Here is a 114571-nt window from a genome sequence, read left to right as displayed (position 1 = left end):
ATATTGTAGGTACGACCTCTCTGTCTACAATCTCACAGTTAATACTCTTCGAAAATCTCTTCAAACCACGTCAGCTTTGCCTTGCCGTACTCAAGTACAGCCTGCGGCTAGCTTCCTAGTTTGCTCTTTGATTTTCATTGAGTATAACCTGTGGCTAGTTTTCTAGTTTGTTCTTTGATTTTCTTTGAATTTTATTTGATAAAAAGAAATGCTCCTCCAAGACGGAAGAGCATTTTTTATTGTGATTTTGATTCGGTTTCTGCCGACTCTGGGTGGAGTTCTTGGTAACTTGGTGCCTTGAAAAGGTCAGTACTGGTTTTACCTTGTCGTTGGCTAAAGAGACTGGTTGATTGACTACCTTTTTCCTGTTCAATCTTTTGCAGAATTGGCAAGGAATTGAGGTAAGAAATACTTTCAGTATCAACTTTTCCAAGATGATCTTTTTGGTAAAAACGTATCAAATCGCCAGTTTGAATCTGGTCACTGATTTTTAGCTGTTGGCTGGCTGCCTGCCGAACGCTTTCCAGTTCGGTCTGAGTTTGTTCATCAAGATTACTGATTTCGAGACCACTTTCAGTATAGTAGGTTCGTCCGTCGTAGCTGGTGTATTTTGGTGTGACGAAGGAATTGGCAGTCCGAAAGGCAACGATTTCTTGGTGGTCTGGTGATAGGAGGTCTTGTCCAACTTGAAGGAAGGAACTGGACTCAATGCCAAGGAGGTGTTCGAGAGTCGGTAAGATATCGATTTGTCCACCGTAGGTATTGATGATTTGTCCTTTTTCATAGCCAGGAATGACCACCATAAAAGGCACTCGTTGCAACATGGCATTGTCGTAATTAGACCAGTTCTCAGAAGTCTTGCCAATCAAGGGAGCCAGCTCAGGATTTCGGGAGTTGGAAATACCATAATGGTCTCCGTAGATGACGATGATGGATTTTTCATAGAGGCCACTTTCTTTGAGATAGTCAAAGAAGGCCTTGATAGCACTATCCAGATAGTTAGCTGTTTGGAAGTAGCCGTTGATTGTTTCATCTTTGGTTTTAGCCAGTGGGAAACCAAGCTCATCGCCTGTCAGATTGCTAGCATAAGGATAGTGATTGGACACCGTGATATACTTAGCATAAAAAGGCTGCTGCAAATGCTCCAGATATTGGATAGAATCTTTCATCATGATTTTATCATTTAAACCATATTGGAAAGAATTGCTACTGTCTTGCTTGGTAAAATAGGAAGCATCAAAGAAGTATTGGTAGCCCCATTGTTTGTAGGTCGTATTTCGATTCCAGAAGGTCCCGATATTACCGTGAAAGACGGCACTCGATTGATAGCCGTTTTTTGATAGGATAAAAGGAGCTGCCTGCTGGGTATTGGTACCTCCATAGTTAACCATAAAGGAACCTTGGTCAAGTCCAAACAAACCAGTCTCCAGCATGGTTTCCGCATCTGAGGTTTTACCAGCCTTGACTTGGTTAAAGATATTCGAAAAGGCTAGGGTTGATTGCGAATGGTAGAGTGAATTTAGGAAGGGAGTGACTTCATGCTCAGTTCCATCTAGGTTGAGTTTATAGTCAATCAGGAACTGTTGGAAACTCTCCAAGTGGAGATAAATCACATTTTTTCCTTTGGCCAAGCCAAAATAGTCTGGATTGGGCTTAGCCGAATGCTCTTGAATATAATCTGTAATAGGTTGAAGGTCAGTCTCAGAAGCCTTGGCACGTTCCTTGTTTGCACTGTAGGATTGGTTGGCACTATAGCCTAAAAAGGCGGGTAGACTAAGGGCGCGGACAACATAATAATTCGAAAATCCTCGCGATAGGAGATCGGGACGCTCGATTTCAGCCAAAAAAAGATTAGCTGAAAAGAGCAGGGCTGAGAGAGCAGTGATGGCAATACTGGAGCGAAATTTGAAAGGTCTCCTATCCAAATGGATGAATTTTTTATAGAAAAGGAAAGTCAGCAGTGGGAAATCCATAAAATAGATGAAATCCCAAGGACGCAGTAACTCTAGTTCTGCAGTGCCGACAGACACCTTGCTGACCACCTTCATGGTATTAGCCGTGATAAAGTCGCTAAATTCTCGATAGTAAAAGACATTAGAATAGAGCCAAATGAATAAAAGGCTATAAATAGCTATACTAAGACCATAAAAGATCTTGGTTGAGCGAGCATAGAGGGCTGAAGCTAGCAGGAGGAGCCCCAAAGGAAGGGGATTGAAAAAGGCGATAAAGGCAAGGTAATTTCCCTGCAACTTGCCCACTTGAATATCTAAATTAAAGTCAACGGCATAGGCTAATAAGGTTTTGAGCCAATATAGGATTAAAAGGGTTAGGACAAAACCCAGTCTGGTACCGATGGCTTTTTGGATTTTGTTAAAATTGCTTTTCACACATTTACTTCCTAATTTTTTATTAGTATTAGTATACCATTTTTTAAAAGAAGAGTAAAAAAGCAAGGGTAGTTTCTTTTTTGAGAATTGTCTAAAAGTTTGATATAATGGTAGTTATGAATAGAATAAGAGTCAGCAAAAGGGTTGAAAAGAAGCTCGCTAAGGGGCTAGTTTTACTAGAAGCCAGTGATCTTGAGAATGTCAATCTTAAGGATCAGGAAGTAGAAGTGCAGAGTCAGGAAGGAACCTTTCTTGGAACTGCCTACCTTTCGCAGCAAAACAAGGGCTTGGGCTGGTTTGTTAGCAAGGACAAGGTGACCTTCAATCAAGCTTTCTTTGAAACACTGTTTAGACAAGCCAAAGAAAAGAGAAAAGCCTACTATCAAGATGATTTGACAACTGCCTTTCGTCTCTTCAACCAAGAGGGAGATGGCTTTGGCGGTCTGACAGTGGACCTTTATGGCGACTATGCTGTCTTTTCTTGGTATAACTCTTATGTTTATCAGATTCGCAAGGTTATCTCAGAAGCTTTTAGACAGGTTTTTCCTGAGGTGTTAGGGGTCTATGAGAAGATACGCTTTAAGGGTTTGGACTATGAATCAGCCCATGTTTATGGTCAAGAAGCACCTGACTTTTTCACTGTTCTGGAAAATGGAGTCCTGTATCAAGTCTTTATGAATGATGGCTTGATGACAGGAATTTTCCTAGACCAGCATGAAGTTCGAGGTAGCTTAGTTGACGGTTTGGCTATGGGCAAATCCTTGCTCAATATGTTTTCTTATACAGCAGCCTTTTCAGTAGCTGCGGCCATGGGAGGAGCAAGTCAGACAACTTCTGTGGACCTAGCCAAACGTTCACGAGAATTGTCTCAAGCGCATTTTCAGGCAAATGGACTTAGCACAGACAACCATCGTTTTATAGTCATGGATGTCTTTGAATATTTCAAGTATGCCAAGCGAAAAGGCTTGACCTACGATGTGATTGTCCTAGATCCGCCTAGCTTTGCTCGGAACAAAAAACAAACGTTCTCTGTGGCCAAGGATTATCACAAGTTGATTTCCCAGAGTCTTGAGATTTTAAATCCGGAAGGGATTATCATTGCCAGTACTAATGCTGCCAATGTTTCCCGCCAGAAATTTACAGAACAAATTGATAAAGGCTTTGCAGGAAGAAGTTACCAGATTTTAAATAAATACGGTCTTCCAGCAGACTTCGCCTATAATAAAAAAGATGAAAGTAGTAATTACCTCAAGGTGATTAGTATGAAGGTTAGTAAATGAAATTGATCGTTTCAGTAATGCCAAGAAGTTTAGAGGAGGCCCAGGCTCTGGACGCCACGAGGTACCTGGATGCCGACATCATTGAATGGCGTGCCGACTATCTGCCTAAGGAAGCAATTTTGCAGGTAGCTCCAGCTATTTTTGAAAAATTCGCAGGTCGTGAGTTGGTTTTCACGCTGCGAACTCGCTCTGAAGGGGGAGAAATCGAACTTTCTCCAGAAGAATATATCCATCTAATCAAGGAAGTGGCGCAACTCTATCAACCAGACTATATTGATTTTGAGTACTATAGCTACAAGGATGTTTTTGAGGAAATGTTGGACTTTCCAAATCTCATTTTGAGTTATCACAATTTCCAAGAAACACCTGAAAATATGATGGAAATCTTGTCAGAGTTGACGAGCCTAAATCCAAAACTTGTCAAGGTTGCGGTGATGGCTCACACGGAGCAGGATGTATTAGACTTGATGAACTATACACGAGGCTTTAAAACCCTCAATCCTGAACAGGAATATGTGACCATTTCTATGGGCAAGGTGGGCAAGGTTTCTCGTATCACTGCGGGTGTGACTGGTTCGAGTTGGTCTTTTGCCAGTCTGGATGAAGCCAGTGCCCCTGGTCAGATTTCCCTAGCTAACATGAAAAAAATCAGGGAGATTTTGAATGAAGCTTGATGGCTATACACGTTTAGCTGCAGTTGTTGCCAATCCTATTAAGCACTCTATTTCTCCCTTTATTCACAACAACGCCTTTGAGGCGACAGCTACCAATGGTGCTTATGTGGCTTGGGAGATTGAAGCGAGTGACTTGGCAGAAACAGTGGCCAATATTCGTCGCTACCAGATGTTTGGTATCAACCTGTCCATGCCCTATAAGGAGCAGGTGATTCCTTATTTGGATGAGCTGAGTGACGAAGCGCGCTTGATCGGTGCGGTTAATACGGTCGTCAATGAGAATGGCAATTTAATTGGATATAATACAGATGGCAAGGGATTTTTTAAGAGCTTGCCTTCTTTTACAATTACAGGTAAGAAGATGACCCTGCTGGGTGCAGGTGGTGCGGCCAAGTCCATTTTGGCACAAGCTATTTTGGACGGCGTCAGTCAGATTTCGGTCTTTGTTCGTTCAGTTTCTATGGAAAAAACAAGACCTTACCTAGACAAGTTACAGGAGCAGACAGGCTTTAAGGTGGACTTGTATGCTTTAGAAGATGTTTCTGTCTTGCAGGAAAGGATTGCTGAGTCGGATCTACTGGTTAATGCCACCAGTGTGGGCATGGATGGTCAATCATCCCCAGTTCCTGAAAGCATCAATTTGCCAGAAACTATCTTGGTGGCAGATATTATTTACCAACCCTTTGAAACGCCATTTTTAAAATGGGCCAGAAGTCAGGGTAATTCAGCCGTCAATGGTCTGGGGATGTTGCTCTATCAAGCTGCAGAAGCTTTTCAACTGTGGACAGGCAAGGAAATGCCGACAGAAGAGATTTGGCAGTCCTTAACAGAAAAATACCAATAAAGAAAGGGAGATTCTCCTATGAAAATCAGAATTGATATTCCTCATCATCCTTATGATATTCAGATTGAAAAAGGTTGTCTGGCTCAGGCTGGTCAATGGTTGCGAGAACTCTGGCAACCACAAAAGATAGTCATTGTGACAGATAACCATGTAGCTTCTCTTTATGCAGAGAAGGTCAAGCTCAGCCTAGAAGATGCTGGTTTTCAGGTAGCAGTTTTTGACTTTTTAGAAGGGGAAGAAAGAAAGAATTTAATCACTGTTCAGAAAGTCTATGAATTTTTAGTCAAGCAAGGACTGACTCGTAGCGATGGAATCGTGGCTCTTGGTGGCGGTGTTGTTGGTGACCTGGCTGGTTTTGTAGCCTCTACCTATATGCGGGGTATTCACTTTGTTCAGATTCCGACCAGTTTAACTGCCCAGGTGGATTCGTCTATCGGTGGAAAGACAGGCGTTAACACTCCATTTGCTAAGAATATGGTGGGTACCTTTGCCCAACCAGATGGGGTTCTGATTGATCCACTTGTTCTTGAAACGCTTGGAAAGAGAGAGTTGATTGAAGGGATGGGTGAAGTTATCAAGTATGGCTTGATTGAGGATCCAGAACTGTGGAAAATTTTGACGGAGCTAGATGGTTCTGTAGAGGGCATTCTGGAACATGCAGAGACTTTGATTGAACATTCTTGTCAGGTTAAGCGCAAGATGGTAGTTGAGGATGAGTTGGACAATGGTGTCCGCCTTTACCTCAATTTTGGCCATACTATTGGCCATGCCATTGAAGCGACTGCCGGTTATGGTAAAGTCATGCATGGAGAGGCTGTGGCTATGGGTATGGTTCAGATTTCCAAGGTGGCTGAGGAAAAAGGCCTTATGCCAGCTGGTATTACCCAGTCCATCACAGAAATGTGTCAGAAATTTGGCTTGCCTGTTGACTATAAGAGCTGGGATGTTGACAAGCTTTATCAGGCTTTAACTCATGATAAGAAGGCGCGTGGCAACACCTTGAAATTGGTCTTGGTGCCAGAGCTTGGTTCAGCGATCATTCACCCAGTTTCTCTGGAAGAGATGAAAGACTACTTGGTAAAATAAGGAGAGTGTATGAGATATTTAACTGCAGGAGAATCACACGGTCCCCGTCTGACAGCTATCATTGAAGGAATTCCAGCTGGACTACCTTTGACAGCTGAGGATATTAATGGAGACCTTAAACGTCGTCAGGGTGGCTACGGCCGCGGTGGTCGTATGAAGATTGAGAGCGACCAAGTTATCTTTACTTCGGGCGTTCGCCACGGGAAGACGACAGGGGCGCCTATTACTATGGATGTCATCAATAAGGACCACCAGAAATGGCTGGACATCATGTCTGCGGAGGACATTGAAGACCGTCTTAAAAGCAAACGAAAAATCACTCATCCACGTCCAGGTCATGCCGACTTGGTTGGGGGTATCAAGTACCGTTTTGATGATTTGCGAAATTCCTTGGAGCGTTCATCAGCTCGTGAAACTACCATGCGGGTGGCAGTTGGGGCAGTAGCCAAACGCCTCTTGGCTGAGCTGGATATGGAGATTGCCAACCATGTCGTAGTCTTTGGTGGCAAGGAAATCGATGTTCCTGAGAATCTGACAGTGGCTGAGATTAAGGAAAGAGCTGCCCAGTCTGAAGCTTCTATTGTCAACCAAGAAAGAGAACAGGAAATCAAGGATTATATTGACCAAATCAAACGTGACGGTGATACCATCGGTGGGGTTGTGGAGACAGTCGTTGGAGGTGTTCCAGTTGGTCTTGGTTCCTATGTCCAATGGGACAGAAAATTGGATGCGCGATTGGCCCAGGCAGTTGTCTCTATCAATGCCTTTAAAGGAGTAGAATTTGGTCTTGGCTTTGAAGCTGGTTACCGTAAAGGCAGCCAAGTCATGGATGAAATTCTCTGGTCTAAAGAAGACGGCTATACCCGTCGCACCAATAATTTAGGTGGCTTTGAAGGTGGTATGACCAATGGGCAACCGATTGTTGTTCGTGGAGTTATGAAGCCCATTCCTACTCTCTACAAACCACTTATGAGTGTGGATATCGAAACCCACGAACCTTACAAGGCAACCGTTGAGAGAAGTGACCCGACTGCTCTTCCAGCAGCAGGTGTAGTCATGGAAGCAGTTGTGGCAACGGTTCTGGTACAAGAAATCCTCGAAAAATTCTCATCAGATAATCTTGAGGAACTAAAAGAAGCGGTAGCCAAACACCGAGACTATACAAAGAACTATTAAGGAGTTCCTATGGCAAAAACAATCTATATCGCAGGTCTTGGTTTGATTGGAGCCTCTATGGCCCTTGGCATCAAACGCGATCATCCAGATTATGAAATTTTAGGTTATAATCGCAGTCAAGCTTCGAGAGATATTGCCTTGAAAGAAGGCATGATTGACCGTGCAACGGATGATTTTGCCAGTTTTGCTCCTCTGGCAGATATTATTATCCTCAGCTTGCCAATCAAGCAAACAATTGCTTTCATTAAGGAATTGGCCAACTTAGACTTAAAAGAGGGCGTCATTATTTCAGATGCTGGTTCGACCAAGTCAGCCATTGTGGATGCGGCGGAGCAGTATTTGGCTGGCAAACCTGTTCGCTTTGTCGGGGCCCATCCCATGGCTGGTAGTCACAAGACAGGGGCAGCTTCTGCGGATGTTAATCTCTTTGAAAATGCTTACTATATCTTCACTCCTTCGAGTCTGACAAGTCCTGATACGCTTGGGGAAATGAGGGATTTGCTTTCAGGACTTCATGCGCGCTTTATCGAGATTGATGCCAAGGAGCATGATCGCGTGACTTCTCAGATTAGCCATTTTCCACATATTCTGGCTTCCAGTCTCATGGATCAGACTGCGGTCTATGCTCAAGAGCATGAGATGGCAAGGCGTTTTGCGGCCGGTGGTTTTCGAGATATGACCCGAATTGCGGAAAGCGAACCAGGTATGTGGACCTCCATTCTCTTATCTAATCGTGAAACTATTTTGAATCGAATTGCGGATTTCAAGGAACGGTTGGAAGCGATTGGGCAAGCCATCAGCAAGGGAGATGAGGAGCAGATTTGGAACTTTTTCAATCAAGCACGTGAGCAACGTCAGGCTATGGAAATTCATAAGCGTGGTGGAGTAGATAGCTCTTATGACCTCTATATCGATGTTCCCGATGAAGAAGATGTCATCTTGCGGATTTTGGAACTGCTACGTGGAACTTCCTTGGTTAATATTCACATCAATGAGGAAAATCGTGAAGATATTCACGGGATTCTACAAATTTCATTTAAAAATGCTCAAGACTTGGAACGAGCTGAGCACCTCATAACAAAAAACACCGACTATACAGTCGTCATCAAATAAGGAGAAAATCATGTCAAATATTTACGATAGTGCAAATGAACTCAGTCGCGGTCTACGCGAATTACCAGAATACAAGGCTGTTAAAGCAGCTAAAGATGCGATTGCAGCAGATGCTGAGGCAAGCAAAATCTTTACAGAATATCTTGCTTTCCAAGAGGAAATTCAAAAACTGGCACAGACAGGTCAAATGCCAGACGCTTCCTTTCAAGCGAAGATGGAAGGCTTTGGCAAGCAGATTCAAGGGAATAGCCTCTTATCAGAATTCTTTACTAAGCAACAACAATTGGCCATTTACCTTTCTGACATTGAAAAAATTGTTTTCGAACCAGTTTCAGAATTGCTAAAATAAGAAAATAACTATCATAAAGTCAGGAATTTTTAAGGAATTTCTGGCTTTTTATGATAAAATAGGTAAAAGTATTGCAAGTATGAGGTCCCGTATGAAACTAAAAACAAACATTCGCCACTTACACGGCAGTATCCGAGTTCCAGGTGACAAGTCTATCAGTCACCGTTCCATTATCTTTGGAAGTTTGGCTGAGGGTGAGACCAAGGTTTATGATATTCTGCGAGGTGAAGACGTTCTTTCGACCATGCAGGTTTTTCGTGACCTTGGTGTAGAGATTGAGGACAAAGATGGGGTTATTACTATTCAAGGTGTCGGCATGGACGGCTTGAAAACTCCACAAAATGCCCTTGATATGGGAAATTCTGGTACCTCGATTCGCCTGATTTCAGGTGTTCTTGCCGGTGCAGACTTCGAAGTAGAAATGTTCGGAGACGATAGTCTTTCCAAACGTCCTATGGACCGTGTGACGATTCCTCTGAAAAAAATGGGCGTCAGTATTTCAGGGCAAACTGAACGAGACCTGCCTCCCCTTCACTTAAAAGGGACGAAAAACCTAAAACCTATTCATTATGAGTTACCAATTGCCTCTGCCCAAGTCAAGTCAGCCTTGATGTTTTCAGCCTTGCAGGCTCAGGGGAAGTCTGTTATTATCGAAAAAGAATGCACCCGTAATCATACTGAAGATATGTTGCAACAGTTTGGTGGCCATTTAAGTGTAGAGGGCAAGAAAATCACAGTCCAAGGACCGCAAAAATTGACAGGACAAAAGGTGGTTGTTCCAGGAGATATTTCCAGTGCAGCCTTTTGGTTAGTCGCAGGTTTGATTGTTCCAAATTCTCGTCTAGTGCTGCAGAATGTGGGGATCAACGAAACGCGTACCGGTATTATTGATGTCATTCGCGCCATGGGTGGAAAATTGGAAATAACTGAAATCGATCCAGTCGCTAAATCTGCTACCTTGACTGTTGAGTCTTCTAACTTGAAAGGAACAGAGATTGGCGGTGCTTTGATTCCACGATTGATTGATGAATTGCCCATTATTGCCCTGCTTGCGACCCAAGCTCAAGGTATAACAGTTATTAAGGATGCTGAGGAACTTAAGGTTAAGGAAACAGACCGCATTCAGGTTGTGGCAGACGCTTTAAATAGCATGGGTGCAGATATCACACCTACAGCAGATGGAATGATTATCAAAGGAAAATCAGCCCTTCACGGTGCTAGAGTCAATACTTTTGGAGACCATCGTATCGGCATGATGACGGCTATCGCGGCCCTCTTGGTTGCAGATGGAGAAGTGGCGCTTGACCGTGCTGAGGCTATCAATACCAGCTATCCTAGCTTTTTTGATGATTTGGAGAGCTTGATTCATGGCTAAGGTATTACTAGGATTTATGGGAGCTGGCAAATCGACTATTGCAAGAGGTTTAGACCCAGACTACCTTGATATGGATGCCCTGATTGAGAAACACCTAGGTATGTCCATTGCGGAATTTTTCGCTGAAAAGGGAGAAGTGGCCTTTCGACAGGTAGAGTCAGAAGTTCTAGCTGATTTACTACAAAGAGACCAAATTGTGTCAACTGGTGGGGGAGTGGTTATTTCTCAGCGAAATCGTGACTTACTCAAGACTAATACAGATAACATCTACCTGAAAGCAGATTTTGAAACCCTCTACCAACGTATCGCAGCTGATAAGGACAATCAGCGTCCGCTTTTTCTAAATAATAGCAAGGAAGAATTAGCAGCTATTTTCCAAGAAAGACAGGCTTGGTATGAGGAAGTGTCTAGTCGGGTTTTGGATGTGACCAAGCTAAGCCCAGAGGAAATTATAGAGGAACTGAGATGAAAATTGCTTATCTAGGTCCCAAGGGATCATTTTCACACCACGTTGTGCAGACAGCTTTTCCTCATGAGGAATTGCAGGCCTTTGCCAATATTACAGATGTCATCAAGGCCTATGAGCAAGGCTTGGTGGACTATTCTGTGGTGCCAGTTGAAAATTCTATTGAGGGTAGTGTTCATGAAACCTTGGACTACCTTTTTCATCAGGCTCGCATTCAAGCAGTTGCAGAAATTGTTCAGCCCATTCATCAGCAGTTGATGGTGGTTCCGGGTCACACTAAGATTGAAAAGATTTTTTCTCATCCACAGGCCTTGGCTCAAGGAAAGAAATTTATCGATGAACAGTATCCAGAGGCTCAAATTGAGGTGACTGCTAGTACAGCTTATGCGGCCCGCTTTATTTCCGAACATCCAGACCAGCCCTTTGCGGCCATTGCTCCTAGAAGTTCTGCTGAGGAATATGGTTTAGAACTGATTGCTGAGGATATTCAGGAAATGGAAGCCAATTTCACACGTTTTTGGGTTTTAGGAGCTAAAAAGCCTAGTATTCCCTTGCAAGCACAAACTGAGAAAATGACTTTGGCCTTGACCTTACCTGACAACCTTCCAGGTGCACTTTATAAGGCACTGTCGACCTTTGCTTGGCGAGGAATTGACTTAACAAAAATTGAAAGTCGTCCACTCAAGACAGCGCTAGGCGAATACTTTTTCATTATCGATGTGGACTATGCTGATAAGGGCCTGGTCCACTTTGCCCAAAAAGAATTAGAAGCCATCGGAATCCAGTATAAGGTTCTGGGTGCCTATCCTATTTATCCAATATCAGACCATGGAAAGGAGAGAAGATGAGTAAAGAAAATCCTCTCAGTCATCATGAAAAATTACGTTATGATTATTTGCTAAAAAATATTCACTATCTCAATGAGAGAGAAAAAAATGAGTTTGCCTATTTGCAAGAAAAGCTAACTCTTGCTAGGGTAAATAGTAGTTCCAGCTTGGAACAAGAAAGAGAAGAGCAGGTTGACTTACCAAGCTATGCGAACCGGAGTCGCTCACAATCCAAATCACAAGCACACTCTGCTCCTCCCAAAAAGAAAAGACGGAAGCTCCGTCTTAAACGCATTTTTATGGTGATTTTCTCTCTTCTAGTCTGTGTGGCTTTAGCCATGGTATTCATGTTTTTACGTGGTTATCAAGATGCTAGTGCAAAGAAAACTGCTGATGCTAAGGCAGCACAGGTTCAAGTCTTTAATGGTCAGGACACTAGAGACGGGGTTAATATTTTGATCATGGGGACGGATGGTCGAATCGGCCAAAACAGTGCTGAGACGCGGACGGACTCTATTATGGTATTAAATGTTGGCGGCTCAGATAAGAAAATGAAGCTAGTCAGTTTCATGCGTGACAATTTGGTTTATATAGACGGTTACAGTCAAGTGATTAACGGTAGAAAACAGACGGATAACAAGTTAAACGTAGCCTACGAGTTAGGAGAACAAGAGGGGCAAAAAGGGGCAGAAATGGTTCGCCAAGTCTTGAAAGATAATTTTGACTTGGACATTAAGTACTATGCCTTGGTCGATTTTCAGGCCTTTGCTACAGCGATTGACACACTTTTCCCTGATGGGGTGACAATTGATGCTCAATTTTCAACATTGAATGGGCGTCCACTAACAGAAGCTACAGTCGGAGATGATTTACACGCTACTGAGACTGAGTCTCCAACCCAAACCATCAAAGTCGGAAAACAGCAGATGAATGGCTCGACCCTGCTCAATTATGCTCGTTTCCGTGATGACGATGAGGCGGATTACGGCCGTACAAAAAGACAGCAACAAGTTTTAACAGCAATTTTAGAGCAAATTAAAGATCCTACTAAACTTTTCACTGGTTCTGAAGCTCTTGGAAAGGTTTTTGCTATGACCTCAACCAATGCACCCTATACTTTCCTCCTAACAAACGGTTTATCTGTTTTGGATGGAGCAAAAAATGGTATTGAAAAGCTGACGATTCCAGAACTTGGTGACTGGGTAGATGCCTATGATGTTTATGGAGGCTTGGGTTTGCTGGTCGATCAAAACAAATATCAGAATAAATTGTCTCAGATGGGTTTGAGATAAGATAAGACAGAAAAATCAAAGCTTGAAGGCTATTTATCTAGCAGTCAGGCTTTGATTTTTTACAGTCTGCAATAGATTTTCACCCCCTATTTGTGGTATAATGAAACGATACGATAGAAAGAATAATGAATAATATGACTGATTTAAAAGCAATTCAGGCTCGTAGTCTGGAGATGGCTGAATATTTTGTGGGCTTTTGTAAAGAACATGATTTGCTTTGTTATCTCTGTGGGGGAGGTGCTATTGGTGCCCTTCGAAACAAGGGTTTTATTCCTTGGGATGACGACCTAGACTTTTTTATGCCTCGTAAAGATTATGAGAAATTAGCAGAATTATGGCCTCGTTATGCAGATGAACGTTATTTCTTGTCAAAGAGTAACAAGGATTTTGTAGACCGCAATCTTTTTATTACCATTCGTGACAAGGAAACCACCTGTATCAAACCTTACCAGCAGGATTTGAATTTACCACATGGTCTGGCCTTGGATGTGTTGCCTCTGGATTATTATCCTACAAATCCAGCTGAGCGGAAGAAACAGGTTCGCTGGGCCTTGATTTATTCACTCTTTTGTGCCCAAACTATTCCAGAAAAGCATGGTGCACTTATGAAATGGGGGAGTCGTATTTTACTGGGTGTGACTCCAAAATCTCTCCGTTATCGCATTTGGAAAAAAGCTGAGAAAGAAATGACTAAGTATGATTTTGCTGAGAGCGATGGCATCACAGAATTATGCTCAGGTCCTGGCTATATGAGAAACAAGTACCCAATCGCATCCTTTGAAGACAATCTTTTCCTACCATTTGAAGGGACAGAGCTGCCTATTCCAGTTGGCTATGATGCCTATCTCAGCACTGCTTTTGGCGATTATATGACGCCACCATCAGCAGACAAGCAAGTACCGCATCATGATGCTGTCATCGCTGATATGGATAAGTCTTATACAGAATACAAGGGAGAATATGGAGCATGATGGGTGAAAAAATTAGCGTTATCGTTCCAGTCTACAATGTAGAGGCCTACCTGGAGCGATGTGTGGAGTCAATTCTTCATCAGACTTATACTAATTTTGAACTAATCCTAATAAATGATGGATCTACTGATTCCAGTGGAAAAATCTGTGATCATTTAGCATATCAGTATGAAAATATCAAGGTTTACCATATCGAAAATGCTGGTGTTTCTAATGCCAGAAATGTTGGAATTCAGCTAGCGACAGGTGCTTGGATCACCTTTATTGATAGCGATGATTTCGTTACCCAGGATTACCTAGCTACTTTAGCTAGTGCAGTTGAGGGAGAACATGTAGGTTTTGTGATTGCTCCTCTACACCATATCAAAAATGGAATAGAGACAGATTTCCCCCCGTATTCTGGTAGAAAAGAACTTTGGTCAACAGAAAAAACCATGAAAGAATTACTGATGACCACTAAGACATCATTCTTTCCAGTCGCAAAACTATTTAAGAGAGACCTGCTGGTAGATGAGAAATTTAATACAGACTACCATCTAGCTGAAGATGCCTTATTTTTAACTGAATTGCTACTAAAGACAAGATGCAGTAGCGTATTTATTGACAAACCAATTTATTATTATGATCATCGTGAGGGAAGTGCAACAACATCTGTTAATTGGTATGTATTTGATACGATAGAAGTTTATAAGAACATTATTGCTCAAGTATCACAAGCATTTCCTAATTTAAAATATGAATTAAAAAATAGAGAATGTTGGTCATATATCACAGTCTACGATAAAATCATATTTACTTCATCTGAGCAGTATCAAAAGGAGAAAGTCGAACTAAGGACTTGGATTATTCAGCATCGACACGAAATATGGAAGGATACTTATTTCACCACATTTCGTAAGATCGCTGTCCTGTCACTTGTCTTTTCTCCATGGATATATAAAAAAATTGTTGGATTAAGAAACTAATATTATGAGAAGGAGTTGAAAATGAATTTTCCAATAATGAATGAATACTTTGAAAAATCAAAGCTATGGGTTTCATATCTGTTTGTTTTTATTTCGATTTTAAGTATGAGTTCACTAGTTTATAAGATAGCCAATCCTCTTTATAAGGGATTATCAGCAATTGTATTGTTTTATATTTGCTATACGTTATTGTTTAAGTGGAAAAAAATCACAGTAGATCGTAAATTTCTATCCTTATTTGGTCTATTAGCAGGAAGTCATCTGTTATCGGCTATTTTCAATCGCTCTGGACATTTGATTGGAAATGTGATCGAGATTCTCTTTATGGTAACCTATATTTTATTATTTACCATGTTAGAATCAGGTCAATTAAAGAAATTATTTGATTGGATTTCTTACACTATTCAAATTATTTCTTTTTCTTCTGCTATTTTTGCATTTACATTATTAGTAAGTAAAGTACTTATCCTATTTAAAATTGGACAGCAATCTTATTACTATGGTGTTATGAATGGGCGTTTGTGGGGAATTGTCAATCCCAATGCTAGTGCAATTTTTTCATATATTAGCATTGTTTTGGCTATGTATTTGATTCATAAAGGAAGTAAATATTCTGTCTATCTTAAACTGAATAATGTGATTCAATTAGTTTACTTCGCAACCATGCAAAGTAGGGGTGCTTTATTATCTTTAGTGTTAATGATTGGGTTTTATAGTTTCTTTATTAACAGGGGCAAGTTAGCTAAGCGATTTCTTACTTTTATTGTTACTGCTTTACTTGTTTCTACTGCTAACATCGGATTGAGTTATGCAACTTCTATTTACATATCTTCGGGGAAAGCGACTGTATTAGACTTAAATAAAGGACAATCTTATTCAGAAACGGATTCTTCAGTTATAAAACAAACAGGTGAACTTCATCTAATAGAAACAACACCTAGTGGTAGAACTTATATTTGGAAAAATGCTATAAAAATGGGAAGTGCGAAACCAATTTTTGGTTATGGGGTACGGAATGTTCCAGATTATTACACAAAATATTTCAGTAAATTCGAAATTCAAAATTCTCTTATTGGTGGAAATTTCCATAACATTTTGGTAACGATATTTGTTAGTTCTGGAATTTTAGGTTTAGTATCCTTTCTGCTTCTACTAGGATATATAATTAAGCGCTTTTTGACTTATTTGATTGTTTCTAAAAAGAATTCTGAAAAGTTGATTATGATTCTTTTCTTTGGCATCTTGTTCGGTCAATTATTTGAAAGTCAGATTATGTATTCAACTAACTTTATCAATATTATCTTTTGGTTGATTATTGGTTATGGATTAGTTGTTTGCAAACGTGATGAAGGTATTCGTTATCAGGAAGTAACTGATATTAGAGAGATTCAACAGATGGAACTAGGAATCATGGAATACATTCATGAAACTTGTCAGAAAATTGGTGTCAAATATTTCCTAGCTTATGGCAGTCTTATCGGTGCTGTTCGTCATAAAGGTTTTATTCCTTGGGATGATGACATGGATATCTGTATGTTGCGTGAAGACTATGAGAAGTTGCAAGACTACCTTATTGCTAACCCTGACGAACGTTACGAAGTGATGTCTTATAAAAATAATCTCAACTATGTCTATCCCTTTATGAAAGTTCAGGATAATCAAACTTATTTATTAGAAGAAGATGTTCGAATTGATTCCAATATGGGGATTTATGTAGATATTTTCCCTGTAGATGGATATGAGGATGACTCGGTTTTTAAAGCTAAAATGACGAGACTTATAAAAAAACGTCAATTAAGCTGTTATACATTTAAAGGGATTACCAATACTAAAAGTCTATTAAATTCTTTAATTCGCTATATATCAGTCATTATCTTCTATTTCACAAATACGAATAAGTATATTAGAGGCATTGATGAGCTTGCTCAATCTAGAAAAGTAGATGATTACGAGTTGGTTGACTATCTTATTTATAAAGATATGCATAAACCAGTCTGGAAGCGAGAGTGGTTGAAACAAACTATTACGGGTGTATTCGAAGGTAAGGAATTTATGATTCCAAAAAACTATCATGAAATTCTGACCTCAGACTACGGAGACTACATGCAACTACCACCAGTTGAGCTAAGGTTCTCTCATCATGATTTTCAATTGTGGAAAATTATTAAGGTATCTCAGTGATGTTATTGAAATGAAGAAGCCATTAACTCGATGTAAAAAGATTAGGAGTGAATAATAGATGTCAGAGAAAATTTTGACTCTTGAAGAAATTAAACAAATTGAATTAGATATTTTAAACTATTTGCATGAACTGTGTGAGGAGCATGAAATCAAGTATTTTATTGATTTTGGGACCTTACTAGGAGCTGTACGCCATAAAGGTTTTATTCCTTGGGATGATGATACCGATATTTCTTTGGCTCGAGATGAATTTGAAAAGCTCTATGAGATATTAAAGAATGAAAAACATCCCTATTATAGATTAATTTCATATAGAGAAACAAAAGGCTACCCTTATACATATATGAGAGTTTATGATGTGAGGACAAGAAGAGATGCTAATCTTTTAGATAAGTCGGTTGTTCTAGGTACTTGTGTTGATATTTTCCCATACGATGGGGTTGTTACAGATGAACGTGATAGAAAAAAGATGAGGCTTTATAAACAATTTATTCGACTTTCGTCTCTGAATTTTAAAGGAGTCAAAATAGATAATGGAGGTGTCAAAAATTTACCACGTTATTTTGCATCTACAATTTTCAGATTGACTTCTCCACAGAAATGGAATGAAAAATTGGAGAGGTTAGCTTTGCAATATGATGTTGAGCAGGCTACAGATCTTGCATGTACTACCTATGACTCTTACTATCCAAGTGGAATTAAGAAAGAGTGGTTATACGATACAATTGAAATGTCATATGAGAATATTCTTGTGAAGGTTCCTAGAAAATTCCATGAGATTTTGGTTTACGAGTTTGGTGAAGACTATATGACTCCTCCACCTATTGAAAATCAAAATCCAGGAACTGATAAAAATTACTGGATTGATTAATTTATGAGCAAGTTGCTTTGATTTGATAATTCGATAAAATAAATCACCTACCTATCTACTGGAATATTCCTTGTTTTAGATAGGTAGGTGATTTTTTCAATTTCTTTTAATCTTAGCAAGAGCAAGATTGAGTGCATAATGGAATGTTTTATCTTTTGTGATAAAAAGTACCAAGAGATAGTAGATTCCACAGGTTGCAACAGTCGAGAGAACCATGAGTATCATATTGAGGTTGACTATGTAAGAGTTGATTTGGAAAAGGAATTTAAAGGCAAAATAGATCGGAATGAATCCGAGCGATACAATAGTATAGCGTGTTAAAGTAGTAAAGATTTCTTTTAAGTCAAGCAGATGATGTTTCTTGATAAAGTAAATTTCCAGTAGAACAACTACAGTTTCTGCAATAATAGTAGTAGCAATGTAATACTCTGGTGCAAAAATATTATTGAAATACAAGAGGCTGTTGAGTAGGATATTAGCGCCGCCACCAATAAAGTAAAAGGCTGTTAAACGATTTTCGTGGTCGTTGATGAAGATAATTTGTTTACCGAGAATCAACTCAATAGCCCAAATGATAGTTCGAAAGGCGAAGACACTAGTCACAATACCAGCTTCAAGGTATTTTTCAGAAGAGTAGATAACTGCTGCGTAGTTTCCTAATACCATAATCCCAATACTGGTTGGAATGATAAGGAAATAAAAGAGGGCAGCTCCTTGGTTCAGAAGATTTTTATAAGATTCGTAGTCTTTCTTACCGAGATAGTAGCCGAGACGTGGAATACTGACGTTGATAGCTCCACTCAGGACACTGGCAATCAACATAACGATGCTGAAAGCAATGGTATAATAAGAAATATAGTTTTCATCAGGCCCTTTGGTGATAAACATTCTATCAAGTAAGGTGTAGAGCATATTGGCATTAGCTAGAAGCAACATGGTCAAGAGTGGTTTAGATGCTTTGATTAATTCCATGAAACCAATTTTGACAAAGGAAACTTCTCTCTTGATCCAAAGAAAACTGAGCAGGTAGTTGAGGATAGTTGTCGCACTCATGACGATGGCATAAGGAATGATATCATCTGCAGTTTTAACAAAGGTAAAGATAGCAACCAGCATGGCAATCCGAATAATCAATGTCTTGTAAAGGATGAAGGCATAGTTTTCATAAGCTTCGTTCATCCATTCGATATAAAGGAATTGGAAGAGAGCCTGGACACCAAGTATGTAGTAGAGTTCTTTCAAATTTTCAATACTATTATCCAGATAAATAAATAGGAAATAGATACTGGTTGTTAGAACAGATGTAATAATGGAGATATAGAATAATTTAGAGAAAACATAGTTGATTTTATTCTTATCATCCTTGACCTTACTGATAGCTCGAATTCCGTAGTTGTAGATTCCGAAGGCGGCTAAAGGAATGACAAAGCTAGCCCAGGTATTGGCGGTATTGAAATAACCGTAGTTGGATTTGCTGAGAATCCGAGTCAGATAAGGATTGGTTATCAGCGGAAAAACGATATTGAGAACATTGACTAGTAAGCTAGCCAGTGCATTAACTTTTATATTTTTCATTGTACTTTCTTTCTTGTATTGTAAAATGGTCTCTAGTATTATATCACATTCTCGCTCCATTCTTTTGATAAAATCGTAAAAATCTAGTATAATAGATAGAACTGAAAGTATGAGGTTACTAGCAATGAAAATGAAACAAATTAGTGATACAACTTTGAAAATCACGATGTCTTTAGAGGATTTGATGGATCGTGGCATGGAGATTGCCGACTTTCTTGTTCCTCAAGAAAAAACAGAAGAGTTCTTTTATGCTATCTTGGATGAGTTAGAGATGCCTGATAGCTTCCTAGATACAGGCATGTTGAGTTTTCGTGTGACTCCAAAACCTGATAAGGTAGATGTCTTTGTAACCAAGTCAAAGATTGACCAAAATCTAGATTTTGAAGACTTATCGGATTTACCAGATATGGAAGAATTGACTCAAATGTCGCCAGATGAATTTATCAAAACCTTGGAAAAAAGCATTGCGGACAAAACCAAGGATGATATTGAAGCGATTCAATCTCTTGAGCAAGTTGAAGCTAAGGAAGAAGAGCAAGAGCAGGCTGAACAAGAAGTTGAGAGCAAGAAAGAGCCTTACATCTACTACATCCTTTCTTTTGCTAAGTTAGCTGATTTGGTGGCTTTTGCCAAGACAGTGACTTTTGAGATGGAAACTTCTGAACTTTACAAGATGAATGGGCGCTATTATTTGACCATTTTAGTAGATATAGAAAATCATCCAAGTCCATATCCAGCTTGGCTGTTGGCCCGTATGCGCGAGTTTGCGGACGATAGTGATATCAGTCGTTCAGTCTTGCAGGAGTATGGTCAAGTCTTGATGAATCACGATGCGGTGATTAATCTGCAAAAGATTGGATAATCATTTCTGGAAAGCTATTTCTAGATTTTAAGAAGAGCGAATCATCAGATTCGTTTTTTCTTTTCTAGACTGAAATAGTGATTTACTATAATAGGAATTTTCACAAAATTCTGTTATAATGGCTATATTAGAAAATTTCGAGGAGACAAACATGACAGTTAAAATTGCTTTACTAGGATTTGGTACCGTTGCAAGTGGTGTGCCTTTCCTCCTAAAGGAAAATGGAGAAAAAATCAATCAATCAGCACATTCAGAGATTGAAGTTGCCAAGGTATTGGTCAAGGATGAAGATGAAAAGAATCGCTTGCTTGCAGCAGGGAATGACTTTAACTTTGTAACCAATGTGGATGACATTTTGTCAGACCAAGATATTACCATCGTAGTGGAATTGATGGGACGTATCGAACCTGCTAAGACCTTTATCACTCGTGCCTTGGAGGCTGGAAAACACGTTGTTACTGCTAACAAGGACCTTTTGGCTGTCCATGGTGCGGAATTGTTAGAAATCGCTCAAGCTAACAAGGTAGCACTTTACTACGAAGCAGCAGTAGCTGGTGGGATTCCAATTCTTCGTACTTTAGCAAATTCCTTGGCTTCTGATAAAATCACGCGCGTGCTTGGAGTAGTCAACGGAACTTCCAACTTCATGATGACCAAGATGGTGGAAGAAGGCTGGTCTTACGATGATGCTCTTGCAGAAGCGCAAAGACTTGGTTTTGCAGAAAGTGATCCGACAAATGACGTGGATGGGATTGATGCAGCCTACAAGATGGTTATTTTGAGTCAATTTGCCTTTGGCATGAAGGTCGCTTTTGACGACGTGGCCCACAAGGGAATCCGCAATATCACACCAGAAGACGTAGCTGTAGCTCAAGAGCTTGGTTATGTAGTGAAATTGGTTGGTTCTATCGAGGAAACTCCTTCAGGTATTGCTGCAGAAGTAACTCCAACCTTCCTACCTAAAGCACACCCACTTGCCAGTGTGAATGGCGTAATGAACGCTGTTTTTGTAGAATCTATTGGTATTGGTGAGTCTATGTACTACGGACCAGGTGCGGGTCAAAAACCAACTGCAACAAGTGTGGTGGCGGATATTGTCCGTATCGTTCGTCGCTTGAATGATGGTACCATTGGCAAAGACTTCAACGAATATAGCCGTGACTTGGTCTTGGCTAATCCAGAGGATGTCAAAGCAAATTACTACTTCTCAATCTTGGCTCCAGACTCAAAAGGTCAGGTCTTGAAATTGGCTGAAATCTTCAACGCTCAAGATATTTCCTTCAAGCAAATCCTCCAAGATGGCAAAGAGGGGGATAAGGCGCGTGTCGTGATCATTACACACAAGATTAATAAAGCCCAGCTTGAAAATGTCTCAGCTGAATTGAAAAAGGTTTCAGAATTCGACCTCTTGAATACCTTCAAGGTGCTAGGAGAATAAAATGAAGATTATTGTACCTGCAACCAGTGCCAATATCGGGCCAGGTTTTGACTCGGTCGGTGTAGCTGTAACCAAGTATCTTCAAATAGAGGTCTGTGAAGAACGAGATGAGTGGTTGATTGAACACCAGATTGGCAAATGGATTCCACATGATGAGCGTAATCTCTTGCTCAAAATCGCTTTGCAAATTGTACCAGATTTACAACCAAGACGTTTGAAAATGACTAGTGATGTTCCCTTAGCGCGTGGTTTGGGTTCTTCCAGTTCTGTTATTGTTGCTGGGATTGAACTAGCCAACCAACTGGGAAATCTCAACTTATCTGACCATGAAAAATTGCAGTTAGCGACTAAGATTGAAGGACACCCTGATAATGTGGCTCCAGCCATTTATGGTAATCTCGTTATTGCAAGCTCCGTTGATGGGCAAGTTTCTGCTATCGTAGCAGACTTCCCAGAGTGTGATTTTCTAGCCTATATTCCAAACTATGAATTGCGTACTCGAGACAGCCGTGGCGTCTTGCCTAAGAAATTGTCTTACAAGGAAGCTGTTACGGCTAGTTCTATCGCCAATGTGGCGGTTGCAGCCTTGTTGGCAGGAGACATGGTGACCGCTGGGCAAGCAATCGAGGGAGACCTCTTCCACGAACGCTATCGTCAGGACTTGGTGAGAGAATTTGCGACGATTAAGCAAGTGGCCAAAGAAAATGGTGCCTATGCAACCTATCTTTCTGGTGCCGGGCCGACAGTTATGGTCTTGGCTTCTCATGATAAGATGCCAACGATTAAGGCCGAATTGGAAAAGCAACCCTTCAAAGGTAAACTGCATGACTTGAAGGTTGATACCCAAGGTGTCCGTGTCGAAGTAAAATAAAGAATAGAAGATAGGATGGGGAAACTCTCGACCAGAGGGCTTCCTATCCTTTTTTTGAAAAGAAGTTTATACTCAATGAAAATCAAAGAGCAAACTAGGAAGCTAGCCGCAGGTTGCTCAAAGCACTGCTTTGAGGTTGTAGATAAGACTGACGAAGTCAGCTCAAAACAGTGTTTTGAGGTTGTTGATAGAACTGAGAAGTCAGTAACCATACCTACGGTAAGGCGACGCTGACGTGGTTTGAAGAGATTTTCGAAGAGTATTAGTTAAAAACTTGATAAAGGAGAAATAAAGATGGCAGAAATTTATCTAGCAGGTGGTTGTTTTTGGGGCTTAGAGGAGTATTTTTCACGTATTTCTGGAGTGCTAGCAACCAGTGTTGGCTACGCTAATGGGCAAGTCGAAACGACCAATTATCAGCTGCTTAAGGAAACAGACCATGCAGAAACGGTTCAAGTGATTTACGATGAGAAGGCAGTGTCACTCAGAGAGATTTTACTTTATTATTTCCGTGTTATTGATCCATTATCAGTCAATCAACAAGGGAATGACCGTGGACGTCAGTATCGGACCGGTATATATTACCAGGATGAAGCAGACTTGCCAGCTATCTACACAGTGGTGCAGGAGCAGGAGCGCATGCTTGGTCGAAAGATTGCAGTAGAGGTGGAGAAACTTCGTCACTATATTTTAGCTGAAGATTACCACCAAGACTATCTCAAGAAAAATCCTTCAGGTTACTGTCATATCGATGTGACCGATGCTGATAAGCCATTGATTGATGCCTCTAACTATGAAAAGCCTAGTCAAGAGGTGTTAAAGGGCAGTTTATCTGAAGAATCCTATCGTGTTACCCAAGAAGCTGCTACAGAGGCTCCATTTACCAATGCCTATGACCAAACCTTTGAAGAAGGGATTTATGTAGATATTACGACAGGTGAGCCACTCTTTTTTGCCAAGGATAAGTTTGCCTCAGGTTGTGGTTGGCCAAGTTTTAGCCGTCCGATTTCTAAGGAATTGATTCATTATTACAAGGATATGAGCCATGGAATGGAGCGAATCGAGGTTCGTTCTCGGTCGGGGAATGCTCACTTGGGTCATGTTTTTACAGATGGGCCTCGGGAGTTAGGTGGACTTCGTTACTGTATCAATTCGGCATCCTTGAGTTTTGTATCCAAGGATGAGATGGAAGAGGAAGGATATGGCTATCTACTGCCTTACTTAAACAAATAAAACAGAGAGGGTGGGCGCTTCCCACTTTCTTCATTTCCAGAATAAGAATAGAAGGGATTTATGAAACACCTATTATCTTACTTCAAACCCTATATCAAGGAATCGATTTTAGCTCCCTTATTCAAGCTGTTAGAAGCTGTGTTTGAGCTCTTGGTTCCCATGGTGATTGCTGGGATTGTTGACCAATCCTTGCCTCAGAGAAATCAAGGGCACCTTTGGATGCAGATTGGTCTGCTCCTTATCTTTGCAGTGATTGGCGTTTTAGTGGCCTTGGTAGCCCAGTTTTACTCAGCCAAGGCAGCGGTTGGGTTTGCCAAAGAACTGACAAACGACCTTTATCGTCATATTCTTTCCTTACCCAAGGATAGCAGAGATTGTTTGACAACTTCTAGTTTAGTCACTCGCTTGACTTCGGACACTTACCAGATTCAGACTGGTATCAATCAATTCCTGCGTCTCTTTTTGCGAGCGCCCATTATCGTTTTTGGTGCCATTTTTATGGCTTATCGAATCTCAGCTGAGCTGACTTTCTGGTTCTTGGTCATGGTTGCCATTTTGACAATCGTCATTGTAGGATTATCTCGATTGGTCAATCCTCTCTACAGTGTTCTCAGAAAGAAAACGGATCAACTGGTTCAGGAAACGCGCCAGCAATTGCAAGGGATGCGGGTTATTCGTGCTTTTGGACAAGAAAAACGAGAGTTACATATTTTTCAAACTCTTAACCAAGTCTATGCTAGATTACAAGAAAAGACAGGTTTCTGGTCTAGTTTATTAACCCCTCTGACTTATCTGATTGTCAATGGAACTCTTCTCGTTATTATCTGGCAGGGATATGTTTCTATTCAAGGAGGCTTGCTCAGTCAAGGTGCTCTCATTGCCCTCATCAACTATCTCCTACAGATTTTGGTGGAATTGGTCAAGTTAGCCATGCTGATCAATTCCCTCAACCAGTCCTATATCTCAGCCAAGCGAATTGAGGAAGTCTTTGCTGAGGCTCCAGAAGATATTCACTTAGAGCTAGAACAAAAGCAAGCTACCAGTGATCAGGTTTTACAAGTTCAAGAACTGACCTTTACTTATCCTGATGCGGGCCAGCCTTCTCTGAGAGACATTTCCTTTGATATGAAGCAAGGGCAAATCCTTGGTATCATTGGGGGAACGGGTTCTGGTAAATCAAGTTTGGTGCAAGTCATTCTTGGACTTTATCCAGCAGACAAGGGGAGCATTGACCTTTATCGAAATGGACGTAGTCCTCTTAATTTGGAGCAGTGGCGGTCTTGGATTGCCTATGTACCTCAAAAAGTCGAACTCTTTAACGGAACTATTCGTTCCAACTTAACTTTGGGTTTACATCAAGAACTAACTGATCAAGAACTCTGGCAGGCCTTGGAGATTGCGCAAGCTAAGGATTTTGTCAGTGAAAAGGAAGGACTCTTGGATGCCCTAGTTGAGGCAGGAGGGCGAAATTTCTCAGGTGGACAAAAACAAAGGCTGTCTATCGCACGAGCAGTCTTGCGGCAGGCTCCATTTCTCATCCTAGATGATGCAACCTCGGCCCTCGACACCATTACCGAGTCCAAGCTCTTGAAAGCTATCCGAGAAAATTTGCCAGACACGAGCTTAATCTTGATTTCTCAACGAACCTCAACACTTCGGATGGCAGACCAGATTCTCCTCTTGGAAAAAGGGGAGCTTCTAGCTATCGGCAAGCATGAGGACTTGATGAAATCCAGTCAAGTCTATCGCGAAATCAATGCCTCCCAGCATGGAAAGGAGGACTAGCATGAGACGACAAACTGCAAATCAAACACTCACACGTTTGGCCAAAGATTTAGCAAGTCATCCCTTCCTCCTTTTCCTAGCCTTCCTAGGAACTATTGCCCAGGTTGGCTTATCAATTTATCTTCCCATCTTGATTGGGCAGGTCATCGACCAAGTCCTAGTGACTGACTCTTCACCAGTTTTTTGGCAGATTTTTCTCCAAATGATCTTGGTAGTCATAGGAAATACCCTTGTGCAGTGGGCCAATCCTCTTCTTTATAATCGTTTAATTTTCTCTTATACCAGAGACTTGCGAGAGCGAATCATCCATAAACTCCATCGTTTACCGATTGCTTTTGTTGATCAGCAAGGAAGTGGAGAGATGGTCAGTCGTGTGACCACAGACATCGAACAGTTGGCAGCTGGCTTGACCATGATTTTTAACCAATTTTTCATTGGTGTCTTGATGATTTTGGTTAGTATTCTTGCCATGCTCCAAATTCATCTCCTGATGACGCTATTAGTTCTGCTCTTAACACCTCTGTCTATGGTCATTTCACGCTTCATCGCTAAGAGATCCTATCATCTCTTCCAAAAGCAAACAGAGACGAGGGGAATTCAGACTCAGTTGATTGAAGAATCGATTAGTCAGCAGACTATTATCCAGTCCTTTAATGCTCAAACAGAGTTTATCCAAAGGCTGCGTGAGGCTAATGACAACTACGCAGGCTATTCTCAGTCAGCCATCTTTTATTCTTCAACGGTCAATCCTTCGACTCGCTTTGTAAATGCGCTTATTTATGCCCTTCTAGCTGGAGTGGGAGCTTATCGTATCATGATGGGGTCAACCTTGACAATTGGGCATTTAGTAACCTTTTTGAACTATGTTCAGCAATACACCAAGCCCTTTAACGATATTTCTTCAGTGCTAGCTGAGTTGCAAAGTGCTCTGGCTTGTGCAGAGCGCGTCTATGCTGTCTTAGAGAGTCCTGAGGTGGCTGAAACAGGCAAGGAAGTCTTGATCAGTGACCAAGTTAAGGGAGCTATTTCCTTTAAACATGTCTCTTTTGGCTACAATCCTGAAAAGATTTTGATTAAGGATTTATCTATTGATATTCCAGCTGGTAGTAAGGTAGCCATCGTTGGTCCGACAGGTGCTGGAAAATCAACCCTTATCAACCTTCTCATGCGTTTTTATCCCATTAGCTCGGGAGATATCTTGCTGGATGGGAAATCCATTTATGATTACAGTCGTGCCTCTTTACGCCAGCAGTTTGGCATGGTGCTCCAAGAAACCTGGCTCAAGCAAGGAACCATTCATGACAATATTGCCTTTGGCAATCCTGAAGCCAGTCGAGAGCAAGTAATTGCTGCTGCCAAAGCAGCCAATGCAGACTTTTTCATCCAACAGTTGCCGCAGGGATATGATACCAAGTTAGAAAATGCTGGAGAATCTCTCTCTGTCGGTCAGGCCCAGCTCTTGACTATAGCGCGAGTCTTTTTGGCTATTCCAAAGATTCTTATCTTAGACGAAGCAACTTCATCCATCGATACGCGGACAGAAGTACTGGTTCAGGATGCTTTTGCCAAACTCATGAAGGGGCGCACAAGTTTTATCATCGCCCACCGCTTGTCTACCATTCAGGACGCGGATTTGATTCTTGTCTTGGTGGATGGCGACATTGTTGAGTATGGGAACCATCAGGATCTCATGACTAGAAAGGGTAAGTATTACCAAATGCAAAAAGCTGCAGCTTTTAGCTCTGAATAATCCTTTCTCTTTTGAAATTTTATGGACGAAAAAAGTTGCCTTCAGGTGACTTTTTTGTTACAATAGCTAGAAAAATTATTCACTGTAATACTCAATGAAAATCAAAGAGCAAACTAGGAAGCTAGCCGTAGGTTGCTCAAAACACTGCTTTGAGGTTGTAGATAAGACTGACGAAGTCAGCTCAAAACATGGTTTTGAGGTTGTGGATAGAACTGACGAAGTCAGCTCAAAGCACTGCTTTGAGGTTGTAGATAAGACTGACGAAGTCAGTAACATATATCTACTCCAAGGTGAAGCTGATGTGGTTTGAAGAGATTTTCAAAGAGTATAAATTGTCTTTTAGAAAAGGAGCCTATAATGAAAGTCTTTCAGCATGTAAATATCGTGACTTGTGATCAAGATTTCCATGTTTATCTGAATGGAATCTTAGCAGTTAAGGATTCTCAAATCGTCTATGTCGGTCAAGAGAAGTCAGAGATTTTAGAGCAAGCTGAGCAGATTATAGACTATCAGGGGGCCTGGATTATGCCTGGTTTGGTTAATTGCCATACCCATTCTGCTATGACAGGATTGAGAGGAATTCGAGATGATAGCAATCTCCATGAATGGCTCAATGATTATATCTGGCCTGCAGAAGCAGGATTTACTCCCGACATGACTACAAGAGCGGTTAAAGAAGCTATGATAGAGATGCTCCAGTCGGGAACAACAACCTTCAACGATATGTATAATCCCAATGGTGTGGATATTGAGCAGATTTATCAGGCAGTCAAGGCTTCCAAGATGCGTTGTTATTTCTCGCCGACCCTCTTTTCTTCAGAGACAGAAACGACTGCTGAGACTATTACTAGAACTCGAGCTATCATCGAGACAATCATAGGATATAAAAATCCAAATTTCAAGGTGATGGTAGCCCCACATTCTCCCTACAGCTGTAGTAGAGACTTGCTGGAAGAAAGTTTAGATATGGCAAAAGAACTAAATATTCCTCTCCATATCCATGTGGCGGAGACCAAGGAGGAGTCAGGAATTATCCTGAAACGATACGGTAAACGTCCTCTTGCTTTTCTCGAAGAACTGGGTTACTTAGATCATCCTTCTGTCTTTGCTCATGGGGTCGAACTAAACGAGAGGGAAATTGAACGCTTGGCAACCTCTCAAGTGGCTATCGCCCACAATCCTATCAGTAACCTCAAATTGGCATCAGGGATTGCTCCCATCATCCAACTGCAAAAAGTAGGAATAGCAGTAGGAATTGCGACTGACTCGGTCGCTTCTAATAATAATTTAGATATGTTTGAGGAAGGACGGACAGCAGCCCTTCTTCAGAAGATGAAGAGTGGAGATGCCAGCCAATTCCCGATCGAAACAGCCCTCAAGGCACTAACAATCGAAGGGGCTAAGGTTCTAGGGATGGAAAATCAGATAGGAAGCCTAGAAGTTGGCAAGCAGGCAGATTTTCTGGTCATCCAACCACAAGGGAAAATTCATCTCCAACCTCAAGAAAATATGCTTTCCCATCTGGTTTATGCTGTCAAATCCAGTGATGTTGATGATGTCTATATTGCAGGAGAACAGGTTGTCAAGCAAGGTAAAGTTTTGACGGTAGAACTTTAAAAGAAAAATCACGAAAAAATTTTAAAAAAAGTTTGCAAAAATCTTGCATTCTTTTTTTGACTATGCTATACTTATATACGGTTTGAAAAAACTGCCTAAGACAGTAGGGGAGCTCGACTCATAAGTATCCTACCGAGGACAAAACGTATCATGTAAAAAGAAGCGTATTGTACTTTCGTGTCTAGGTTTGGGCGCGTTTTTCTTTTGGAAAAATTCCCCAAGCAAAATAATAACGGAGGTGAACACACTAATGAGTGAAGCAATTATTGCTAAAAAAGCGGAACTAGTTGACGTAGTAGCTGAAAAAATGAAAGCTGCTGCATCTATCGTCGTTGTAGACGCTCGTGGTTTGACAGTTGAGCAAGATACAGTTCTTCGTCGTGAGCTTCGTGGAAGCGAAGTTGAGTATAAAGTTATTAAAAATTCAATCTTGCGTCGTGCAGCTGAAAAAGCTGGTCTTGAAGAACTTGCATCAGTATTTGTTGGACCATCTGCAGTAGCGTTTTCTAACGAAGATGTTATCGCACCAGCGAAAATCTTGAACGACTTTTCTAAAAACGCTGAAGCACTTGAAATCAAAGGTGGTGCAATCGAAGGCGCTGTCGCATCTAAAGAAGAGATTCTTGCACTTGCAACTCTTCCAAACCGCGAAGGACTTCTTTCTATGCTCCTTTCTGTACTTCAAGCACCAGTGCGCAACGTTGCTCTTGCAGTCAAAGCGGTTGCAGACAACAAAGAAGACGCAGCTTAATCTTAAGCTACGCAGCGTAGCCTAGCTACGAAAAAACTATTATAAATTTAAAAACATATTTGGAGGAAATAACAATGGCATTGAACATTGAAAACATTATTGCTGAAATTAAAGAAGCTTCAATCCTTGAATTGAACGACCTTGTAAAAGCTATCGAAGAAGAATTTGGTGTAACTGCAGCTGCTCCTGTAGCTGTTGCTGCAGCTGGTGCTGCTGACGCTGGTGCTGCTAAAGATTCATTCGACGTTGAATTGACATCTGCAGGCGACAAAAAAGTTGGCGTTATCAAAGTTGTACGTGAAATCACTGGTCTTGGACTTAAAGAAGCTAAAGAACTTGTTGACGGTGCACCAGCACTTGTTAAAGAAGGCGTTGCAACTGCAGAAGCTGAAGAAATCAAAGCTAAATTGGAAGAAGCTGGAGCTTCAGTTACTCTTAAATAATAGAGCGACTACATTAGTAGCTTAAAAACATGATTAAACCGCTATTCTTAGGAGTAGCGGTTTTTCTTTTTGTATAAAAAAGTTGGCGAGTAAGTAATACTCAATGAAAATCAAAGTGCAAACTAGGAAACTAGCCGCAGGTTGCTCAAAACACAGTTTTGAGGTTGTAGATAAGACTGACGAAGTCAGTGACCATATCTACGGTAAGGCGACGCTGACGTGGTTTGAAGAGATTTTCGAAGAGTATAAAATAGATTGAATTTAGAATAGTCCACCGAGTTTTATAAAATATTGTTAGAAATTGGTTTGAATTCCGAAATCAATTTGTTTGGTTTTTATTTCATTTCATTTAATTAAATGAAATGAAATTAGAATTTTCCAACTGTTTAACTCAACTAAAAATCCCCAATCAGAGCGATTGAGGATTGAGAAAATAAATCTTAAACAATACCTTGTGCAATCATAGCATTTGCTACATTTTCAAAGGCAGCAATGTTTGCTCCTGCAAGGTAGTCTTTATCAAGACCATATGTTTCTGAAGTTGTTTTAGCTGTGTTAAAGATGTTTGTCATGATATCTTTGAGACGTCCATCAACTTCTTCACGAGTCCATGAAAGGCGAAGGCTATTTTGGCTCATTTCAAGGGCTGAAACGGCTACACCACCAGCGTTGGCAGCTTTTGCAGGTCCATAGAAGATACCATTTTCTTTGTAAACTTTGATGGCATCAAGGTCGCTTGGCATGTTGGCACCTTCAGATACACAGATAACGCCTTGAGCAACCAAACGTTTAGCTGCTTCACCATTGATTTCGTTTTGAGTCGCACATGGAAGAGCGATATCATAGTTACCAGCGTAAGTCCATACAGAACCTTCATGGTATGTTGCAGTTGCTTTTTCGGCAGCATACTCAGTCAAACGAGCACGACGTTTTTCTTTAACGTCAATCAAAAGATCGAAGTCGATACCATTTTCATCGATGACATAACCATTTGAGTCAGATACAGAGATGACAGTTGCACCAAGTTCAGTTGCTTTTTGAAGAGCGTATTGGGCTACGTTACCAGAACCTGAAATAACAACTTTCTTACCAGTAAAGCTATTACCGTTAGCTTTGAGCATTTCTTCAGTGTAATAAACCAAACCGTAACCAGTTGCTTCTGGACGAATCAAGCTACCACCAAATCCAAGAGGTTTACCAGTCAAGACACCAGCATCAAATTGGTTAAGGCGTTTGTATTGACCGTAAAGATAACCAATCTCACGTCCACCAACACCGATATCACCAGCAGGTACGTCAAGTGATGGTCCGATGTGTTTTTGCAATTCAGTCATGAAGCTTTGGCAGAAGCGCATCACTTCAGCATCTGTTTTACCTTTAGGATCGAAGTCTGATCCACCTTTACCTCCACCGATAGGAAGTCCAGTCAAGACATTTTTAAAGATTTGTTCAAATCCGAGGAATTTCAAAATCCCTTGGTTTACAGTTGGGTGGAAACGAAGTCCGCCTTTGTATGGTCCAACAGCTGAGTTGAATTGAACACGGTAACCACGGTTTACTTGAACTTTTCCATCACGGTCAACCCAAGGAACACGGAAAGAAATCACGCGCTCAGGCTCAGTAATACGTGCCAAGATATTTTCTTCGATATACTCAGGGTGTTTTTCAAATACAGGTTCCAAAGTGTTGAAAAATTCTTCAACAGCTTGGAGGAATTCAGCCTCGTGCCCGTTACGAGCTTTTACAGTTTCAAACACGCTTTGGATATATTCTTTAGCAGATGTCATATCGTTCTCCTTTTATTGTCATATTTTATTACATGAGTCATTATAGCAGAATTTTTTTTCACTGTAAAGAAAAAAACAGAAATTTTCTAAAAATTCTTTCAATTCAGTTTTTGGGATTTTTTGAAAATAGATAAAAAACGAACCTTTTTCTTGTAAATATCTTTCTCAAAGAGAAAATCTGAAAATATGGTATAATATTAGCAATAAAAGGAATCTGGAGGATCAGAATCATGGTATCAACGAAAACACAAATTGCTGGCTTTGAGTTCGACAATTGTTTGATGAATGCAGCAGGTGTGGCTTGTATGACGATAGAAGAGCTAGAAGGGGTTAAAAACTCAGTTGCAGGAACTTTTGTCACTAAGACAGCAACCTTGGACTTCCGTCAGGGAAATCCTGAGCCACGCTATCAAGATGTCCCACTTGGTTCTATCAACTCTATGGGTTTACCGAATAATGGCTTAGACTATTATTTGAACTATCTTTTGGACTTGCAGGAAAAAGAGCCGAACCGAACTTTCTTTTTATCTCTAGTTGGCATGTCTCCAGAGGAAACCCATACTATTTTGAAAAAAGTCCAAGAGAGTGATTTTCGTGGTCTGACTGAGCTAAACCTCTCCTGTCCAAATGTTCCAGGAAAACCTCAGATTGCCTATGATTTTGAGACAACAGACCGGATTTTGGCAGAAGTATTTGCTTACTTTACAAAACCTCTTGGAATTAAGCTTCCACCTTATTTTGATATTGTTCACTTTGACCAAGCGGCAGCTATTTTTAACAAGTATCCGCTCAAGTTTGTCAACTGCGTCAACTCAATCGGAAACGGACTGTATATAGAAGATGAATCTGTCGTTATTCGCCCTAAAAATGGTTTCGGTGGGATTGGTGGGGAGTATATCAAACCGACTGCTCTAGCTAATGTTCACGCCTTTTATCAACGCTTAAACCCTCAAATCCAAATCATCGGAACAGGAGGAGTTCTGACTGGTCGTGATGCCTTTGAACACATCCTCTGTGGTGCCAGTATGGTACAGGTGGGAACCACCCTTCACAAAGAAGGCGTCGGTGCTTTCGAACGTATTACCAATGAACTAAAAGCTATCATGGCGGAAAAAGGGTACGAGAGCTTAGAAGATTTCCGTGGGGAATTGCGCTATATTGATTAAATTCATTAAAAAATCAGAAGAAAGGAGAGAAGATGCTAGCCATTGAAGAGAGTCAAAAGTTGTCTCTATCAAATTTACCGAGCCTGAACCTTTTTACAGGGATAGATCAGGGGCAGTTTGAAGTTATGAAGAGTCAAGTGTTGAAACAGATTGGGTATGATTCTGCAGACCTCAACTTTGCCTACTTTGATATGAAAGAAGTAGTTTACAAGGATGTGGAGCTGGAGTTAGTCAGCCTTCCTTTCTTTGCGGATGAAAAAATCGTGATATTAGACCATTTTGTCGATATGACAACAGCCAAGAAACGCTTTTTAACAGATGATGAGCTTAAGTCGTTTGAGGAATACCTTGACAATCCTTCGCCAACAACCAAGTTGTTGATCTTTGCGGAAGGAAAGCTGGATAGCAAAAGACGGTTGGTTAAATTACTGAAGCGTGATGCCAAGGTTTTTGATGCAGTAGAAGCCAAAGAACAAGAATTGCGCCAGTATTTCCAAAAGTGGAGCCAGAAAAAAGGTCTGCAGTTTGCTAATCATTCTTTTGAAAATCTCCTCATCAAGTCGGGTTTTCAATTTAGCGAAATCCAGAAAAATCTCCTCTTTTTACAGTCCTATAAATCAGATGGGGTGATTGAGGAAGAGGATATTGTCAATGCTATTCCCAAGACCTTGCAGGACAATATTTTTGATTTAACTCAGTTTATTCTGTCTAAAAAGATGGACCAGGCGCGCGACTTGGTTAGAGATTTGACCTTGCAAGGTGAAGATGAAATTAAGTTGATTGCAGTCATGCTAGGACAATTTCGGACTTTTACTCAGGTGAAAATTTTGGCGGAGTCTGGGCAAACAGAATCGCAGATAGCAAGTAGTTTAGGCAGTTTTCTCGGACGTAATCCAAATCCCTATCAAATCAAATTTGCGCTGAGGGATTCACGAGGACTTTCCTTGAGCTTTTTGAAGCAAGCTATTTCTTATTTGATTGAGACAGACTATCAGATTAAGACAGGTCTTTATGAAAAAGGTTTCCTTTTTGAAAAGGCACTCTTACAGATTGCTAGTCAGGTCAATTGACATTTTTTTGAAACTATAACCCGCGTCAAGATTATCTTGTCGTGGGTTTCTTGCTGATTTGCTTATTTTATACTCAATGAAAATCAAAGAGCAAACTAGGAAACTAGCCGCAGGTTGCTCAAAGCAGTGCTTTGAGGTTGTAGATAGAACTGACGAAGTCAGCTCAAAACACTGTTTTGAGGTTGTGGATAGAACTGACGAAGTCAGCTCAAAACACTGTTTTGAGGTTGTAGATAAGACTGACGAAGTCAGTTACATATACCTACGGCAAGGCGACGTTGACGCGGTTTGAAGAGATTTTCGAAGAGTATTATTAGAAAGTATTTCAGTGATTTCTTCATCTATAAGCAAAAAACTTGAAAAAAGTGAATGTTTGCGTTATCATTTTCATATAGAAAGAAAAAGAGGTATTACAGATGGCTATTATCTTACCAGATCTTCCATATGCATACGACGCTTTGGAACCATACATCGATGCGGAAACAATGCACTTGCACCATGACAAACACCATCAAACTTATGTCAACAATGCCAATGCAGCTCTTGAAAAACACCCTGAAATTGGTGAAGACCTTGAAGCCTTGCTTGCTGATGTAGAATCTATCCCAGCTGATATCCGTCAAGCGCTTATTAACAATGGTGGTGGACACTTGAACCATGCTCTTTTCTGGGAATTGATGACTCCTGAGAAAACAGCTCCTTCAGCAGAACTTGCAGCAGCAATCGATGCAACATTTGGTTCATTTGAAGAGTTCCAAGCAGCTTTCACTGCAGCAGCAACAACTCGTTTCGGTTCTGGATGGGCATGGTTGGTTGTCAACAAAGAAGGGAAACTTGAAGTGACTTCAACAGCAAACCAAGACACACCAATCTCAGAAGGTAAAAAACCAATCTTGGGCTTGGACGTTTGGGAACATGCTTACTACGTGAAATACCGCAACGTGCGTCCTGACTACATCAAAGCTTTCTTCTCAGTAATCAACTGGAACAAAGTAGATGAATTGTACGCAGCCGCTAAATAATGGTATATGGAGGGAAGAATAGTTCTTCTCTTTTTTAGGTCATATGATTCGAGTCTGACAAAATCGTCAGACTTTTTTCATTTTTATACCTATCAGCAACCAGCAATAAAAAAAGCACGTTTGACCGTGCTAGTTTCTTGCCTGCTGAACTCATTAAATTATTTTGATAGACTTGAAAAAGTCTATTTTTTTGTTCCATTTTTTAGGAACTTTAGGGGGAATGAATGGCAATCTATGCCTATATATTTATTTTAGTAATTCTTTAAAAACTCAATAAAATCAAGGGTTTAGGGTCTGTAAATTGGTAAAAAGAAAGTTGCAAAAGGTAATAAAGCAAAATAGTCAAAATGTTTTCGAAGATGATTTCGATACCTTGTTGCAATTATATTTTTGAGAGTCAAGAATAATTCCAGTGCCTTATTTTACACTAAATAGAAAATGATAAAGATTGATAAACAAATTATTACTATGTACAAAATAGAAGATGGAGCCTCTAAGAGGCAGTATTCTATTGTGAGTGGAGTATTGCAACTATCGATAAAACTACTTTGGAATATAGCTATTGTGGAGATGATCTAGGACAATTCGCTTCGTTTGTAAAAGATACTTTAAGTAAAAGTATTAAGTTAGGAAAAGAATTGCCAGATAAGTTTTCGTATGGCTTTGGATAAGTTGCGGAATATTTTATATAGGAGAATCAAGATATATTATGGCGATATTAGATGATTTACGAGCATTGTATGACAATGGTTGGGACGCTTCTTTTGATTATAATGGTCAAGTATGTGGTATTTTTCCTAATTCTGTTTATGACATTGTCGTCGTACTTGGAGATAATAAATTTAAAGTGTCATCTTTTGATGAGTTAATTTCTTTACAGATTAAAGGGAAAACTTTGCTGGAAATCATGAGTGAGGTTGAAGTACAATATGGTTGAAGGGCACTAGAGAAAAAGATAGACAATAAATTCAGATACACAGATTGAAAGTTGAGAAAAAAGTGCTATAATGAAGATATGAAGGATAGAGGTTGAGAATCTGTCACCAACGCGCCACTTATAAGTGGGTCGAGAAATGCAGGAGCCTCGACAGTCCTGCCTATCCTTGCAAATAAATCAGCCCTTAGAAACGAATCTAAGGGTTTTTTGACTGGTTGATTTTATCAGTAATTTCAATTTCCTTGATTTCATCTTCAAAGAGTTTTGTCCATCTGGTTCCAGAATTAACGGATAACCCATCAAATTCTTCATCGTGGACATCTTTGTCTTCGTAAAGAGCTACACCTTTAAATATCTGGCCATCAATATCGGTGATTCTGACAACCTTGTTATTAAATTTTCTAAGTTCCATCAGTCTCTCCTTTCGTGGTACTATAGTCTGTTATATTATTGGAATTCCCTTAACATACGCTTCTTTGGCTTCAGCTAGAGTCATTTCATTAGGACCGCCATCTATATTAGTTTCTCCTGTATTTTGCCACTGACAGACGTCGCAGATATCATACACTGCTGTAACAGTACCACATACTGGACAATGGACATATTCGCTACCGTTAATAATGATTAAATTCTCTTTTCCAGTCTTATTCATTTAAGGTTACTCCCAACACTATACAAATATATTAGCTATCTCTATACACTACTTTTTCAATATCATTGATTGTAATTGTTATGGTATCCCAGTCTTTCGGGGAGTCTCCTATGTCAGCAATAAAAGTATCTTCACTTAACTTTTCGACAATTGTCGCCGTTTGACCGTTTTTTAATAACACTGTATCAAATTCTAGAATTTTTACGATTTTTCTCCTTGCGTAGGCTTCTTTGGCTTCGGCTAGAGTCATTTTATTTGGGCCACCGTCAATATTTATAATACCAGTATTATGCCAACGACATATATCACAGATATCATAGTCCATAACTTCAGTTCCGCAAACAGGGCAATGAAGCCATAGAAAACCATCAATTTCCCAAGTCTCTTTTGATTTATCCATATCAATCCCTCTTTCTCTATTCATTGATTGTAATTGTAATGGTATCTCAATTTTTCGGTGAACCGTCAATATCAATTTATCTTTCCATCATTATACTGCATTTCGAGGGGGATTGCTAATAATTGAGTGTGTATTCCAGATGTGGTATGATAGTATTATCAGATAATAAAAAAGCACGTTTGATCGTGCTAGTTTCTTGCCTGCTGAACTCATCGATTGATTGCCCTTTTGTGGGGCTTTTTTTGTGGACTTTTTTAAGAACTTTTATAGTCTTTTAAAAAGTCCTAAATACCTGCTATTTTTTAAGATTTAATAGTATAAACGCTTTAGGTATTTTAATGAAGACTAAAAGTTTATCGTTTCTATTTTTATGAGAAACGTGCTAACTGCTAGAAATTATGGTAGAATAAAGTATTAAGTAATCGTGAAAAAAGGATATCTATGCGAAAAGAAATTGCACCTGAATTATACAACTATAACAAGTTTCCTGGTCCTGAGTTTCATTTACACGGGGACAAGGTTGAAACGGAAGGGATAGCTTTTTCCTTGGTGGAAAACATCAAGGATGCCTTCGATGTGACGGCTTTTAATCAGCGTTTTTCAGAAGTCTTAACCAAGTTTGATTATATCGTGGGAGACTGGAGCAACGAACAGCTTCGTCTACGAGGTTTTTATAAGGATGATCGAACAGAAGAAAAACTTGAAAAAATCAGTCGTTTACAAGACTACCTTTTAGAGTATTGTAGTTATGGTTGTGCCTATTTTGTCTTAGAAAATGAAGCCCCTAAGCGAGCATCATTTGACAAGAAAATGCGTAAGAAGGAAGAAGAAACACCTTCTAAAAAAGGAAAGAAACCGACTCAAACCAAACGAAAACCGAATGCAGATAAGAAAAATAGACGTCGTCAGAAAGACCAGCATTCTCAGAAAGAGGACAAGGGACAACGTCATTTTGTCATTCGTCAGAAGTGAGTAGAGAATAAGGAGTAGAAATGAAACCGTCAATTTATAGTTTAACACGTCAAACCATGCAGGAATGGGTTTTGGAGCAGGGAGAAAAGAAATTCCGTGCAGATCAAATTTGGGAATGGCTTTACCGTAAACGTGTCCAGTCATTTGAAGAGATGACCAATCTTTCCAAGGATTTGATTGCTAAGCTTAATGACCAGTTTGTGGTCAATCCCTTGAAACAACGTATTGTGCAAGAGTCTGCTGATGGGACAGTTAAATATCTGTTTGAATTGCCAGATGGAATGCTGATTGAGACAGTACTCATGCGTCAACACTATGGTTTGTCAGTCTGTGTGACCACTCAGGTTGGCTGTAATATCGGTTGTACCTTCTGTGCCTCTGGTTTGATCAAGAAGCAACGTGACCTCAATAATGGGGAAATTGTAGCGCAAATCATGCTGGTTCAGAAATACTTTGATGAGCGTGGACAGGATGAACGCGTCAGCCATATCGTTGTCATGGGAATTGGTGAACCATTTGATAACTACAACAATGTCTTAAATTTCGTTCGTACTATCAACGATGACAAGGGAATGGCTATCGGTGCTCGTCACATTACGGTTTCAACCTCAGGTTTGGCTCATAAAATTCGTGATTTTGCTAATGAAGGGGTTCAGGTCAATCTTGCCGTTTCTCTTCACGCACCTAACAATGAGTTGCGTTCAAGTATCATGAAAATTAACCGTGCCTTTCCTATTGAAAAACTCTTTGCAGCTATTGAGTACTATATCGAAACAACTAATCGCCGTGTGACCTTTGAATACATCATGCTCAATGAAGTCAATGACGGTGTAGAACAAGCCTTGGAATTGGCTGAATTGCTCAAGAACATCAAGAAATTGTCTTATGTAAACTTGATTCCTTACAATCCAGTTAGTGAGCATGACCAATATAGCCGTAGTCCTAAAGAGCGCGTCCTGGCCTTCTATGATACGCTTAAGAAAAAAGGGGTTAACTGTGTGGTTCGTCAAGAGCACGGAACAGATATTGATGCAGCTTGTGGACAATTGCGTTCCAATACAATGAAACGTGACCGCCAGAAAGCAGTCGCAGCAGTCAATCCTTAATGATGAAGAAGAGTTATAATCATGTTTTGGTCTGGGGAGTCATTTTCTATAGCATTTGTATTGTCTATTTTTGCTTTACTCCTCAAGAACAATCTCCAGTGGGAGTGGAAACTCCAGGTATTCAGCATCTTGGACGCCTGGTTTTTCTTTTGACTCCTTTCAATTCTCTCTGGAAACTGGGCCAAGTGAGTGACATTGGACAATTATCTTGGATTTTTCTACAAAATATCCTCAATGTCTTCTTGCTTTTTCCTTTGGTGTTTCAACTCCTTTATCTCCTTCCAAACTTGCGGAAAACAAAAAAGGTCCTTCTTTTTAGTTTTCTAGTGAGTTTTGAAATTGAGTGTACGCAGTTAGTCTTGGACTTTTTCTTTGATTTTAATCGCGTCTTTGAAATTGATGATTTGTGGACCAATACCTTGGGTGGCTATCTGGCTTGGCTCCTCTATAAACGATTACATAAAAACAAGATAAGGAATTAAAATGAGTATTTTAGAAGTTAAAAATCTGAGTCACGGTTTTGGTGACCGTGCAATTTTTGAAGATGTGTCCTTCCGTCTCCTCAAGGGAGAACATATCGGTCTGGTCGGTGCCAATGGTGAAGGAAAATCAACCTTTATGAGTATCGTGACTGGTAAAATGCTGCCAGACGAAGGAAAGGTAGAGTGGTCCAAATATGTGACTGCCGGTTACTTGGATCAGCACTCTGTCCTTGCTGAAGGGCAGTCGGTGCGTGATATTCTCCGTACGGCTTTTGATGAGCTTTTCAAAGCAGAAGCCCGTATCAATGACCTTTATATGGAAATGGCTGAAGACGGTGCGGATGTTGATGCTCTCATGGAAGAAGTGGGCGAACTTCAAGACCGTTTGGAGAGTCGTGATTTCTATACCTTGGATGCTAAGATTGACGAAGTAGCGCGTGCTCTTGGTGTTATGGACTTTGGCATGGATACAGATGTAACCTCTTTGTCAGGTGGGCAAAGAACCAAGGTGCTTTTGGCAAAACTTCTCCTTGAAAAACCCGATATCTTGCTGTTGGACGAGCCGACCAACTACTTGGATGCTGAGCATATTGACTGGCTCAAGCGCTATCTCCAAAACTATGAGAATGCCTTTGTCCTCATTTCGCACGATATTCCATTCCTAAATGATGTTATCAATATCGTCTATCATGTGGAAAATCAACAGTTGACGCGTTATTCTGGTGATTACTACCAGTTCCAAGAAGTCTATGCTATGAAGAAATCTCAGCTAGAGGCTGCCTATGAACGTCAACAAAAAGAAATTGCAGACCTTAAGGACTTCGTCGCACGAAACAAAGCGCGTGTTGCAACACGAAACATGGCCATGTCTCGTCAGAAGAAATTGGATAAGATGGATATTATCGAGCTGCAAAGTGAGAAACCAAAACCATCCTTTGATTTTAAACCAGCTCGTACACCAGGTCGCTTTATCTTTCAAGCCAAGGATTTGCAAATTGGTTATGATCGTCCTCTGACAAAGCCTTTAAATCTTACCTTTGAACGCAATCAAAAGGTTGCTATTATCGGGGCAAATGGTATCGGGAAAACAACTCTCTTGAAGAGTCTCTTGGGAATTATCCCGCCAATCGCTGGGGAAGTGGAACGCGGTGACTACCTAGAACTCGGTTATTTTGAACAGGAAGTAGAAGGAGGTAATCGCCAAACTCCTCTTGAAGCTGTCTGGAATGCCTTTCCAGCCCTCAACCAAGCAGAAGTCCGTGCAGCCCTTGCCCGTTGTGGCCTGACAACCAAGCATATCGAAAGCCAGATTCAGGTCTTGTCAGGTGGGGAACAAGCCAAGGTTCGTTTCTGTCTCTTGATGAATCGTGAAAACAACGTTTTAGTGCTGGACGAGCCGACCAACCACTTGGATGTGGATGCCAAGGATGAACTCAAACGTGCTCTCAAAGAATACAAGGGATCTATCCTTATGGTCTGCCACGAACCAGACTTCTATGAAGGCTGGATGGACCAAATCTGGGATTTTAACAAGCTAACTTAAGAATGAGAGTAAAAGAAATACAGTACCGAATGGGGATACTGTATTTTTTTGTTTTTAAGATTTAAAATCGTAGTCTTTCACCACTTCGATGCTATCGATTGTGATAGCAGTCGTTGGTTTGTCTTTTTCATCTTTTTCGGCTTTAGCGATTTTATCTACAACATCCATACCCTTGATAACCTGACCAAAGACAGGGTGTTTTCCATCAAGACTAGGATTTCCACCTTCTTTATAGGCTTCGATGATTTTTTTAGGATATTTGCTTGTAGGAAGTTTGGCAGAAATATCAGTTGTATTTTGGTTGATAAAGAATTGACTACCGTTGGAATTTGGTTGACCAGTATTGGCCATTGAAAGTGAACCACGGATATTATAAAGATAAGGAGAAATCTCGTTTTTAAAACCAGTTCCCTTGTCTTTTGTCTTGTCTTTATCGTGCCAGATAGATTGGCCACCTGTGCCATCACCCTTAGGATCTCCAGTTTGAACCATAAAGCCATCGATAACACGGTGGAAGGTGATACCATTGTAATACCCTTCCTTGGCATGAGTGAGGAAGTTTTCAACCGCTAGAGGAGCCAGTTTAGGGAAGAGTTTAATGCGAATATCACCTTGACTCGTGTGGAGAATCACTTCGGCTTCATCTTCAGCAAGTTCCTTAGATAGTTGTGGGAAATTGGCGTTTTCGTTTGTCAAAGCATCATTTAACTCCTTGGCAGATTGGGCTGCTGCTTTGGAGCTTTCCTCAGCGGCCAAGCTAGAATCTACATAGTCATCACCACGCAGACTACGTTGGATGTTGCCACATCCAGCTAGGGCTACAGTGGATAGTAAAAGAAGGGTTGCTAGTTTTTTCATTCTGTTCCTCTCAAAAATTCATTTCTACCATTGTACCCTAAAAGGAAGTGGATTTCAAATGTTAGTGACAAGACAATTTTAGAGAAAATCAACTAAAAAATCACTTGATTAGAGATTTTTCTTTGGATGACGGTCGATAATTTCCTGGTACTGTTCCAGTATCTGCTCCCCCTTTGGAGTCAATTTGTAGCCACGAATCGAAAAGTGACTAGCTAATTCTTCTTCTGAGAAGTGGTCATGGAGAGTTTGATCCAGATCTGCAGCCTTCATCTTAGATAGTCCTCTAATTCCCTTGCTTTTCAAAATATTCTTTTTCATTGTAGCATTCAGATGATCAAGTGAATCAAAAGCTGTTTCAATGACAGCATAACCTTTTACTACCAGAGCTTTTAGGTGTTTAGGGGCATCAATGCCATAAGTGTACTCGAAGTATTTAGGAAACCAGGTTTCGGTGGTAAAAGTTCCAAACTGGATTCTCCAGAGTAGGATAATATCTCCTGCTAGTGAATCATCTGCTAATAAGTCCATATTTCGTTTGGGAACGGGCTTGGGATTTAGGAGCCAAGTATCCAAATCTCGTTCAGTCGATATGAAGGGTTTGAGTTGATGGTCTTTATAAAATGTTTCTAATACTCTTCGAAAATCAAATTCAAACTACGTCAGCTTTGCCTTGCCGTACTCAAGTACAGCCTGCGGCTAGCTTCCTAGTTTGCTCTTTGATTTTCATTGAGTATAAAATAGTATTCACTGATAGCCTCTTTCAAACATTTATTTCCTACTTCTAACAAATTTCTAAATGGTTTAAGAATTTTATGGTCTGTCAAGTTTTTTTCTTGACACCTGTCAGAAATCTGCTATAATAGAACATGTGCTAAATAGCTCAGCTATTTCACCGAAATAAAAAATAAGAAAAGAGACTTTAAAAATGGCAGTTAAAATCCGTTTGACTCGTATGGGTTCTAAGAAAAAACCTTTCTACCGTATCAACGTAGCAGATTCACGTTCACCACGTGACGGACGTTTCATCGAAACAGTTGGAACTTACAACCCACTTGTTGCTGAAAACCAAGTAACTTTGAAAGAAGACCGCGTTCTTGCATGGTTGGCTGATGGAGCTCAACCTTCAGATACAGTACGTAACATCCTTTCAAAAGAAGGCGTATTGAAAAAATTCCACGATTCTAAATTCTCAAAATAAGTTTAAAGTAGGTTGACAGATGGATACGATTGAAAATCTCATTATTGCGATTGTGAAACCCTTAATTTCACAACCAGATGCCTTAACTATCAAGATTGAAGATACACCAGAATTTTTGGAATATCATTTGAATCTTGATCAAAGTGATGTGGGTCGTGTAATCGGTCGTAAGGGTCGCACTATTTCTGCGATAAGAACGATTGTCTACTCTGTCCCAGCTGAATACAAAAAAGTAAGAATCGTTATTGACGAAAAATAAGAAGGGCGGGACGGAAGTCCAATGTCATTAAGTTAGTAAACTAACTATTTGAATAGGAGATAGGATTGAGGTCATCAAAGTGATTCTCTATCCTATCTCCTATTTTTTCGCTAAAAAAGGAACCAAAATGGTTCCTAAAACTATTATTAGTTACTTGCGCCAGATGTAGCGTCTGCGCCACCACCATGGCCTCCAGCATCACCTGCATCAGAAGCTCCAGATGTGGCGTCTGCTCCGCCATGTCCTCCAGCAGGAGCTGCAGCATTTCCACCAACTAGGCGTTGACCAGTTGTATTGAGGTACCAGTCAAGCCATGGTTGGAAATTAAAGATAATCTCATTAATTCCAGCATATGAACCATCTGGATAGTACATTGCTTGGTAATTATGGGTATTAATAACACCTTCAGGTGTTCCTGGCACAATTGTACGGACATATTCTTGATCTCCGTTACGTAATACACCGACAACCCATTCAACGTTTTTCATTCTAGAATCTGGCAATGAACCGTGTACAGTTCCTAAACGGTTTCCTGATTGAGCACGTACACGTTTACCAAACATTGTATTTGGATCTTGGTGTGCGTTATTAAAGTACAAGAATTGGTTATTATCATCTGCAAATGTCAACTCAAATGGCATTGCTTTCAAGAACATGTCAATTTGGTTAACTGTCAAGATACCGTGGTCTAATTTAACGTAAGTATCTCCAGAAACAGCTCCAACAAGCTCAGCTGCTTTTTCTACCCATTCAGGATCATCAGGGTCAACACCTTGAATGGTAGTTGCAATTGGATTTGTACAATATAAATCTTCTGGTGCAATTGGTTTTGGTTTTTTCAATTTTGAAACGACTCCCACATATTTTACAAAGTTGTCTAAACATGTTTCAAGGAAATTAACAGTTCCTTCATTTGTGATATTGCCCTCTGCGTCAAATGCTTCTTTGGCTTTACCAAGAAGGAATTCGTTACCTGGAAGCGTATAGGCATTAACACCTGGAGCGTCAAGAATCTTACGAAGGTGAACTTGGGCACGAGAAGTACCTTGGTCGTAGTAAGAAGCTCCCACAATCATGACTGGTTTGTTTTCAAATGGATGAACCTCGTATGAAAGCCATTCAAGAACAGATTTTAGGGAAGCTGAGATTGTGTGGTTGTGCTCAGGAGTAGCGATAATGACACCATCAGCACGAGTAATTCTGTTATACAAGAGACGCAATTGGAAGCTTTCGTCCCATTTTTCGTCTTGGTTAAACATTGGAACTTCATCAATTTCGAGGACTTCTAATTCAAATTTGAGTTTGAAGTGACGACGGATGAATTCCAAGAGTTTACGGTTATATGATTGATCGTAGTTTGATCCTACAAGTCCAACAAATTTCATTCTTTTTGGTCTCCTATCTTACAAATTTTCCCAGTCAAAGTCTTCAGCATCTTTGCGAAGTAGGGCTTGTGCGTTGCGCAATTTTTCTGTAATTTTTACAAAGATACGGAAGTCGTCAAAAGTGGCATCCAGTTTTTTAATAACATCAAGATCCACTAGATCTCCACTTGGGGTGAAGGCTTGAAGAGAATGTGAAAGCAAGAATTCATCTGGAAGGACACTTGCTTTGATTTCTGGAGCATTCAAGATTTGGCGAAGTTGCATTTGAGCACGTGATGAACCGAGTGTACCGTAAGAAGCACCTGTAATCATGATTGGTTTGTTCAAAAGTGGGTAAATACCATAAGACAACCAAGCAAGAGCGCTCATCAAAACAGCTGGGATAGAGTGGTCGTACTCAGGAGTACCGATAATAACGCCATCTGCTTCTTCAATTTTAGCAGCAATTTCCAATATTTCAGCAGGTACTTGCTTGTCAGCTGGCTTGTTAAAGACAGGGATATCCTTGATTTCAACAAGTTCAATTTCAGCTTTGTCAGCAAAGTGTTTTTGCATGTATTGAAGCAATTGACGGTTTGTAGAACATTTTGAATTTGTTCCAACAATAGCAATAAGTTTTAACATGAGATTTCCTTTCTCTTTTTACATAATACGATTTTAAAACTCTACTGAAACATCTATTTCTATAGAGTAGGAATTCCTGAAGAACAGCTTAGGTGACCTTCCTTATCGATGAGGATAGCTTCGATGCCCTTCAAACTTTCGACTTGCCAGAGGATAGAAGCTGGTCTTTCTCCAAATAGACGAGTTGTCCAGATTTCACCATCGACTGATTTATCAGAGATGATTGTTAGACTTGCTAGTTCCGTTTCAACAGGATATCCTGTTTGACTGTCAAAAATATGATGGTAATCTTGTCCATCGACGGTCAGGTGACGTTCATAAATGCCTGAAGTCACGACAGATTTATTGACAACAGGGATGGTCATTAAGTGATTTCCCCTCGGATTTGCTGGGTCTTGAATTCCGATTTGCCAAGGCTGATTTCCTCTTGCCTGATTTTTTCCAATGGTTAGGATATTCCCTCCCAGATTGATTAAGGCAGATGTCACTCCCTCTTCTCTCAGAAATTGAGCAACCTTATCCGCACTGTATCCTTTGGCTAAACAACCAAGATCGATCTTCATTCCTTTCTGTTTCAAGAACACAGTGGAAGCAGAAGAATCTAACTCGATATCATGAGGATTGATTAGAGGCAGCACCGCTTCAATTTCTTGAGGCTGGGCGACCTTGGCATCTGAAAAACCGATACGCCAGGTTTGAATTAAGGGACCAATACTGATGTTGAGATGGCTAGAGGGCGCTAAGCTATGCCCTAACCCAAGTGAAATCAGTTCAAACAGGTCTGGATGAACTTTGACTGGAGCTATTCCAGCTTGATGATTGATTTCCATCAACTCAGATTCCTGACTATTGGCATTGAAGCGGTATTCGAGCTCTTTGAGCAAGTCAAAGGATTTTTGGAGCAAGCTATCGGCTCGCTCATCTACTAATGAAATAGTGATAGTAGTCCCCATTAGCCGTTCGGAATGTGAACGAAGAGGCAAGCTACCAACTCCTTTCTCTTATAGAAAATAAGTTGTAATATCAAATAATTATCTAAATTGAAGCCCTTACATTTTATTTTCATGTTATTAGAATACCATAAAGTTAGAATTTTAACAAATAAAATTTGGAAAAAGTCAAGAAATATGCTCATAAAATTCATGAGGCTTGCAAACAGGACAAATGGGGAATTATTTTTGATAAAAAATGCTGAAATAATAGGAAACCCCTTGTAAACGCTAACAGTAAATGGTATACTAGTAAGGTAAATTTAGAATGAAGGCAGGAAATTTTTTATGAGTAAAATCGTTGTAGTTGGTGCTAACCACGCTGGTACAGCATGTATCAATACCATGTTGGATAATTTTGGAAATGAGAACGAAATCGTTGTATTTGACCAAAACTCTAATATCTCTTTCCTAGGCTGTGGCATGGCCCTTTGGATTGGGGAACAAATCGACGGTGCTGAAGGCTTGTTCTATTCTGATAAAGAAAAATTGGAAGCTAAAGGTGCTAAGGTTTACATGAACTCACCAGTTCTTTCAATCGACTATGATAACAAAGTTGTTACAGCAGAAGTTGAAGGAAAAGAGCACAAAGAATCATACGAAAAATTGATTTTCGCTACAGGCTCTACACCAATCTTGCCACCAATCGAAGGTGTTGAAATTGTTAAAGGAAACCGCGAATTTAAAGCAACACTTGAAAATGTACAGTTCGTTAAATTGTACCAAAACGCTGAAGAAGTGATTCACAAATTGGCTGACAAGAGCCAACACCTTGACCGTATTGCCGTTGTTGGTGGTGGTTACATCGGTGTTGAACTTGCTGAAGCCTTTGAACGTCTTGGAAAAGAAGTTGTCCTTGTTGATATCGTAGATACTGTCTTGAATGGTTACTATGACAAAGACTTCACTCAAATGATGGCAAAAAACTTGGAAGATCACAACATTCGCTTGGCTCTTGGTCAAACTGTTAAAGCAATCGAGGGTGACGGTAAAGTTGAACGCTTGATTACTGACAAAGAAAGCTTTGACGTGGATATGGTTGTTCTTGCAGTCGGTTTCCGTCCAAACACAGCTCTTGCTGATGGTAAGATTGAACTATTCCGCAACGGTGCCTTCCTTGTAGACAAGAAACAAGAAACATCAATTCCAGGAGTTTATGCAGTAGGTGACTGTGCAACTGTTTATGATAATGCTCGTAAAGATACAAGCTACATCGCTCTTGCTTCAAATGCTGTTCGTACTGGTATCGTTGGTGCATATAACGCATGTGGACATGAATTGGAAGGAATCGGTGTTCAAGGTTCGAACGGTATCTCTATCTACGGTCTTCACATGGTTTCAACTGGTTTGACACTTGAGAAAGCGAAAGCAGCAGGTTACAATGCAACTGAAACAGGCTTTAACGATCTTCAAAAACCAGAATTTATGAAGCATGACAACCATGAAGTTGCCATCAAGATTGTCTTTGACAAAGATAGCCGAGAAATTCTTGGTGCCCAAATGGTTTCACGCGATTCTGCAATCAGCATGGGGATCCACATGTTCTCACTTGCTATCCAAGAGCATGTAACAATTGATAAATTGGCCTTGACAGACCTCTTCTTCTTGCCACACTTCAACAAACCTTACAACTACATCACAATGGCTGCCCTTACAGCTGAAAAATAAAAATGAATGAGCTATCTGGCCTTAAGTTAAGGTCAGATAGTTTTTTAGCCAAGCTGTACCCATACAATTACGTTTTTTTTTATCTTGTGATTCATTCTAATCTAACTTAAAATGAAATGGTAGCTACCAATATAAATGATGAGGAAAAAGAAATGACTGAAAATCGTTATGAATTAAATAAAAACTTGGCACAGATGCTCAAGGGCGGTGTAATCATGGACGTTCAGAACCCTGAACAAGCCCGTATTGCAGAGGCTGCTGGTGCGGCTGCTGTTATGGCCTTGGAGCGGATTCCAGCTGATATTCGTGCAGCTGGTGGTGTTTCCCGTATGAGTGATCCAAAGATGATTAAGGAAATTCAAGAAGCGGTTAGTATTCCAGTAATGGCCAAGGTCAGAATCGGGCACTTTGTTGAAGCTCAGATTTTAGAGGCCATTGAGATTGACTATATCGATGAGAGTGAAGTTTTATCTCCAGCAGACGACCGTTTCCATGTGGACAAGAAAGAATTCCAAGTTCCTTTTGTTTGTGGGGCTAAGGATTTGGGTGAAGCCTTGCGTCGTATCGCTGAGGGTGCTTCTATGATTCGTACAAAAGGAGAACCGGGTACAGGGGATATCGTCCAAGCTGTTCGGCATATGCGTATGATGAATCAGGAAATTCGCCGAATTCAAAACCTACGTGAGGACGAACTTTATGTTGCTGCTAAGGACTTGCAAGTCCCTGTAGAATTGGTTCAATACGTCCATGAACATGGGAAATTACCAGTTGTAAACTTTGCGGCTGGAGGCGTTGCAACGCCAGCAGATGCTGCGTTGATGATGCAATTAGGGGCAGAGGGTGTCTTTGTCGGTTCAGGTATTTTCAAGTCAGGAGATCCTGTTAAACGAGCGAGTGCCATTGTCAAAGCGGTGACTAACTTCCGTAATCCTCAAATCCTAGCTCAAATCTCTGAAGATTTAGGAGAAGCCATGGTTGGTATCAATGAAAATGAAATCCAAATTCTCATGGCTGAGCGAGGAAAATAGATGAAAATCGGAATATTGGCCTTGCAAGGTGCCTTTGCAGAACATGCAAAAGTACTAGAGCAATTAGGAGTCGAGAGTGTTGAAATCAGAAATTTAGAGGATTTTCAGCAAGATCAGACTGGCTTGTCGGGTTTGATTTTGCCTGGTGGTGAGTCTACAACCATGGGCAAGCTCTTACGAGACCAGGACATGCTGATTCCCATTCGAGAAGCCATTTTATCTGGTTTACCAGCCTTTGGAACCTGTGCAGGCTTAATTTTGCTGGCTAAGGAAATTACTTCTCAGGAAGAGAGTCATCTTGGAACTATGGATATAGTGGTTGAGCGAAATGCCTATGGGCGCCAATTAGGAAGTTTCTATACGGAAGCAGAATGTAAGGGAGTCGGTCAGATTCCAATGACCTTTATCCGTGGTCCAATTATCAGCAGTGTTGGAGAGGGTGTAGAAATTCTAGCAACAGTTGATAATCAAATCGTTGCAGCCCAAGAAAAAAATATGTTGGTAACTTCTTTTCATCCAGAATTGACTGATGATGTTCGCTTGCACCAGTACTTTATCAATATGTGTAAAGAAAAAAGTTGAGATTGAATTTCTCAACTTTTTTACATGTAATAAACAATGGCGATGTATTGGAGGGCAGATGCAGCTAGGATAAAGAGATGCCAAATCATGTGGAAATAAGGTTTTTTCTTGGCATAAAATCCAGCTCCAACTGTATAACAGAGTCCGCCAGTTACCATGAGAGTCCAGAAAACGGGTGTCGTTTGACTGATAATGGCAGGAATGATAGCCAGAACCAACCAGCCCATAATCAGGTAAAGAGCAAGGCTAAATTTCTCATTGACCTTTTTAGCAAAGATTTTATAGAGAATACCAAAGATGGTCGTTCCCCATTGGATGGCAATAATCAGATAGCCAAACCAGTTATTCATTAAGGTCAAGACGACGGGTGTGTATGAGCCTGCAATAGCAACATAAATCATCGAATGGTCAATGATTCTCAAGACATATTTATGGGTCGAACCATAGGTCATAGAGTGGTAAATAGTGGATGAGAGGAACATGAGAAAGAGACTGATGACGAAAATAGAAACGCCGATAGAGGATAAAAATCCATGTGCTTCATAAGTATAGGTGGATGAAATAGGGAGTAAGATGAGCATGATGACTGCACCTACGGCATGGGTCACACTATTAGCAATTTCTTCTCCAAAACTGAGTTGTTTGCTGAGTTTAAGACTAGTGTTCATTGGATTACCTCCTCTTGAGTATGATGGATTAAGTCTAGGGTTTGATGATAGAGTTTAACGGTTTGGCAGCTGGTTTGGATAATGGGGTTAGCTGGGTCCATTCCTTGGTTCATGTAGTCCACAAAAGCATCGTAGAGTTGATCTGAACTTGCTTGAGTTTGGAGAGTATTCAGTGTCTGAGCTATTTCTTGAATAGAAAATACAGACTTGAGGCTTGTGATAGCAATCAAACGGGCAATTTGTTGGCGTTGGTATTTTTTCTTGTCTGGCTTTGTCAGGTAACCATGTTTGACATAGTTATTGACCATGGATGCTGTTAGGCCCTTGTCCTTATCTGGAGAGACAGGGGCGCAGACCTGATTGACATAGAGTAAAACCTGGTCCAGATAGAGGTCAATATTTGGGATTTCTGCCCATTTTGGGTAGGAAAAGGTAGTTTTCATTTCCAACTCCTTTTTATCTAGTTTTAATAACTAGATTATAAAATAATAAAAACAGGAAGTCAAGTTTTAACTGCTTGTGAAAAGGCTTAAATTATGCTATGATGGGAGAAACTAGTCAGAAATGAGGAGAAAAGATGGAGATTCGTTTAGCTTTTCCAAATGAAGTAGATGCCATTATGCAGGTGATGGAGGAAGCCAAGAAATGTTTAGCAGATGCTGGTAGTGACCAGTGGCAAAATGGCTATCCAAATGCTGATATTATTATTGAGGATATTATCTCGGGTCAAGCCTACGTAGCCTTGGAAGAAGGAGAACTACTAGCCTATGCTGCTGTGACCAAGAGTCCAGAGGCAGCCTATGAAGCCATTTATGAAGGAAACTGGCAAGCTGGAGAGTCAGAGTACCTAGTCTTTCACCGTATCGCTGTGGCAGCAGATGTGCAGGGACAGGGAGTCGCTCAAACCTTTTTAGAAGGCTTGATTGAAGGTTTTGACTATCTTGATTTTCGCTCAGATACGCATGCTGAAAACAAGGCTATGCAACATATTTTTGAAAAACTCGGATTTAAACAGGTTGGTAAGGTTCCGGTTGATGGCGAACGCTTGGCCTATCAAAAATTAAAGAAATAATGCAAAAGAAGTATGTAAAAATGCTCTACTCCTCACCAATTGGTATTCTATCACTAGTAGCTGATGACCATTATCTGTATGGAATTTGGGTGCAGGAGCAGAAGCATTTTGAGAGGGGGATAGGAGATGAAACAATAGAAGAAGTTGTTAGTCATCCCATTTTAGACCCAGTTATTGCTTGCTTAGATGCTTACTTTAAAGGCAAGCCTCAGGATTTATCCAACCTGCCCTTGGCTCCAATCGGAACGAATTTTGAAAAGAGAGTTTGGTCCTATTTACAGGAAATTCCTTATGGTCAGACAGTGACCTATGGACAAATAGCCCAAGACCTGCAAGTGGATTCTGCTCAAGCAATTGGTGGAGCAGTAGGACGCAATCCTTGGTCTATCCTAGTACCTTGTCATCGGGTGCTGGGAGCAGGCAAGCGCCTGACAGGTTATGCTGCAGGAGTGGAAAAGAAAGCTTGGCTCTTGGAGCATGAAGGCGCAGATTTTAAAGATATAAATAATAGAAAGTGAAAGACATGTTAGAATTTATCGAATACCCAAAATGTTCAACTTGTAAAAAAGCAAAACAAGAATTAAACCAACTCGGTGTGGACTATAAAGCCGTTCATATCGTCGAAGAAACACCTAGCCAAGAAGTGATTTTAAACTGGCTAGAAACCTCAGGTTTCGAGTTGAAGCAATTTTTTAACACCAGTGGAATCAAATACCGTGAATTAGGGCTGAAAGATAAGGTAGGAAGCCTGTCAAACCAAGAAGCAGCTCAGTTGCTAGCAAGTGACGGTATGTTGTTAAAACGGCCCATTTTAGTAGAAAATGGAACTGTTAAGCAAATCGGTTATCGAAAACCTTATGAAGAATTGGGATTGAAATAGTTTTTACTTATCTCTTTGATAGATAAAATATATAGCCTCCCTGTTTCAAAGTATGATAAACTAGTAGGTAGACAAAGTCTGTACCTGACCGTAGCAAATAATTTCATTGACGGCAGAAGTATGGTAGAATGAATCATTATCAGGAGAGGATATTTTTATGAATGTTACAACGATTTTAGCATCAGATTGGTACCAAAACTTGATGCAATTGATTCCGGATGGCAAGCTGTTTAGCCTGCGTTCGGTCTTTGATGGAATCCCGAGAATTGTCCAACAACTTCCAACAACGATTATGTTGACAATTGGTGGTGCCTTTTTTGGCTTGGTTTTGGCGCTTCTTTTTGCCATTGTGAAGATCAATCGTGTCAAGATTTTATATCCCTTGCAGGCCTTCTTTGTTAGTTTCTTAAAAGGGACACCGATTTTAGTGCAGCTCATGTTGACCTACTACGGAATTCCTTTGGCTTTGAAAGCTCTCAATCAGCAATGGGGAACTGGTCTCAATATCAATGCGATTCCAGCCGCTGCTTTTGCGATTGTAGCCTTTGCTTTTAATGAAGCGGCTTATGCCAGTGAAACCATTCGTGCAGCCATTCTCTCAGTCAATCCTGGTGAGATTGAGGCGGCACGCAGTCTGGGGATGACCCGAGCACAAGTTTATCGTCGCGTGATTATTCCAAATGCGGCTGTTGTGGCGACTCCAACCTTAATCAATTCCCTAATCGGCTTGACCAAGGGAACTTCCCTAGCCTTTAGTGCGGGTGTTGTGGAAGTATTTGCCCAAGCTCAGATTTTGGGTGGTGCCGATTATCGTTACTTTGAACGCTTTATCTCCGTTGCCCTTGTTTATTGGGTAGTCAATATTGGAATTGAGAGCCTCGGTCGTTTCATCGAGAGAAAAATGGCTATTTCTGCACCTGATACAGTGCAAACAGATGTGAAAGGAGACCTTCGTTAATGATTAAGATTTCGAATTTAAGTAAATCCTTTTCAGGACAGACTGTCTTGGATCATCTGAACTTGGATATTCAAAAAGGGGAAGTTGTAGCCTTGATTGGTTCTTCAGGAGCTGGAAAATCAACCTTCCTTCGTAGTCTCAATTATCTTGAAACACCTGACAGTGGCTCTATTCAGATTGATGATTTCTCAGTTGATTTTTCTAAGATCACTCAAGAAGAAATCCTTGCTCTACGCCGTAAGTTGTCTATGGTTTTCCAACAGTTTAATTTGTTTGAACGCCGCACAGCACTTGATAATGTGAAAGAAGGCTTGGTTGTTGTCAAGAAATTGTCTGATCAAGAAGCGACTAAGATTGCCAAGGAAGAGTTGGCTAAGGTTGGGCTTTCTGACCGTGAAAACCATTACCCTCGCCATTTATCAGGTGGACAGAAGCAACGGGTTGTCTTAGCGCGTGCTCTTGCCATGAAACCAGATGTCTTGCTCTTAGACGAACCAACTTCAGCCCTTGACCCAGAATTGGTCGGTGAAGTAGAAAAGTCTATTGCAGATGCTGCTAAGTCAGGTCAAACCATGATTTTGGTAAGTCATGACATGTCCTTTGTAGCCCAAGTGGCTGATAAGATTCTCTTCCTAGATAAGGGGAAAATCATCGAGTCTGGAACACCGGATGAGATTATCCACCATCCTAAAGAAGAGCGGACAAAAGAATTCTTTGCTAGTTACAAACGGACTTATATTTGATATAATAGATAAAGGAAAACTCAGTTAGCTGGACTAGCTGAGTTTACTCTTTAAAAAAGAAAGAAATGAGAGAAATCATGCTACTGCAACTATTTTTTTTATATTTCGAGAGTTTGATCTTGACCACCATCCTCGTCCTGATTTTTTTAGGGATTTGGATTGGACTGAGAGCCATGTCGGGAGTTGATAAGACAGCCAAGGCTCGCCAAGCCCATCTCTATGATATGATTATGATTGGAGTTTTGGTTGTTCCAGTATTATCCTTTGCGGTTATGAGTTTAATTCTTGTTTTCAAAGCATAATCCTTGCGTGATTGACAAGAAAGAGTTAGAATAAAGATAGTTACAACAAGAAAGAAGGAATCTATATGTACGATACTATTATTATCGGTGCTGGACCTGCAGGTATGACTGCAGCCTTGTATGCTGCTCGAAGCAATCTGAAAGTAGCTTTGATTGAAGGTGGTCTGCCAGGTGGTCAGATGAATAATACCTCTGATATCGAAAATTACCCTGGATACGCTAATATTAGTGGGCCAGAATTGGCAGAAAAGATGTTTGAACCGCTTGAAAATCTTGGTGTTGAGCACATTTATGGTTATGTTGAAAATGTAGAAGACCATGGTGATTTTAAGAAAGTGATGACTGATGACCAAACATATGAAACACGTACCGTTATCGTAGCAACTGGTTCTAAACATCGTCCTTTAGGAGTACCTGGAGAAGAAGAACTGAACAGTCGTGGTGTCTCTTACTGTGCTGTGTGTGATGGTGCTTTCTTCCGTGACCAAGATTTGTTGGTAGTTGGTGGTGGAGATTCGGCTGTGGAAGAAGCCCTCTTCTTGACTCGTTTTGCTAAGACTGTTACCATTGTTCACCGTCGTGACCAACTTCGTGCTCAAAAGGTTTTACAAGACCGCGCTTTTGCGAATGAAAAAATCAGCTTTATCTGGGATTCTGTAGTAAGGGAAATCAAGGGTGAAAACCGAGTAGAATCTGTCGTTTTTGAAAATGTGAAAACAGGTCAAGTGACAGAGCAAGCCTTCGGTGGTGTCTTTATCTATGTTGGTTTGGACCCTGTTAGTGATTTTGTTAAAGAATTGAATATTCAAGATCAGGCAGGCTGGATTGTGACAGACAACCACATGAAAACTGCAGTTGACGGTATCTTTGCAGTTGGAGATGTTCGCTTGAAAGACCTTCGCCAAGTAACAACAGCGGTTGGAGATGGAGCTATCGCTGGTCAAGAAGCCTACAAGTTTATCACCGAACATAGTTAATACACTTCGAAAATCTCTTCAAACCACGTCAGTTTCGCTTTGCCGTAGGTATGGTTACTGACTTCGTCAGTCTTATCTACAACCTCAAAAACATGTTTTGAGCTGTCTACAGCTAGCTTCCTAGTTTTCTATTTGATTTTCATTGAGTATAATCATAAAAAAGTTTCCAATCAGATGACTGGAAACTTTTTTATAGTCTATTTCGAAAAACTTCGTACATGAGAATGGCTGCAGCAACACTGGCATTAAGGCTTTGAACATGTCCATTCATCGGAATGGTAATCATTTCATCGACCTGTTTTTTGATGTTGCTAGAGATGCCTTTTCCTTCATTTCCGATGATGAGGGCGATTTTTCCTTTTGTATTCCACTTGTGGCAAGGAGTACCGTTCATATCCGTTCCAAAGGTCCAGAAGCCTTCATCCTTGAGTTTGTCTAGAGTTTGGCTTAGGTTGGTCACTCGGGCAATGGGAACGTGTTCAATAGCACCTGTGGCCGTTTTGGCAACGACAGGAGTAACTCCGACAGCACGGTGCTTGGGAATGATGACACCTGAAACATTGGTTGCATCGGCCGTTCTCAGGATGGAGCCTAGGTTGTGAGGGTCAGTTAAGCCATCCAGAATCAATAGAAGTGGATTTTCTTCTTGGCGTGTTTTTGCTAGGATGTGTTCTAATTCGCTATAGGCAAATTCAGATACTCGTAGAACAAAACCTTGGTGGACAGCACCTTCAGTCATCTCAGAGAGAGATTTTTTTGAAGTCCAAGAAATGGACACCTTCTTTTCTGTAGCCAGTTCTTTGACTTTCTCAACATTCTTACCTCGGAGATCTTCTTGGAGGTAAAGTTTGTTTCCTGTGTTTGCAAGGAGGGCTTCGGTAACGGCGTGGACGCCATAGACAATATCATTTGTTTTCATGCCTCTATTATAACACAAAACCCCGTCTTGCAACGGGATTTTCTTTATTCCAAAATCAGTAAACCATCTTTAACTTCAAATGGGTCTTTTTCATTGATACGGTCGTAAAACATGATTCCGTTGATGTGGTCAATTTCATGCTGAACAACGATGGAGTTGTAGCCTTTGAGCTTGATACGGTGTTTTTCTCCATCCTTGTCAAAGTAGTCAACAGTAACGCGGGCATGGCGAATAACATAGCCAGGCACGTTGCGGTCAACAGATAGGCAACCTTCTCCTTCACCAAGAGCAGCGTCTTGAACAGAGTGAGAGACGATTTTTGGATTGTACATAATGGCTTGTAAGTCGTAGGCTTCCTGTGGCGTTTCGCCTTCTTCAACAATATTTGGCACCAAAACAGCGATAATGCGTTTTGAGATATCCAACTGAGGAGCAGCCAGTCCTACCCCACCGCGTAGCCCCATTTTTTCAGCCATGACAGGATCTTGGGAATGTTTGAGGAATTGCATCATCTTTTCGCCAAGGATGATTTCTTGGTCAGACAAGGGAAAAGTGACTTCCTCAGCAACTGCGCGTAGAGTAGGATTCCCCTCGCGGATAATATCGTTCATATCAATTAAGTGAGCAGCTTTTGTAATACGTTCTATAGCAGACATTTTCTCTCCTTTCATTACCTCTACATGATAACACAAAATGACAAGGATTGAAAGTATTACAGCCTTTAGGATTTATAGAAAATAGATAGGAAGTTCAATTCATACTCAATGAAAATCAAAGAGCAAACTAGGAAGCTAGCCGCAGGTTGCTCAAAAAACTGTTTTGAGGTTGCAGATAGAACTGACGAAGTCAGTAACATATATACGGTAAGGCGACGCTGACGTGGTTTGAATTTGATTTTCGAAGAGTATCAATTGTGAAAGAATTACTTATCTATGATATAATAAAAAGAAAAGGCTTGCATAAGAAAGTAGGGAGAATGAAGATGAAAAGAAGACAAGATAGAAATCAGGGTGGTTTAGCTTTTCGTTTTATGAAGGGCTTGGTAAACTTTTTTAGGAGTTATCGCAGGTGGAGCAATAAAGGATTTGTGGCGGTACTCTTGCTAGCAGTTGCTTTATCAATGGGCTTGGTCTTGTTGTTTGAAAGTTTCCAAGGCATGCCTCTGACCAGTCAAAAACGAGATACTATTTCTCAAGAAGGGACTAAGCAAAAGTCTCAGGAGCAGGAAGAGGAAAAATCTGCTAGAATTATGGCCAACGGAGATTTGCTCTACCACGATGGACTTTTCTTTTCAGCTAAAAAAGAAGACGGTACCTATGACTTTCATGAGAATTTTGAGTATGTGACACCTTGGCTTAAGCAAGCAGATTTAGCTATTGGTGACTTTGAAGGAACCATTAATAAGGATCATTATTTAGCAGGTTATCCTCTCTTTAATGCTCCTGCTGAAGTTATGGATGCCATTAAGGATGCAGGTTATCATGTGCTGGATTTAGCTCATAATCATATTTTGGATTCGCAAATTGAGGGAGTTATTTCAACGGCTGATATTATTGAGAAAGCTGGAATCACTCCAATCGGAGTTTATACGCATGAACCACGTGATCAGGCTCCGCTGGTCATTAAGGAAGTGAATGGGATCAAGGTTGCTCTTTTGGCCTATTCTTATGGATTCAATGGAATTGAGCAGTATATTTCTCAGGAAGACTATAATCGTTATCTTTCAGATTTAAACGAAGATAAGATGAAGGCTGAAATTGAACGGGCAGAGAAGGAAGCAGATATCACCATTATCATGCCTCAGATGGGTGTGGAGTATCGCTTGGAACCAACTGAAGAACAAAAAGCTCTTTATCACAAGATGATTGATTGGGGGGCGGATATCATCTTTGGAGGGCATCCACACGTTGTGGAGCCATCTGAAATTGTTGAAAAAGATGGAGAAAAGAAACTCATTATCTATTCAATGGGGAACTTCATTTCCAATCAACGAATTGAATCTATGGGAGATGAAGAAAATGCTAAGTGGACTGAACGTGGCGTTCTCATGGACGTGACCATTAAGAAGAAGGATGGAAAAACAACTATCGGAACAGCTAAAGCTCATCCTACTTGGGTCAATCGAACACCAAAGGGAACCTTTTCACCAGAAGGATATCCCCTATATCATTATCAAACCTATATATTGGAAGATTTCATAGAGGGTGGCAGTCATCGTGACCAATTAGATGAAGCGACTAAGGAACGAATTGATACAGCCTATAAAGAAATGAACGAACATGTGGGATTGAAGTGGGACTAGCTTGAATCCAGAGGAAATGAAATGACGATTAAGGTAATTGCGACAGATATGGATGGAACCTTGCTGGATGCTAGAGGCCAGCTGGATCTCCCACGCTTGGAAAAGATTTTAGATCAGTTGGATCAAAGGGGCATTCGTTTTGTCATCGCGACGGGCAATGAAATTCACCGCATGAGGCAACTACTGGGGCACTTGGTGGATCGAGTGGTTCTGGTGGTTGCCAACGGTGCTCGTATGTTTGAAAACAATGAACTGATTCAGGCTCAGACTTGGGATGATGCCATTGTTGACAAGGCTTTGGCTCATTTCAAGGGTCGAGCGTGTCAGGACCAGTTTGTTGTAACGGGGATGAAGGGTGGTTTCGTCAAGGAAGGTACGATTTTTACAGACCTTGAAAGTTTTATGACTCCAGAAATGATTGAAAAATTCTACCAACGGATGCAGTTTGTGGATGAATTAACATCTGCTCTCTTTGGTGGTGTGCTCAAGATGAGTATGGTTGTTGGTGAGGAACGTTTGAGTTCGGTCTTGGAAGAAATCAATGACCTCTTTGATGGCCGTGTTCGGGCTGTATCCAGTGGCTATGGTTGCATTGATATCCTCCAAGCTGGAATTCATAAAGCATGGGGCTTGGAAGAATTACTCAAGCGCTGGGACTTGACCTCCCAACAAATCATGGCTTTTGGCGATAGTGAAAATGATGTTGAAATGCTTGAAATGGCTGGAATTGCCTATGCGATGGAAAATGCTGATGATAAGGCCAAAGCTGTTGCGACGGCTCTAGCGCCAGCCAATAGCCAAGGAGGAGTTTATCAAGTCTTGGAAAACTGGTTAGAAAAAGGAGAATGAAGTGGCAGTACAGTTATTAGAAAATTGGTTACTAAAGGAACAAGAAAAAATCCAAAACAAGTATCGTCACTTAAATCGCATTTCTGTTGTTGAACCAGATGTTCTTTTTATTGGGGATTCCATTGTCGAATATTATCCTCTGCAGGAGTTGTTTGGGACTTCAAAGACGATTGTCAATCGAGGCATTCGAGGTTATCAGACAAGGCTGTTACGAGAGAATCTAGATGCGCATCTGTACGGTGGGGCGGTAGATAAAATTGTCCTTTTGATTGGGACAAATGATATCGGAAAAGATGTGCCTTTGAATGATGCTCTCAATAATCTCGAAGCTATCATTCAATCCATTGCTCGTGATTATCCACTGACAGAGATAAAATTGCTTTCTATTTTGCCAGTTAATGAAGGCGAGGAGTACAAGCAGACAGTCTATATCCGCACGAATGAAAAAATTCAAAAATGGAATCAAGCCTATCAAGAAATTGCTTCTGCCTATATGCAGGTAGAATTTGTGCCAGTTTTTGATAGTTTGACAGACCAAGCAGGCCAACTCAAAAAAGAATATACAACTGATGGACTGCACCTTAGTGTTACTGGTTATCAGGTTTTGACCAAAGCCTTGAAAGACTATCTTGTGTAGTTAGTTGATTTCCTTTTTGCATTTTTGAGTTAGATAAGGTATAATGGTTTTATTGTCTTTTGGGGTCGTTACGGATTCGACAGGCATTATGAGGCATATTTTGCGACTCGTGTGGCGACGTAAACGCTCAGTTAAATATAACTGCAAAAAATAACACTTCTTACGCTCTAGCTGCCTAAAAACCAGCAGGCGTGACCCGATTTGGATTGCTCGTGTTCAATGACAGGTCTTATTATTAGCGAGATACGATTAAGTCTTGTCTAGCGGCTTGATAAGAGATTGATAGACTCGCAGTTTCTAGGCTTGAGTTATGTGTCGAGGGACTGTTAAACTAATACATAACCTATGGTTGTAGACAAATATGTTGGCAGGTGTTTGGACGTGGGTTCGACTCCCACCGGCTCCATTATTCCTTTGCATTCTTTTGCATTACTTGGTAAAACGTTGTTAAATCAACGTTTTTTATTTTATTCTTTGGTATTCTTTTGCAAAAAAAGAATACAACATTTTGTTGTATCCTAAATATTAAATCAAGTCCTGAATTTTCTTAAGTTTTTATCATATTTTCTGTTATAATTAAGGTGCCTTAAGAAAAATAATGAAAAAACTAAATGTTTTTCATATAGTTTTCATTTTTTCTGTTATAATTAAGGTGCCTTAAGAAAAATATTAAGGTACCTTAAGAAAAATAATGAAAAAACTAAATGTTTTTCATATAGTTTTCATTGTTTTAATAGTTTAAAGTCAATCTTATTTTTCTCTAATAGAAAATAATGAAAAAGTAGGTTTAGAAAGAGGTAAGTATCTATGTCTTCTCATAAAAAAGTGTCACTCTCTGAGATTAATCAATCTATCGATACTCCAAATAACAATCATTTCTGGCAAAATTTAAATGCCTTTTTAGGTCCGGGTGCTCTTGTCGCAGTTGGTTATATGGATCCAGGAAACTGGATTACCAGTGTAGTCGGTGGTGCTTCCTATAAGTATAGTCTCTTGTTTGTTATCTTGATTTCATCTCTCATTGCCATGCAACTTCAGCAGATGGCAGGAAAGCTTGGTATTGTAACCCAGATGGACCTGGCTCAAGCAACGGCTCATCATTCACCTAAATGGCTTCGTTATAGTCTATGGGTGATTTTAGAATTAGCCTTGATGGCGACAGATCTGGCAGAAGTTCTAGGTTCAGCGATTGCTCTCAATCTTCTCTTTAAGATTCCGATTATGATAGCAATTCTCTTGACCGTGTTGGATGTTTTTCTCTTATTGCTTCTGATGAAATTTGGCTTTAAGAAGATTGAAGCTATTGTGACAACACTGATTTTAACCATTCTAGCAATTTTTACCTATCTGGTAGCTTTGTCACATCCAAGCTTCCAAGGAATCGTTGAGGGTTATCTACCGAATGCAACCTTATTTGAAAGTCCCTTGCCAGGGCATGAAAGTCAATTAACCTTGGCACTAGGGATCGTGGGAGCAACGGTTATGCCCCATAACCTCTATTTGCATTCTTCCTTGTCTCAAACTCGGAAAATCAATCACAAGGACAAGAATGATGTTCGAAAAGCCGTGCGCTTTATGACCTGGGATTCAAATCTCCAATTATCCTTGGCCTTTGTGGTTAACTCCCTTCTTTTGATCTTAGGAGCGGCTCTCTTTTTCGGCCATGCATCTGAGATTTCTGCCTTCTCTCAAATGTATAATGCCTTGCAGGATTCTACTATTGCAGGAGCTATAGCTAGCTCGACCTTATCAACCTTGTTTGCCTTGGCTTTATTAGCCAGTGGTCAAAATTCGACAATTACGGGTACCTTGACTGGACAAATCGTTATGGAAGGTTTCTTGCATATGAGATTACCTCAATGGTTCATTCGTTTGGCAACTCGTCTCTTTGCCTTGTTGCCTGTCATGATTGTAGCGGTTCTGTTTGGTCATCAGGAAAAAACATTGGATCAGTTATTGGTTTATTCACAAGTCTTTCTTTCGATTGCTCTTCCATTTTCAATCTTCCCACTGATTTATCTAACTTCTAAGAAATCACTGATGGGAGAATTTACCAATGCCAAATGGAATACCATCCTTGGCTATATCGTTTCCATTATCTTAACAATTCTCAATGTGAAATTGTTATTTGATATTTTCTAAGAAATTCACCCGAGTTATAAAACAAGCATATAAGAAAAAAGATACCCAAGATTTCTTGGGTATCTTTTTTAAAATAAACGGAAGACATGGGATTCGAACCCACGCACGCTGTTACACGCCTACCGCGTTTCCAACACGGCCTCTTAAGCCTCTTGAGTAATCTTCCAATGCTTACTCAAATAGTCTACCATAAAGCCTCTTATCTTGCAATAAAAATTCTGGAAATGAGAAAAATGATAGAATTTGAAAGAAAATGATAAAAAATGCTTGACTTTGAAAGAGAGTGTGATAGAATGAATAGTGTAAACGATAACAGGAGGTGATTCGGTGTTAAAAACAGAGCGGAAACAACTGATTTTAGAGGAGTTAAATCAACATCATGTAGTTTCTCTAGAAAAATTAGTTAGTTTGCTAGAAACGTCAGAATCAACGGTTCGAAGAGACTTGGATGAATTGGAAGCAGAAAACAAGCTTCGTCGTGTGCATGGTGGAGCAGAATTGCCTCATTCCTTGCAGGAAGAAGAAACCATTCAAGAAAAATCTGTCAAAAACCTTCAAGAGAAGAAGTTGTTGGCTCAGAAAGCAGCCTCTCTCATCAAGGAACAAGATGTCATCTTTATCGATGCTGGAACAACGACAGCCTTTTTGATTCATGAATTGGTCAATAAGAATGTTACAGTCGTGACCAACTCCATTCACCATGCTGCTCAGTTGGTTGAAAAGCAAATTCCAACTGTCATGGTTGGAGGAAGTGTCAAGATGGCGACGGATGCTAGCATCGGGGGCGTTGCTCTTAACCAGATTAACCAATTGCACTTTGACCGTGCCTTTATCGGGATGAATGGTGTGGACGATGGCTATTATACGACTCCTGATATGGAGGAGGGAGCTGTGAAGCGTGCTATTTTAGAGAATGCCAAACAGACCTATGTCTTGGTGGATTCGTCTAAAATTGGACAAACTTGCTTTGCCAAGGTAGCACCACTCAAACGCGCTATTGTTATCACAAGTCAAGGGCATGAGCTCTTGCAGGTTATTAAGGAGAAAACGGAGGTAATAGAAGTATGATTTATACAGTCACACTCAATCCATCCATTGACTATATCGTTCGTTTGGACCAAGTCCAAGTCGGTAGTGTCAATCGTATGGACAGTGATGATAAGTTTGCTGGTGGGAAAGGAATCAATGTCAGTCGTGTCTTGAAACGCTTGGATATTCCAAATACAGCGACTGGATTTATCGGTGGCTTTACTGGTAAATTTATTACAGATACTTTGGCAGAGGAAGAAATCGAGACACGTTTTGTCCAAGTGGCAGAAGATACTCGTATCAATGTTAAAATCAAAGCAGACCAAGAAACAGAAATCAACGGAACGGGTCCAACTGTTGAACCAGCCCAGCTAGAAGAGTTGACAGCTATTTTATCTAGTCTGACAGCAGAAGATACAGTTGTCTTTGCTGGTTCAAGTGCTAAGAATCTAGGCAATGTCATCTACAAGGATTTGATTGCCTTGACGCGTCAGACGGGTGCGCAAGTGGTTTGTGACTTTGAAGGACAGACCTTGATTGATAGTTTGGAATACCAACCGCTCTTGGTTAAACCAAATAATCACGAACTTGGAGCTATCTTTGGAGTTGAACTCGAAAGTTTAGATGAAATTGAAAAATATGCTCGAGAATTGCTGGTTAAGGGTGCTCAAAACGTCATTATCTCTATGGCTGGTGATGGTGCCCTTCTTGTCACATCTGAGGGAGCTTATTTCGCTAAACCAATCAAAGGAACAGTCAAAAATTCTGTCGGAGCTGGCGATTCTATGGTCGCTGGATTTACAGGTGAATTTGTCAAATCAAAAGACGCAGTAGAAGCCTTCAAAAGGGGAGTAGCTTGCGGAACGGCAACCACCTTCTCGGATGACTTGGCAACGGCGGAATTTATTAAAGAAACATATGAAAAAGTTGAGGTAGAAAAAAGATGAAAATTCAAGACCTATTGAGAAAAGATGTTATGTTGCTGGATTTGCAGGCAACTGAAAAAACTGCTGTCATCGAAGAGATGATTAAAAGCTTGGTAGATCACGGTTATGTGACAGATTTTGAAACATTCAAAGAAGGAATTTTGGCGCGTGAAGCCTTGACTTCTACTGGTTTAGGAGATGGTATCGCAATGCCTCACAGCAAAAACGCTGCTGTCAAAGAAGCGACAGTTCTCTTTGCTAAGTCAAACAAGGGTGTTGACTACAAGAGCTTGGACGGGCAACCAACTGATCTATTCTTCATGATTGCGGCTCCAGAAGGTGCCAATGACACTCACCTAGCAGCCTTGGCAGAATTGTCTCAATACTTGATGAAAGACGGTTTTGCAGACAAACTTCGTCAAGTAACATCAGCTGACCAAGTCATTGAACTCTTTGACCAAGCTTCAGAAAAAGCTGAGGAGCCAGTTCAAGCACCTACCAATGACTCTGGTGACTTTATCGTAGCTGTTACAGCTTGTACGACAGGTATTGCCCACACTTACATGGCCCAAGAAGCCCTTCAAAAAGTGGCTGCTGTAATGGGTGTTGGAATTAAGGTTGAAACCAACGGAGCTAGCGGTGTTGGAAACCAACTAACTGCAGAGGATATCCGCAAGGCTAAAGCTGTTATCATCGCAGCAGACAAGGCCGTTGAAATGGATCGTTTCGATGGCAAACCATTGATCAATCGTCCAGTTGCTGACGGTATCCGTAAGACAGAAGAATTGATTAACTTGGCTCTTTCAGGAGATGCTGAAGTTTATCGTGCTGCCAATGGAGCCAAAGCTGCAACAGCAAGCAACGAAAAACAAAGCCTTGGTGGTGCATTCTACAAACACTTGATGAGTGGTGTATCTCAAATGTTGCCATTCGTTATCGGTGGTGGTATCATGATTGCCCTTGCCTTCTTGATTGATGGTGCTTTGGGTGTTCCAAATGAAAATCTTGGTAATCTTGGTTCCTACCATGAACTAGCTTCTATGTTCATGAAAATTGGTGGAGCAGCCTTTGGTTTGATGCTTCCAGTTTTTGCAGGTTATGTTGCCTATTCTATTGCTGAAAAACCAGGTTTAGTAGCAGGTTTCGTGGCTGGTGCTATTGCCAAAGAAGGTTTTGCCTTTGGTAAAATTCCTTATGCTGCAGGTGGTGAGGCAACTTCAACTCTTGCAGGTGTCTCATCTGGTTTCCTAGGTGCCCTTGTGGGTGGATTTATCGCAGGTGCTTTGGTTCTTGCTATCAAGAAATACGTTAAAGTTCCTCGTTCACTTGAAGGTGCTAAATCAATTCTTCTATTGCCACTTCTTGGAACAATCTTGACTGGATTTGTCATGCTAGCTGTGAATATCCCTATGGCGGCAATCAACACTGCTATGAATGACTTCCTAGGCGGTCTTGGAGGAGGTTCAGCTGTCCTTCTTGGTATCGTTCTTGGAGGAATGATGGCTGTCGATATGGGTGGACCAGTCAATAAAGCAGCTTATGTCTTTGGTACAGGTACGCTTGCAGCAACTGTTTCTTCAGGTGGTTCTGTTGCTATGGCAGCAGTTATGGCTGGAGGAATGGTGCCACCACTTGCTATCTTTGTCGCAACGCTTCTCTTTAAAGATAAATTTACTAAGGAAGAACGCAACTCTGGTTTAACAAACATCATCATGGGCTTGTCATTTATCACTGAGGGAGCGATTCCATTTGGTGCCGCTGACCCAGCTCGTGCTATTCCAAGCTTCATTCTTGGTTCGGCAGTAGCAGGTGGACTCGTTGGTCTTACTGGTATCAAACTCATGGCGCCACACGGAGGAATCTTCGTTATCGCCCTTACTTCTAATGCCCTTCTTTACCTCGTTGCTGTCTTGGTAGGAGCAATCGTAAGTGGTGTGGTTTATGGTTACCTACGCAAACCACAAGCATAAAAATTAGATAGAAAATGAAAAGATTGGACCGTTTGGTGCAGTCTTTTTCTCTTTCCGAAATGTTTGTGAAATATGGTATAATAGAAGAATGGCAAACAAGAATACAAGTAAAACAAGACGGAGACCGTCTAAAGCAGAACTCGAAAGAAAAGAAGCGATCCAACGAATGTTGATTTCACTAGGAATCGCGATTTTATTGATTTTCGCAGCTTTCAAATTAGGGGCTGCAGGTATAACTCTTTACAATTTAATTCGCTTGTTGGTGGGTAGCCTAGCCTATTTGGCAATATTTGGTATCCTGCTCTATCTCTTCTTCTTCAAGTGGATACGAAAACAGGAAGGGCTCTTATCTGGCTTTTTCACCATATTTGCAGGTTTGCTCCTGATTTTTGAGGCCTACTTGGTTTGGAAATATGGTTTGGACAAGTCCGTTCTAAAAGGGACCATGGCTCAGGTTGTGACTGATTTGACTGGTTTTCGAACGACCAGTTTTGCTGGAGGGGGCCTGATTGGGGTCGCTCTTTATATTCCAACCGCCTTTCTCTTTTCAAATATCGGCACTTACTTTATTGGTTCTATCTTGATTTTAGTGGGTGCTCTCCTAGTCAGTCCTTGGTCTGTTTATGATATTGCTGAATTTTTCAGTAGAGGATTTGTCAAATGGCGGGAAGGTCATGAGCGTCGAAAAGAGGAACGCTTTGTCAAACAGGAAGAAAAAGCTCGTCAAAAGGCTGAGGAAGAGGCTAGATTAGAACAAGAAGAGACCGAAAAAGCCTTGCTCGATTTGCCTCCTGTTGATATGGAAACGGGTGAAATTTTGACAGCAGATGTTGTACTTGACGCTCCACCTTTTCCAGAAGAAGACTGGGTAGAACCAGAAATCATCCTACCTCAAGCTGAACATGAATTCCTAGAACAGGAAGATGGCTCAGATGATGAAGATGTTCAGGTCGATTTTTCAGCCAAAGAAGCCCTTGAATACAAACTTCCAAGTTTACAACTCTTTGCACCAGATAAACCCAAAGACCAGTCTAAAGAGAAGAAAATTGTTAGGGAAAATATCAAAATCCTAGAAGAAACCTTTGCTAGCTTTGGTATTAAGGTAACGGTTGAACGGGCTGAAATTGGGCCGTCAGTGACCAAGTATGAAGTCAAGCCAGCAGTCGGTGTACGGGTTAACCGCATTTCCAATCTAGCAGATGACCTCGCTCTAGCCTTGGCAGCCAAGGATGTCCGAATCGAAGCACCTATCCCAGGGAAATCTTTAGTGGGAATCGAAGTACCTAACTCCGAGATTGCGACAGTTTCTTTCCGCGAACTATGGGAACAATCTCAAACGAAAGCAGAAAATCTCTTGGAAATTCCTCTAGGAAAGGCGGTTAATGGAACCGCAAGAGCTTTTGACCTTTCTAAAATGCCCCACTTACTCGTCGCAGGTTCAACGGGTTCAGGGAAGTCAGTAGCAGTTAATGGCATTATCGCTAGCATTCTCATGAAGGCAAAACCAGACCAAGTTAAGTTTATGATGGTCGATCCCAAGATGGTTGAGTTGTCTGTTTACAATGATATTCCCCACCTCTTGATTCCAGTCGTGACCAATCCACGTAAGGCTAGCAAGGCTCTGCAAAAGGTTGTAGATGAAATGGAAAATCGTTATGAACTCTTTGCCAAGGTGGGAGTTCGGAATATTGCAGGTTTTAATGCCAAGGTAGAAGAGTTCAATGCCCAGTCTGAGTATAAGCAGGTTCCGCTACCGCTCATTGTCGTGATTGTGGATGAGTTGGCTGATCTCATGATGGTGGCTAGCAAGGAAGTGGAAGATGCTATCATCCGTCTCGGGCAGAAGGCGCGTGCTGCTGGTATCCATATGATTCTTGCAACTCAGCGTCCATCTGTTGATGTCATCTCTGGGTTGATTAAGGCCAATGTTCCGTCTCGTGTGGCGTTTGCGGTTTCATCAGGGACAGACTCCCGTACCATCTTGGATGAAAATGGAGCAGAAAAACTACTTGGTCGAGGAGACATGCTCTTTAAACCGATTGATGAAAATCATCCAGTTCGTCTCCAAGGCTCCTTTATCTCGGATGATGATGTTGAACGCATCGTAAACTTCATCAAGGCCCAGGCAGATGCAGACTACGATGAGAGCTTTGATCCAGGTGAGGTTTCTGAAAATGACGGAGAATTTTCAGATGGTGAATCTGGTGGGGATCCGCTTTTTGAAGAAGCCAAGGCTTTAGTTATCGAAACCCAGAAAGCCAGTGCATCCATGATTCAGCGTCGTTTGTCTGTTGGATTTAACCGTGCGACCCGCCTCATGGAAGAACTTGAGATGGCAGGTGTCATTGGTCCAGCTGAGGGGACCAAGCCAAGAAAAGTATTGCAACAATAAAAAATAGCTTCTTTCCAAGTTTGGAAGGAAGCTATTTTTCTGGCTATTGATTGGTTTTATTTTCTGAAGTTGGGGTATTGGACTGTTTTTCATTATCAGCGGCAGGTTTACTTGGAGTAGGAGTAGTAGAGTCCTGAGTTGCTGTTTTCTGTTCTTCTTTTTTCTCTTCCTTGACGCTGGATTTTGGCGTTTCTTCTTGTTGTGTTTTTTCTTGAGTGGTGTGATTTTCCTTATTGGGAGTAGTATTTTCCTTAGGGGATTCTTTTTGAATTTCTTTGACAATTGTTGTCGTCTGGCTTGTCGTAGGTTCTTTTTTAGTATTTTTGTTATTATCCAATGCGTTCATAATCGTGATACTTGCGGTAATCAAGCCAAGGATACTAGCGATTGTAGCAACGGTTTTTTGAAAGACTGTAAAGCCTTTTTTAATGTGTTCTGTTTTTGGTTTTGAAGTTCTACGATAATTAGACATACATTCTCTCCTTTAATTAAAATTTATTATACCGCATTTCTTTAAAAAAATCTTAAAAAAAGAGGAAATGCCCTTTCTTGTCGCAGGCTCCGTTTCATGATACAATAGAAGGAGTGATTTTAGAAAGCGTGAGAAAACATGATTTACTTTGATAATTCGGCGACAACCAAGCCCTATCCTGAAGCCCTTGAAACCTATATTCAGGTGGCTTCAAAAATTTTAGGAAATCCATCTAGTCTCCATCGTTTGGGAGACCAGGCAACACGAATCTTAGATGCTTCCAGACAACAGATTGCAGATTTAATCGGTAAGAAAAGCGATGAAATCTTCTTTACTTCTGGTGGGACAGAAGGAGATAACTGGGTTATCAAGGGTGTAGCCTTTGAAAAGACTCAGTTTGGTAAGCACATCATTGTATCAGCCATTGAACATCCGGCAGTCAAGGAATCAGCTCTTTGGTTGAAAAGTCAAGGATTTGAAGTGGATTTTGCTCCGGTAGATGAGAAAGGATTTGTGGATGTTGAGGCGCTGGCAGATTTGATACGACCTGATACGACCCTTGTTTCTATCATGGCTGTGAACAATGAAATTGGCTCGATTCAACCTATTCAAGCTATTTCAGAATTGTTGGCAGATAAGCCGACTATTTCCTTCCACGTTGATGCGGTTCAGGCACTTGCTAAAATTCCAACAGAAAAATATCTGACTGATAGAGTGGATTTCGCGACTTTCTCTGGTCACAAGTTCCACGGAGTTCGTGGTGTTGGTTTTGTCTATATCAAGTCTGGTAAGAAAATTACGCCTCTTTTAACAGGTGGTGGTCAGGAGCGAGATTATCGTTCGACAACTGAAAATGTGTCAGGGATTGCAGCGACAGCCAAGGCTCTCCGTTTGTCTATGGAGAAGCTAGATTTCTTTACAAGTAAGACTGGGCAGATGAAGACAGTGATTCGTCAAGCACTTCTGGACTATCCAGATATTTTTGTCTTTTCAGATGAGGAAGACTTTGCCCCTCATATCCTGACTTTTGGAATCAAGGGTGTTCGTGGTGAAGTCATCGTTCACGCTTTTGAAGACTATGATATTTTTATTTCTACGACCTCTGCTTGTTCGTCCAAGGCTGGAAAACCTGCAGGCACCTTGATTGCAATGGGAGTGGATAAAGATAAGGCCCAGTCAGCTGTACGTCTTAGCCTAGATATTGAAAATGATATGAGTCAGGTCGAGCAGTTTTTGACTAAGTTAAAATTGATTTACAATCAAACTAGAAAAGTAAGATAGGAGCATTCATGCAGTATTCAGAAATTATGATTCGCTACGGTGAGCTGTCAACCAAGGGTAAAAACCGTATGCGTTTCATCAATAAACTTCGTAATAATATTTCAGACGTTTTGTCTATCTATCCCCAAGTTAAGGTAACAGCAGATCGCGACCGTGCCCATGCTTACCTCAATGGAGCAGATTACACGGCAGTTGCAGAATCTCTCAAACAAGTATTTGGAATTCAAAACTTTTCCCCTGTTTATAAGGTTGAAAAATCTGTAGAAGTTCTGAAGTCTGCTGTCCAAGAGATTATGCAGGACATCTACAAGGAAGGCATGACCTTTAAGATTTCTAGCAAGCGTAGCGACCACAACTTTGAGTTGGATAGTCGTGAACTCAACCAAACACTTGGAGGAGCTGTTTTTGAAGCCATTCCAAATGTGCAAGCTCAAATGAAAAGTCCTGACATCAATCTTCAGGTGGAGATCCGTGAAGAAGCTGCCTATCTTTCTTATGAAACCATTCGTGGGGCTGGTGGTTTGCCAGTTGGAACTTCAGGTAAAGGCATGCTCATGTTGTCGGGAGGGATTGACTCACCTGTAGCAGGTTATCTTGCTTTGAAACGTGGGGTGGATATCGAGGCAGTTCACTTTGCTAGTCCACCTTACACCAGTCCTGGTGCTCTTAAGAAAACCCAAGATTTAACTCGTAAATTAACTAAGTTTGGTGGCAATATCCAGTTTATCGAAGTTCCTTTTACAGAGATTCAAGAGGAAATCAAGGCCAAGGCGCCAGAAGCCTATCTCATGACCTTGACGCGTCGCTTTATGATGCGGATTACCGACCGTATTCGTGAGGTACGAAATGGTTTGGTTATCATCAATGGGGAAAGTCTAGGTCAAGTAGCTAGCCAGACCTTGGAAAGCATGCAGGCTATTAACGCTGTGACCAACACTCCCATCATCCGTCCAGTTGTGACAATGGATAAGTTGGAAATCATTGACATTGCTCAGGAAATTGACACCTTTGAAATTTCTATCCAGCCTTTTGAAGACTGTTGTACCATTTTTGCGCCAGATCGTCCGAAAACAAATCCTAAGATTAAGAATGCGGAGCAGTATGAAACTCGCATGGATGTTGAAGGTTTAGTTGAGCGAGCTGTGACTGGAATCATGATTACTGAGATTACACCTCAAGCTGAAAAAGATGAAGTCGATGACTTGATTGACAATCTGCTCTAATCAGAAAACACAAAAGAATAGCGAAAATCAGTTAAAAAAGTTAGTTTTTTCTCTAAAAACAGGTGAAAAACTAACTTTTTTTCTATTTTTATGATATAATAAAATAAAATTTTGAATATAGAGAGTTTTCTGACAATGAATCATTCCTACTTTTATCTAAAAATGAAAGAACACAAGCTCAAGGTTCCTTATACAGGTAAGGAGCGCCGTGTGCGTGTTCTTCTGCCTAAAGATTATGAGAAAGACACGAATCGTTCCTATCCTGTTGTTTACTTTCATGACGGGCAAAATGTCTTTTATAGTAAAGAATCCTTTATTGGTCACTCATGGAAGATTATCCCAGCCATCAAACGTAATCCTGATATCAGTCGCATGATTGTCGTAGCCATTGATAATGACGGTATGGGGCGGATGAATGAGTATGCGGCTTGGAAGTTCCAAGAATCTCCTATCCCAGGGCAGCAGTTTGGCGGTAAGGGTGTGGAATATGCCGAGTTTGTTATGGAGGTGGTCAAGCCATTTATCGATGAGACCTACCGTACAAAAGCAGACCGCCAGCATACAGCCATGATTGGTTCCTCATTAGGAGGGAATATTACCCAGTTTATCGGTTTGGAATACCAAGACCAAATTGGTTGCTTGGGCGTCTTTTCATCTGCTAACTGGCTCCATCAAGAAGCCTTTAATCGCTACATCGAGCGTCAGCAACTATCGCCTGACCAGCGCATCTTCATCTATGTGGGAACGGAAGAAGCGGATGATACAGACAAGACATTGATGGCTGGTAATATTAAACAAGCCTATATCGACTCATCGCTTCGCTATTACCATGATTTGATAGCGGGGGGAGTACACTTGGGCAATCTTGTTTTGAAAGTTCAGTCTGGTGCCATCCATAGTGAAATCCCTTGGTCAGAAAATTTACCAGACTGTCTGAGATTTTTTGCAGAGAAATGGTAAGTTAGAAAAGGAGAAAGCCAATGCATATTGAAAACCTTAGCCACTGGAGTGGCAATCTTAACCGTGAAATGTACCTTAATCGTTATGGACATGCTGGGATTCCAGTTGTGGTCTTTGCTTCATCAGGTGGTAGTCACAACGAATACTATGATTTTGGCATGATTGATGCCTGTGCTTCCTTTATCGAGGAAGGCCGTGTTCAGTTCTTTACCCTATCCAGTGTAGACAGTGAGAGCTGGTTGGCCACTTGGAAAAACGGTCACGACCAAGCGGAGATGCATCGTGCCTATGAGCGCTATGTGATTGAGGAGGCCATTCCTTTTATCAAGCACAAGACAGGTTGGTTTGATGGAATGATGACGACAGGTTGTTCTATGGGAGCCTATCATGCACTCAATTTCTTCCTCCAGCATCCAGATGTCTTTACCAAGGTGATAGCTCTCAGTGGTGTTTACGACGCACGTTTCTTTGTCGGCGATTACTACAATGACGATGCTATTTACCAAAACTCGCCAGTAGATTATATCTGGAATCAGAACGACGGCTGGTTTATTGATCGTTACCGTCAGGCAGAGATTGTGCTTTGTACGGGTCTTGGTGCCTGGGAACAAGACGGTCTACCATCCTTTTACAAGCTCAAAGAAGCCTTTGACCAGAAACAAATTCCAGCCTGGTTTGCTGAATGGGGACACGATGTCGCCCACGACTGGGAATGGTGGCGCAAACAAATGCCTTATTTCCTCGGCAATCTCTATTTATAAAAGGAGTTATTTATGAATTACCTTGTTATTTCTCCCTACTATCCACAAAACTTTCAACAGTTTACCATCGAACTAGCTAATAAAGGCATCACAGTCTTGGGAATTGGTCAAGAGCCTTACGAGCAATTGGATGAGCCCTTGCGCAATAGCCTGACCGAGTATTTCCGTGTAGATAACCTTGAGAACATAGATGAAGTCAAACGTGCAGTTGCTTTCCTTTTCTATAAACATGGTCCAATTGATCGCATCGAATCTCATAATGAATACTGGCTTGAGCTGGATGCAACACTCAGAGAACAATTCAATGTCTTTGGTGCCAAACCAGAGGATCTCAAAAAGACGAAATTTAAGTCTGAAATGAAGAAGCTGTTCAAAAAAGCAGGTGTCCCTGTGGTCCCTGGAGCTGTTATCAAGACGGAAGCAGATGTTGATCAAGCTGTGAATGAAATCGGCCTTCCAATGATTGCCAAACCTGATAATGGAGTGGGAGCAGCCGCAACCTTTAAGCTTGAAACAGAAGACGATATCAATCACTTCAAGACTGAGTGGGATCATTCAACTGTTTATTTCTTTGAGAAATTTGTCACCTCTAGCGAAATTTGCACCTTTGATGGTCTTGTGGACAAGGATGGTAAAATCGTCTTTTCAACGACCTTTGACTACGCCTATACACCGCTTGATCTCATGATGTACAAGATGGACAATTCTTATTACGTTCTCAAGGATATGGATCCTAAATTACGTAAATATGGTGAGGCAATTGTCAAAGAATTTGGTATGAAAGAACGTTTCTTCCATATTGAGTTCTTCCGTGACGGGGACGACTACATTGCCATTGAGTACAATAACCGTCCTGCAGGTGGTTTTACCATTGATGTTTATAACTTTGCTCATTCCTTGGACCTCTACCGAGGCTATGCGGCGATTGTCGCAGGAGAAGAGTTCCCAGTGTCAGAGTTTGAACCGCAGTATTGTTTGGCTACTTCTCGCCGTGCAAATGTTCACTATGTCTATTCTGAGGAGGACTTGCTTGCCAAATATAGCCAGCAGTTCAAGGTTAAAAAAATCATGCCAGCGGCCTTCGCAGAACTTCAAGGAGATTACCTTTATATGCTGACAACTCCGAGTCGACAAGAAATGGATCAGATGATTGCTGATTTCGGACAACGTCAAGAATAAGAACTATCGGATTAAGGAAATTCACTCCCTTAATCCTTTTGTTTTATATAAAAAATAAAATCGCTTTCTTATATAATCTTTTGGGAAAGTAGTTGCTAAAAGATATAAAAATTGATAGAATAAGGATTGTCTAAAAAATTTTAAGGAGAATCTATCAAATGGATTTCACATGGGCAATTAAATATGCCACTGAATTTTTGGGAACTGCTATTTTGATCATTCTTGGAAATGGTGCAGTTGCTAACGTTGAACTTAAAGGTACGAAAGGTCACCAAAGTGGCTGGATCGTTATCGCTGTTGGTTATGGTATGGGGGTTATGATTCCAGCCTTGATGTTTGGTAACGTATCTGGAAACCACATCAACCCAGCCTTCACTCTTGGACTTGCAATCAGCGGTCTCTTCCCTTGGGCACAAGTTGCGCCTTATATCATCGCACAAGTTTTGGGTGCTATCTTTGGTCAAGCCTTGGTTGTGGCAACACACCGCCCATACTACTTGAAAACTGAAAATCCAAACAACATTTTGGGTACTTTCTCAACAATTTCAAGTTTGGATAATGGTACAAAAGAATCACATTTTGCAGCAACTGTTAATGGTTTTGTAAATGAGTTTGTTGGTTCATTTGTTCTTTTCTTCGCAGCCCTTGGTATGACTAAAAACTTCTTTGGTTCTGAAGTGCTTCAATACATGAAACAAATGGCTAGTCAAGCAGGTCAAAATGTTGACTTTTCTGATTTAGCAATCAAAGCCCAAGTAGCACCACATACTGCTTCAGGACTTTCAGTAGCTCACTTGGCACTTGGTTTCCTTGTTATGGCTTTGGTAACATCACTTGGTGGACCTACAGGACCTGCCTTGAACCCAGCCCGTGACTTGGGACCACGTCTCCTTCATGCTTTCCTTCCAAAATCAGTTCTTGGTGAGCACAAAGGTGATTCAAAATGGTGGTATTCTTGGGTACCAGTAGTAGCACCTATCGCAGCAGCAATTGCGGCAGTAGCTATTTTCAAATTCCTTTACCTATAAGAAATTGAAACCGGGGAAATCCTCGGTTTTTTAGGTGAAATTTTTACGAAAAATTGGTAAATTTGAGCATAATATCTTGTAAAAAATTCTAAAATCCTTTAAAATAAAAAGTGACGGAGGAATTTATGAATGTGAATCAAATTGTACGGATTATTCCTACTTTAAAAGTTAATAATAGAAAATTAAATGAAACATTTTATATTGAAACCCTTGGCATGAAGGCCTTATTAGAAGAGTCGGCCTTTCTATCACTAGGTGATCAAACAGGTCTTGAGAAGCTGGTTTTGGAAGAAGCACCAAGCATGCGTACTCGTAAGGTAGAGGGACGAAAAAAACTGGCTAGATTGATTATCAAGGTGGAAAATCCCTTGGAAATCGAAGGACTCTTATCTAAAACGAATTCGATTCATCAATTATATAAGGGGCAAAATGGCTACGCTTTTGAAATTTTTTCACCAGAAGATGATTTGATTTTGATTCATGCGGAAGATGACAGAGCAAGTCTAGTAGAAGTAGGAGAAAAGCCAGAATTTCAAACAGATCTGGAGTCAATTTCTTTAAGTAAATTTGAAATTTCTATGGAATTACACCTCCCAACGGATGTAGATAGTTTCTTGGAACTATCTGAAATTGGGGAATCCCTTGATTTTATCCCAGCACAGGGGCAGGATTTGACTGTAGACAATACGGTTACTTGGGACTTATCTATGCTTAAGTTCTTGGTCAATGAATTAGACATAGCAAGTCTTCGCCAGAAGTTTGAGTCTACCGAATATTTTATTCCTAAGTCTGAAAAATTCTTCCTTGGTAAAGATAGAAATAATGTTGAATTGTGGTTTGAAGAAGTATGAAGTGGACCAAGATTATTAAAAAAATAGAAGAACAAATCGAGGCAGGGATTTATCCCGGAGCCTCTTTTGCATATTTTAAGGACAATCAATGGACGGAGCTCTATTTAGGCCAGAGTGACCCAGAGCATGGCTTGCAGACTGAGGCAGAACTGGTTTATGACCTAGCCAGTGTTAGCAAGGTTGTTGGGGTTGGCACAGTTTTTACCTTTTTGTGGGAAAAAGGTAAAATAGATATTGACAGACCAGTAGCCGATTTTTTACCTGAGAGTTATTTTCCAGACATCACTATTCGCCAGCTCTTGACTCACGCAACAGATCTTGATCCTTTTATTCCCAATCGTGATCTTTTAACAGCTTCTGAATTAAAGGAAGCTATGTTTCATCTCAATAGAAGAAGTCAGCCAGCCTTTCTTTATTCGGATGTCCATTTTTTGCTGTTGGGTTTTATTTTGGAAAGAATTTTTAATCAAGACCTGGATGTGATTTTACAAGAACAAGTCTGGAATCTTTGGGGAATGAATGAAACCCAGTTTGGGCCGGTTGAGCTTGCTGTTCCAACAGTCAGAGGTGTAGAGGCAGGTCTGGTACATGATCCCAAGGCTCGCCTCCTAGGCAGACATGCTGGTAGTGCTGGTTTGTTTTCGACTGTAAAAGATTTACAAATCTTTTTAGAACACTATTTAGCAGATGATTTTGCAAGAGATTTGAGTCAAAATTTTTCTCCTTTGGATGACAAGGAACGTTCTTTGGCATGGAATTTGGAAGGCGATTGGCTAGACCATACGGGCTATACAGGTACCTTTATCATGTGGAATCGTCAGAAGCAAGAAGCGGCCATTTTCCTATCGAATCGTACCTATGAAAAGGATGAGAGAGCTCAATGGATTGTAGACCGCAATCAAGTAATGGACTTGATTCGTAAAGAAGAGTAAGGAGAGACATGTCAAATAGTTTAAAAGGGACTTTACTAACAGTTGTGGCTGGGATTGCTTGGGGCTTGTCAGGAACGAGTGGCCAATACCTGATGGCACACAGAATTTCGGCTCTGGTTTTGACCAACTTGCGTCTTTTAATCGCTGGTGGAATTCTCATGCTCTTGGCTTATGCCACTGCAAAGGATAGAATGCTGGCCTTTTTAAAGGATAGAAAGAGTTTGCTGTCTCTTCTCATTTTTGCTCTAATTGGTCTTTTTCTCAACCAGTTTGCCTATCTAACTGCTATTCAGGAAACCAATGCAGGAACAGCGACTGTGCTTCAGTATGTTTGTCCTGTCGGGATTTTGATTTATAGCTGTATCAAGGATAAGGTGGCGCCGACACTGGGAGAGATTATTTCCATCATATTCGCCATTGGAGGAACCTTCCTGATCGCTACTCATGGGCAGCTGGACCAGTTATCTATGACACCTGCAGGTCTGTTCTGGGGTCTCTTTTCTGCTCTGACTTACGCTCTTTATATCATTTTGCCCATAGCCTTGATTAAGAAGTGGGGGAGCAGTTTGGTCATTGGTGTGGGAATGGTCATAGCTGGTTTGGTCGCCCTTCCTTTTACAGGAGTTCTACAGGCCAATATACCGACTAGTCTTGATTTTCTCCTTGCGTTTGCAGGTATTATCCTTATCGGGACTGTCTTTGCCTATACAGCTTTCCTTAAAGGAGCCAGTCTGATAGGACCGGTCAAGTCAAGCTTGTTGGCTTCAATTGAGCCAATTTCGGCTGTATTCTTTGCCTTTCTAATCATGAATGAACAATTTTATCCCATTGATTTTCTTGGTATGGCAATGATATTGTTTGCTGTAACCCTGATTTCTTTGAAAGATTTACTCTTAGAAAAATAAAAAGACTCTTTGTCGTCCGTGACAGAGAGTTTTTGCCTAGTAATCTAATTATTTTCAAGATAAAATTCAAATCGTTCGCCTACATACTGACTTTTTACGTATTCAAAAGCTGTCCCATCTTCTAGGTAGGAAACTTGAGTCAGCCCAAGGATAGCGTGTCCTTTTTCAACTTCCAAATAGTGGGCAATTTTTTCTTTAGCAAGGCGAGCATAGATGGTCTGCTGTGATTTACCAATACGGTAGCCATGTTTTTGTAGAGTCTGGAAGAAATGACTGGTGATTTCTTCTTTTTTAAAGTCCTTAATGAATTTTTCAGGAATAGAAGCAACTTCATAAACCAGAGGAACTTTGTCGGCATAGCGAACACGTTCCATTCGGATAATATTTTCCGTTGGAGAAATTCCTAACTTGGCAACTTCCTGCTCATTGGGGATGGTTTTTCTGTAAGAAATGAGCTGGCTAGAGGGAACTTTACCTTGGGACTTAACAATTTCAGTAAAACTGGTTGTCCCTCGCATCTTTTCTTGTACACGTGTACTGGATACAAAGGTGCCACTTCCAACTCTGCGCTCTAAAACACCTTCTTCAACTAATAGAGATATAGCTTGGCGGAGGGTCATGCGACTGACCGCAAACTGCTCTGCTAAATCTCTTTCACTGGGAAGTCTTTCACCAATGGACCAACGGTGCTCGTCAATATCCTTTTTAATCTGATCGTGGATTTTCATATAAGCGGGTAGCATATTTTTCACTTCATTTCTATCTTTTCTCTATTGTACCCTAATAAACTAGAAAAAGTCAAACTTCGCCTTGTTTAGTTGGTAATTCGCCCTTATTTGTGATAGAATATTGAAAAAGATATTTCTTTTGAGAAAGGAAAAAGATGAGCAACATTTCAACTGATTTGCAAGATGTAGAAAAAATCATCGTATTGGACTATGGTAGCCAGTACAACCAGCTGATTTCACGCCGTATCCGTGAGATTGGTGTTTTTTCAGAACTAAAAAGCCATAAAATTTCAGCTGCTGAAGTTCGTGAAATCAATCCTGTAGGAATTATTCTATCAGGTGGTCCAAACTCTGTATACGAAGATGGTTCATTTGATATTGACCCAGAAATCTTCGAACTCGGAATTCCTATTTTGGGAATTTGTTACGGTATGCAGTTATTAACTCATAAACTTGGAGGAAAAGTTGTCCCTGCAGGTGATGCTGGAAATCGTGAATACGGTCAATCAACTCTTACTCACACACCATCAGCTCTTTTTGAATCAACACCAGACGAGCAGACTGTTTTGATGAGCCATGGTGATGCGGTTACTGAGATTCCTGCTGACTTTGTTCGTACAGGTACATCAGCTGACTGCCCTTATGCAGCCATTGAAAACCCAGATAAACACATTTACGGTATCCAATTCCACCCAGAAGTTCGTCATTCTGTATACGGAAATGATATCCTTCGTAACTTTGCTCTTAACATCTGTAAGGCTAAAGGCGACTGGTCAATGGATAACTTCATTGATATGCAGATCCAAAAAATTCGTGAAACTGTTGGTGATAAACGTGTCCTTCTTGGTCTATCAGGTGGTGTTGACTCTTCAGTTGTTGGAGTTCTTCTCCAAAAGGCTATTGGCGATCAATTGATTTGTATCTTTGTAGACCACGGTCTTCTTCGTAAAGGAGAAGCGGACCAAGTTATGGACATGCTTGGTGGTAAGTTTGGTTTGAATATCGTCAAAGCAGACGCTGCTAAACGTTTCCTTGACAAACTTGCTGGCGTTTCTGACCCTGAACAAAAACGTAAAATCATCGGTAACGAGTTTGTCTATGTATTCGATGACGAAGCAAGCAAGCTCAAAGATGTGAAATTCCTTGCTCAAGGTACGCTTTATACAGACGTTATCGAGTCTGGTACAGATACAGCTCAAACTATCAAGTCACACCACAACGTGGGTGGTCTTCCAGAAGACATGCAGTTTGAATTGATTGAGCCATTGAACACCCTCTATAAAGACGAAGTTCGTGCCCTTGGTACAGAGCTTGGTATGCCAGACCATATCGTATGGCGCCAACCATTCCCAGGACCAGGTCTTGCTATCCGTGTCATGGGTGAAATCACTGAAGAGAAACTTGAAACCGTTCGCGAATCAGACGCTATCCTCCGTGAAGAAATTGCCAAAGCTGGTCTTGACCGCGATATCTGGCAATACTTCACTGTTAACACAGGCGTTCGTTCAGTTGGTGTTATGGGTGACGGTCGTACGTATGACTACACAATTGCAATCCGTGCCATCACCTCTATTGATGGTATGACAGCTGACTTTGCAAAGATTCCTTGGGATGTCCTTCAAAAAATCTCAGTACGTATCGTAAACGAAGTGGATCATGTTAACCGTATCGTCTACGATATTACAAGTAAACCACCTGCAACTGTTGAGTGGGAGTAATTTTAAACTAACAAAAAATGCTTTGAAATCAGTGTTTCGGAGCATTTTTTGTTCTTTCTGTAAATAATTTGCAAACTATAGTAACTGTTGACTTTTACTTAACCATTTTTCGATGGTAAGTTCAAAATGGTCAATTACTATTATATTTTCAGGAATCGTATCAAAATCAAATAGTAAATTATCTGAATGAGTTTTTATAACTACTCCAAAATCAAGTTTTTTAGAGTTTATAGCATTCTGTAATAAAGAGATACTCTCATTCAGGCATTCATTATTTTTTTGAATTTTTATAGGTATCGGTTTTTTTTGAAAATGTTTAGGTAAAAAACCATCAATTCCTTTATTTCTTTGAACAATTTTTGCCTGTAATAATTTAAGAATGTTTTCCTCTTCCTCAGTTTTGGTTCTATATGCTTCGATTCCTTTATTCAATAAATTTGAACTTGTTTTTATAACATTTTCCAGACGTTGCTGAGTTATATTGATAGCTTCCTCAGATAAATCAATCCCCATATAATTTCTATTCAAAATCTTGGAGGCTACTAAAGTAGTTCCACTTCCACAGAATGGGTCTAAAACTATATCATTTTTATCAGTAGCAATCTTTATAATTTGTTCTAATAACAGAATAGGCTTTTGTGTAGGATAACCTACTCTTTCTTTAGCTTTTGGATTAAGAAATGGTATATTCCAAACATCTGAAAGGGGAACTCCATTTTTCTCTTTTGCTAGAATATAGTTACCATTATTATCAACTTTATATATAGTTTTAGAGTTTCCATCTCGTTTTCGTTCCACTAGTATTTGGTCGATATTTGTAGTAGAAGAATACTCTGTAAAAATTGTATTAAATTTAAAATCTTTTGACTTTGAATAAAAGTAAATGTTTTGATGATTGTTCAATAATCCCTTTTTTGAATTAGACCACCGTTTATAGTTCCATATAATTTCGCTTTGAAACATATCTGCTCCAAAGATATTATCTAAAATTAATCTAATATGATGATTTGCAATTTTATCACAATGAACGAAAATACTGCCACTATTTTTTAGCACTCTTTTGCATTCTTCTAATCTTACAGACAAAAATTCTTTGTAATCCTCAATCGAAGTCCATGTATCTTCGAATGAATACATAATATTTTTGTTATTAGATAATTTTTGGGTTTTCTGTGTAAAGAAAGGAGGGTCCATATAGATTAAATCAATACTTGAGGATTCAATAGTTTTTAATATTTCTAAGTTATCTCCTTTTAATACTGTCATTTTGATTTTACCCCTGTTTTTTTATCTGCAATATCTGTTAGAATACTAAGTAAATCAATACCGGTCACTGCTCTTAAATGTTCCCAGGCAGAATCTCCATAATAATATTTCCCTCCAATACCGTTATACAATGTTTCTAAAGTTTGCTGAATTTTTATAGCTTGAGTTCTATTTGGATAGTAGAACATTAACCGAATTGGTATATATCCTTTGTTATGAATAACTTTTATTCTAGTGTGTTCTTTAGTTATATGGTCTCCATCTGTAGTTGCATCCCGCCATTTTATTTCGTATGCGTGTTTTTCTCCAACTAAACAATCAATTTCAAAAGTCTTAGGTTTTGTACCTTCAGAATTAGGAATTTTAACTTTTTTAGCATTTTCTGTACCAAATTTTTCGTTAAAGCATAGTACTGCAGCTTCTTCTAAAAATGAACCAGCATATTTGTATAAAAAACGACCTTTATTTTGATACAAATCGATATTTTCTCCTTCTTCAAATGAAATACCTAAAACTCTGTATATCAAATAATGGCTCTTATTATCTTTTGCCATTTCACGAACTCTCTCTTGAACTTTGATGTTTAAGTTATCAGAATATTTCTTAGCTAATTTTTCGATTTTTTCTTTTAATTCGGTCATTTCTATCCCCTTGTTATAAATAAAATTATAGCTATATCTATTATAACATGGTTTAATAAATTCTTTGAGCATTTTTCTTTTTTTAAATATTGATTGTTTCTAAAAGTTCTAGTAATATTGCTATTTCCCATTTTTCCAAATATGTTATTCAACTTATTAGCTACTTATCTATTCATATTTTTGTATAAAACAACAAATCAATTCTAACAGTTTTATATCAGAATAATAAATAAAAAAGCGATATTCTAGGCTGTATCAATCCTTTTCCATTATATGAGCAATAGAGTGGGAATAGTCATCTAAGGACTTATTTATGTATTTTTACGAGCCAGTATCTTTGGATACTGGTTTTTACTTTTCTAGACTTTTTGGCTACTTGTTAAAACTGGGGTAATTTTCGACAGTTTATCAGTCATTATGCAAAGTCTAAAAGATTAGAAGCTAAATTCCCAAACTAAGTTCCACCGCTAATCCAAGTGGAAGTTAGTCTGATAAAAATCGTAAAAACCAGTGGAAATCCGTGTCAGGGTAAGTTCCACTGGTTTTAATCATGCTTGATTTCATCGCTTTTGTAGCCAAAAGGAATCGAAAAAAAGAGCGCACAAAATCCCCTCATCTGAAAGCGTTTCAGATTAAGTTCCGCTATGGTGGAAGTTAGTGTGAGACGTTTGAATGGGGGTTTTGGTTAGTTTTTAGAACTTATGTTGGAGTAATTTAGACGACTGACAGACGTCTTCTGCAGGTATTTTAGAAATGCCGAGAAGCTTAGGAATTTCTTCTCCGTAAGTAAAGTCAAATAGTTCATAGGCTGACTTTCCATTCAAAGCAGCACGTTTGACGCTGTTGACATGCGAACAGACGAGATTGATATCCTCTTGAGTTAAATTGTCAAAAGAAGTTCCCTTAGGTAGAATGTCGCGAATCAGCGTGTGATTTTTCTCAATTCTTCCTTTCTGGTCAGAGCGATTAGGGTCACAAAAGAAGAGTTTACTCTCTCCTCGCACATCCATTTCGATATCATCGACCCTGGCAAACTCTCCACCATTATCTGTCAAGATGACAGGGAAGAGTTGGAAGAAATCTTTGTCCGCTTGGTGAAGAGTGTTCTTGATGTCATAGAGGTGTTTGGTAACCTCAAGGGCAGTTTTATTATCCAGAAGTCTAGCGAAGATAAAGTTACAGAAAGATAGATTGAAGGTGAGTAGGACTTTACCTCCCATTCTGCCCATAACTGTATCCATTTCCAGCCAAGAGTTCAGTTGCTTAAGAGCCAAATAATTTAGGAAATCCTCATAGGAACGGCCTTTTTTAGCTTCTTTAGGGATGGAAGGTAGCTTACTTTTCCGTCTTTCTTTGAATTTAACGACTCTGGCTAGGTCAATAGGAGCGATAGATAGGTATCCTTTTCGGATATGTCGATAGACGGTTGAGGAGCTGACATCAAGGTTGTGAGTTTTGAGGATATGATAGATATGTTGTCCCTTTTTAACCCCATCAGAAATGATTTTATCCATGTCCCAGAAAGTCTGAGAATTAAGGGGAGTTCCTTCACGAGCTTCAACAAGAGTTTGTTCGTACTGTTTTTGAGCTTGTTTAGCGAGGTATAAAATCTTCTTATAGCCACAGTTTTGTCTTCTTTTAGGGCAGCCGTTACAGACAAAGGGAGCTTTGTCGAGTAGAGGGCAAGGAAGGTTATGGCATGTAGACTCTCGGACTTGTCTGTTTCGTTTGACTTCTTTGGAAACAGTAGTTGGGTCTTTTAGAATAAGGTGCCCGATAGCCTTGAAGGTTTCACCGCGTTCTAAGCCTAGTTGGATATCATTACGGTCTGAAAGGGTAAGTTGTTTATGTTTTGTCATCATAGTGAGCCTCATTTCTAACTCAAACGTCTCATACTTAATTCCACCATAAAAATCCGTTTTAGACTAATTTCCACTTTGGTCAGGCAAGTGGAAGTTACTTTGAGAAGTTACCTAAAAGATTAGAATTGTTAAAACAATTTGTCTAGGCTTGATTTTATCCTTTATTTACTATAAAATGAGAAGGAAAAACGTCAAACTTTTATATTGCAAATAGGAGAAATCATGACAAAAACATTAAAACGTCCTGAGGTTTTATCGCCTGCAGGGACTTTAGAAAAGCTCAAAGTGGCTGTTCAGTATGGAGCAGATGCTGTCTTTATCGGTGGTCAGGCCTATGGTCTTCGTAGCCGTGCAGGTAACTTTACCTTTGAACAGATGGAAGAAGGTGTCCAGTTTGCGGCTAAGTACGGTGCAAAGGTCTATGTAGCTGCCAATATGGTTATGCACGAAGGAAATGAAGCTGGTGCTGGTGAGTGGTTCCGTAAACTACGTGATATCGGGATTGCGGCAGTTATCGTGTCTGATCCAGCCTTGATTATGATTGCAGCAACAGAAGCACCAGGTCTTGAAATCCATCTTTCCACTCAAGCAAGTGCTACTAACTATGAAACCCTTGAGTTCTGGAAAGAGCTAGGCTTGACTCGTGTCGTTTTGGCGCGTGAGGTCTCAATGGAAGAATTAGCTGAAATCCGCAAACGTACAGATGTTGAGATTGAAGCCTTTGTCCATGGAGCCATGTGTATTTCTTACTCTGGTCGTTGTACTCTTTCAAACCACATGAGTATGCGTGATGCTAACCGTGGTGGTTGCTCTCAATCTTGCCGTTGGAAATACGACCTTTACGATATGCCATTTGGTCAAGAACGCAAGAGCTTGAAAGGTGAAATTCCAGAAGAATTTTCAATGTCAGCCGTTGACATGTCTATGATTGACCATATCCCAGATATGATTGAAAATGGTGTGGACAGTCTAAAAATCGAAGGACGTATGAAGTCTATTCACTACGTATCAACAGTAACCAACTGCTACAAGGCGGCTGTGGATGCCTATCTTGAAAGTCCTGAAAAGTTTGAAGCTATCAAACAAGACTTGGTGGACGAGATGTGGAAGGTTGCCCAACGTGAATTAGCAACAGGTTTCTACTACGGTACACCATCTGAAAATGAGCAGTTGTTCGGTGCTCGTCGTAAAATTCCTGAGTACAAGTTTGTCGCAGAAGTGGTTTCTTATGATGATGCGACACAAACAGCAACTATTCGTCAACGGAACGTGATTAACGAAGGCGACCAAGTTGAGTTTTATGGTCCAGGTTTCCGTCATTTTGAAACTTATATCGAAGATTTACACGATGCCAAAGGCAATAAAATCGACCGTGCTCCAAATCCAATGGAACTCTTGACAATCAAAGTCCCACAACCCGTTCAAGCTGGAGATATGGTTCGAGCATTAAAAGAAGGACTCATCAATCTCTACAAAGAAGATGGAACCAGCGTCACAGTTCGTGCTTAATAAGCAAGCAGGATATGAAAGATTTCTAGTTGTTTCCCCTTTAATCTTGCTCACTAAAAGAAAAGAAGTTAAAGAAAATATATCAATTTCGTCCGAGATTTCATCTCGGATTTTTTCAATATTTTTCAGAAAGACCTAGATAATGGTCGGATTTATTACAAGTTTTTTCCAATTTTTTCTATATAATAAGCTCAAAAATAGTAAAATTGTAAATAATTTCCATTAAACGCTTTCAATGTTGGTAAAAAGTTGACAAATCCAATTTTTAGGACTAAACTAAGTAAGTAAATTTTAATTAAAAGGAGAATTCATCATGAATTTAACATTTTTTGGTCTATGTCTTGCCTGTATGGGTGTATCTCTTGGTGAAGGGTTATTGATGAATGGTTTGTTGAAATCAGTAGCTCGCCAACCAGATATTATCGCTGAGTTTCGTAGCTTGATGTTTTTAGGGGTTGCCTTTATTGAAGGAACTTTCTTCGTAACTCTTGTCTTCTCATTTATTATTAAATAACGAAATATAAATTGGAGAAGGGAGAATGTTAGATGGAAGAAAGTATCAATCCAACCATCAATATTGGTCCTGTTACCTTTGATTTAACTTTGACAGCCTTGACTTTGCTGTCTGTGTTTCTGATTTTTGCATTTATCTATTGGGCAAGTCGTAATATGGCCTTGAAACCCAAAGGTAAACAAAATGTACTAGAGTATCTCTATGATTTTGTGATTGGATTTACAGAACCTAACCTTGGTTCCCACTACATGAAAGATTACTCACTCTTTTACTTATGCTTATTTCTTTTTATGGTCATCGCCAATAATCTTGGTTTGATGGCTAAACTTCAAACAACAGATGGAACAAACCTTTGGACATCGCCAACTGCAAATCTTTCATTTGACCTTGTCTTGTCTTTCTGTATTATTGTGATGGCGCACATTGAGGGGATTCGTCGTCGTGGGATTAAACAATACCTAAAAGGTTTTGTGACTCCTGCGTTTATGACACCGATGAATCTACTTGAAGAAGTCACGAATTTCCTTTCTCTTGCTTTGCGGATTTTTGGGAATATCTTTGCAGGTGAAGTAATGACAAGTTTGCTTCTCTTACTTTCACATCAGGCTATTTTTTGGTATCCAATCGCATTTGGGACAAACTTAGTTTGGACTGCATTTTCCGTGTTCATTTCTTGTGTACAGGCCTATGTCTTTACACTATTATCCTCTATGTACCTAGGAAATAAAATTAATGATGAAGAGTAGAAAGGAGTAACTGATGCACGTAACAGTAGGTGAATTAATTGGTAATTTTATTTTAATCGCTGGCTCTTTTATCCTTTTGCTAGTCTTGATTAAAAAATTTGCATGGTCTAATATTACAGGCATTTTCGAAGAAAGAGCTGAAAAAATTGCTTCAGATATTGACAGAGCTGAAGAAGCACGTCAAAAAGCGGAAGTATTAGCTCAAAAACGCGAAGATGAATTGGCTGGTAGCCGTAAAGAAGCTAAGACAATCATTGAGAATGCGAAAGAAACAGCTGAGAAAAGTAAGGCTAGTATTTTAGCAGATGCTAAACTAGAAGCAGGACGCTTAAAAGAAAAAGCAAACCAAGAAATTGCTCAAAACAAAGCTGAAGCTTTACAAAGCGTTAAGGGTGAGGTAGCAGATTTGACAATCAGCTTGGCTGGTAAAATCATCTCACAAAACCTTGATGGTCATGCCCATAAAGAACTCATTGATCAGTATATCGATCAGCTAGGAGAAGCTTAATGGACAAGAAAACAGTAAAGGTAATTGAAAAATACAGCATGCCTTTTGTCCAATTGGTACTTGAAAAAGGAGAAGAAGACCGTATCTTTTTAGACTTGACTCAAATCAAGCAAGTTGCTGAAGAAACAGGTTTACCTTCTTTTTTAAAAAAAGTGGCCGTAGACGAGTCTGATAAGGAAAAAACAATTGCTTTCTTCCAAGACTCTGTGTCACCTTTATTGCAAAACTTGATCCAGGTTCTGGCATACAATCACAGAGCAAATCTTTTTTATGATGTGCTTGTAGATTGCTTGGACCGACTTGAAAAAGAAACAAATCGATTTGAAGTGACGATTACATCTGCTCATCCTCTAACTGATGAACAGAAGAGTCGCTTGCTCCCTTTGATTGAGAAGAAAATGTCTCTGAAAGTGCGGAGTGTAAAAGAAGAAATCGATGAAAGTCTCATTGGTGGTTTTGTCATTTTTGCCAATCACAAGACAATTGATGTGAGTATTAAACAACAACTTAAAGTTGTTAAAGAAAATTTGAAATAGAAAGTGGTGTTCTTTTGGCAATTAACGCACAAGAAATCAGCGCTTTAATTAAGCAACAAATTGAAAATTTCAAACCCAATTTTGATGTGACTGAAACAGGTGTTGTAACCTATATCGGGGATGGTATCGCGCGTGCTCATGGCCTTGAAAATGCCATGAGTGGAGAGTTGTTGATTTTTGAAAATGGCTCTTATGGTATGGCTCAAAACTTGGAGTCAACAGACGTTGGTATTATCATCCTAGGTGACTTTACAGATATCCGTGAAGGCGATACAATCCGCCGTACAGGGAAAATCATGGAAGTCCCAGTAGGTGAAAGTCTGATTGGTCGTGTTGTGGATCCACTCGGTCGTCCAGTTGATGGTCTTGGAGAAATCCACACTGATAAAACTCGTCCAGTAGAAGCGCCAGCTCCTGGTGTTATGCAACGTAAGTCTGTATCAGAACCATTGCAAACTGGTTTGAAAGCTATTGACGCCCTTGTACCGATTGGTCGTGGTCAACGTGAGTTGATTATCGGTGACCGTCAGACAGGGAAAACAACCATTGCGATTGATACAATCTTGAACCAAAAAGGTCAAGATATGATTTGTATCTATGTTGCGATTGGACAAAAAGAATCAACAGTTCGTACGCAAGTAGAAACACTACGTCAGTACGGTGCCTTGGATTACACAATCGTTGTGACAGCCTCTGCTTCACAACCATCTCCATTGCTTTTCCTAGCTCCTTATGCTGGGGTTGCCATGGCAGAAGAATTTATGTACCAAGGGAAACATGTTTTGATTGTTTATGATGATTTATCAAAACAAGCGGTAGCTTATCGTGAACTGTCACTCTTGCTTCGTCGTCCTCCAGGTCGTGAAGCCTTCCCAGGGGATGTTTTCTATCTTCACAGCCGTTTGCTTGAGCGCTCAGCTAAAGTTTCTGATGAACTTGGTGGTGGATCAATTACAGCCCTACCATTTATCGAGACACAAGCAGGAGATATCTCTGCCTATATCGCAACCAACGTGATTTCTATCACTGACGGACAAATCTTCCTTGGTGATGGTCTTTTCAATGCGGGTATTCGTCCAGCCATTGATGCGGGTTCATCTGTATCTCGTGTAGGTGGTTCTGCACAAATTAAAGCCATGAAAAAGGTTGCTGGTACACTTCGTATCGACCTTGCTTCATATCGTGAGTTGGAAGCCTTCACTAAGTTTGGTTCTGACTTGGATGCGGCAACACAGGCTAAGTTGAACCGTGGACGTCGTACAGTTGAAGTTTTGAAACAACCTGTTCACAAACCATTGCCTGTTGAGAAACAAGTAACCATTCTTTATGCTTTGACACATGGTTTCTTGGATACTGTTCCAGTAGATGACATTGTTCGTTTCGAGGAAGAGTTCCATGCCTTCTTTGATGCTCAACATCCAGAGATTTTAGAAACCATTCGTGATACAAAAGACTTGCCAGAAGAAGCAGTCTTGGATGCTGCGATTACAGAGTTTCTCAATCAAACCAGCTTCCAATAAGAATAGAGGTGTCAGATGGCAGTATCTCTAAATGATATTAAAACAAAAATCGCCTCAACAAAAAATACGAGTCAAATCACTAATGCCATGCAAATGGTATCGGCTGCTAAGCTTGGTCGCTCTGAAGAAGCAGCTCGCAACTTCCAAGTTTACGCTCAGAAGGTTCGCAAGCTCTTGACAGATATCCTTCATGGTAATGGAGCTGGTGGTTCAACTAATCCGATGTTGATTAGCCGTCCCGTGAAGAAGACAGGCTATATCGTCATTACTTCAGACCGCGGTTTAGTTGGAGGTTATAATTCCTCTATTCTGAAAGCTGTTATGGAGTTGAAAGAAGAATACCATCCAGACGGTACAGGTTTTGAAATGATCTGTATCGGTGGAATGGGAGCTGATTTCTTTAAGGCTCGTGGTATTCAACCACTTTATGAATTACGTGGCTTGGCGGATCAGCCTAGCTTTGATCAAGTTCGTAAGATTATTTCAAAAACTGTTGAAATGTACCAAAATGAACTCTTTGATGAACTCTATGTCTGCTATAACCACCATGTCAACACGCTAACCAGTCAAATGCGTGTGGAACAAATGCTTCCGATTGTTGACTTGGATCCAAATGAAGCGGATGAAGACTACAGCTTAACTTTTGAATTGGAAACCAGCCGAGAAGAAATTTTGGAGCAGTTGTTGCCACAGTTTGCTGAAAGTATGATATATGGGGCTATTATCGATGCCAAGACAGCTGAAAATGCTGCTGGTATGACAGCCATGCAAACAGCGACTGATAATGCTAAGAAAGTCATCAATGATTTGACAATTCAGTATAACCGTGCCAGACAGGCGGCGATTACACAAGAAATTACAGAAATCGTAGCAGGAGCTAGTGCCTTAGAATAGGCTCTAGTCCAGCTCGTATGAAAATGAACTTAGGACCTAGTTGAACTAGGAACCGACAGTATCTTATATAGAATAGGAGAAGGAGATGAGTTCAGGTAAAATTGCTCAGGTTATCGGTCCCGTTGTAGACGTCTTGTTTGCAGCAGGGGAAAAACTTCCTGAGATTAACAATGCACTTGTCGTCTACAAAAATGACGAAAGAAAAACAAAAATCGTCCTTGAAGTAGCCTTAGAGTTGGGAGATGGTATGGTTCGTACTATCGCCATGGAATCAACAGATGGTTTGACTCGTGGAATGGAAGTATTGGATACAGGTCGTCCAATCTCTGTACCAGTAGGTAAAGAAACTTTGGGACGTGTCTTCAATGTTTTGGGAGATACCATTGACTTGGAAGCTCCTTTTACAGAAGACGCAGAGCGTCAGCCAATTCATAAAAAAGCTCCAACTTTTGATGAGTTGTCTACCTCTTCTGAAATCCTTGAAACAGGGATTAAGGTTATCGACCTTCTTGCCCCTTACCTTAAAGGTGGTAAAGTTGGACTTTTCGGTGGTGCCGGAGTTGGTAAAACCGTCTTAATCCAAGAATTGATTCACAACATTGCCCAAGAACACGGTGGTATTTCAGTATTTACCGGTGTTGGGGAACGTACTCGTGAAGGGAATGACCTTTACTGGGAAATGAAAGAATCAGGCGTTATCGAGAAAACAGCCATGGTATTTGGTCAGATGAATGAGCCACCAGGAGCACGTATGCGTGTTGCCCTTACTGGTTTGACAATCGCTGAATACTTCCGTGATGTGGAAGGCCAAGATGTACTTCTCTTTATCGATAATATCTTCCGTTTCACTCAGGCTGGTTCAGAAGTATCTGCCCTTTTGGGTCGTATGCCATCAGCCGTTGGTTACCAACCAACCCTTGCTACGGAAATGGGTCAATTGCAAGAGCGTATTACATCAACCAAGAAGGGGTCTGTAACCTCTATCCAGGCTATCTATGTGCCAGCGGATGACTATACTGACCCTGCGCCAGCAACAGCCTTCGCTCACTTGGACTCAACAACCAACTTGGAACGTAAGTTGGTACAATTGGGTATCTACCCAGCCGTTGACCCACTTGCTTCAAGTTCACGTGCCTTGGCACCTGAAATCGTTGGAGAAGAGCACTATGCAGTTGCTGCAGAAGTAAAACGTGTCCTTCAACGTTACCATGAGTTGCAAGATATCATTGCTATCCTCGGTATGGATGAGCTTTCTGATGAAGAAAAGACCTTGGTTGCACGTGCCCGTCGTATCCAGTTCTTCTTGTCACAAAACTTCAACGTTGCGGAACAATTTACTGGCCAGCCAGGTTCATATGTTCCAGTTGCTGAAACTGTACGTGGCTTTAAGGAAATCCTTGATGGTAAATACGACCACTTACCAGAAGATGCCTTCCGTGGTGTAGGTTCTATCGAAGATGTGATTGCAAAAGCTGAAAAAATGGGATTTTAAGAGGTGATCTATGGCTCAGTTAACTGTCCAGATCGTGACACCAGATGGTCTCGTCTATGATCACCATGCCAGCTATGTATCGGTTCGAACTCTGGATGGTGAGATGGGGATCTTGCCACGACATGAAAATATGATTGCGGTTTTAGCAGTTGATGAAGTAAAGGTAAAACGTATTGATGATGAAGATCACGTGAACTGGATTGCAGTAAATGGTGGCGTTATTGAAATTGCCAATGATATGATCACAATCGTCGCTGACTCTGCAGAACGTGCTCGTGATATCGATATCAGTCGTGCAGAACGTGCCAAACTTCGTGCAGAACGTGCAATTGAAGAAGCACAAGACAAACACTTGATTGACCAAGAACGTCGTGCGAAGATTGCACTGCAACGTGCCATTAACCGTATTAATGTCGGAAATAGACTATAAGAAAAAAATGAACTTGAAAATTCCAAGTTCATTTTTTATGTTTTCTTAAGGAGCAAAACGGATGCAGACTGCTTCGGGAACATGGAAGTCGTTGGAGAGTTCTGCTAGACGACCATTGTCACAATTACGTTTAAAGACAGTGGCATTGTCAGAGTCTTGATGGACAGCAATGAGAAATTTTTGGTCGGGTGTCAAATCAAAATCTCGCGGAGTCTTACCATGTGTTGGAACGATTTCTAGCAACTCTAAGCTACCGTCCGCAAGGATGGTATATACTGCGATAGAATCATGGCCACGGTTAGAAGCGTAGAGGTATTTACCGTCTTTAGAGAGACGAATAGCAGCGGTTCCATTAAAGCCTTCGTAAGCTTCTGGTAAAGTTGAAATCACTTGCATGCGTTCAAATTCACCAACGCCATCGTAGATTAAAACTTCGATAGTACTATTGAGTTCACAAATCAGATAAGCGATTTTATAGTGGTTATGGAAAACGATATGACGAGAACCAGCTCCAGGAATACTATTGTAGGTATAGAGTTTAGACAGTTTCCCTTCTTGATCAAGGTCATAAGTGACGACTTGGTCAGTACCCAAATCACAGGTCACTAGATAGTGGTCAGGTGTTAAATCTGTATAGTGAACATGGGGGAAAGCTTGATTTTTATGTGGACCTTGGCCACTGTGTTGATCCATATCACTAAGTAGAAGACTCCCATCCTCCTGACGTTTATAAACAAGGACCTGTCCCTTGTGATAGTTGGCTGCGTAAACCAAATCACGCTTTTCATCAACGGCAACATAACAGTGGGGAGCCCCCTCCTCAACGACATGATTTAACACAGTCCCGTCAGTTTGATAGGCTGCAATGCCCCCCTTATCGTCTTGACTACCAACAGTGTATAGGTGTTGGTGCTGGTCAAAAGCAAGATAGGTTGGACTTGGCTCAGCTGCAAAAAGTTCTAGATTTGAAAGCTGACCAGTTTCTGTATCAAAGTCAGCCTTGTAAATCCCTTGGGAAGTACGACGTGTATAAGTTCCAAAATAAACAGTTTCTTTCATAACTCTACCTCTATAATAAAGATAAGACTATTATATCACAAAAACAAGCCAATTAAAGACATCCAATTAGATGTAAGCACTTTAAAAAATAATTGATTGGTTTTTTGAAAAACATAATAATATTGAGATTGTTTTCCTTACTTTTCTTCTTAAAAGTGCTATAATGAACTCATAAAATGTTTAAAGGAGTCCTTACTATGAAAAAACGAGTTTTTCTAGCAGCTGGTGTAGCTATACTCTCGACGGCTATGCTAGCAGCGTGTTCAACAGGTGGTAAAGATGCTACTAAACCTGTTACCTATACCTATGTCTTCTCTACAGATCCTACGACTCTGGATTATACAGTTTCTGGAACTGCTAGCACCAAACAAATTACAGGTAATGTTATTGATGGTTTACTAGAAAATGATCAATATGGAAATCTAATTCCATCAGTTGCAGAAGATTGGACTGTTTCAAAAGATGGTTTGACCTATACCTATAAAATCCGTCAGGGTGTCAAATGGTATACTAATGAAGGCGAAGAATATGGTGAAGTCAAAGCTCAGGACTTTGTAACTGGTCTGAAGCACGCAGCTGATAAGAAATCACAGGCTCTTTATCTGGTTCAAGACTCAGTTCAAGGTTTGGACGATTATGTCAATGGGAAAACAACAGATTTCTCTACTGTTGGTGTAAAAGCGATAGATGATTATACGGTTGTTTACACTTTGAATCATCCAGAATCTTTTTGGAATTCCAAGACAACAATGGGCGTTCTTGCCCCAATTAGCGAGGACTTTTTGGCTTCTAAAGGAGATGACTTTGGGAAGGCGACTGATGTAACAAGCATTCTTTATAATGGTGCCTATCTCCTCAAGGGCTTGACATCTAAATCTTCTATTGAGATGACCAAAAATCAAAACTATTGGGACAAGCAAAATGTCTTTATTGATGATATTAAATTATCTTTCTTTGATGGTCAGGATGCCGATTCTCTTGGACGTGGCTTTGATGAAGGACATTATCCAGCGGCACCTCTCTTTAAAAATTCTGCCAATTATGAACGTCTAAAAGAAAAATACAAGGATAATATTGTGTATGGGCCACAAAGAGGCGGAACTTTCTATATCTCAACTAATATCGATCGTGTAGCTTATAACCATACTGCTAAAACAAGTGATGCGGAAAAATCATCCACTAAAAAGGCTTTGTTGAATAAAGATTTCCGTCAATCCTTGTCTTTCGCTGCAGATCGTACGGCTGCAGTATCTCAAGTATTTGGGGACGAAGTGGCACCTCGTAAATTACGTACAAGTTTTACCCCTCCAACATTTGTCCAAGTTGGAGAGCAGTCATTTGGGCAAGTAGCTAAGGCAGAACTGGATAAGTTAGATGATGTATGGAAAGATGTCAGTCTTGATGATGCCCAGGATTCACTTCATAATGTAGACAAGGCTAAAGCTAAATTTGAAGTTGCTAAGAAAACACTTCAAGCCGATGGAGTACAGTTCCCCGTTCATTTAGACCTTCCAGTTTCCTCTACTCAGACAGATTTTATTCGTCAAGCCCAATCTTATAAACAATCCATTGAGGAAGCCTTAGGCTCTGAAAATATAGTGATTGACATTCAACAAGTTTCTGATGATGAATTGGGAAATATGACAGTATTTGCAACATCGACTAACAATACTGATTGGGATATCAATGTAAATAGTGGTTGGAGTCCGGATTATGCAGATCCATCAACCTATTTAGATGTATTTGATCCAACATCTGGTCCAACTCTTCTAGGAGCACTTGGTGTAGCACCAGGTACAGATAATCCGGCAATCAAAGCTGTTGGTTTAGATAAGTTTAAAGAGTTAATTACGGATGCTAGTGGTGAGAAAATAGATCTGCAAAAACGTTATTCTAAATATGCTAAAGCACAAGCTTGGTTAACAGATAGTGCCTTGGTTATTCCTGTACACTCAGATGGTGCCCAAATGCTAATAACGAAGAAAGTTCCAGGTAGCGGTGCAGATGGTTGGGTAGGTGATAAGACAAGTGAAAACAGCTACAAGTACCAAAAATTACAAGACAAGATTGTAACGTCTAAAGAAATGGATGATTTCCGCAAGAAATTTGCTGATGAAAAAGCCAAATCAAATGCTGATTATCAGAAGAACTTAGACCGTCATATTCAAGAATAATTGAATCTCCTCTTTTGAGGAGATTTTTTATGTCGCTGTCTCCATGTAAGCACTTTAAAAAAGAGTTATTTTGATTTAAAAATGGTATAATGAGAGAACGATAGAAAGGAAGTATTTATGGAGCCAAAAGAGAAACATTTTAGCCTATCTTGGTTTTTTAAGTGGTTTTTAGATAACAAGGCCATTACGGTATTTTTAGTAACCTTATTATTGGGACTCAATCTTTTTATTTTAAGTAAGATTAGTTTTCTATTTTCACCTGTTTTAGACTTTTTAGCAGTTGTGATGTTGCCAGTCATTCTGTCTGGTTTACTATACTATTTACTGAATCCTATTGTTGATTGGATGGAGAAGCATAAGGTTAATCGTGTTATAGCTATCACTATTGTCTTTGTCATCATCGCTCTCTTTATCATTTGGGGCTTGGCAGTCGCCATTCCAAATCTGCAACGTCAGGTTTTGACCTTTGCAAGAAACGTTCCTGTTTACTTAGAAGATATAGATAGGATTGTTAATGGATTGGTAGCCCAGCACCTGCCAGATGATTTCAGACCTCAGTTAGAGCAAGTTTTGACAAACTTCTCTAGTCAGGCTACAGTTTGGGCAAGTAAAGTTTCATCTCAGGCAGTCAACTGGGTGAGTGCCTTTATTAGCGGAGCTTCTCAAGTGATTGTTGCCTTGATTATCGTTCCTTTCATGCTCTTTTATCTCTTGCGTGATGGGAAAGGCCTGCGTAACTATTTGACCCAATTCATGCCAAGAAAATTGAAAGAACCTGTAGGACAAGTTTTATCAGATGTGAATCAACAGTTGTCCAACTATGTTCGGGGGCAAGTGACAGTGGCTATTATTGTAGCAGTAATGTTTATGATCTTCTTCAAGATTATTGGTCTACGCTATGCGGTTACGCTGGGTGTTACTGCTGGTATTTTAAATCTGGTTCCTTATCTTGGTAGCTTCCTAGCCATGCTTCCTGCCCTAGTATTGGGCTTGATTGCTGGTCCAGTCATGCTTTTAAAAGTAGTGATTGTCTTTATCGTGGAGCAAACTATTGAAGGCCGTTTTGTTTCGCCACTGATTTTGGGAAGCCAATTAAATATCCATCCCATTAATGTTCTCTTTGTTTTGTTAACTTCAGGATCTATGTTTGGTATCTGGGGAGTTTTACTTGGTATTCCGGTTTATGCCTCTGCTAAGGTTGTCATTTCAGCCATTTTCGAATGGTATAAGGTAGTCAGTGGTCTATATGAAGTAGAGGGCGAGGAAGTCAAAAGTGAACAATAGTCAACAGATGTTACAGGCTTTGGAAGAGCAAGATTTAGCCAAGGCTGAGCATTATTTCGCCGAAGCTTTAGAAAATGATTCAAGTGATCTTCTGTATGAGTTGGCAACTTATCTTGAAGGGATTGGTTTCTATCCTCAGGCCAAGGAAATTTACCTGAAAATTGTAGAGGATTTTCCAGAGGTTCATCTTAATCTAGCTGCAATTGCTAGCGAGGATGGTCAAATCGAAGAAGCCTTCTCTTACCTTGAGGAAATCCAAGTTGACAGTGACTGGTATGTCTCGTCTTTGGCTCTGAAGGCAGACCTTTACCAGATGGAAGGTTTGACAGATGTGGCGCGTGAGAAATTATTGGAGGCCTTGACTTACTCAGAAGATCCTCTCTTGATATTGGGCTTAGCAGAGTTGGATAGTGAGTTGGAAAATTACCAAGAGGCCATTCAAGGCTATGCCCAGTTAGATAATCGCTCGATTTATGAGCAAACAGGCATTTCTACCTATCAACGGATTGGCTTTGCCTATGCCCAGTTAGGGAAATTTGAAACGGCCACAGAGTTTTTAGAAAAAGCTCTGGAGTTAGAATACGATGACCTAACAGCTTTTGAGTTGGCTAGTCTTTACTTTGATCGAGAAGAATACCAAAAGGCCGTCCTCTACTTTAAGCAGCTTGATACCATTTCTCCTGACTTTGAAGGCTATGAATATGGTTATAGCCAGGCCTTACATAAGGAACATCAAGTTCAAGAAGCCCTGCGTATCGCTAAGCAAGGCTTAGAGAAAAATCCCTTTGAAATTCGCCTCTTGCTAGCTGCTTCGCAATTCTCTTATGAATTGCATGATGCTAGTGGTGCAGAAAATTATCTTCTTGCTGCAAAAGAAGACGCTGAGGATACAGAAGAAATCTTGCTTCGTTTAGCCACTATTTATCTGGAGCAGGAGCGTTATGAGGATATTATAGACTTGCAAAGTGAGGAGCTAGAAAATCTCTTGACCAAATGGATGATTGCTCGTTCCTATCAAGAAATGGACGATTTGGATACTGCCTATGAGCATTACCAAGAGTTAGTAGGAGATTTGAAGGACAATCCAGAGTTTCTGGAACACTATATCTATCTCTTGCGTGAATTAGGCTATTTTGAAGAAGCCAAAGTCCATGCTCACGCTTACTTAAAACTGGTTCCAGATGATGTGCAAATGCAAGAACTGTTTGAGAGATTGTAAGAATATTTAAACATATAGAACTGTAGTTTATCTCTTTTGATAGCTACGGTTTTTATTTGTATATGATAGAATTTTTTTGCAAAAATGGTTGGTTATTTTGTTTATTCATGCTATAATAGGAACAATTACTTTTAGGAGGTGCAGTATGTCTTATTTATTTGAGATATTACCGAGTTTACTGAATGGTGCGAGCACGACTGTACAGGTCTTTGCACTGGTCTTGCTATTTTCGATTCCTTTGGGCGTTTTGATTGCCTTTGCCTTGCAAGTCCATTGGAAGCCCCTCCATTATCTGATTAACATTTACATCTGGGTTATGCGTGGCACCCCCTTGCTCTTGCAATTGATTTTTATTTATTATGTGCTCCCAAGTATTGGGATTCGTTTAGATCGCCTTCCTGCTGCCATTATTGCCTTTGTTCTCAACTATGCAGCTTACTTTGCAGAAATTTTCCGTGGGGGAATTGACACTATTCCAAGAGGACAGTATGAGGCAGCCAAAGTCTTGAAGTTTAGTCCCTTTGCCACAGTGCGCTATATTATCTTGCCCCAAGTGACCAAGATCGTTCTTCCTAGTGTCTTTAATGAAGTTATGAGTTTGGTCAAGGATACTTCTTTGGTCTATGCTCTTGGAATTTCAGACCTTATCTTGGCTAGTCGAACAGCTGCCAACCGTGACGCCAGTCTGGTTCCCATGTTCTTGGCAGGAGCCATTTACTTGATTTTGATTGGGATTGTGACAATTATTTCCAAAAAAGTTGAGAAGAAGTACAGTTATTATAGATAGGAGGCTGCCATGTTAGAATTACGAAATATCAATAAGAAATTTGGAGACAAACAAATCCTGTCTAATTTCAGTCTAAGTATTCCTGAAAAGCAAATCCTGGCTATCGTTGGACCTTCTGGTGGAGGTAAGACGACCCTCTTACGTATGCTTGCGGGTCTTGAAACCATTGATTCAGGGCAAATCTTTTATAATGGACAACCTTTAGAGCTGGATGAATTGCAGAAGCGAAACCTACTGGGATTTGTCTTCCAAGATTTTCAACTGTTCCCTCATTTATCAGTTCTGGACAATTTGACCTTATCGCCTGTGAAGACCATGGGAATGAAGCAGGAGGAGGCTGAGAAGAAGGCGGGTGGTCTCTTGGAACAATTAGGACTGGCAGGGCATGCAGACGCCTATCCATTCTCATTATCTGGTGGGCAAAAGCAGCGGGTGGCTTTGGCGCGTGCTATGATGATTGACCCAGAAATCATTGGCTACGATGAACCAACTTCTGCCCTAGATCCAGAATTGCGCTTGGAAGTGGAAAAACTGATCTTGCAAAATAGGGAACTTGGGATGACGCAGATTGTGGTTACCCACGATTTGCAGTTCGCGGAAAATATCGCAGATGTATTATTGAAAGTAGAACCTAAATAGGAGGAAAAATGGATGAAAAAATGGATGCTTGTATTAGTCAGTCTGATGACTGCTTTGTTCTTAGTAGCTTGTGGAAAAAATGCTAGCGAAACTAGTGGAGATAATTGGTCTAAGTACGAGTCTAACAAGTCTATTACTATTGGATTTGATAGTACTTTTGTTCCAATGGGATTTGCTCAGAAAGATGGTTCTTATGCAGGATTTGATATTGATTTAGCTACAGCTGTTTTTGAAAAATACGGAATTACGGTAAATTGGCAACCGATTGATTGGGATTTGAAAGAAGCTGAATTGACAAAAGGAACGATTGATCTGATTTGGAATGGCTATTCCGCTACAGACGAACGCCGTGAAAAGGTAGCTTTCAGTAACTCATATATGAAGAATGAGCAGGTATTGGTTACGAAGAAATCATCTGGTATCACGACTGCAAAGGATATGGCTGGAAAGACATTAGGAGCTCAAGCCGGTTCATCTGGTTATGCGGACTTTGAAGCAAACCCAGCGATTTTAAAGGATATTGTCGCTAATAAGGAAGCGAATCAATACCAAACCTTTAATGAAGCCTTGATTGATTTGAAAAATGATCGAATTGACGGTCTATTGATTGATCGTGTCTATGCAAACTATTATTTAGAAGCAGAAGGTGTTTTAAACGATTATAATGTCTTTACAGTTGGACTAGAAACAGAAGCTTTTGCAGTTGGAGCCCGTAAGGAAGATACAACCTTGGTTAAGAAGATAAATGAAGCTTTTTCTAGTCTTTACAAGGACGGTAAATTCCAAGAAATCAGCCAAAAATGGTTTGGAGAAGATGTAGCAACCAAAGAAGTAAAAGAAGGACAGTAAGATAAAATAGTGGCTGAGACTGCGTTTTGATTAGCAAAACGTAGTTTTTTTCATCAAAAAAATCCTCTGATAAGTACCAGAGGATAAGAGTTTATTTCATTGTTGGGAAGAGCAATACATCACGGATAGTAGTTGTATCAGTGAGGAGCATGCAGAGACGGTCGATACCGATTCCCAAACCACCTGTTGGTGGCATACCGTATTCAAGAGCCTCGATGTAGTCGTAGTCGATACCTGTCGCTTCATCGTCACCAAGTTCTTTGGCTTTAGCTTGGGCTTCAAAACGGCTAAGTTGGTCGATTGGGTCGTTCAACTCAGTAAAGGCATTACCGTACTCCTTAGTCATGATGAAGAGCTCGAAACGGTCAGTAAAGCGTTCGTCTTCAGGATTCTTCTTAGCAAGTGGAGATACAGCTACTGGATGTCCATAGACAAAGGTTGGTTGGATTAAAGTTTCTTCAACAAACTCTTCAAAGAAGGCATTGATGATGTGACCAACCTCAGTATAGTGTTTCTCAACAGGAACTTTTTTCTCAGCAGCGATAGCTTTAGCTTCTTCCAAAGTCATGTCTTGCCAGAAATCGACACCAGTAATTTCTTTGATAGCATCCACCATATGAACACGTTTAAATGGCTCGTTAATCTTGATTTCAGTACCTTGATAGTTAACTGGACCATCGCCTTTGACTGATTTAGCAGCATGCTGGATAATGCCTTCCGTCAAGTCCATGATGTCTTGGAAGTCAGCATAAGCTTGGTAAACTTCGATAGAAGTAAACTCAGGGTTATGAGTAGCATCCATTCCCTCGTTACGGAAGATACGGCCAATTTCATAGACGCGTTCCATACCACCCACGATAAGGCGTTTCAAGTGAAGCTCAGTCGCGATACGAAGCACCATGTCAATGTTTTGGGCATTGTGGTGGGTGATAAATGGACGAGCCGCAGCACCACCAGCTTCGTTGTGAAGAACAGGTGTTTCCACTTCAAGGAAACCTTTTTGGTCAAGGTAACGACGGATTTCAGAGATGATTTTTGAACGAGTGACAAAGCGTTCAAAGCTTTCACGGTTAGAAATCAAGTCAAGGTAACGTTTACGGTAAATTGTTTCAACGTCTGTCAAACCATGGAATTTTTCAGGAAGAGGACGAAGAGCCTTAGACAAGTGTGTGATGTGGGTTGCCTTGATAGAGAGTTCTCCCATATCTGTACGCATCACTTCACCTTCGACACCAAGGAAGTCACCAAGGTCTGCTTTTTTGAAGATTTCGTAGTTTTCTTCACCGACAGCATCCTTACGAACGTAGATCTGGATTTGACCTTCGCGGTCTTGAAGGTGGGCAAAGCCAACTTTTCCTTTACCACGTTTGGTTACCAAGCGTCCTGCGATAGTTGCTGTTTCATTTTTATCATGTAATTGTTCTTTATCGAGGTCGGCATATTTATCTTTTAATTCTTGTGAATTTGCAGTGCGTTCAAAGCGTTTTCCGAAAGGATCAATTCCTTGCTCACGGAGCGCAGCCATTTTTTCACGGCGAACGATCTGCTGGTCATTTAGTTCTTCCATATGTTCTGTTGACATGGGATCCTCCTAGTTTTACTCAAAATTGAATACGATGAGTCTTTTTTTGCGATACTCCCATTTTATCATAAATAGCCAAGAAATTCACGGATAATCTTTCAAAACTAAAAAGAACCTGACGCTAATACTCTTCGAAAATCTCTTTAAACCACGTCAACGTCGCCTTGCCGTATGTATGTTCCTGACTTCGTCAGTTTTATCTGAAACCTCAAAACCATGTTTTGAGCTGACTTCGTCAGTTTCATCGACAACCTCAAAGCAGTGCTTTGAGCAGACTGCGGCTAGTTTCCTAGTTTGCTCTTTGATTTTCATTGAGTATAAAATCAAGTTCTGTTATTGATAAGAAGTATCATTCCAAGTATCGAGAGTGAATGTTTCAAAATCATGGGTTTCTATAACGGTCAGGCTGGCATTTGCAAGGCCTCCATCTTTACGAAGAAGTGGTTCTTTATATCCTAGAAGAGTACGAAGACTGGCAGTAAGATTGGCGCCGTGACCGACAATTAGAATACGCTCAGCTGGACTATCTTTTAATGATTTGATAAATTGGATAGTTCGTTGTGTTGTGCTATAGAGGGATTCGGCTCCAAACATTTGAGTGTCAAATTGAGCAAGATTAGATCGGAAAGCTTTGATTTGTTGCGGGTAAATAGCTTCCAAGGTTGCAATTTTCAAACCCTCCAACTTCCCCAGCTGCCATTCACGGAGATTCGGAACACTTTCTAAAGGACAGGGGGTCCTGAGTTGACTTTGGATAATCTCGGCAGATCTGACCGCTCGAGGTAAATCGCTTGAATAAATCTGATTAAAAGGAATTTCCTTGAGATATTGGCCAAGTTGTTTTAGGGTTTCAATGGATTCAGGAAGAAGGGGAGAATCTCCACTAGCGCCTTGAAAACGACCTTCTTGGTTCCAGACAGTACGACCGTGGCGGACAAAGTAGAGTTTCATTACTTGCTGTCCTCCAAAATATCGGCAAAGTCTGCCTTTACAAAGCTAGCCAAGTCTTGTGGCGCGACGATAATGCTGTGTCCGACTTCGCCTGCAGAAACAATCATTTGATTCAAGTCGAGAGCGATTTTATCGATAAAAATGGGGTAATTATGTTTTTGACGAATACCAACAGGATTATTGGCTCCATGAATGTAACCAGTTGTTTTTTCCAAGTCCTTTTGTGGAATCATGCTCACTTTTTTATTGCCGGAAATTTTAGCTAGTTTCTTTTCAGACAAGTGCTGAGTGATAGGGACAATTCCGATAATCGGTCCTGTCTTGTCTCCTAAAAGAGCCAAGGTTTTGAAAATCTGATCTCGTTCATAACCTTGAGGAAGTTCTCCTTCAAGTGCATTGATTCGAATCCCTTGATGTGGGATACCTGCTTTAGATAGGATTTGTTCCACCAATGTTTTTTTGATTTTAACTTTTTTTGCCATTATTTATATTTATCCTCCAATTGGCTCATCCAAATACCAAGCCAGATTCCCAGTGCAAAGAAGAAGGCGATGATGACATATCCAACAAGTGAAATACCGGTGTATTGGATACTCTCAGCGTTTCCTGCATTTGGAATCAAGATCAAAAGGGTACTTGATAGGACGATACCGATGATGAAATGATAGACGCGTGAGTGGTAGTTGTTTAAGGCATAATCCATCAATTTTGAAAAAATGATGAGAGTTCCACCTGCCCCGATTCCAATCGGGAAGAAGGTTCCCAAGAGGTCAAAAGTTTTAAAACCAGTCAACATAGGAGCATAGAGTCCCAAAATCAAAAGTAAATTTGATGGACTGAGGCCAGGAACCAAGACGCCAAGGGCCAATAGTGCGCCTGCTAGGACGAAGTTAAGAAAGCTGGCGCTTAAGGTTCCAACGACAAAATTTAAGGCATAGAGTCCTAATCCAGAAATGATAAAGGTTGTCCAGAACCAAGCTAAATCAATCTTGTCTCGGTCAGATTCTCGAGTTGATTCTTTGAGGAGGCTAGGAACTGTACCGATAATAGCTCCCGCAAAGCTCCATAAGACAAAGACCTGATAATTTTCAAGCAGGTATTCAATCGGGTAGGAAAATAAGCCGATTCCCAGAAGCATACCGATGGCAACTGGAATAAAGTACAAAACATTTTCTTTAAAGTCTTTAAAGGGATGGGCCAGAAAGCCAATCATCCGTTCGTAAATGCCTAAGATTGCTGCTAGAACCCCTCCGGAAATTCCTGGTAAGATAAATCCAAGAGCAATCACAATCCCTTTAATAATGCGCGCTAACCATGAGAGCATATATTTCCTCCAACTATTTCTATTTCAAAAAATCCTTACTATATTGTATCACAATCAAACACAAAAAGAAAAAGCAAATGCTAAACAAATGCTTTTAAGGTTTTAAAAAGAGTTTTCGAAAGGTTTCTTCTTTATTTTTTAAGGGAGAGATGACGTTGATATCCAAATTGTGGTCAAAGCCGGCAATTTTCCCTTTAGATGTGTATTGGTGAATATCATAATCTAAATCAGTTTTAGGACTGCTCTCCAAAAATCCTGAGTTTGAGCCGTAGGACGGAATCCAAACAGAGGTAAACTTGCCTGTCTCAATACTATGTTCTTCCATGAAATAGACCCCAACGTAGATGCCGATGTTTTTAGCACCTAGTGATGCTAGTTTTGCTCGAAAAGCTTCAACACCCTCGTTCATATTGGACATGGTTTTGTCTTCTACGTCTAGCCAATAGTAACTAGGGCTGTAAGGAGAGGCAGCATTGTAGAAAACTTCAGCGGCTTTTTCCATTTCTTGGACACTTTTTCCAGCTACATAAGCGTAGACCCCAACGGGGACATTCCGCTTTTGAAGTTCAGTGATATGACTCTTATAGGCCTTGTCTATTCCATTGATAAAGGAAGCATCATTTTCTTTTGTCGTTTGAGCACCACTGTGAACACGAACAATAGCGCCTGAAATATTTTGTGAGAGGGCATCGTAGTTGATTTCCTCAGGACGCTGCCAGCCAGAGAGGTCAATAATCGGTTTGTCTAAGTGTTTCAAAGCCTGTGCTTCAATCTGCGCTATGTTGGATTTTGTTTTAAAGGATTGGTTATCATTAAGTGGGCGATTGATGATTAAAATGAACATCATAATCCCCAAAAAACTAAATAAAATAAGTGGATGAATTTGTTTTCTCATATCTCATAATTTTACCCTAAAAATGAAAAAAAATCAAAAAAAATGGGTTAAAGAAGAGACTTTAGAGCATTTTTTCATTCAAGAGCGCGGAATGATTTGAAATATGGTATAATAAAAGGGAATTTCTAGAGAAAAGAGAAGATTATGTCAAATTATGCCATTATTTTAGCAGCGGGTAAAGGGACTCGCATGAAATCTGATTTGCCAAAAGTTTTGCACAAGGTTGCGGGTATTTCTATGTTGGAACATGTTTTCCGTAGCGTGGGAGCTATCCAACCTGAAAAGACAGTAACAGTTGTGGGACACAAGGCAGAATTGGTTGAGCAGGTCTTGGCTGGACAGACAGAATTTGTGACTCAATCTGAACAGTTAGGGACTGGCCATGCAGTTATGATGACAGAGCCTATCTTAGAAGGTTTGTCAGGGCACACCTTGGTCATCGCAGGAGATACTCCTTTAATCACTGGTGAAAGCCTGAAAAACTTGATTGATTTCCACATCAATCATAAAAATGTGGCGACTATCTTGACTGCTGAAACAGATAATCCTTTCGGCTATGGACGAATTGTTCGTAATGACAATGCTGAGGTTCTTCGCATTGTTGAGCAAAAGGATGCCACAGATTTTGAAAAACAAATCAAGGAAATCAACACTGGAACATATGTCTTTGACAACGAGCGTTTGTTTGAGGCTTTGAAAAATATCAATACCAATAATGCTCAAGGAGAATACTATATCACAGATGTCATTGGCATTTTCCGTGAAGCTGGTGAAAAAGTTGGCGCTTATACTTTGAAAGATTTTGATGAAAGTCTTGGGGTAAATGATCGTGTGGCTCTTGCGACAGCTGAGTCGGTTATGCGTCGTCGCATCAATCACCAACATATGGTCAACGGTGTTAGCTTTGTCAACCCAGAAGCAACTTATATTGATATTGATGTTGAGATTGCGCCTGAAGTTCAAATCGAAGCCAATGTTACCTTGAAAGGTCAAACGAAAATTGGTGCTGAGACTGTTTTGACAAATGGAACGTATGTAGTGGATAGCACTATCGGAGTAGGAGCTGTCATTACCAATTCTATGATTGAAGAAAGTAGTGTTGCAGACGGCGTAACTGTTGGACCTTGTGCCCACATTCGTCCAGGTTCAAGTCTGGGTGCCCAAGTCCATATTGGAAACTTTGTTGAGGTGAAAGGGTCTTCTATCGGCGAGAATACCAAGGCTGGTCATTTGACTTATATCGGAAACTGTGAAGTGGGCAGTAACGTTAATTTCGGTGCTGGAACCATTACAGTCAACTATGACGGTAAAAATAAATACAAGACAGTCATTGGCAACAATGTCTTTGTTGGATCAAATTCAACCATTATTGCCCCAGTTGAGTTAGGTGACAATTCTCTTGTTGGAGCTGGTTCAACTATTACCAAAGACGTGCCAGCAGATGCGATTGCCATTGGACGCGGTCGTCAGGTTAACAAAGACGAATATGCAACTCGCCTTCCTCATCATCCTAAGAATCAGTAGGAGTCTGTCATGGAATTTGAAGAAAAAACGCTTAGCCGAAAAGAAATCTATCAAGGGCCAATTTTTAAACTGGTCCAAGATCAGGTTGAATTACCAGAAGGCAAGGGAACTGCCCAGCGGGATTTGATTTTTCACAATGGAGCTGTCTGTGTTTTAGCAGTAACGGATGAGCAAAAACTTATCTTGGTCAAGCAGTACCGCAAAGCTATTGAGGCTGTCTCTTACGAAATTCCAGCTGGAAAATTGGAAGTAGGAGAAAATACAGACCCTATTGCAGCAGCTCTGCGTGAATTAGAGGAAGAAACAGCCTATACAGGGAAATTAGAACTCTTATATGATTTTTACTCAGCCATTGGCTTTTGTAATGAAAAGTTAAAACTATACCTAGCCAGTGATTTGACAAAAGTGGAAAATCCGCGTCCGCAGGATGAAGATGAAACCTTGGAAGTCCTTGAAGTGAGCTTAGAAGAAGCCAAGGAATTAATCCAATCAGGTCATATCTGTGATGCCAAGACAATTATGGCTGTTCAATATTGGGAATTGCACAAAAAATAGAGGAGGTCAGTATGGGGAAACCTTTATTAACGGATGAAATGATTGAAAGAGCTAATAGAGGCGAAAAAATTTCAGGTCCTCCTTTGCTAGATGATAATGAGGAGACTAAGATTTTACCAACCTCTTCTTCCCGTTTTGGTTATGCCAATCCTAAGGATCATGGTTTTAGCCAGGAAACCTTGAAGATTCAGGTCGAACCGTCTATTCATAAAAGCCGTCGCATTGAAAATACCAAGAGAAATGTCTTCAATTCTAAGTTAAATAAGATTTTATTTGCAGTCATCTTTCTCTTAATTTTGCTTGTCTTAGCAATGAAACTTTTGTAATAGAAAAGGAATTGAAATGAAAATAGGAATTATTGCGGCTATGCCAGAAGAACTAGCTTATTTGGTACAGCATTTAGAAAATGCCCAAGAGCAAGTTGTTTTGGGGAATACCTATCATACAGGCACCATTGCCTCGCATGAAGTCGTTCTTGTAGAAAGTGGAATTGGTAAGGTCATGTCTGCTATGAGTGTGGCGATTTTGGCTGATCATTTTCAAGTGGATGCTCTTATCAATACAGGTTCAGCTGGGGCAGTAGCAGAAGGTATCGCTGTTGGGGATGTTGTGATTGCTGACAAATTAGTCTATCATGATGTGGATGTCACAGCTTTTGGCTATGCTTATGGACAAATGGCGCAACAACCGCTTTATTTCGAATCAGACAAAACCTTTGTTGCCAAAATCCAAGAGAGTTTATCTCAATTGGATCAAAACTGGCATCTTGGTTTGATTGCTACAGGAGATAGTTTTGTTGCAGGAAATGACAAGATAGAAGCGATTAAGTCCCATTTTCCAGAAGTTTTAGCCGTGGAGATGGAGGGGGCAGCTATTGCTCAGGCAGCGCATGCTCTTAATCTTCCAGTCTTAGTCATTCGAGCTATGAGTGACAATGCCAACCATGAAGCAAACATCTCTTTTGATGAGTTTATTATAGAAGCTGGACGTCGCTCTGCCCAAGTCTTATTAGCCTTTTTGAAGGCTTTAGATTAAGCGAAAATTTGACAGTTTTTCTAGCTTATGATAAGATTTAAATAAAGAAAAGCTAGAAAACGTTTCAGAGGATATTATGAGTATTGAAATGACCGTCAGTGAGATTGCAGAGGTCTTAGGATTATCTCGCCAAGCAATCAATAACCGTGTCAAAGAATTACCAGAAGAAGACACAGATAAAAATGACAAAGGGGTAACAGTCGTTACCAGAAGTGGCTTGATTAAGCTAGAAGAAATCTATAAAAAAACGATTTTTGAAGATGAGCCTGTCAGTGAAGATGTCAAGCAACGTGAACTGATGGAGATTTTGGTTGATGAGAAGAATGCAGAAATTCTTCGTCTCTATGAACAATTAAAAGCCAAGGATCGTCAGTTATCAGAAAAAGACGAGCAAATGCGCATCAAAGACCGTCAGATTGCTGAGAAAGACAAACAACTCGATCAGCAGCAACAATTGACACTTCAAGCCATGAAGGATCAAGAAAATCTTAAGCTAGAGCTGGACCAAGCAAAAGAAGAAGTCCAATCAACTAAGAAAGGCTTTTTTGCTCGTTTATTTGGAGGATAATCAAGGAGCTGTTTAGGTTAAATGCTAACCTGATGGCTTCTTTTGTTTCTAAATAGTATAGTTGCTCAATTAATACTCAATGAAAATCAAAGAGCAAACTAGGAAGCGAGCTGCAGGCTGCTCAAAGCGCTGCTTTGAGGTTGTAGATAAGACTGACGAAGTCAGCTCAAAACATGTTTTTGAGGTTGCGGATGAAACTGACGAAGTCAGTAACTATATCTACGGCAAGGCGAAGCTGACGCGGTTTGAAGAGATTTTCTAAGAGTATAAAATAACAGTATAGGAGAGGTAGAAAATGGAACGATTAGAAGATTACATTGCTTTTGACTTAGAATTTAATCAGCACGAAGGACAAACACACTTGATTCAAGTATCGGCAGTGCGTTTTAGAGATGGTCAGGAAATCGATGCCTATGATTCCTATGTTCATACTAGTGTGCCTCTAAAGAGTTTTATCAATGGATTGACTGGGATTACAGCCGAAACCTTAAAAGATGCTCCTCCAGTGGAGGAAGTTATAAAAGATTTCCAAGATTTTGTGGGTGCTTTGCCGATGGTAGGCTACAATGCTGCTAAAAGTGATTTGCCTATTCTAGCAGAGCATGGTTTAGACTACAGCCAGCAGTACAAGGTGGATCTGTATGATGAAGCTTTTGAACGTCGTAGTTCGGATTTACACGGTATTGCCAATCTCAAATTGCAAACTGTTGCCTCATTTCTTGGATTTCAAGGTCAGTCCCATAATAGTTTAGAGGATGCTCGGATGACGGCGCGTGTTTACGAATCCTTCTTAGAGTCGGATCAAGCTAGAGAATTGTTAGAGACGGAAAGTAGCCTATCAAACAATCCTTTTGGTGGCTTGGACTTGTCTCAATTATTTGACTAGGAGTGCCTATGAAACCTGAAAAACCTAAAAAATTGGGTTTTAAACAGATTTACCTCAATCTTGATAAAATCCTCTTTCTATTTTTCTTGATATTCATGATGATTGAGTTTGTCTGGTTACCATCAAATTCTTGGATTGCTGGACTTTTGCTCCGTCAGACAGGCTATCTCTTTCTTTCTTACAACAATATTTTTGCCATTATAAAGGGTTCTCCCTTTGTTAGTCTTGCTTTATTTGTTTTGGTAATCGTTAATTTACTGATCGCCTATTACCAGATAGGACTTCTCTTTATCGGAGCTCGACACCTCCTCTATCATGAAAAGAGAACTTTGCTGGAGTACAGTCGCAAGGTCTTTCGCCAAAGTTTCTTGTTTATGAAGCAAGTGACGATTTCAAAAATGGCCTTTATTTTCTTTTATGTCATGATGCTTTTTCCATTGATTCGAAAGATTTTAAAGATTTATTACCTCAATAAAATCGTCATTCCGGAATTCATAGTAGCCTATGTAGAAGATAAGTACTGGTTGGTCGGTTTGGTAATCACTGTTCTAGCCTTGCTGCTGTTTTACATTTCAATACGTTTGATGTTTGCCCTACCCCAGCTTTTGTTTGAGAAGAAAACAGTCAAAGAAGCAGTCAGATACAGTCTTGAGAAGACGAAAAGGCAATCCTGGTTTTATATTTGGAACTTGCTTTGGATTATCGTCAAAACGTATCTATTTTTCATTCTTCTCTTGATTCCAATCTTAGCGAGTCAGGTACTGATGGATGGAGTGACCCATAAGGAATCTCTTGTACTAGGAATTATCAATTTTGTCTTGATTAAGAATTTCCACTATATGGCCTTGACCTATTTCCTTATTAAGTTTGTTTCCTTTTTGACAGGGGAAGAATTAGAAATCACACCAAGGAGAAAGAAAGACCACTGGATGAGATGGGGAGTGATGGGCTGTGCTTGTATCTTTTTCGCTCTTGAGGGTTATGTTTATTTAGAAGCTCCAGTTTCACATAAACCTTTAATTATCTCTCATCGCGGTGTTTCAGATAAAAATGGTGTTCAAAATACCGTCCAATCACTAGAAAAAACCGCTCAGTTATCTCCAGATTTCGTTGAGACAGATGTTCAGGAAACAAAAGATGGGCAGTTTGTCATGATGCATGATGCCAATATCAAGAATCTGACAGGAGTTAATGCCAATCCTCAGGATTTAACCTTGGAAGAATTAACCAAACTCGATATTTCAGAAAATGGCTATCATAGCAAGGTGTCTAGTTTTGATGCTTATCTCAACAAAGCCAATGAATTGCATCAAAAACTCCTCATTGAAATTAAAACCAGTCGAAAAGATAGTCCAGATATGATGAAACGCTTTATGGACAAATATGGAGTCATCATTAAGCAGAATGGTCACCAAATGCAATCCTTGGACTACCATGTGATTGACCAGGTGTTGGCCTATGACTCACAAATTCCAGTTTATTTCATCCTACCTTACAATAGTATTTTCCCAAGAACGAAAGCTACAGGTTATACCATGGAGTATTCAACTTTGGATGAAAATTTTGTCAACAAGCTTTGGAATACCGATCAGAAATTGTACGTTTGGACCATCAATAGTTCAGAGTCCTTTGATAAATCTGTTCAGTTAGGAGCAGATGGTATGATAACAGATGACTTGGAAATGATTCAAGACCAGGTTACCATTGCCCAAGAAGACCCAGAGTATACTGAATTGCTTTTTAAACAGGCCATGGAATTCTTTAATTTTTAGTAAGTAAAAAGAGGAACAGTTGTTCCTCCGACGATAGGCAAGTATTCTCTTGAATGCTTGTTTTTCTTATGATTAGAATGGCAATTTCCCAGCGAAAGCACCCAGTTTTTTCTTGGTAGTCTCATCGATTTGTTCAAGAGCAGAGTTGATGGCTTGAACGGTCATATCAGAAAGAGTTTCAAGGTCTTCTGGGTCAACGACAGCTGGATTGAAGTCAATGCTGACAACTTTCTTATCTCCAGTTAAGGTCGCTTGGACAAGGTCTTGAGCAGATTTGCCAACAAATTGCATAGCAGCAAGTTCAGCTTGGCTTTGTTCCATTTGTTTTTGAAGTTTTTGTGCTTGGCGCATCATGTTTTGCATGTTCATCATAAGATTTCTAAAATTCCTTTCATATCAAGGGTTAATTCCCTTATATTTTTTAAATAGTGAGTAGATTGTGTCTTGCAACTACTTTACTGTGTAGCTTAATAGTTCCAAGTACATACTACATTGTACCATTTTTTTGCACTATAGTCTTTCATTTATCTCATATATGAAAGTTATCACTAAGAAAAGATAGAGAATAGGTTTAGGTGAGATTGCTTAAATGGAACATTGATTAATTGTCATCAAAAAGTAAAAATTCTGAAAACTAACCAAAAATATATTGAATTTTATAAAAAACATCTATAAACCCTATTAAACAAAGGCGTGCATATATATATATATATAATTACTGATTTTCTAAAACAAAGCGCGGTTGAAGGAAGGGAACTAAGTTGATATAATGAAGTTGTAATAAAAAAGCTGGGATTTTTGTTGTCTGCTTAGGATGATATGAAGTCCTGTTTTCCTGTTTTTAAAACGAGTCTGGAATCATTAGATGAGGTTTGAGACTAGATGGACAGGGTAGAAAGAAAGGTAAAAAACCATGAAACAGTTTAAAATGAATGAGCGCCAACGCTTTTCTATACGCAAGTTTTCAATCGGAGCAGCCTCAGTCTTGCTAGGATCTGTCTTTTTTGTAGCTAATCCAGCGACAGAAGTCCAGGCGGCGGAAGCAAATACAGAAGTGGTCAGTCAGGATGGAAATGGCAACACTGGGAATCCATCTGTCTTACCGCCATCAGATACAAGCAATCAAAATCTTAACGTAGAACAAGAAGGAGCTAAGCCAAACACTCAAGAGACAGAGAAAAAAGAGCCAGGAACTCCATCTAAAGATAGTGAAGGAAAAGCTAAGTCAACAGTAGAGAATACAGGTGACGAAAAAGTTGATGGTGTAGTTAAACCTGTGTCTGGTGAATCATCTCCCGTGTTTGAGGAAGAAAAAGATAAAAAAGAAGTACAACCAGAGTTGGAAGAAAAATCCTCAATTATCAAAGAAGAAGCTAATAGAGAAGATAAGATAGATCAATCTCAAGAAGAAGACGGGTATCAGTTATATGATAAATTGATAGATGCATCTAAAAGATTGAAAGAATCCAATCCTGAGTCGGCAGCAGATTTTAAAAACTTAGCAGATACCATCAACGAAAAGTTAGGACTTTCAGACGACGGAAAGATTTCTGGAGAACTTGTCGAAAAAGCTCACAAGTTACTGGATGGTAATCAGATAGACAAAGACGAAATAGAAGGAGCTAATAACTTTAGGAGAAGAAAACGTGAAGCCGCCAAAACTGAATCAACAACAATACAAATGGGATTAGTGAATTCGAAGGGTAATATTACTAATACAAAAATCATATCTTATCCAGAAGGACTTGGCTTTACAGGAACTGGTATTCAAGTGAAGGCTATATCTGGTGATGGACCTATTACAGCCATAACAGTCTCGAAAGACCATGATCAAGGCTTCCCGTTCACAGTAAAGGAAAATAAGTCTTCAAATGAAGCAACAGTATCATTTGAAGGGAATACTCCAAGAAGTGGTGGTTGGGTTGTAACTGTAAGAGTTGAAACAAAGAATACATATAAAGAATTCCAATTTGGGTACTATGCTATTTTTAAAAAACCAAATATAATTACTACTAATGAAGAATTAAAAGGAAAAGCAGAAGTAACAGGAAATTATAGGCCGGATATAAAAGTTAGTATTCCGGCTGTTCCTAAATTACCTCAAGGGGCTAAAATGAAAGTCTACTTGGTAGGTCAAGGAGGGCAAGATTATGGTGACGGATATGAACCTGACCCTGCTTACTCGAATATCATTGCCTCAAAAGATGTATCTCCAAATAATGATGGTAATGGATCAAGTAGGGAAGTTACCATCACTAAAGATGATTATAAGGCTACTAAATTAGGGACGGGTGGTTTTAAGGCTTTAACTGTTATAGAATTAGCAGATTCCAGTGGAGTTTATCATGAGGATTATAGACCAAGAACTAAGGGCTCCTTTTATAGTAACGTAAGGACAGCTACGAAAGCAGTTGCTCCGGCAGATAAGGTAGAATATATTAAACGCGATAATAACATCGTGAAACAAACGACTCATTACACTGTAAATTCTACTGACGGAACTGTTACAGAAAATCCTACCAAAGATGAAGAAGTTGTAAGCCCTGAAAGTTTAGGCAACCCAGGTATAACGAGTGTCGCAGACAAGACAGAATACTATAAACAGGGCGATGATGTCATGAAACGTGTGACGACATATGATGTCAATCGTCAAACCGGAAAAGTTACTGCAAATAGTACTGAGACTGTTCATACAGCAAATGGCGCTAAAGATAAGGTAGAATATATTAAACGCGATAATAACATCGTGAAACAAACGACTCATTACACTGTAAATTCTACTGACGGAACTGTTACAGAAAATCCTACCAAAGATGAAGAAGTTGTAAGCCCTGAA

118 protein-coding genes, 1 tRNA gene, 1 other RNA gene, 1 pseudogene and 1 other annotated feature are annotated in these 114571 nt (G+C 40.2%); of the genes and pseudogenes, 91 read left to right on the top strand and 30 right to left on the bottom strand.

Annotated features, from left to right (window positions below; all coding sequences use genetic code 11):
- Nucleotides 1-236 precede the first annotated feature (236 nt).
- The gene (locus PCY12_RS00605) at nt 237-2387 is read right to left on the bottom strand and encodes an LTA synthase family protein (protein WP_301351092.1); all 2151 of its coding nucleotides are present in this window, start codon (nt 2385-2387) and stop codon (nt 237-239) included.
- A gap of 116 nt (nt 2388-2503) precedes the next feature.
- On the opposite strand from PCY12_RS00605, the gene PCY12_RS00600 reads away from it, so the two are divergent.
- From PCY12_RS00600 to PCY12_RS00530, 15 genes are all read left to right on the top strand, one after another.
- The gene (locus PCY12_RS00600; protein WP_173214104.1) at nt 2504-3667 is read left to right on the top strand and encodes a class I SAM-dependent rRNA methyltransferase; all 1164 of its coding nucleotides are present in this window, start codon (nt 2504-2506) and stop codon (nt 3665-3667) included.
- Entirely contained in the window at nt 3664-4341 is a 678-nt protein-coding gene (aroD, locus tag PCY12_RS00595; RefSeq protein WP_173214106.1) for a type I 3-dehydroquinate dehydratase, read from the top strand. Before PCY12_RS00600 ends, aroD begins: the two co-directional genes overlap by 4 nt.
- Nucleotides 4331-5185, top strand: coding sequence for a shikimate dehydrogenase (locus PCY12_RS00590; protein ID WP_173214108.1), 855 nt, complete (start codon nt 4331-4333; stop codon nt 5183-5185). Before aroD ends, PCY12_RS00590 begins: the two co-directional genes overlap by 11 nt.
- A gap of 18 nt (nt 5186-5203) precedes the next feature.
- On the top strand, nt 5204-6271 hold the full coding sequence (aroB, locus tag PCY12_RS00585) for a 3-dehydroquinate synthase (RefSeq protein ID WP_173214110.1): 1068 nt from the start codon (nt 5204-5206) through the stop codon (nt 6269-6271).
- A gap of 9 nt (nt 6272-6280) precedes the next feature.
- Entirely contained in the window at nt 6281-7447 is a 1167-nt protein-coding gene (aroC, locus tag PCY12_RS00580) for a chorismate synthase (RefSeq protein ID WP_301351091.1), read from the top strand.
- Nucleotides 7448-7456: 9 nt separating this feature from the next.
- A complete protein-coding gene (locus PCY12_RS00575; protein ID WP_301351090.1) occupies nt 7457-8560 on the top strand; it encodes a prephenate dehydrogenase in 1104 nt (367 codons plus the stop codon).
- 10 nt (nt 8561-8570) lie between these two features.
- A complete protein-coding gene (locus tag PCY12_RS00570; protein ID WP_049512515.1) occupies nt 8571-8909 on the top strand; it encodes a YlbF/YmcA family competence regulator in 339 nt (112 codons plus the stop codon).
- Nucleotides 8910-9000: 91 nt separating this feature from the next.
- On the top strand, nt 9001-10284 hold the full coding sequence (gene aroA / locus PCY12_RS00565) for a 3-phosphoshikimate 1-carboxyvinyltransferase (protein ID WP_301351089.1): 1284 nt from the start codon (nt 9001-9003) through the stop codon (nt 10282-10284).
- Nucleotides 10277-10753, top strand: a complete 477-nt coding sequence (locus PCY12_RS00560; RefSeq protein ID WP_301351088.1) for a shikimate kinase — start codon at nt 10277-10279, stop codon at nt 10751-10753. Before aroA ends, PCY12_RS00560 begins: the two co-directional genes overlap by 8 nt.
- On the top strand, nt 10750-11598 hold the full coding sequence (gene pheA, locus PCY12_RS00555) for a prephenate dehydratase (protein WP_301351087.1): 849 nt from the start codon (nt 10750-10752) through the stop codon (nt 11596-11598). The genes PCY12_RS00560 and pheA overlap by 4 nt, the downstream gene beginning before the upstream one ends.
- Complete coding sequence (gene psr / locus PCY12_RS00550) at nt 11595-12869, top strand: polyisoprenyl-teichoic acid--peptidoglycan teichoic acid transferase Psr (protein WP_301351086.1); 1275 nt, start codon at nt 11595-11597, stop codon at nt 12867-12869. Before pheA ends, psr begins: the two co-directional genes overlap by 4 nt.
- 125 nt (nt 12870-12994) lie before the next feature.
- Entirely contained in the window at nt 12995-13840 is an 846-nt protein-coding gene (locus tag PCY12_RS00545; RefSeq protein ID WP_301351085.1) for a phosphorylcholine transferase LicD, read from the top strand.
- Nucleotides 13837-14805 carry a glycosyltransferase family 2 protein gene (locus tag PCY12_RS00540; RefSeq protein WP_301351084.1) on the top strand — a complete coding sequence of 323 codons (969 nt, stop codon included), beginning with the start codon at nt 13837-13839 and terminating at the stop codon, nt 14803-14805. Before PCY12_RS00545 ends, PCY12_RS00540 begins: the two co-directional genes overlap by 4 nt.
- Nucleotides 14806-14826: 21 nt before the next feature.
- Nucleotides 14827-16986, top strand: coding sequence for a LicD family protein (locus PCY12_RS00535; protein ID WP_301351083.1), 2160 nt, complete (start codon nt 14827-14829; stop codon nt 16984-16986).
- Between the two features lie 58 nt (nt 16987-17044).
- Nucleotides 17045-17857, top strand: coding sequence for a LicD family protein (locus PCY12_RS00530; protein ID WP_301351082.1), 813 nt, complete (start codon nt 17045-17047; stop codon nt 17855-17857).
- 96 nt (nt 17858-17953) lie between these two features.
- Here the strand turns inward: PCY12_RS00530 and PCY12_RS00525 are convergent, their stop codons facing one another.
- Nucleotides 17954-19432 (bottom strand): oligosaccharide flippase family protein, encoded by a 1479-nt coding sequence (locus PCY12_RS00525; protein WP_301351081.1) that lies wholly within the window; start codon nt 19430-19432, stop codon nt 17954-17956.
- Nucleotides 19433-19556: 124 nt separating this feature from the next.
- On the opposite strand from PCY12_RS00525, the gene mecA reads away from it, so the two are divergent.
- The 12 genes from mecA (at nt 19557) to PCY12_RS00465 (ending at nt 30441) form a co-directional block, all read left to right on the top strand.
- Nucleotides 19557-20294 carry an adaptor protein MecA gene (mecA, locus tag PCY12_RS00520; RefSeq protein ID WP_301351080.1) on the top strand — a complete coding sequence of 246 codons (738 nt, stop codon included), beginning with the start codon at nt 19557-19559 and terminating at the stop codon, nt 20292-20294.
- A 151-nt stretch (nt 20295-20445) separates the two neighbouring features.
- Nucleotides 20446-21732: a homoserine dehydrogenase gene (locus PCY12_RS00515; RefSeq protein ID WP_033688560.1), complete on the top strand. Its 1287-nt coding sequence runs from the start codon at nt 20446-20448 to the stop codon at nt 21730-21732.
- Nucleotide 21733: 1 nt separating this feature from the next.
- A complete protein-coding gene (gene thrB / locus PCY12_RS00510; RefSeq protein ID WP_301351079.1) occupies nt 21734-22603 on the top strand; it encodes a homoserine kinase in 870 nt (289 codons plus the stop codon).
- A gap of 75 nt (nt 22604-22678) precedes the next feature.
- A complete protein-coding gene (locus PCY12_RS00505; RefSeq protein WP_301351078.1) occupies nt 22679-22837 on the top strand; it encodes a hypothetical protein in 159 nt (52 codons plus the stop codon).
- Nucleotides 22838-22897: 60 nt separating this feature from the next.
- Nucleotides 22898-23836 (top strand): peptide-methionine (R)-S-oxide reductase MsrB, encoded by a 939-nt coding sequence (gene msrB, locus PCY12_RS00500; RefSeq protein WP_301351077.1) that lies wholly within the window; start codon nt 22898-22900, stop codon nt 23834-23836.
- 60 nt (nt 23837-23896) lie between these two features.
- Complete coding sequence (locus PCY12_RS00495; RefSeq protein ID WP_301351076.1) at nt 23897-25621, top strand: ABC transporter ATP-binding protein; 1725 nt, start codon at nt 23897-23899, stop codon at nt 25619-25621.
- Nucleotide 25622: 1 nt separating this feature from the next.
- Nucleotides 25623-27371, top strand: a complete 1749-nt coding sequence (locus PCY12_RS00490) for an ABC transporter ATP-binding protein (protein WP_301351075.1) — start codon at nt 25623-25625, stop codon at nt 27369-27371.
- Nucleotides 27372-27465: 94 nt separating this feature from the next.
- Nucleotides 27466-27681, top strand: a complete 216-nt coding sequence (locus tag PCY12_RS00485; RefSeq protein ID WP_301351074.1) for a hypothetical protein — start codon at nt 27466-27468, stop codon at nt 27679-27681.
- A 47-nt stretch (nt 27682-27728) separates the two neighbouring features.
- Nucleotides 27729-28988, top strand: a complete 1260-nt coding sequence (locus tag PCY12_RS00480; protein ID WP_301351073.1) for a TRZ/ATZ family protein — start codon at nt 27729-27731, stop codon at nt 28986-28988.
- Nucleotides 28989-29064: 76 nt separating this feature from the next.
- Nucleotides 29065-29200, top strand: a sequence feature (ribosomal protein L10 leader region).
- Between the two features lie 38 nt (nt 29201-29238).
- Complete coding sequence (rplJ, locus tag PCY12_RS00475; RefSeq protein ID WP_004259693.1) at nt 29239-29739, top strand: 50S ribosomal protein L10; 501 nt, start codon at nt 29239-29241, stop codon at nt 29737-29739.
- Nucleotides 29740-29813: 74 nt separating this feature from the next.
- Nucleotides 29814-30182 carry a 50S ribosomal protein L7/L12 gene (rplL, locus tag PCY12_RS00470; RefSeq protein ID WP_001196965.1) on the top strand — a complete coding sequence of 123 codons (369 nt, stop codon included), beginning with the start codon at nt 29814-29816 and terminating at the stop codon, nt 30180-30182.
- A 103-nt stretch (nt 30183-30285) separates the two neighbouring features.
- Nucleotides 30286-30441, top strand: coding sequence for a hypothetical protein (locus tag PCY12_RS00465; protein WP_301351072.1), 156 nt, complete (start codon nt 30286-30288; stop codon nt 30439-30441).
- Between the two features lie 181 nt (nt 30442-30622).
- Here the strand turns inward: PCY12_RS00465 and gdhA are convergent, their stop codons facing one another.
- Nucleotides 30623-31969, bottom strand: coding sequence for an NADP-specific glutamate dehydrogenase (gene gdhA / locus PCY12_RS00460; RefSeq protein ID WP_301351071.1), 1347 nt, complete (start codon nt 31967-31969; stop codon nt 30623-30625).
- A 230-nt stretch (nt 31970-32199) separates the two neighbouring features.
- Here gdhA and PCY12_RS00455 point away from each other — a divergent pair, with 230 nt between their 5' ends.
- The 5 genes from PCY12_RS00455 (at nt 32200) to PCY12_RS00435 (ending at nt 36164) form a co-directional block, all read left to right on the top strand.
- Nucleotides 32200-33135 carry a dihydroorotate oxidase gene (locus PCY12_RS00455; RefSeq protein WP_301351070.1) on the top strand — a complete coding sequence of 312 codons (936 nt, stop codon included), beginning with the start codon at nt 32200-32202 and terminating at the stop codon, nt 33133-33135.
- A gap of 32 nt (nt 33136-33167) precedes the next feature.
- Nucleotides 33168-34205, top strand: a complete 1038-nt coding sequence (gene holA / locus PCY12_RS00450) for a DNA polymerase III subunit delta (RefSeq protein WP_301351069.1) — start codon at nt 33168-33170, stop codon at nt 34203-34205.
- Between the two features lie 76 nt (nt 34206-34281).
- Entirely contained in the window at nt 34282-34497 is a 216-nt protein-coding gene (locus PCY12_RS00445; RefSeq protein ID WP_301351068.1) for a hypothetical protein, read from the top strand.
- A 124-nt stretch (nt 34498-34621) separates the two neighbouring features.
- Nucleotides 34622-35227: a superoxide dismutase SodA gene (gene sodA, locus PCY12_RS00440; RefSeq protein WP_000974733.1), complete on the top strand. Its 606-nt coding sequence runs from the start codon at nt 34622-34624 to the stop codon at nt 35225-35227.
- Between the two features lie 709 nt (nt 35228-35936).
- Entirely contained in the window at nt 35937-36164 is a 228-nt protein-coding gene (locus tag PCY12_RS00435; RefSeq protein WP_033687953.1) for a hypothetical protein, read from the top strand.
- A gap of 196 nt (nt 36165-36360) precedes the next feature.
- On the opposite strand, the gene PCY12_RS00430 is transcribed toward PCY12_RS00435, so the two are convergent.
- The 3 genes and pseudogenes from PCY12_RS00430 to PCY12_RS00420 all read right to left on the bottom strand — a co-directional run.
- Nucleotides 36361-36576: a hypothetical protein gene (locus tag PCY12_RS00430; RefSeq protein ID WP_301351067.1), complete on the bottom strand. Its 216-nt coding sequence runs from the start codon at nt 36574-36576 to the stop codon at nt 36361-36363.
- 30 nt (nt 36577-36606) lie between these two features.
- A complete protein-coding gene (locus tag PCY12_RS00425; RefSeq protein WP_141230917.1) occupies nt 36607-36816 on the bottom strand; it encodes a CPCC family cysteine-rich protein in 210 nt (69 codons plus the stop codon).
- Nucleotides 36817-37018: 202 nt separating this feature from the next.
- Nucleotides 37019-37216, bottom strand: a pseudogene (locus tag PCY12_RS00420) (CPCC family cysteine-rich protein); the annotation flags it as partial.
- A 441-nt stretch (nt 37217-37657) separates the two neighbouring features.
- On the opposite strand from PCY12_RS00420, the gene PCY12_RS00415 reads away from it, so the two are divergent.
- The 4 genes from PCY12_RS00415 to PCY12_RS00400 are packed head-to-tail and all read left to right on the top strand — an operon-like array spanning nt 37658 to nt 41319.
- Nucleotides 37658-38188, top strand: a complete 531-nt coding sequence (locus tag PCY12_RS00415) for a YutD family protein (RefSeq protein ID WP_033677505.1) — start codon at nt 37658-37660, stop codon at nt 38186-38188.
- 20 nt (nt 38189-38208) lie between these two features.
- On the top strand, nt 38209-39294 hold the full coding sequence (gene rlmN / locus PCY12_RS00410) for a 23S rRNA (adenine(2503)-C(2))-methyltransferase RlmN (protein WP_000804760.1): 1086 nt from the start codon (nt 38209-38211) through the stop codon (nt 39292-39294).
- Nucleotides 39294-39776: a VanZ family protein gene (locus tag PCY12_RS00405; protein WP_301351066.1), complete on the top strand. Its 483-nt coding sequence runs from the start codon at nt 39294-39296 to the stop codon at nt 39774-39776. The genes rlmN and PCY12_RS00405 overlap by 1 nt, the downstream gene beginning before the upstream one ends.
- A gap of 1 nt (nt 39777) precedes the next feature.
- A complete protein-coding gene (locus PCY12_RS00400; RefSeq protein ID WP_301351065.1) occupies nt 39778-41319 on the top strand; it encodes an ABC-F family ATP-binding cassette domain-containing protein in 1542 nt (513 codons plus the stop codon).
- Nucleotides 41320-41373: 54 nt separating this feature from the next.
- Here PCY12_RS00400 and PCY12_RS00395 read toward each other — a convergent pair whose 3' ends face one another.
- Complete coding sequence (locus PCY12_RS00395) at nt 41374-42177, bottom strand: peptidylprolyl isomerase (protein WP_301351064.1); 804 nt, start codon at nt 42175-42177, stop codon at nt 41374-41376.
- 108 nt (nt 42178-42285) lie between these two features.
- Nucleotides 42286-42750: a hypothetical protein gene (locus PCY12_RS00390; protein WP_301351063.1), complete on the bottom strand. Its 465-nt coding sequence runs from the start codon at nt 42748-42750 to the stop codon at nt 42286-42288.
- A gap of 352 nt (nt 42751-43102) precedes the next feature.
- On the opposite strand from PCY12_RS00390, the gene rpsP reads away from it, so the two are divergent.
- Together rpsP and kphA are read left to right on the top strand one after the other, a co-directional pair.
- Nucleotides 43103-43375: a 30S ribosomal protein S16 gene (gene rpsP / locus PCY12_RS00385; protein ID WP_000268760.1), complete on the top strand. Its 273-nt coding sequence runs from the start codon at nt 43103-43105 to the stop codon at nt 43373-43375.
- A 19-nt stretch (nt 43376-43394) separates the two neighbouring features.
- The gene (gene kphA / locus PCY12_RS00380; RefSeq protein WP_301351062.1) at nt 43395-43634 is read left to right on the top strand and encodes an RNA-binding protein KphA; all 240 of its coding nucleotides are present in this window, start codon (nt 43395-43397) and stop codon (nt 43632-43634) included.
- A gap of 146 nt (nt 43635-43780) precedes the next feature.
- Here kphA and PCY12_RS00375 read toward each other — a convergent pair whose 3' ends face one another.
- From PCY12_RS00375 to PCY12_RS00360, 4 genes are read right to left on the bottom strand one after another with little or no spacing between them, the layout of a single operon-like run.
- The gene (locus PCY12_RS00375; RefSeq protein WP_301351061.1) at nt 43781-45019 is read right to left on the bottom strand and encodes an NAD(P)H-dependent oxidoreductase; all 1239 of its coding nucleotides are present in this window, start codon (nt 45017-45019) and stop codon (nt 43781-43783) included.
- 18 nt (nt 45020-45037) lie between these two features.
- Nucleotides 45038-45643, bottom strand: coding sequence for an NADPH-dependent FMN reductase (locus PCY12_RS00370; RefSeq protein WP_301351060.1), 606 nt, complete (start codon nt 45641-45643; stop codon nt 45038-45040).
- Between the two features lie 59 nt (nt 45644-45702).
- A complete protein-coding gene (locus PCY12_RS00365; protein ID WP_301351059.1) occupies nt 45703-46626 on the bottom strand; it encodes an FAD:protein FMN transferase in 924 nt (307 codons plus the stop codon).
- On the bottom strand, nt 46596-46778 hold the full coding sequence (locus tag PCY12_RS00360) for a hypothetical protein (protein ID WP_301351257.1): 183 nt from the start codon (nt 46776-46778) through the stop codon (nt 46596-46598). Before PCY12_RS00360 ends, PCY12_RS00365 begins: the two co-directional genes overlap by 31 nt.
- A gap of 142 nt (nt 46779-46920) precedes the next feature.
- On the opposite strand from PCY12_RS00360, the gene nox reads away from it, so the two are divergent.
- The 3 genes from nox to pdxT all read left to right on the top strand — a co-directional run bounded on the left by nox (nt 46921) and on the right by pdxT (nt 49910).
- Entirely contained in the window at nt 46921-48300 is a 1380-nt protein-coding gene (nox, locus tag PCY12_RS00355) for a H2O-forming NADH oxidase (protein WP_301351058.1), read from the top strand.
- A 152-nt stretch (nt 48301-48452) separates the two neighbouring features.
- Nucleotides 48453-49328 carry a pyridoxal 5'-phosphate synthase lyase subunit PdxS gene (gene pdxS, locus PCY12_RS00350; RefSeq protein ID WP_000138517.1) on the top strand — a complete coding sequence of 292 codons (876 nt, stop codon included), beginning with the start codon at nt 48453-48455 and terminating at the stop codon, nt 49326-49328.
- Nucleotides 49329-49910, top strand: coding sequence for a pyridoxal 5'-phosphate synthase glutaminase subunit PdxT (gene pdxT / locus PCY12_RS00345; RefSeq protein WP_301351057.1), 582 nt, complete (start codon nt 49329-49331; stop codon nt 49908-49910). It begins immediately after the preceding gene.
- Nucleotides 49911-49930: 20 nt separating this feature from the next.
- On the opposite strand, the gene PCY12_RS00340 is transcribed toward pdxT, so the two are convergent.
- Together PCY12_RS00340 and PCY12_RS00335 are read right to left on the bottom strand one after the other, a co-directional pair.
- Nucleotides 49931-50578: a hemolysin III family protein gene (locus tag PCY12_RS00340; protein ID WP_301351056.1), complete on the bottom strand. Its 648-nt coding sequence runs from the start codon at nt 50576-50578 to the stop codon at nt 49931-49933.
- A complete protein-coding gene (locus PCY12_RS00335) occupies nt 50575-51021 on the bottom strand; it encodes a DUF1836 domain-containing protein (protein WP_301351055.1) in 447 nt (148 codons plus the stop codon). The genes PCY12_RS00340 and PCY12_RS00335 overlap by 4 nt, the downstream gene beginning before the upstream one ends.
- A 134-nt stretch (nt 51022-51155) precedes the next feature.
- On the opposite strand from PCY12_RS00335, the gene PCY12_RS00330 reads away from it, so the two are divergent.
- The 7 genes from PCY12_RS00330 (at nt 51156) to trxB (ending at nt 55510) form a co-directional block, all read left to right on the top strand.
- The gene (locus PCY12_RS00330; protein WP_301351054.1) at nt 51156-51650 is read left to right on the top strand and encodes a GNAT family N-acetyltransferase; all 495 of its coding nucleotides are present in this window, start codon (nt 51156-51158) and stop codon (nt 51648-51650) included.
- On the top strand, nt 51650-52168 hold the full coding sequence (locus PCY12_RS00325; RefSeq protein ID WP_301351053.1) for a methylated-DNA--[protein]-cysteine S-methyltransferase: 519 nt from the start codon (nt 51650-51652) through the stop codon (nt 52166-52168). The genes PCY12_RS00330 and PCY12_RS00325 overlap by 1 nt, the downstream gene beginning before the upstream one ends.
- A 5-nt stretch (nt 52169-52173) precedes the next feature.
- Nucleotides 52174-52530, top strand: coding sequence for an arsenate reductase family protein (locus tag PCY12_RS00320; protein ID WP_000889094.1), 357 nt, complete (start codon nt 52174-52176; stop codon nt 52528-52530).
- Between the two features lie 157 nt (nt 52531-52687).
- On the top strand, nt 52688-53488 hold the full coding sequence (locus PCY12_RS00315; RefSeq protein ID WP_001103446.1) for an amino acid ABC transporter permease: 801 nt from the start codon (nt 52688-52690) through the stop codon (nt 53486-53488).
- Nucleotides 53488-54231, top strand: a complete 744-nt coding sequence (locus PCY12_RS00310) for an amino acid ABC transporter ATP-binding protein (protein WP_301351052.1) — start codon at nt 53488-53490, stop codon at nt 54229-54231. Before PCY12_RS00315 ends, PCY12_RS00310 begins: the two co-directional genes overlap by 1 nt.
- 77 nt (nt 54232-54308) lie before the next feature.
- On the top strand, nt 54309-54533 hold the full coding sequence (locus PCY12_RS00305; protein ID WP_301351051.1) for a DUF4059 family protein: 225 nt from the start codon (nt 54309-54311) through the stop codon (nt 54531-54533).
- A gap of 65 nt (nt 54534-54598) precedes the next feature.
- On the top strand, nt 54599-55510 hold the full coding sequence (gene trxB / locus PCY12_RS00300) for a thioredoxin-disulfide reductase (RefSeq protein WP_301351050.1): 912 nt from the start codon (nt 54599-54601) through the stop codon (nt 55508-55510).
- Nucleotides 55511-55700: 190 nt separating this feature from the next.
- On the opposite strand, the gene rlmB is transcribed toward trxB, so the two are convergent.
- Nucleotides 55701-56429 (bottom strand): 23S rRNA (guanosine(2251)-2'-O)-methyltransferase RlmB, encoded by a 729-nt coding sequence (gene rlmB, locus PCY12_RS00295; RefSeq protein ID WP_000855758.1) that lies wholly within the window; start codon nt 56427-56429, stop codon nt 55701-55703.
- A gap of 44 nt (nt 56430-56473) precedes the next feature.
- A complete protein-coding gene (gene def / locus PCY12_RS00290) occupies nt 56474-57085 on the bottom strand; it encodes a peptide deformylase (RefSeq protein ID WP_001272955.1) in 612 nt (203 codons plus the stop codon).
- 326 nt (nt 57086-57411) lie between these two features.
- Here def and PCY12_RS00285 point away from each other — a divergent pair, with 326 nt between their 5' ends.
- From PCY12_RS00285 to PCY12_RS00265, 5 genes are all read left to right on the top strand, one after another.
- The gene (locus PCY12_RS00285; RefSeq protein WP_367316692.1) at nt 57412-58731 is read left to right on the top strand and encodes a CapA family protein; all 1320 of its coding nucleotides are present in this window, start codon (nt 57412-57414) and stop codon (nt 58729-58731) included.
- 21 nt (nt 58732-58752) lie between these two features.
- Entirely contained in the window at nt 58753-59580 is an 828-nt protein-coding gene (locus PCY12_RS00280) for an HAD family hydrolase (RefSeq protein ID WP_301351049.1), read from the top strand.
- 1 nt (nt 59581) lies between these two features.
- Complete coding sequence (locus PCY12_RS00275) at nt 59582-60217, top strand: SGNH/GDSL hydrolase family protein (protein WP_301351048.1); 636 nt, start codon at nt 59582-59584, stop codon at nt 60215-60217.
- A 61-nt stretch (nt 60218-60278) separates the two neighbouring features.
- Nucleotides 60279-60626, top strand: a transfer-messenger RNA (tmRNA) gene (ssrA, locus tag PCY12_RS00270).
- 398 nt (nt 60627-61024) lie between these two features.
- Nucleotides 61025-62359 carry an Nramp family divalent metal transporter gene (locus PCY12_RS00265; protein ID WP_000094601.1) on the top strand — a complete coding sequence of 445 codons (1335 nt, stop codon included), beginning with the start codon at nt 61025-61027 and terminating at the stop codon, nt 62357-62359.
- Between the two features lie 78 nt (nt 62360-62437).
- Here PCY12_RS00265 and PCY12_RS00260 read toward each other — a convergent pair.
- A tRNA-Ser gene (locus tag PCY12_RS00260) sits at nt 62438-62525 on the bottom strand.
- A 161-nt stretch (nt 62526-62686) separates the two neighbouring features.
- On the opposite strand from PCY12_RS00260, the gene PCY12_RS00255 reads away from it, so the two are divergent.
- The 4 genes from PCY12_RS00255 to PCY12_RS00240 all read left to right on the top strand — a co-directional run bounded on the left by PCY12_RS00255 (nt 62687) and on the right by PCY12_RS00240 (nt 68676).
- Entirely contained in the window at nt 62687-63427 is a 741-nt protein-coding gene (locus tag PCY12_RS00255) for a DeoR/GlpR family DNA-binding transcription regulator (protein WP_000920655.1), read from the top strand.
- Nucleotides 63424-64335, top strand: a complete 912-nt coding sequence (pfkB, locus tag PCY12_RS00250) for a 1-phosphofructokinase (protein ID WP_301351047.1) — start codon at nt 63424-63426, stop codon at nt 64333-64335. Before PCY12_RS00255 ends, pfkB begins: the two co-directional genes overlap by 4 nt.
- Nucleotides 64332-66284 (top strand): fructose-specific PTS transporter subunit EIIC, encoded by a 1953-nt coding sequence (locus PCY12_RS00245; RefSeq protein WP_301351046.1) that lies wholly within the window; start codon nt 64332-64334, stop codon nt 66282-66284. The genes pfkB and PCY12_RS00245 overlap by 4 nt, the downstream gene beginning before the upstream one ends.
- Before the next feature lie 88 nt (nt 66285-66372).
- Nucleotides 66373-68676, top strand: coding sequence for a DNA translocase FtsK (locus PCY12_RS00240; protein WP_367316691.1), 2304 nt, complete (start codon nt 66373-66375; stop codon nt 68674-68676).
- A gap of 43 nt (nt 68677-68719) precedes the next feature.
- Here PCY12_RS00240 and PCY12_RS00235 read toward each other — a convergent pair whose 3' ends face one another.
- The gene (locus PCY12_RS00235; protein ID WP_301351045.1) at nt 68720-69148 is read right to left on the bottom strand and encodes a DUF6556 family protein; all 429 of its coding nucleotides are present in this window, start codon (nt 69146-69148) and stop codon (nt 68720-68722) included.
- Between the two features lie 138 nt (nt 69149-69286).
- On the opposite strand from PCY12_RS00235, the gene PCY12_RS00230 reads away from it, so the two are divergent.
- The 9 genes from PCY12_RS00230 (at nt 69287) to PCY12_RS00190 (ending at nt 78268) form a co-directional block, all read left to right on the top strand.
- Nucleotides 69287-70429 carry a cysteine desulfurase family protein gene (locus PCY12_RS00230; RefSeq protein ID WP_301351044.1) on the top strand — a complete coding sequence of 381 codons (1143 nt, stop codon included), beginning with the start codon at nt 69287-69289 and terminating at the stop codon, nt 70427-70429.
- A gap of 8 nt (nt 70430-70437) precedes the next feature.
- On the top strand, nt 70438-71652 hold the full coding sequence (gene thiI / locus PCY12_RS00225; protein WP_301351043.1) for a tRNA uracil 4-sulfurtransferase ThiI: 1215 nt from the start codon (nt 70438-70440) through the stop codon (nt 71650-71652).
- A gap of 135 nt (nt 71653-71787) precedes the next feature.
- A complete protein-coding gene (locus PCY12_RS00220; protein WP_173250070.1) occupies nt 71788-72612 on the top strand; it encodes an alpha/beta hydrolase in 825 nt (274 codons plus the stop codon).
- A gap of 20 nt (nt 72613-72632) precedes the next feature.
- Nucleotides 72633-73373, top strand: a complete 741-nt coding sequence (locus PCY12_RS00215) for an esterase family protein (RefSeq protein ID WP_138702948.1) — start codon at nt 72633-72635, stop codon at nt 73371-73373.
- Between the two features lie 12 nt (nt 73374-73385).
- The gene (locus PCY12_RS00210; RefSeq protein WP_301351042.1) at nt 73386-74552 is read left to right on the top strand and encodes an ATP-grasp domain-containing protein; all 1167 of its coding nucleotides are present in this window, start codon (nt 73386-73388) and stop codon (nt 74550-74552) included.
- A 158-nt stretch (nt 74553-74710) separates the two neighbouring features.
- Complete coding sequence (gene gla / locus PCY12_RS00205) at nt 74711-75580, top strand: aquaglyceroporin Gla (RefSeq protein WP_049491488.1); 870 nt, start codon at nt 74711-74713, stop codon at nt 75578-75580.
- Between the two features lie 125 nt (nt 75581-75705).
- A complete protein-coding gene (locus tag PCY12_RS00200) occupies nt 75706-76431 on the top strand; it encodes a CppA N-terminal domain-containing protein (RefSeq protein WP_173270641.1) in 726 nt (241 codons plus the stop codon).
- Nucleotides 76428-77363, top strand: coding sequence for a serine hydrolase domain-containing protein (locus tag PCY12_RS00195; RefSeq protein WP_173270645.1), 936 nt, complete (start codon nt 76428-76430; stop codon nt 77361-77363). Before PCY12_RS00200 ends, PCY12_RS00195 begins: the two co-directional genes overlap by 4 nt.
- 8 nt (nt 77364-77371) lie before the next feature.
- Entirely contained in the window at nt 77372-78268 is an 897-nt protein-coding gene (locus PCY12_RS00190; RefSeq protein ID WP_173270648.1) for a DMT family transporter, read from the top strand.
- A 44-nt stretch (nt 78269-78312) separates the two neighbouring features.
- Here the strand turns inward: PCY12_RS00190 and PCY12_RS00185 are convergent, their stop codons facing one another.
- Nucleotides 78313-79011 carry a GntR family transcriptional regulator gene (locus PCY12_RS00185; protein WP_050262058.1) on the bottom strand — a complete coding sequence of 233 codons (699 nt, stop codon included), beginning with the start codon at nt 79009-79011 and terminating at the stop codon, nt 78313-78315.
- A 140-nt stretch (nt 79012-79151) separates the two neighbouring features.
- On the opposite strand from PCY12_RS00185, the gene guaA reads away from it, so the two are divergent.
- A complete protein-coding gene (guaA, locus tag PCY12_RS00180) occupies nt 79152-80714 on the top strand; it encodes a glutamine-hydrolyzing GMP synthase (protein WP_000065711.1) in 1563 nt (520 codons plus the stop codon).
- A 75-nt stretch (nt 80715-80789) separates the two neighbouring features.
- Here guaA and PCY12_RS00175 read toward each other — a convergent pair whose 3' ends face one another.
- The 3 genes from PCY12_RS00175 to PCY12_RS00165 all read right to left on the bottom strand — a co-directional run bounded on the left by PCY12_RS00175 (nt 80790) and on the right by PCY12_RS00165 (nt 84480).
- Complete coding sequence (locus PCY12_RS00175; protein WP_218757986.1) at nt 80790-81980, bottom strand: site-specific DNA-methyltransferase; 1191 nt, start codon at nt 81978-81980, stop codon at nt 80790-80792.
- Nucleotides 81977-82621: an ApaLI family restriction endonuclease gene (locus tag PCY12_RS00170; RefSeq protein WP_301351041.1), complete on the bottom strand. Its 645-nt coding sequence runs from the start codon at nt 82619-82621 to the stop codon at nt 81977-81979. Before PCY12_RS00170 ends, PCY12_RS00175 begins: the two co-directional genes overlap by 4 nt.
- A gap of 692 nt (nt 82622-83313) precedes the next feature.
- Entirely contained in the window at nt 83314-84480 is a 1167-nt protein-coding gene (locus tag PCY12_RS00165; protein WP_301351252.1) for an IS30 family transposase, read from the bottom strand.
- 225 nt (nt 84481-84705) lie between these two features.
- Between PCY12_RS00165 and PCY12_RS00160 the strand changes: the two genes are divergently transcribed.
- The 9 genes from PCY12_RS00160 (at nt 84706) to PCY12_RS00120 (ending at nt 92632) form a co-directional block, all read left to right on the top strand.
- Entirely contained in the window at nt 84706-85992 is a 1287-nt protein-coding gene (locus tag PCY12_RS00160) for a U32 family peptidase (protein ID WP_000169096.1), read from the top strand.
- A gap of 313 nt (nt 85993-86305) precedes the next feature.
- Entirely contained in the window at nt 86306-86506 is a 201-nt protein-coding gene (locus PCY12_RS00155) for a F0F1 ATP synthase subunit C (RefSeq protein WP_001054557.1), read from the top strand.
- A 32-nt stretch (nt 86507-86538) separates the two neighbouring features.
- Complete coding sequence (gene atpB / locus PCY12_RS00150) at nt 86539-87252, top strand: F0F1 ATP synthase subunit A (protein WP_261085865.1); 714 nt, start codon at nt 86539-86541, stop codon at nt 87250-87252.
- 13 nt (nt 87253-87265) lie between these two features.
- Nucleotides 87266-87760 carry a F0F1 ATP synthase subunit B gene (atpF, locus tag PCY12_RS00145; protein ID WP_000558549.1) on the top strand — a complete coding sequence of 165 codons (495 nt, stop codon included), beginning with the start codon at nt 87266-87268 and terminating at the stop codon, nt 87758-87760.
- Nucleotides 87760-88296 (top strand): F0F1 ATP synthase subunit delta, encoded by a 537-nt coding sequence (locus tag PCY12_RS00140; RefSeq protein ID WP_301351040.1) that lies wholly within the window; start codon nt 87760-87762, stop codon nt 88294-88296. Before atpF ends, PCY12_RS00140 begins: the two co-directional genes overlap by 1 nt.
- A gap of 14 nt (nt 88297-88310) precedes the next feature.
- On the top strand, nt 88311-89816 hold the full coding sequence (atpA, locus tag PCY12_RS00135) for a F0F1 ATP synthase subunit alpha (protein ID WP_000996629.1): 1506 nt from the start codon (nt 88311-88313) through the stop codon (nt 89814-89816).
- 15 nt (nt 89817-89831) lie between these two features.
- Nucleotides 89832-90710, top strand: a complete 879-nt coding sequence (locus PCY12_RS00130; RefSeq protein ID WP_000301222.1) for a F0F1 ATP synthase subunit gamma — start codon at nt 89832-89834, stop codon at nt 90708-90710.
- Between the two features lie 85 nt (nt 90711-90795).
- A complete protein-coding gene (atpD, locus tag PCY12_RS00125; protein WP_000094360.1) occupies nt 90796-92202 on the top strand; it encodes a F0F1 ATP synthase subunit beta in 1407 nt (468 codons plus the stop codon).
- 10 nt (nt 92203-92212) lie between these two features.
- Nucleotides 92213-92632, top strand: coding sequence for a F0F1 ATP synthase subunit epsilon (locus PCY12_RS00120; RefSeq protein ID WP_000068041.1), 420 nt, complete (start codon nt 92213-92215; stop codon nt 92630-92632).
- 45 nt (nt 92633-92677) lie between these two features.
- Here the strand turns inward: PCY12_RS00120 and PCY12_RS00115 are convergent, their stop codons facing one another.
- Nucleotides 92678-93691 carry a lactonase family protein gene (locus PCY12_RS00115; RefSeq protein ID WP_173262169.1) on the bottom strand — a complete coding sequence of 338 codons (1014 nt, stop codon included), beginning with the start codon at nt 93689-93691 and terminating at the stop codon, nt 92678-92680.
- 197 nt (nt 93692-93888) lie between these two features.
- Here PCY12_RS00115 and PCY12_RS00110 point away from each other — a divergent pair, with 197 nt between their 5' ends.
- From PCY12_RS00110 to PCY12_RS00085, 6 genes are all read left to right on the top strand, one after another.
- On the top strand, nt 93889-95865 hold the full coding sequence (locus PCY12_RS00110) for a peptide ABC transporter substrate-binding protein (RefSeq protein ID WP_173262172.1): 1977 nt from the start codon (nt 93889-93891) through the stop codon (nt 95863-95865).
- A 117-nt stretch (nt 95866-95982) separates the two neighbouring features.
- The gene (locus tag PCY12_RS00105) at nt 95983-97149 is read left to right on the top strand and encodes an AI-2E family transporter (protein WP_173262175.1); all 1167 of its coding nucleotides are present in this window, start codon (nt 95983-95985) and stop codon (nt 97147-97149) included.
- The gene (locus PCY12_RS00100; protein ID WP_173262178.1) at nt 97139-98368 is read left to right on the top strand and encodes a tetratricopeptide repeat protein; all 1230 of its coding nucleotides are present in this window, start codon (nt 97139-97141) and stop codon (nt 98366-98368) included. The genes PCY12_RS00105 and PCY12_RS00100 overlap by 11 nt, the downstream gene beginning before the upstream one ends.
- Before the next feature lie 145 nt (nt 98369-98513).
- Entirely contained in the window at nt 98514-99155 is a 642-nt protein-coding gene (locus tag PCY12_RS00095; protein WP_031222863.1) for an amino acid ABC transporter permease, read from the top strand.
- Nucleotides 99156-99164: 9 nt separating this feature from the next.
- Nucleotides 99165-99794 carry an amino acid ABC transporter ATP-binding protein gene (locus tag PCY12_RS00090; RefSeq protein WP_301351039.1) on the top strand — a complete coding sequence of 210 codons (630 nt, stop codon included), beginning with the start codon at nt 99165-99167 and terminating at the stop codon, nt 99792-99794.
- A 12-nt stretch (nt 99795-99806) separates the two neighbouring features.
- The gene (locus PCY12_RS00085) at nt 99807-100643 is read left to right on the top strand and encodes an amino acid ABC transporter substrate-binding protein (RefSeq protein WP_061438856.1); all 837 of its coding nucleotides are present in this window, start codon (nt 99807-99809) and stop codon (nt 100641-100643) included.
- Between the two features lie 91 nt (nt 100644-100734).
- Here the strand turns inward: PCY12_RS00085 and lysS are convergent, their stop codons facing one another.
- The 6 genes from lysS to PCY12_RS00055 form a co-directional block, all read right to left on the bottom strand.
- Entirely contained in the window at nt 100735-102225 is a 1491-nt protein-coding gene (gene lysS / locus PCY12_RS00080) for a lysine--tRNA ligase (RefSeq protein WP_000102451.1), read from the bottom strand.
- A 153-nt stretch (nt 102226-102378) separates the two neighbouring features.
- Entirely contained in the window at nt 102379-102537 is a 159-nt protein-coding gene (locus PCY12_RS00075; RefSeq protein ID WP_239667311.1) for a hypothetical protein, read from the bottom strand.
- 21 nt (nt 102538-102558) lie between these two features.
- Entirely contained in the window at nt 102559-103176 is a 618-nt protein-coding gene (locus PCY12_RS00070; RefSeq protein WP_301351038.1) for a histidine phosphatase family protein, read from the bottom strand.
- Nucleotides 103176-103658, bottom strand: coding sequence for an aminoacyl-tRNA deacylase (locus tag PCY12_RS00065; RefSeq protein ID WP_301351037.1), 483 nt, complete (start codon nt 103656-103658; stop codon nt 103176-103178). The genes PCY12_RS00070 and PCY12_RS00065 overlap by 1 nt, the downstream gene beginning before the upstream one ends.
- On the bottom strand, nt 103658-104500 hold the full coding sequence (locus PCY12_RS00060) for a DUF368 domain-containing protein (RefSeq protein ID WP_301351036.1): 843 nt from the start codon (nt 104498-104500) through the stop codon (nt 103658-103660). Before PCY12_RS00060 ends, PCY12_RS00065 begins: the two co-directional genes overlap by 1 nt.
- 94 nt (nt 104501-104594) lie before the next feature.
- Nucleotides 104595-105395 carry a glycoside hydrolase family 25 protein gene (locus PCY12_RS00055; protein WP_301351035.1) on the bottom strand — a complete coding sequence of 267 codons (801 nt, stop codon included), beginning with the start codon at nt 105393-105395 and terminating at the stop codon, nt 104595-104597.
- Between the two features lie 144 nt (nt 105396-105539).
- On the opposite strand from PCY12_RS00055, the gene glmU reads away from it, so the two are divergent.
- The 8 genes from glmU (at nt 105540) to PCY12_RS00015 (ending at nt 111735) form a co-directional block, all read left to right on the top strand.
- Nucleotides 105540-106919, top strand: a complete 1380-nt coding sequence (glmU, locus tag PCY12_RS00050; RefSeq protein WP_301351034.1) for a bifunctional UDP-N-acetylglucosamine diphosphorylase/glucosamine-1-phosphate N-acetyltransferase GlmU — start codon at nt 105540-105542, stop codon at nt 106917-106919.
- A 9-nt stretch (nt 106920-106928) separates the two neighbouring features.
- Entirely contained in the window at nt 106929-107474 is a 546-nt protein-coding gene (locus PCY12_RS00045; RefSeq protein ID WP_050252879.1) for an NUDIX hydrolase, read from the top strand.
- A gap of 11 nt (nt 107475-107485) precedes the next feature.
- On the top strand, nt 107486-107800 hold the full coding sequence (macP, locus tag PCY12_RS00040; RefSeq protein ID WP_000517865.1) for a cell wall synthase accessory phosphoprotein MacP: 315 nt from the start codon (nt 107486-107488) through the stop codon (nt 107798-107800).
- A gap of 16 nt (nt 107801-107816) precedes the next feature.
- Nucleotides 107817-108509 (top strand): 5'-methylthioadenosine/adenosylhomocysteine nucleosidase, encoded by a 693-nt coding sequence (locus PCY12_RS00035; protein WP_301351033.1) that lies wholly within the window; start codon nt 107817-107819, stop codon nt 108507-108509.
- A gap of 76 nt (nt 108510-108585) precedes the next feature.
- Entirely contained in the window at nt 108586-109077 is a 492-nt protein-coding gene (gene rocS, locus PCY12_RS00030) for a chromosome segregation protein RocS (RefSeq protein WP_000021242.1), read from the top strand.
- 79 nt (nt 109078-109156) lie between these two features.
- Nucleotides 109157-109339 (top strand): hypothetical protein, encoded by a 183-nt coding sequence (locus PCY12_RS00025; RefSeq protein WP_301351032.1) that lies wholly within the window; start codon nt 109157-109159, stop codon nt 109337-109339.
- Nucleotides 109340-109372: 33 nt separating this feature from the next.
- Entirely contained in the window at nt 109373-109963 is a 591-nt protein-coding gene (locus PCY12_RS00020; RefSeq protein WP_301351031.1) for a 3'-5' exonuclease, read from the top strand.
- An 8-nt stretch (nt 109964-109971) separates the two neighbouring features.
- Complete coding sequence (locus PCY12_RS00015; RefSeq protein ID WP_301351030.1) at nt 109972-111735, top strand: glycerophosphodiester phosphodiesterase; 1764 nt, start codon at nt 109972-109974, stop codon at nt 111733-111735.
- Nucleotides 111736-111807: 72 nt separating this feature from the next.
- Here PCY12_RS00015 and PCY12_RS00010 read toward each other — a convergent pair whose 3' ends face one another.
- Nucleotides 111808-112107, bottom strand: a complete 300-nt coding sequence (locus tag PCY12_RS00010) for a YbaB/EbfC family nucleoid-associated protein (RefSeq protein WP_000981526.1) — start codon at nt 112105-112107, stop codon at nt 111808-111810.
- A gap of 541 nt (nt 112108-112648) precedes the next feature.
- Here PCY12_RS00010 and PCY12_RS00005 point away from each other — a divergent pair.
- Nucleotides 112649-114571: YSIRK-type signal peptide-containing protein (locus PCY12_RS00005; protein ID WP_301351029.1), on the top strand; the 1923-nt coding region annotated here is incomplete at its 3' end.

Origin of the sequence: Streptococcus sp. SPS1, from assembly GCF_030439915.1 — a bacterium.
Classification (GTDB): domain Bacteria; phylum Bacillota; class Bacilli; order Lactobacillales; family Streptococcaceae; genus Streptococcus.
This window is presented reverse-complemented; position numbering and strand designations above follow the sequence as displayed.

Excerpts from the sequence above, each read along its gene's own strand:
- PCY12_RS00535 (WP_301351083.1), top strand. The coding sequence starts at position 14,827 with ATGAATTTTCCAATAATGAATGAATACTTTGAAAAATCAAAGCTATGG.
- PCY12_RS00285 (WP_367316692.1), top strand. The coding sequence starts at position 57,412 with ATGAAAAGAAGACAAGATAGAAATCAGGGTGGTTTAGCTTTTCGTTTT.
- gla (WP_049491488.1), top strand. The coding sequence starts at position 74,711 with ATGGATTTCACATGGGCAATTAAATATGCCACTGAATTTTTGGGAACT.
- aroB (WP_173214110.1), top strand. The coding sequence starts at position 5,204 with ATGAAAATCAGAATTGATATTCCTCATCATCCTTATGATATTCAGATT.
- PCY12_RS00240 (WP_367316691.1), top strand. The coding sequence starts at position 66,373 with ATGGCAAACAAGAATACAAGTAAAACAAGACGGAGACCGTCTAAAGCA.
- PCY12_RS00245 (WP_301351046.1), top strand. The coding sequence starts at position 64,332 with ATGAAAATTCAAGACCTATTGAGAAAAGATGTTATGTTGCTGGATTTG.
- PCY12_RS00235 (WP_301351045.1), bottom strand. The coding sequence starts at position 69,148 with ATGTCTAATTATCGTAGAACTTCAAAACCAAAAACAGAACACATTAAA.
- PCY12_RS00465 (WP_301351072.1), top strand. The coding sequence starts at position 30,286 with ATGAAAATCAAAGTGCAAACTAGGAAACTAGCCGCAGGTTGCTCAAAA.
- PCY12_RS00115 (WP_173262169.1), bottom strand. The coding sequence starts at position 93,691 with ATGAAAGAAACTGTTTATTTTGGAACTTATACACGTCGTACTTCCCAA.
- PCY12_RS00525 (WP_301351081.1), bottom strand. The coding sequence starts at position 19,432 with ATGAAAAATATAAAAGTTAATGCACTGGCTAGCTTACTAGTCAATGTT.
- PCY12_RS00515 (WP_033688560.1), top strand. The coding sequence starts at position 20,446 with ATGACAGTTAAAATTGCTTTACTAGGATTTGGTACCGTTGCAAGTGGT.
- PCY12_RS00220 (WP_173250070.1), top strand. The coding sequence starts at position 71,788 with ATGAATCATTCCTACTTTTATCTAAAAATGAAAGAACACAAGCTCAAG.
- PCY12_RS00035 (WP_301351033.1), top strand. The coding sequence starts at position 107,817 with ATGAAAATAGGAATTATTGCGGCTATGCCAGAAGAACTAGCTTATTTG.
- rlmN (WP_000804760.1), top strand. The coding sequence starts at position 38,209 with ATGAAACCGTCAATTTATAGTTTAACACGTCAAACCATGCAGGAATGG.
- PCY12_RS00455 (WP_301351070.1), top strand. The coding sequence starts at position 32,200 with ATGGTATCAACGAAAACACAAATTGCTGGCTTTGAGTTCGACAATTGT.
- PCY12_RS00370 (WP_301351060.1), bottom strand. The coding sequence starts at position 45,643 with ATGTTAAAACTTATTGCTATTGTTGGAACAAATTCAAAATGTTCTACA.
- pfkB (WP_301351047.1), top strand. The coding sequence starts at position 63,424 with ATGATTTATACAGTCACACTCAATCCATCCATTGACTATATCGTTCGT.
- PCY12_RS00210 (WP_301351042.1), top strand. The coding sequence starts at position 73,386 with ATGAATTACCTTGTTATTTCTCCCTACTATCCACAAAACTTTCAACAG.
- rlmB (WP_000855758.1), bottom strand. The coding sequence starts at position 56,429 with ATGAAAACAAATGATATTGTCTATGGCGTCCACGCCGTTACCGAAGCC.
- PCY12_RS00435 (WP_033687953.1), top strand. The coding sequence starts at position 35,937 with ATGGCGATATTAGATGATTTACGAGCATTGTATGACAATGGTTGGGAC.
- PCY12_RS00065 (WP_301351037.1), bottom strand. The coding sequence starts at position 103,658 with ATGGCAAAAAAAGTTAAAATCAAAAAAACATTGGTGGAACAAATCCTA.
- PCY12_RS00170 (WP_301351041.1), bottom strand. The coding sequence starts at position 82,621 with ATGACCGAATTAAAAGAAAAAATCGAAAAATTAGCTAAGAAATATTCT.
- PCY12_RS00190 (WP_173270648.1), top strand. The coding sequence starts at position 77,372 with ATGTCAAATAGTTTAAAAGGGACTTTACTAACAGTTGTGGCTGGGATT.
- PCY12_RS00315 (WP_001103446.1), top strand. The coding sequence starts at position 52,688 with ATGAATGTTACAACGATTTTAGCATCAGATTGGTACCAAAACTTGATG.
- PCY12_RS00415 (WP_033677505.1), top strand. The coding sequence starts at position 37,658 with ATGCGAAAAGAAATTGCACCTGAATTATACAACTATAACAAGTTTCCT.
- PCY12_RS00505 (WP_301351078.1), top strand. The coding sequence starts at position 22,679 with ATGAAAATCAAAGAGCAAACTAGGAAGCTAGCCGCAGGTTGCTCAAAG.
- PCY12_RS00230 (WP_301351044.1), top strand. The coding sequence starts at position 69,287 with ATGATTTACTTTGATAATTCGGCGACAACCAAGCCCTATCCTGAAGCC.
- PCY12_RS00540 (WP_301351084.1), top strand. The coding sequence starts at position 13,837 with ATGATGGGTGAAAAAATTAGCGTTATCGTTCCAGTCTACAATGTAGAG.
- PCY12_RS00215 (WP_138702948.1), top strand. The coding sequence starts at position 72,633 with ATGCATATTGAAAACCTTAGCCACTGGAGTGGCAATCTTAACCGTGAA.
- rocS (WP_000021242.1), top strand. The coding sequence starts at position 108,586 with ATGAGTATTGAAATGACCGTCAGTGAGATTGCAGAGGTCTTAGGATTA.
- PCY12_RS00575 (WP_301351090.1), top strand. The coding sequence starts at position 7,457 with ATGGCAAAAACAATCTATATCGCAGGTCTTGGTTTGATTGGAGCCTCT.
- pdxS (WP_000138517.1), top strand. The coding sequence starts at position 48,453 with ATGACTGAAAATCGTTATGAATTAAATAAAAACTTGGCACAGATGCTC.
- PCY12_RS00195 (WP_173270645.1), top strand. The coding sequence starts at position 76,428 with ATGAAGTGGACCAAGATTATTAAAAAAATAGAAGAACAAATCGAGGCA.
- aroC (WP_301351091.1), top strand. The coding sequence starts at position 6,281 with ATGAGATATTTAACTGCAGGAGAATCACACGGTCCCCGTCTGACAGCT.
- PCY12_RS00395 (WP_301351064.1), bottom strand. The coding sequence starts at position 42,177 with ATGAAAAAACTAGCAACCCTTCTTTTACTATCCACTGTAGCCCTAGCT.
- PCY12_RS00400 (WP_301351065.1), top strand. The coding sequence starts at position 39,778 with ATGAGTATTTTAGAAGTTAAAAATCTGAGTCACGGTTTTGGTGACCGT.
- PCY12_RS00070 (WP_301351038.1), bottom strand. The coding sequence starts at position 103,176 with ATGAAACTCTACTTTGTCCGCCACGGTCGTACTGTCTGGAACCAAGAA.
- PCY12_RS00045 (WP_050252879.1), top strand. The coding sequence starts at position 106,929 with ATGGAATTTGAAGAAAAAACGCTTAGCCGAAAAGAAATCTATCAAGGG.
- PCY12_RS00495 (WP_301351076.1), top strand. The coding sequence starts at position 23,897 with ATGAAACACCTATTATCTTACTTCAAACCCTATATCAAGGAATCGATT.
- PCY12_RS00130 (WP_000301222.1), top strand. The coding sequence starts at position 89,832 with ATGGCAGTATCTCTAAATGATATTAAAACAAAAATCGCCTCAACAAAA.
- holA (WP_301351069.1), top strand. The coding sequence starts at position 33,168 with ATGCTAGCCATTGAAGAGAGTCAAAAGTTGTCTCTATCAAATTTACCG.
- PCY12_RS00485 (WP_301351074.1), top strand. The coding sequence starts at position 27,466 with ATGAAAATCAAAGAGCAAACTAGGAAGCTAGCCGTAGGTTGCTCAAAA.
- trxB (WP_301351050.1), top strand. The coding sequence starts at position 54,599 with ATGTACGATACTATTATTATCGGTGCTGGACCTGCAGGTATGACTGCA.
- gdhA (WP_301351071.1), bottom strand. The coding sequence starts at position 31,969 with ATGACATCTGCTAAAGAATATATCCAAAGCGTGTTTGAAACTGTAAAA.
- PCY12_RS00560 (WP_301351088.1), top strand. The coding sequence starts at position 10,277 with ATGGCTAAGGTATTACTAGGATTTATGGGAGCTGGCAAATCGACTATT.
- PCY12_RS00085 (WP_061438856.1), top strand. The coding sequence starts at position 99,807 with ATGAAAAAATGGATGCTTGTATTAGTCAGTCTGATGACTGCTTTGTTC.
- PCY12_RS00360 (WP_301351257.1), bottom strand. The coding sequence starts at position 46,778 with ATGAGCATATTTCTTGACTTTTTCCAAATTTTATTTGTTAAAATTCTA.
- PCY12_RS00010 (WP_000981526.1), bottom strand. The coding sequence starts at position 112,107 with ATGATGAACATGCAAAACATGATGCGCCAAGCACAAAAACTTCAAAAA.
- PCY12_RS00425 (WP_141230917.1), bottom strand. The coding sequence starts at position 36,816 with ATGAATAAGACTGGAAAAGAGAATTTAATCATTATTAACGGTAGCGAA.
- PCY12_RS00095 (WP_031222863.1), top strand. The coding sequence starts at position 98,514 with ATGTCTTATTTATTTGAGATATTACCGAGTTTACTGAATGGTGCGAGC.
- nox (WP_301351058.1), top strand. The coding sequence starts at position 46,921 with ATGAGTAAAATCGTTGTAGTTGGTGCTAACCACGCTGGTACAGCATGT.
- PCY12_RS00310 (WP_301351052.1), top strand. The coding sequence starts at position 53,488 with ATGATTAAGATTTCGAATTTAAGTAAATCCTTTTCAGGACAGACTGTC.
- PCY12_RS00110 (WP_173262172.1), top strand. The coding sequence starts at position 93,889 with ATGAAAAAACGAGTTTTTCTAGCAGCTGGTGTAGCTATACTCTCGACG.
- PCY12_RS00120 (WP_000068041.1), top strand. The coding sequence starts at position 92,213 with ATGGCTCAGTTAACTGTCCAGATCGTGACACCAGATGGTCTCGTCTAT.
- PCY12_RS00175 (WP_218757986.1), bottom strand. The coding sequence starts at position 81,980 with ATGACAGTATTAAAAGGAGATAACTTAGAAATATTAAAAACTATTGAA.
- PCY12_RS00405 (WP_301351066.1), top strand. The coding sequence starts at position 39,294 with ATGATGAAGAAGAGTTATAATCATGTTTTGGTCTGGGGAGTCATTTTC.
- PCY12_RS00090 (WP_301351039.1), top strand. The coding sequence starts at position 99,165 with ATGTTAGAATTACGAAATATCAATAAGAAATTTGGAGACAAACAAATC.
- PCY12_RS00140 (WP_301351040.1), top strand. The coding sequence starts at position 87,760 with ATGGACAAGAAAACAGTAAAGGTAATTGAAAAATACAGCATGCCTTTT.
- PCY12_RS00590 (WP_173214108.1), top strand. The coding sequence starts at position 4,331 with ATGAAGCTTGATGGCTATACACGTTTAGCTGCAGTTGTTGCCAATCCT.
- PCY12_RS00600 (WP_173214104.1), top strand. The coding sequence starts at position 2,504 with ATGAATAGAATAAGAGTCAGCAAAAGGGTTGAAAAGAAGCTCGCTAAG.
- atpD (WP_000094360.1), top strand. The coding sequence starts at position 90,796 with ATGAGTTCAGGTAAAATTGCTCAGGTTATCGGTCCCGTTGTAGACGTC.
- PCY12_RS00445 (WP_301351068.1), top strand. The coding sequence starts at position 34,282 with ATGAAAATCAAAGAGCAAACTAGGAAACTAGCCGCAGGTTGCTCAAAG.
- PCY12_RS00530 (WP_301351082.1), top strand. The coding sequence starts at position 17,045 with ATGTCAGAGAAAATTTTGACTCTTGAAGAAATTAAACAAATTGAATTA.
- PCY12_RS00490 (WP_301351075.1), top strand. The coding sequence starts at position 25,623 with ATGAGACGACAAACTGCAAATCAAACACTCACACGTTTGGCCAAAGAT.
- rpsP (WP_000268760.1), top strand. The coding sequence starts at position 43,103 with ATGGCAGTTAAAATCCGTTTGACTCGTATGGGTTCTAAGAAAAAACCT.
- PCY12_RS00185 (WP_050262058.1), bottom strand. The coding sequence starts at position 79,011 with ATGCTACCCGCTTATATGAAAATCCACGATCAGATTAAAAAGGATATT.
- mecA (WP_301351080.1), top strand. The coding sequence starts at position 19,557 with ATGAAAATGAAACAAATTAGTGATACAACTTTGAAAATCACGATGTCT.
- def (WP_001272955.1), bottom strand. The coding sequence starts at position 57,085 with ATGTCTGCTATAGAACGTATTACAAAAGCTGCTCACTTAATTGATATG.
- macP (WP_000517865.1), top strand. The coding sequence starts at position 107,486 with ATGGGGAAACCTTTATTAACGGATGAAATGATTGAAAGAGCTAATAGA.
- PCY12_RS00305 (WP_301351051.1), top strand. The coding sequence starts at position 54,309 with ATGCTACTGCAACTATTTTTTTTATATTTCGAGAGTTTGATCTTGACC.
- rplJ (WP_004259693.1), top strand. The coding sequence starts at position 29,239 with ATGAGTGAAGCAATTATTGCTAAAAAAGCGGAACTAGTTGACGTAGTA.
- guaA (WP_000065711.1), top strand. The coding sequence starts at position 79,152 with ATGAGCAACATTTCAACTGATTTGCAAGATGTAGAAAAAATCATCGTA.
- glmU (WP_301351034.1), top strand. The coding sequence starts at position 105,540 with ATGTCAAATTATGCCATTATTTTAGCAGCGGGTAAAGGGACTCGCATG.
- PCY12_RS00375 (WP_301351061.1), bottom strand. The coding sequence starts at position 45,019 with ATGAAATTTGTTGGACTTGTAGGATCAAACTACGATCAATCATATAAC.
- rplL (WP_001196965.1), top strand. The coding sequence starts at position 29,814 with ATGGCATTGAACATTGAAAACATTATTGCTGAAATTAAAGAAGCTTCA.
- PCY12_RS00340 (WP_301351056.1), bottom strand. The coding sequence starts at position 50,578 with ATGAACACTAGTCTTAAACTCAGCAAACAACTCAGTTTTGGAGAAGAA.
- PCY12_RS00280 (WP_301351049.1), top strand. The coding sequence starts at position 58,753 with ATGACGATTAAGGTAATTGCGACAGATATGGATGGAACCTTGCTGGAT.
- lysS (WP_000102451.1), bottom strand. The coding sequence starts at position 102,225 with ATGTCAACAGAACATATGGAAGAACTAAATGACCAGCAGATCGTTCGC.
- PCY12_RS00430 (WP_301351067.1), bottom strand. The coding sequence starts at position 36,576 with ATGGAACTTAGAAAATTTAATAACAAGGTTGTCAGAATCACCGATATT.
- kphA (WP_301351062.1), top strand. The coding sequence starts at position 43,395 with ATGGATACGATTGAAAATCTCATTATTGCGATTGTGAAACCCTTAATT.
- PCY12_RS00020 (WP_301351031.1), top strand. The coding sequence starts at position 109,373 with ATGGAACGATTAGAAGATTACATTGCTTTTGACTTAGAATTTAATCAG.
- PCY12_RS00155 (WP_001054557.1), top strand. The coding sequence starts at position 86,306 with ATGAATTTAACATTTTTTGGTCTATGTCTTGCCTGTATGGGTGTATCT.
- atpF (WP_000558549.1), top strand. The coding sequence starts at position 87,266 with ATGCACGTAACAGTAGGTGAATTAATTGGTAATTTTATTTTAATCGCT.
- PCY12_RS00105 (WP_173262175.1), top strand. The coding sequence starts at position 95,983 with ATGGAGCCAAAAGAGAAACATTTTAGCCTATCTTGGTTTTTTAAGTGG.
- PCY12_RS00545 (WP_301351085.1), top strand. The coding sequence starts at position 12,995 with ATGAATAATATGACTGATTTAAAAGCAATTCAGGCTCGTAGTCTGGAG.
- sodA (WP_000974733.1), top strand. The coding sequence starts at position 34,622 with ATGGCTATTATCTTACCAGATCTTCCATATGCATACGACGCTTTGGAA.
- thrB (WP_301351079.1), top strand. The coding sequence starts at position 21,734 with ATGAAGATTATTGTACCTGCAACCAGTGCCAATATCGGGCCAGGTTTT.
- PCY12_RS00015 (WP_301351030.1), top strand. The coding sequence starts at position 109,972 with ATGAAACCTGAAAAACCTAAAAAATTGGGTTTTAAACAGATTTACCTC.
- PCY12_RS00165 (WP_301351252.1), bottom strand. The coding sequence starts at position 84,480 with ATGACAAAACATAAACAACTTACCCTTTCAGACCGTAATGATATCCAA.
- PCY12_RS00160 (WP_000169096.1), top strand. The coding sequence starts at position 84,706 with ATGACAAAAACATTAAAACGTCCTGAGGTTTTATCGCCTGCAGGGACT.
- PCY12_RS00055 (WP_301351035.1), bottom strand. The coding sequence starts at position 105,395 with ATGAGAAAACAAATTCATCCACTTATTTTATTTAGTTTTTTGGGGATT.
- PCY12_RS00335 (WP_301351055.1), bottom strand. The coding sequence starts at position 51,021 with ATGAAAACTACCTTTTCCTACCCAAAATGGGCAGAAATCCCAAATATT.
- PCY12_RS00320 (WP_000889094.1), top strand. The coding sequence starts at position 52,174 with ATGTTAGAATTTATCGAATACCCAAAATGTTCAACTTGTAAAAAAGCA.
- psr (WP_301351086.1), top strand. The coding sequence starts at position 11,595 with ATGAGTAAAGAAAATCCTCTCAGTCATCATGAAAAATTACGTTATGAT.
- atpB (WP_261085865.1), top strand. The coding sequence starts at position 86,539 with ATGGAAGAAAGTATCAATCCAACCATCAATATTGGTCCTGTTACCTTT.
- pdxT (WP_301351057.1), top strand. The coding sequence starts at position 49,329 with ATGAAAATCGGAATATTGGCCTTGCAAGGTGCCTTTGCAGAACATGCA.
- pheA (WP_301351087.1), top strand. The coding sequence starts at position 10,750 with ATGAAAATTGCTTATCTAGGTCCCAAGGGATCATTTTCACACCACGTT.
- PCY12_RS00060 (WP_301351036.1), bottom strand. The coding sequence starts at position 104,500 with ATGCTCTCATGGTTAGCGCGCATTATTAAAGGGATTGTGATTGCTCTT.
- PCY12_RS00330 (WP_301351054.1), top strand. The coding sequence starts at position 51,156 with ATGGAGATTCGTTTAGCTTTTCCAAATGAAGTAGATGCCATTATGCAG.
- PCY12_RS00480 (WP_301351073.1), top strand. The coding sequence starts at position 27,729 with ATGAAAGTCTTTCAGCATGTAAATATCGTGACTTGTGATCAAGATTTC.
- thiI (WP_301351043.1), top strand. The coding sequence starts at position 70,438 with ATGCAGTATTCAGAAATTATGATTCGCTACGGTGAGCTGTCAACCAAG.
- PCY12_RS00570 (WP_049512515.1), top strand. The coding sequence starts at position 8,571 with ATGTCAAATATTTACGATAGTGCAAATGAACTCAGTCGCGGTCTACGC.
- aroD (WP_173214106.1), top strand. The coding sequence starts at position 3,664 with ATGAAATTGATCGTTTCAGTAATGCCAAGAAGTTTAGAGGAGGCCCAG.
- PCY12_RS00025 (WP_301351032.1), top strand. The coding sequence starts at position 109,157 with ATGAAAATCAAAGAGCAAACTAGGAAGCGAGCTGCAGGCTGCTCAAAG.
- PCY12_RS00265 (WP_000094601.1), top strand. The coding sequence starts at position 61,025 with ATGTCTTCTCATAAAAAAGTGTCACTCTCTGAGATTAATCAATCTATC.
- PCY12_RS00325 (WP_301351053.1), top strand. The coding sequence starts at position 51,650 with ATGCAAAAGAAGTATGTAAAAATGCTCTACTCCTCACCAATTGGTATT.
- PCY12_RS00075 (WP_239667311.1), bottom strand. The coding sequence starts at position 102,537 with ATGAAAATCAAAGAGCAAACTAGGAAACTAGCCGCAGTCTGCTCAAAG.
- aroA (WP_301351089.1), top strand. The coding sequence starts at position 9,001 with ATGAAACTAAAAACAAACATTCGCCACTTACACGGCAGTATCCGAGTT.
- PCY12_RS00200 (WP_173270641.1), top strand. The coding sequence starts at position 75,706 with ATGAATGTGAATCAAATTGTACGGATTATTCCTACTTTAAAAGTTAAT.
- msrB (WP_301351077.1), top strand. The coding sequence starts at position 22,898 with ATGGCAGAAATTTATCTAGCAGGTGGTTGTTTTTGGGGCTTAGAGGAG.